Annotated in this window: 104 protein-coding genes and 1 pseudogene; 25 read left to right on the top strand and 80 right to left on the bottom strand. The window is 57.4% G+C overall.

Translation table 11 applies throughout. The features are described from left to right. From ACUW6V_RS19165 to ACUW6V_RS19040, 26 genes are all read right to left on the bottom strand, one after another. Nucleotides 1-641, bottom strand: a 641-nt coding sequence (locus tag ACUW6V_RS19165; RefSeq protein ID WP_454038776.1) for a type VI secretion system Vgr family protein, incomplete at its 3' end; no start/stop codon positions are given. 140 nt (nt 642-781) lie between these two features. Further along, complete coding sequence (locus ACUW6V_RS19160) at nt 782-1543, bottom strand: ankyrin repeat domain-containing protein (RefSeq protein WP_007889010.1); 762 nt, start codon at nt 1541-1543, stop codon at nt 782-784. After that, on the bottom strand, nt 1540-2970 hold the full coding sequence (locus tag ACUW6V_RS19155; protein WP_014729900.1) for a hypothetical protein: 1431 nt from the start codon (nt 2968-2970) through the stop codon (nt 1540-1542). Before ACUW6V_RS19155 ends, ACUW6V_RS19160 begins: the two co-directional genes overlap by 4 nt. Nucleotides 2971-3094: 124 nt before the next feature. Continuing rightward, complete coding sequence (locus tag ACUW6V_RS19150; RefSeq protein WP_076728083.1) at nt 3095-4528, bottom strand: serine/threonine protein kinase; 1434 nt, start codon at nt 4526-4528, stop codon at nt 3095-3097. A gap of 30 nt (nt 4529-4558) precedes the next feature. Continuing rightward, nucleotides 4559-7174, bottom strand: coding sequence for a type VI secretion system ATPase TssH (tssH, locus tag ACUW6V_RS19145; protein WP_032981931.1), 2616 nt, complete (start codon nt 7172-7174; stop codon nt 4559-4561). A 46-nt stretch (nt 7175-7220) separates the two neighbouring features. Beyond that, nucleotides 7221-7538, bottom strand: coding sequence for a hypothetical protein (locus ACUW6V_RS19140; protein ID WP_110810074.1), 318 nt, complete (start codon nt 7536-7538; stop codon nt 7221-7223). Between the two features lie 74 nt (nt 7539-7612). Then, nucleotides 7613-8656 carry a type VI secretion system baseplate subunit TssG gene (tssG, locus tag ACUW6V_RS19135; RefSeq protein ID WP_007889019.1) on the bottom strand — a complete coding sequence of 348 codons (1044 nt, stop codon included), beginning with the start codon at nt 8654-8656 and terminating at the stop codon, nt 7613-7615. After that, nucleotides 8653-10524, bottom strand: coding sequence for a type VI secretion system baseplate subunit TssF (gene tssF / locus ACUW6V_RS19130; protein ID WP_004386960.1), 1872 nt, complete (start codon nt 10522-10524; stop codon nt 8653-8655). Before tssF ends, tssG begins: the two co-directional genes overlap by 4 nt. A 2-nt stretch (nt 10525-10526) precedes the next feature. Beyond that, nucleotides 10527-11099: a type VI secretion system baseplate subunit TssE gene (gene tssE / locus ACUW6V_RS19125; RefSeq protein WP_004386961.1), complete on the bottom strand. Its 573-nt coding sequence runs from the start codon at nt 11097-11099 to the stop codon at nt 10527-10529. After that, nucleotides 11092-11925: a type VI secretion system accessory protein TagJ gene (locus ACUW6V_RS19120; protein WP_054624917.1), complete on the bottom strand. Its 834-nt coding sequence runs from the start codon at nt 11923-11925 to the stop codon at nt 11092-11094. Before ACUW6V_RS19120 ends, tssE begins: the two co-directional genes overlap by 8 nt. Nucleotides 11926-11950: 25 nt before the next feature. After that, on the bottom strand, nt 11951-12955 hold the full coding sequence (locus ACUW6V_RS19115; RefSeq protein WP_014729905.1) for a hypothetical protein: 1005 nt from the start codon (nt 12953-12955) through the stop codon (nt 11951-11953). An 18-nt stretch (nt 12956-12973) separates the two neighbouring features. Further along, nucleotides 12974-13768: a PP2C family protein-serine/threonine phosphatase gene (locus ACUW6V_RS19110; RefSeq protein WP_004386964.1), complete on the bottom strand. Its 795-nt coding sequence runs from the start codon at nt 13766-13768 to the stop codon at nt 12974-12976. Then, the gene (gene tagH, locus ACUW6V_RS19105) at nt 13765-15696 is read right to left on the bottom strand and encodes a type VI secretion system-associated FHA domain protein TagH (protein ID WP_097570840.1); all 1932 of its coding nucleotides are present in this window, start codon (nt 15694-15696) and stop codon (nt 13765-13767) included. The genes ACUW6V_RS19110 and tagH overlap by 4 nt, the downstream gene beginning before the upstream one ends. 284 nt (nt 15697-15980) lie before the next feature. Beyond that, a complete protein-coding gene (locus tag ACUW6V_RS19100; protein WP_454038775.1) occupies nt 15981-16361 on the bottom strand; it encodes a T6SS amidase immunity protein Tai4 family protein in 381 nt (126 codons plus the stop codon). Between the two features lie 131 nt (nt 16362-16492). Continuing rightward, on the bottom strand, nt 16493-16975 hold the full coding sequence (locus ACUW6V_RS19095) for an Hcp family type VI secretion system effector (protein ID WP_004386969.1): 483 nt from the start codon (nt 16973-16975) through the stop codon (nt 16493-16495). A 257-nt stretch (nt 16976-17232) separates the two neighbouring features. Further along, nucleotides 17233-17727, bottom strand: coding sequence for a T6SS effector amidase Tae4 family protein (locus tag ACUW6V_RS19090; protein ID WP_007853515.1), 495 nt, complete (start codon nt 17725-17727; stop codon nt 17233-17235). Then, entirely contained in the window at nt 17724-18128 is a 405-nt protein-coding gene (locus ACUW6V_RS19085) for a Rap1a/Tai family immunity protein (RefSeq protein ID WP_234007623.1), read from the bottom strand. The genes ACUW6V_RS19090 and ACUW6V_RS19085 overlap by 4 nt, the downstream gene beginning before the upstream one ends. Nucleotides 18129-18470: 342 nt before the next feature. Beyond that, nucleotides 18471-19970 (bottom strand): type VI secretion system contractile sheath large subunit, encoded by a 1500-nt coding sequence (tssC, locus tag ACUW6V_RS19080; protein WP_004385964.1) that lies wholly within the window; start codon nt 19968-19970, stop codon nt 18471-18473. Between the two features lie 3 nt (nt 19971-19973). After that, nucleotides 19974-20498, bottom strand: a complete 525-nt coding sequence (gene tssB, locus ACUW6V_RS19075; RefSeq protein WP_007853510.1) for a type VI secretion system contractile sheath small subunit — start codon at nt 20496-20498, stop codon at nt 19974-19976. Nucleotides 20499-20573: 75 nt separating this feature from the next. Then, nucleotides 20574-21596 carry a type VI secretion system protein TssA gene (gene tssA, locus ACUW6V_RS19070; RefSeq protein WP_014729911.1) on the bottom strand — a complete coding sequence of 341 codons (1023 nt, stop codon included), beginning with the start codon at nt 21594-21596 and terminating at the stop codon, nt 20574-20576. Nucleotides 21597-21605: 9 nt separating this feature from the next. Then, on the bottom strand, nt 21606-22316 hold the full coding sequence (tagF, locus tag ACUW6V_RS19065; RefSeq protein WP_004385967.1) for a type VI secretion system-associated protein TagF: 711 nt from the start codon (nt 22314-22316) through the stop codon (nt 21606-21608). A 16-nt stretch (nt 22317-22332) separates the two neighbouring features. Then, nucleotides 22333-25953: a type VI secretion system membrane subunit TssM gene (gene tssM, locus ACUW6V_RS19060; RefSeq protein ID WP_454038774.1), complete on the bottom strand. Its 3621-nt coding sequence runs from the start codon at nt 25951-25953 to the stop codon at nt 22333-22335. Between the two features lies 1 nt (nt 25954). Beyond that, the gene (locus ACUW6V_RS19055) at nt 25955-27190 is read right to left on the bottom strand and encodes a DotU family type VI secretion system protein (RefSeq protein WP_004385971.1); all 1236 of its coding nucleotides are present in this window, start codon (nt 27188-27190) and stop codon (nt 25955-25957) included. A gap of 17 nt (nt 27191-27207) precedes the next feature. After that, nucleotides 27208-28551 carry a type VI secretion system baseplate subunit TssK gene (gene tssK, locus ACUW6V_RS19050; RefSeq protein WP_004385972.1) on the bottom strand — a complete coding sequence of 448 codons (1344 nt, stop codon included), beginning with the start codon at nt 28549-28551 and terminating at the stop codon, nt 27208-27210. Nucleotides 28552-28575: 24 nt separating this feature from the next. Then, nucleotides 28576-29082 (bottom strand): type VI secretion system lipoprotein TssJ, encoded by a 507-nt coding sequence (tssJ, locus tag ACUW6V_RS19045; protein ID WP_454038773.1) that lies wholly within the window; start codon nt 29080-29082, stop codon nt 28576-28578. Nucleotides 29083-29106: 24 nt separating this feature from the next. After that, entirely contained in the window at nt 29107-29601 is a 495-nt protein-coding gene (locus ACUW6V_RS19040) for a YdgH/BhsA/McbA family protein (protein WP_007872337.1), read from the bottom strand. Nucleotides 29602-30832: 1231 nt separating this feature from the next. Between ACUW6V_RS19040 and tisB the strand changes: the two genes are divergently transcribed. From tisB to emrD, 3 genes are all read left to right on the top strand, one after another. Continuing rightward, nucleotides 30833-30922, top strand: coding sequence for a type I toxin-antitoxin system toxin TisB (gene tisB, locus ACUW6V_RS19035; RefSeq protein WP_032803729.1), 90 nt, complete (start codon nt 30833-30835; stop codon nt 30920-30922). Nucleotides 30923-30996: 74 nt separating this feature from the next. Beyond that, nucleotides 30997-31449 carry a GNAT family N-acetyltransferase gene (locus ACUW6V_RS19030; RefSeq protein ID WP_004385975.1) on the top strand — a complete coding sequence of 151 codons (453 nt, stop codon included), beginning with the start codon at nt 30997-30999 and terminating at the stop codon, nt 31447-31449. A 211-nt stretch (nt 31450-31660) separates the two neighbouring features. Next, complete coding sequence (gene emrD, locus ACUW6V_RS19025) at nt 31661-32839, top strand: multidrug efflux MFS transporter EmrD (RefSeq protein ID WP_454038778.1); 1179 nt, start codon at nt 31661-31663, stop codon at nt 32837-32839. Here emrD and ACUW6V_RS19020 read toward each other — a convergent pair. From ACUW6V_RS19020 to ACUW6V_RS19000, 5 genes are all read right to left on the bottom strand, one after another. Next, nucleotides 32742-33839 carry a cellulase family glycosylhydrolase gene (locus ACUW6V_RS19020; RefSeq protein WP_454038772.1) on the bottom strand — a complete coding sequence of 366 codons (1098 nt, stop codon included), beginning with the start codon at nt 33837-33839 and terminating at the stop codon, nt 32742-32744. The two genes, emrD and ACUW6V_RS19020, sit on opposite strands and share 98 nt — an antisense overlap. A 73-nt stretch (nt 33840-33912) precedes the next feature. After that, complete coding sequence (locus ACUW6V_RS19015) at nt 33913-34254, bottom strand: DUF202 domain-containing protein (protein WP_004385978.1); 342 nt, start codon at nt 34252-34254, stop codon at nt 33913-33915. Further along, entirely contained in the window at nt 34244-34591 is a 348-nt protein-coding gene (locus ACUW6V_RS19010; RefSeq protein ID WP_007703818.1) for a YidH family protein, read from the bottom strand. Before ACUW6V_RS19010 ends, ACUW6V_RS19015 begins: the two co-directional genes overlap by 11 nt. 118 nt (nt 34592-34709) lie before the next feature. After that, entirely contained in the window at nt 34710-36032 is a 1323-nt protein-coding gene (locus ACUW6V_RS19005) for a 6-phospho-alpha-glucosidase (protein ID WP_007779762.1), read from the bottom strand. Further along, nucleotides 36029-37645 carry an alpha-glucoside-specific PTS transporter subunit IIBC gene (locus tag ACUW6V_RS19000; RefSeq protein ID WP_454038771.1) on the bottom strand — a complete coding sequence of 539 codons (1617 nt, stop codon included), beginning with the start codon at nt 37643-37645 and terminating at the stop codon, nt 36029-36031. Before ACUW6V_RS19000 ends, ACUW6V_RS19005 begins: the two co-directional genes overlap by 4 nt. A gap of 221 nt (nt 37646-37866) precedes the next feature. Between ACUW6V_RS19000 and ACUW6V_RS18995 the strand changes: the two genes are divergently transcribed. Then, the gene (locus tag ACUW6V_RS18995; RefSeq protein ID WP_004385983.1) at nt 37867-38583 is read left to right on the top strand and encodes a GntR family transcriptional regulator; all 717 of its coding nucleotides are present in this window, start codon (nt 37867-37869) and stop codon (nt 38581-38583) included. A 61-nt stretch (nt 38584-38644) separates the two neighbouring features. Here the strand turns inward: ACUW6V_RS18995 and ibpB are convergent, their stop codons facing one another. After that, nucleotides 38645-39130, bottom strand: coding sequence for a small heat shock chaperone IbpB (gene ibpB / locus ACUW6V_RS18990; protein ID WP_007765888.1), 486 nt, complete (start codon nt 39128-39130; stop codon nt 38645-38647). A gap of 111 nt (nt 39131-39241) precedes the next feature. Next, nucleotides 39242-39658, bottom strand: a complete 417-nt coding sequence (gene ibpA / locus ACUW6V_RS18985) for a small heat shock chaperone IbpA (RefSeq protein ID WP_004385985.1) — start codon at nt 39656-39658, stop codon at nt 39242-39244. 304 nt (nt 39659-39962) lie between these two features. On the opposite strand from ibpA, the gene ACUW6V_RS18980 reads away from it, so the two are divergent. Further along, the gene (locus ACUW6V_RS18980) at nt 39963-40289 is read left to right on the top strand and encodes a YceK/YidQ family lipoprotein (RefSeq protein WP_007872325.1); all 327 of its coding nucleotides are present in this window, start codon (nt 39963-39965) and stop codon (nt 40287-40289) included. Here the strand turns inward: ACUW6V_RS18980 and ACUW6V_RS18975 are convergent, their stop codons facing one another. The 8 genes from ACUW6V_RS18975 to dgoR all read right to left on the bottom strand — a co-directional run bounded on the left by ACUW6V_RS18975 (nt 40290) and on the right by dgoR (nt 48928). Continuing rightward, entirely contained in the window at nt 40290-41552 is a 1263-nt protein-coding gene (locus tag ACUW6V_RS18975; protein ID WP_454038770.1) for a DUF3748 domain-containing protein, read from the bottom strand. It abuts the gene before it with no gap. A gap of 61 nt (nt 41553-41613) precedes the next feature. Continuing rightward, nucleotides 41614-42546 carry a 2-hydroxyacid dehydrogenase gene (locus tag ACUW6V_RS18970; protein WP_454038769.1) on the bottom strand — a complete coding sequence of 311 codons (933 nt, stop codon included), beginning with the start codon at nt 42544-42546 and terminating at the stop codon, nt 41614-41616. Beyond that, nucleotides 42543-43862, bottom strand: coding sequence for an MFS transporter (locus ACUW6V_RS18965; protein ID WP_014729922.1), 1320 nt, complete (start codon nt 43860-43862; stop codon nt 42543-42545). The genes ACUW6V_RS18970 and ACUW6V_RS18965 overlap by 4 nt, the downstream gene beginning before the upstream one ends. A gap of 136 nt (nt 43863-43998) precedes the next feature. Beyond that, nucleotides 43999-45291, bottom strand: coding sequence for an MFS transporter (locus ACUW6V_RS18960; protein WP_004385990.1), 1293 nt, complete (start codon nt 45289-45291; stop codon nt 43999-44001). 326 nt (nt 45292-45617) lie between these two features. Next, entirely contained in the window at nt 45618-46766 is a 1149-nt protein-coding gene (gene dgoD, locus ACUW6V_RS18955) for a galactonate dehydratase (RefSeq protein WP_032988541.1), read from the bottom strand. Further along, entirely contained in the window at nt 46763-47380 is a 618-nt protein-coding gene (locus ACUW6V_RS18950; protein WP_454038768.1) for a 2-dehydro-3-deoxy-6-phosphogalactonate aldolase, read from the bottom strand. The genes dgoD and ACUW6V_RS18950 overlap by 4 nt, the downstream gene beginning before the upstream one ends. After that, nucleotides 47364-48248, bottom strand: a complete 885-nt coding sequence (locus ACUW6V_RS18945; RefSeq protein WP_454038767.1) for a 2-dehydro-3-deoxygalactonokinase — start codon at nt 48246-48248, stop codon at nt 47364-47366. Before ACUW6V_RS18945 ends, ACUW6V_RS18950 begins: the two co-directional genes overlap by 17 nt. Next, nucleotides 48245-48928, bottom strand: coding sequence for a D-galactonate utilization transcriptional regulator DgoR (gene dgoR / locus ACUW6V_RS18940; RefSeq protein WP_105622728.1), 684 nt, complete (start codon nt 48926-48928; stop codon nt 48245-48247). Before dgoR ends, ACUW6V_RS18945 begins: the two co-directional genes overlap by 4 nt. Before the next feature lie 439 nt (nt 48929-49367). Here dgoR and ACUW6V_RS18935 point away from each other — a divergent pair. Then, nucleotides 49368-49517 (top strand): annotated as a pseudogene (locus tag ACUW6V_RS18935) (DUF5431 family protein); the annotation flags it as partial. Continuing rightward, nucleotides 49465-49584 (top strand): type I toxin-antitoxin system Hok family toxin, encoded by a 120-nt coding sequence (locus ACUW6V_RS18930; protein ID WP_227003027.1) that lies wholly within the window; start codon nt 49465-49467, stop codon nt 49582-49584. The pseudogene ACUW6V_RS18935 and the gene ACUW6V_RS18930, both read left to right, overlap by 53 nt. 120 nt (nt 49585-49704) lie before the next feature. On the opposite strand, the gene yidA is transcribed toward ACUW6V_RS18930, so the two are convergent. The 5 genes from yidA to dnaA form a co-directional block, all read right to left on the bottom strand. Next, nucleotides 49705-50517, bottom strand: coding sequence for a sugar-phosphatase (gene yidA / locus ACUW6V_RS18925; protein ID WP_007797776.1), 813 nt, complete (start codon nt 50515-50517; stop codon nt 49705-49707). Nucleotides 50518-50811: 294 nt separating this feature from the next. Continuing rightward, nucleotides 50812-53226, bottom strand: coding sequence for a DNA topoisomerase (ATP-hydrolyzing) subunit B (gyrB, locus tag ACUW6V_RS18920; RefSeq protein WP_004385998.1), 2415 nt, complete (start codon nt 53224-53226; stop codon nt 50812-50814). 28 nt (nt 53227-53254) lie between these two features. Further along, nucleotides 53255-54328 (bottom strand): DNA replication/repair protein RecF, encoded by a 1074-nt coding sequence (gene recF, locus ACUW6V_RS18915; protein ID WP_004385999.1) that lies wholly within the window; start codon nt 54326-54328, stop codon nt 53255-53257. A 156-nt stretch (nt 54329-54484) separates the two neighbouring features. Next, nucleotides 54485-55585, bottom strand: a complete 1101-nt coding sequence (dnaN, locus tag ACUW6V_RS18910) for a DNA polymerase III subunit beta (protein ID WP_004386000.1) — start codon at nt 55583-55585, stop codon at nt 54485-54487. Between the two features lie 4 nt (nt 55586-55589). Continuing rightward, nucleotides 55590-56975, bottom strand: a complete 1386-nt coding sequence (dnaA, locus tag ACUW6V_RS18905) for a chromosomal replication initiator protein DnaA (RefSeq protein ID WP_029039570.1) — start codon at nt 56973-56975, stop codon at nt 55590-55592. A gap of 608 nt (nt 56976-57583) precedes the next feature. Here dnaA and rpmH point away from each other — a divergent pair. From rpmH to mnmE, 5 genes are all read left to right on the top strand, one after another. After that, entirely contained in the window at nt 57584-57724 is a 141-nt protein-coding gene (gene rpmH / locus ACUW6V_RS18900; RefSeq protein ID WP_000831330.1) for a 50S ribosomal protein L34, read from the top strand. Between the two features lie 14 nt (nt 57725-57738). Continuing rightward, nucleotides 57739-58098 carry a ribonuclease P protein component gene (gene rnpA, locus ACUW6V_RS18895; RefSeq protein ID WP_004386002.1) on the top strand — a complete coding sequence of 120 codons (360 nt, stop codon included), beginning with the start codon at nt 57739-57741 and terminating at the stop codon, nt 58096-58098. Beyond that, on the top strand, nt 58062-58319 hold the full coding sequence (gene yidD / locus ACUW6V_RS18890) for a membrane protein insertion efficiency factor YidD (RefSeq protein ID WP_004386003.1): 258 nt from the start codon (nt 58062-58064) through the stop codon (nt 58317-58319). The genes rnpA and yidD overlap by 37 nt, the downstream gene beginning before the upstream one ends. 2 nt (nt 58320-58321) lie before the next feature. Further along, the gene (gene yidC / locus ACUW6V_RS18885; protein WP_454038766.1) at nt 58322-59974 is read left to right on the top strand and encodes a membrane protein insertase YidC; all 1653 of its coding nucleotides are present in this window, start codon (nt 58322-58324) and stop codon (nt 59972-59974) included. Nucleotides 59975-60074: 100 nt separating this feature from the next. Beyond that, complete coding sequence (gene mnmE, locus ACUW6V_RS18880; RefSeq protein WP_012126181.1) at nt 60075-61439, top strand: tRNA uridine-5-carboxymethylaminomethyl(34) synthesis GTPase MnmE; 1365 nt, start codon at nt 60075-60077, stop codon at nt 61437-61439. 110 nt (nt 61440-61549) lie between these two features. Here the strand turns inward: mnmE and ACUW6V_RS18875 are convergent, their stop codons facing one another. The 7 genes from ACUW6V_RS18875 to ACUW6V_RS18845 form a co-directional block, all read right to left on the bottom strand. Then, the gene (locus ACUW6V_RS18875) at nt 61550-61975 is read right to left on the bottom strand and encodes a hypothetical protein (protein ID WP_454038765.1); all 426 of its coding nucleotides are present in this window, start codon (nt 61973-61975) and stop codon (nt 61550-61552) included. Between the two features lie 294 nt (nt 61976-62269). Beyond that, the gene (locus ACUW6V_RS18870; protein WP_007781103.1) at nt 62270-62668 is read right to left on the bottom strand and encodes a rhodanese-like domain-containing protein; all 399 of its coding nucleotides are present in this window, start codon (nt 62666-62668) and stop codon (nt 62270-62272) included. A gap of 59 nt (nt 62669-62727) precedes the next feature. Next, nucleotides 62728-63642, bottom strand: a complete 915-nt coding sequence (locus ACUW6V_RS18865; RefSeq protein ID WP_454038764.1) for an amino acid ABC transporter substrate-binding protein — start codon at nt 63640-63642, stop codon at nt 62728-62730. A gap of 40 nt (nt 63643-63682) precedes the next feature. Continuing rightward, nucleotides 63683-64009 (bottom strand): AzlD domain-containing protein, encoded by a 327-nt coding sequence (locus ACUW6V_RS18860; protein WP_007781175.1) that lies wholly within the window; start codon nt 64007-64009, stop codon nt 63683-63685. Then, on the bottom strand, nt 63985-64707 hold the full coding sequence (locus tag ACUW6V_RS18855; protein WP_454038763.1) for an AzlC family ABC transporter permease: 723 nt from the start codon (nt 64705-64707) through the stop codon (nt 63985-63987). Before ACUW6V_RS18855 ends, ACUW6V_RS18860 begins: the two co-directional genes overlap by 25 nt. Next, a complete protein-coding gene (locus ACUW6V_RS18850; protein ID WP_004388034.1) occupies nt 64689-65171 on the bottom strand; it encodes a GNAT family N-acetyltransferase in 483 nt (160 codons plus the stop codon). Before ACUW6V_RS18850 ends, ACUW6V_RS18855 begins: the two co-directional genes overlap by 19 nt. After that, entirely contained in the window at nt 65155-65901 is a 747-nt protein-coding gene (locus tag ACUW6V_RS18845) for a 2OG-Fe dioxygenase family protein (RefSeq protein ID WP_041460643.1), read from the bottom strand. The genes ACUW6V_RS18850 and ACUW6V_RS18845 overlap by 17 nt, the downstream gene beginning before the upstream one ends. Nucleotides 65902-66145: 244 nt before the next feature. Between ACUW6V_RS18845 and ACUW6V_RS18840 the strand changes: the two genes are divergently transcribed. The 3 genes from ACUW6V_RS18840 to ACUW6V_RS18830 all read left to right on the top strand — a co-directional run bounded on the left by ACUW6V_RS18840 (nt 66146) and on the right by ACUW6V_RS18830 (nt 68564). Then, nucleotides 66146-67006, top strand: a complete 861-nt coding sequence (locus ACUW6V_RS18840) for a LysR family transcriptional regulator (RefSeq protein WP_104672498.1) — start codon at nt 66146-66148, stop codon at nt 67004-67006. 214 nt (nt 67007-67220) lie between these two features. Continuing rightward, nucleotides 67221-67970, top strand: coding sequence for a 4'-phosphopantetheinyl transferase family protein (locus ACUW6V_RS18835; RefSeq protein ID WP_041460644.1), 750 nt, complete (start codon nt 67221-67223; stop codon nt 67968-67970). A gap of 24 nt (nt 67971-67994) precedes the next feature. Continuing rightward, entirely contained in the window at nt 67995-68564 is a 570-nt protein-coding gene (locus tag ACUW6V_RS18830; RefSeq protein ID WP_088275366.1) for an NADPH-dependent FMN reductase, read from the top strand. Nucleotides 68565-68596: 32 nt separating this feature from the next. On the opposite strand, the gene ACUW6V_RS18825 is transcribed toward ACUW6V_RS18830, so the two are convergent. Beyond that, entirely contained in the window at nt 68597-69934 is a 1338-nt protein-coding gene (locus ACUW6V_RS18825; protein ID WP_004388039.1) for an NCS2 family permease, read from the bottom strand. Between the two features lie 169 nt (nt 69935-70103). Here ACUW6V_RS18825 and yieH point away from each other — a divergent pair, with 169 nt between their 5' ends. Beyond that, complete coding sequence (gene yieH / locus ACUW6V_RS18820) at nt 70104-70769, top strand: 6-phosphogluconate phosphatase (RefSeq protein ID WP_105588859.1); 666 nt, start codon at nt 70104-70106, stop codon at nt 70767-70769. A gap of 182 nt (nt 70770-70951) precedes the next feature. Here the strand turns inward: yieH and ACUW6V_RS18815 are convergent, their stop codons facing one another. From ACUW6V_RS18815 to pstS, 6 genes are all read right to left on the bottom strand, one after another. Then, nucleotides 70952-72094 (bottom strand): alpha/beta hydrolase-fold protein, encoded by a 1143-nt coding sequence (locus ACUW6V_RS18815; protein ID WP_454038777.1) that lies wholly within the window; start codon nt 72092-72094, stop codon nt 70952-70954. A gap of 142 nt (nt 72095-72236) precedes the next feature. Next, complete coding sequence (phoU, locus tag ACUW6V_RS18810) at nt 72237-72962, bottom strand: phosphate signaling complex protein PhoU (protein WP_004387543.1); 726 nt, start codon at nt 72960-72962, stop codon at nt 72237-72239. Nucleotides 72963-73020: 58 nt separating this feature from the next. Further along, complete coding sequence (pstB, locus tag ACUW6V_RS18805; protein WP_004387544.1) at nt 73021-73794, bottom strand: phosphate ABC transporter ATP-binding protein PstB; 774 nt, start codon at nt 73792-73794, stop codon at nt 73021-73023. 50 nt (nt 73795-73844) lie between these two features. Continuing rightward, a complete protein-coding gene (gene pstA, locus ACUW6V_RS18800) occupies nt 73845-74735 on the bottom strand; it encodes a phosphate ABC transporter permease PstA (RefSeq protein ID WP_007891048.1) in 891 nt (296 codons plus the stop codon). Further along, the gene (pstC, locus tag ACUW6V_RS18795; RefSeq protein WP_004387546.1) at nt 74735-75694 is read right to left on the bottom strand and encodes a phosphate ABC transporter permease PstC; all 960 of its coding nucleotides are present in this window, start codon (nt 75692-75694) and stop codon (nt 74735-74737) included. Before pstC ends, pstA begins: the two co-directional genes overlap by 1 nt. 139 nt (nt 75695-75833) lie before the next feature. Next, complete coding sequence (gene pstS / locus ACUW6V_RS18790) at nt 75834-76874, bottom strand: phosphate ABC transporter substrate-binding protein PstS (RefSeq protein WP_004387547.1); 1041 nt, start codon at nt 76872-76874, stop codon at nt 75834-75836. Nucleotides 76875-77072: 198 nt separating this feature from the next. Between pstS and ACUW6V_RS18785 the strand changes: the two genes are divergently transcribed. Next, nucleotides 77073-77399 carry a hypothetical protein gene (locus ACUW6V_RS18785; protein ID WP_004387548.1) on the top strand — a complete coding sequence of 109 codons (327 nt, stop codon included), beginning with the start codon at nt 77073-77075 and terminating at the stop codon, nt 77397-77399. Between the two features lie 44 nt (nt 77400-77443). Here ACUW6V_RS18785 and ACUW6V_RS18780 read toward each other — a convergent pair whose 3' ends face one another. The 16 genes from ACUW6V_RS18780 to asnC all read right to left on the bottom strand — a co-directional run bounded on the left by ACUW6V_RS18780 (nt 77444) and on the right by asnC (nt 93360). Further along, complete coding sequence (locus tag ACUW6V_RS18780) at nt 77444-78061, bottom strand: hypothetical protein (RefSeq protein WP_085045630.1); 618 nt, start codon at nt 78059-78061, stop codon at nt 77444-77446. An 83-nt stretch (nt 78062-78144) separates the two neighbouring features. Then, on the bottom strand, nt 78145-79974 hold the full coding sequence (gene glmS / locus ACUW6V_RS18775; protein ID WP_032970378.1) for a glutamine--fructose-6-phosphate transaminase (isomerizing): 1830 nt from the start codon (nt 79972-79974) through the stop codon (nt 78145-78147). A 227-nt stretch (nt 79975-80201) separates the two neighbouring features. Further along, the gene (gene glmU / locus ACUW6V_RS18770; RefSeq protein WP_029039516.1) at nt 80202-81572 is read right to left on the bottom strand and encodes a bifunctional UDP-N-acetylglucosamine diphosphorylase/glucosamine-1-phosphate N-acetyltransferase GlmU; all 1371 of its coding nucleotides are present in this window, start codon (nt 81570-81572) and stop codon (nt 80202-80204) included. A 342-nt stretch (nt 81573-81914) separates the two neighbouring features. Further along, nucleotides 81915-82334: a F0F1 ATP synthase subunit epsilon gene (locus ACUW6V_RS18765; protein WP_004386166.1), complete on the bottom strand. Its 420-nt coding sequence runs from the start codon at nt 82332-82334 to the stop codon at nt 81915-81917. 20 nt (nt 82335-82354) lie between these two features. After that, a complete protein-coding gene (gene atpD / locus ACUW6V_RS18760; RefSeq protein WP_004386167.1) occupies nt 82355-83737 on the bottom strand; it encodes a F0F1 ATP synthase subunit beta in 1383 nt (460 codons plus the stop codon). 26 nt (nt 83738-83763) lie between these two features. Next, a complete protein-coding gene (atpG, locus tag ACUW6V_RS18755) occupies nt 83764-84627 on the bottom strand; it encodes a F0F1 ATP synthase subunit gamma (protein ID WP_004386168.1) in 864 nt (287 codons plus the stop codon). Nucleotides 84628-84677: 50 nt separating this feature from the next. Further along, nucleotides 84678-86219 carry a F0F1 ATP synthase subunit alpha gene (gene atpA / locus ACUW6V_RS18750; protein ID WP_004386169.1) on the bottom strand — a complete coding sequence of 514 codons (1542 nt, stop codon included), beginning with the start codon at nt 86217-86219 and terminating at the stop codon, nt 84678-84680. A gap of 12 nt (nt 86220-86231) precedes the next feature. Next, nucleotides 86232-86765 (bottom strand): F0F1 ATP synthase subunit delta, encoded by a 534-nt coding sequence (gene atpH, locus ACUW6V_RS18745; RefSeq protein WP_004386170.1) that lies wholly within the window; start codon nt 86763-86765, stop codon nt 86232-86234. A gap of 14 nt (nt 86766-86779) precedes the next feature. Next, nucleotides 86780-87250: a F0F1 ATP synthase subunit B gene (gene atpF / locus ACUW6V_RS18740; protein ID WP_004386171.1), complete on the bottom strand. Its 471-nt coding sequence runs from the start codon at nt 87248-87250 to the stop codon at nt 86780-86782. 64 nt (nt 87251-87314) lie between these two features. Continuing rightward, nucleotides 87315-87554: a F0F1 ATP synthase subunit C gene (gene atpE, locus ACUW6V_RS18735; RefSeq protein ID WP_000429386.1), complete on the bottom strand. Its 240-nt coding sequence runs from the start codon at nt 87552-87554 to the stop codon at nt 87315-87317. 50 nt (nt 87555-87604) lie between these two features. Next, entirely contained in the window at nt 87605-88423 is an 819-nt protein-coding gene (gene atpB / locus ACUW6V_RS18730) for a F0F1 ATP synthase subunit A (RefSeq protein WP_004386172.1), read from the bottom strand. An 8-nt stretch (nt 88424-88431) separates the two neighbouring features. Next, nucleotides 88432-88812: a F0F1 ATP synthase subunit I gene (atpI, locus tag ACUW6V_RS18725; RefSeq protein ID WP_007872206.1), complete on the bottom strand. Its 381-nt coding sequence runs from the start codon at nt 88810-88812 to the stop codon at nt 88432-88434. A gap of 609 nt (nt 88813-89421) precedes the next feature. After that, complete coding sequence (rsmG, locus tag ACUW6V_RS18720) at nt 89422-90045, bottom strand: 16S rRNA (guanine(527)-N(7))-methyltransferase RsmG (RefSeq protein ID WP_007866275.1); 624 nt, start codon at nt 90043-90045, stop codon at nt 89422-89424. A 56-nt stretch (nt 90046-90101) separates the two neighbouring features. Continuing rightward, the gene (gene mnmG / locus ACUW6V_RS18715; RefSeq protein WP_085661910.1) at nt 90102-91991 is read right to left on the bottom strand and encodes a tRNA uridine-5-carboxymethylaminomethyl(34) synthesis enzyme MnmG; all 1890 of its coding nucleotides are present in this window, start codon (nt 91989-91991) and stop codon (nt 90102-90104) included. Between the two features lie 380 nt (nt 91992-92371). Further along, the gene (gene mioC, locus ACUW6V_RS18710) at nt 92372-92812 is read right to left on the bottom strand and encodes an FMN-binding protein MioC (RefSeq protein ID WP_004386176.1); all 441 of its coding nucleotides are present in this window, start codon (nt 92810-92812) and stop codon (nt 92372-92374) included. Nucleotides 92813-92901: 89 nt separating this feature from the next. Next, nucleotides 92902-93360: a transcriptional regulator AsnC gene (asnC, locus tag ACUW6V_RS18705; protein ID WP_004386178.1), complete on the bottom strand. Its 459-nt coding sequence runs from the start codon at nt 93358-93360 to the stop codon at nt 92902-92904. 153 nt (nt 93361-93513) lie between these two features. Here asnC and asnA point away from each other — a divergent pair, with 153 nt between their 5' ends. Further along, nucleotides 93514-94506 (top strand): aspartate--ammonia ligase, encoded by a 993-nt coding sequence (asnA, locus tag ACUW6V_RS18700; protein ID WP_454038762.1) that lies wholly within the window; start codon nt 93514-93516, stop codon nt 94504-94506. A gap of 1 nt (nt 94507) precedes the next feature. On the opposite strand, the gene viaA is transcribed toward asnA, so the two are convergent. After that, on the bottom strand, nt 94508-95959 hold the full coding sequence (gene viaA, locus ACUW6V_RS18695; protein WP_004386180.1) for an ATPase RavA stimulator ViaA: 1452 nt from the start codon (nt 95957-95959) through the stop codon (nt 94508-94510). Continuing rightward, nucleotides 95953-97452 (bottom strand): ATPase RavA, encoded by a 1500-nt coding sequence (gene ravA / locus ACUW6V_RS18690; RefSeq protein ID WP_097564185.1) that lies wholly within the window; start codon nt 97450-97452, stop codon nt 95953-95955. Before ravA ends, viaA begins: the two co-directional genes overlap by 7 nt. A gap of 220 nt (nt 97453-97672) precedes the next feature. On the opposite strand from ravA, the gene kup reads away from it, so the two are divergent. The 7 genes from kup (at nt 97673) to rbsR (ending at nt 105550) form a co-directional block, all read left to right on the top strand. Beyond that, nucleotides 97673-99544 carry a low affinity potassium transporter Kup gene (gene kup / locus ACUW6V_RS18685; RefSeq protein WP_007872196.1) on the top strand — a complete coding sequence of 624 codons (1872 nt, stop codon included), beginning with the start codon at nt 97673-97675 and terminating at the stop codon, nt 99542-99544. A gap of 192 nt (nt 99545-99736) precedes the next feature. Next, on the top strand, nt 99737-100156 hold the full coding sequence (gene rbsD / locus ACUW6V_RS18680) for a D-ribose pyranase (protein ID WP_029039520.1): 420 nt from the start codon (nt 99737-99739) through the stop codon (nt 100154-100156). 7 nt (nt 100157-100163) lie between these two features. Continuing rightward, nucleotides 100164-101669, top strand: coding sequence for a ribose ABC transporter ATP-binding protein RbsA (gene rbsA / locus ACUW6V_RS18675; protein ID WP_004386186.1), 1506 nt, complete (start codon nt 100164-100166; stop codon nt 101667-101669). 7 nt (nt 101670-101676) lie between these two features. Then, complete coding sequence (gene rbsC / locus ACUW6V_RS18670) at nt 101677-102642, top strand: ribose ABC transporter permease (protein WP_004386188.1); 966 nt, start codon at nt 101677-101679, stop codon at nt 102640-102642. Nucleotides 102643-102668: 26 nt separating this feature from the next. Then, nucleotides 102669-103556: a ribose ABC transporter substrate-binding protein RbsB gene (gene rbsB, locus ACUW6V_RS18665; protein ID WP_004386189.1), complete on the top strand. Its 888-nt coding sequence runs from the start codon at nt 102669-102671 to the stop codon at nt 103554-103556. Nucleotides 103557-103621: 65 nt separating this feature from the next. Continuing rightward, the gene (gene rbsK / locus ACUW6V_RS18660) at nt 103622-104551 is read left to right on the top strand and encodes a ribokinase (protein WP_014727762.1); all 930 of its coding nucleotides are present in this window, start codon (nt 103622-103624) and stop codon (nt 104549-104551) included. Between the two features lie 15 nt (nt 104552-104566). Then, nucleotides 104567-105550, top strand: coding sequence for a ribose operon transcriptional repressor RbsR (rbsR, locus tag ACUW6V_RS18655; RefSeq protein WP_161585231.1), 984 nt, complete (start codon nt 104567-104569; stop codon nt 105548-105550). On the opposite strand, the gene mdtD is transcribed toward rbsR, so the two are convergent. Beyond that, nucleotides 105547-106941 (bottom strand): multidrug transporter subunit MdtD, encoded by a 1395-nt coding sequence (gene mdtD, locus ACUW6V_RS18650; protein ID WP_004386192.1) that lies wholly within the window; start codon nt 106939-106941, stop codon nt 105547-105549. The two genes, rbsR and mdtD, sit on opposite strands and share 4 nt — an antisense overlap. 13 nt (nt 106942-106954) lie before the next feature. Beyond that, a complete protein-coding gene (locus ACUW6V_RS18645) occupies nt 106955-107656 on the bottom strand; it encodes a FadR/GntR family transcriptional regulator (protein ID WP_105579023.1) in 702 nt (233 codons plus the stop codon). Nucleotides 107657-108000: the final 344 nt, after the last annotated feature.

Here is a 108000-nt window from a genome sequence, read left to right as displayed (position 1 = left end):
GCCCACTGGCTGATGCCCTCTTCGTCTGTGCTGCCACCGGACGGCGTGACGTGGTACGGAATGGTCTCGTAGCCGGGGAACGGCTCGTACTGGCCGGGGGCGTCCGTCAGCACCAGCGTGTGGCGGTCCTGCTCGTGGCGGAAGTGGTAGGCGATGCCCTCCAGCTCCAGCAGGCGGCTGATGAAATCGAGGCTGCTCTCCTGGTACTGCACGCAGTATTCCCAGACGCGGTAGCTGCCGGAGAGCCGCTCTTCCATATTCACCCGGCTCTCGCCGAGCAGGGTTTTCACTATCTGCGGCACCGTCTGCCCCTGGAAGATACGCAGGTTGCGGTCGCGCTGCATCGGCCACAGGTCCGGCTCCACCGTCAGCTCATAGGCCGCGTACCGGGTGCCGGAAAGCTCCACCGCGCTCACTGCCACACGGGTCACCTTGCCGTTGAGGTAGCGCGGCGTCATCAGCGCCTGGGTCGGGATGGTCACCGTCACCGGCTGCCCCAGCAGCGCGCTGCGGTCGGCGCGCGCGTCGGTGCCGAGCAGCGTCAGGGTGAACATGAACGGCTCCGACAGCGCCTCGCGCCCGGAGAGTTTCCAGAAAAGCAGCCCCTCGACCGGGAGCTGAACGGTGATTCGGTTGAGCATAGTCTTCATTCCATAATGTCTTATGCGATCGCGTGCGTAGCGGCAAAGCAGAAAGGGAGAAAACCCGCGGCATCAGAAATGATATCGCCTGCATAATCAGGAATTATGCAGGCGCGTCAGCGGGTAAGGTCGTGCAGGAATTATTTAACCGGGGCGGGCGGCCATTTTCCGCCGTGCTCAATGAGCTTCTCTTTTATTTCGTTCAGCGATTGATAATGTTCGCTGCCTTCCTTAGCACCATTCAACAATCGTTGCAGTTGGTTACCCATCGTCCAGCCATTGTCGGCTTTGATTTCCGGGTCGGCGCCGCGATCAAGCAACAGCAGAACATGGTCGTGTTTCCCGTAATCCAGCGCGTCGATCAACAGCGTATTGCCGAGCGAATCAGTGATGTTGATATTCGCGCCCGCATCCAGCATGGTTTTGAGCGTGTCAGTATTTTTGGCTTTGATCGCCTGAAATATGATGGGCTCATGGAATGTTTTATCTTTCGCGTCCGGAGATAAGCCACCGTCGAGCATCGCCTTGATCCAGTCGCCGCTGTCGGCTTTCAAAACATATTCGGCGGGGCTGCTTTTACCCTCCGGGCGCGGCTGGAGCGGATCGGCTCCTGCCTTCACGAGAACGGTAATAACCTTCAAATGTTCTGGCGTTTTTTTATCGTTGATGGCGTTCATGATAGACCAGAACAACAGTGTCATATCGTGCTGGCCGGGTTTATTCAGGTCGGTTTCCGACGCGAGTTTTTCGACGTCTTCAACCTTGCCGTCTTCGATAGCTTTAGCAAGCGTCAGTTGCTGGCCGCTAAAGTAGTCCTGCGGATTTAAATCCATATTTTGCTTACACCCCTGAATCATGAAGGTAAAACACAGCGCGAGGCATCCCCAAAAGAGTTTGTTCACAGGCGACTCCCGATGATGGCAATATCCTCATCTTTTTGCTGCTCGATACAGTTAATCGCCTGCCCGATGCCGTGGCGATCAAGCGCGCCTCCTGTGCCACCGGGCAAATCGTGTGGAATGCCTGCGGCATTTGGCGCGAACGCCGACACGCCCTCTTTTAAAAGCGTCGGCACAGGGAGGCCTTCCATCGACTTAAGATCTTCCCAGACATTCACTTCCTGCACTTTCGTCAGCAATTCGCCCTCAACGCGGTAGGCCTGGATATCATCGGTTTTACCCAGAATGCTGCCCCCATATTTTTCCACGGTGCTGCTATGCAGCCCGGCGGCGTTGAAGGTCCAGCCCGGTTTACCGCTCGCCATGGAGGTCGCAGAGGCGAGGCCTCCCCCTAGTGAGTGTCCGGCGACATCAATATTCTGCCCGGATTTTGCCAGTATGTTCCCCAGATCGACTGCCTTCCTGTAATAGGCAGATTCCATTCCCAGTCCCTGCGCGCCGTTATTAGACCAGTCAGCGATATTTTTTATCGGTTCGGACATTGATACGAATTCAGGTGCTCTCGACCCCCTGAAAACTAACGTCGGGTTCATGTCATTACCAAATACGGCAGTATCCGGTTGATAGACACGTGCCAGAAAATCAGGTGCCTCTTCGTTGTCGTAAAGCATATTTTTCTTCAGACCAAATTTATTCAGAGCATCGACATCATTACTGATGTCCTTCCACCCCTCCGGCACGTCCGGCGTCGCCTGTAACGGATTCGTGGTTTTATAGATATTCTCCGCAAGCTTGGCTTTTTCGACGGCGATGTTGTTATCGGCAAGACGCTTCGCGGCAATCTGCGCATCGGGGTAGATACTGGCGTTGCCCTTGCTGATGAGATCTTTTCGCGCCTGCCAGCGTTCCGCCTTGGTCATCGCTTTAAGCTGCGCGGCGGTCTGCTTCATATCTTTGCCCGGCGTCGCCAGCTCAGGGCCGGCTGCGGCTTTCGATTTCACCACCTGGGTTGGTCTGACGGTCGGCGGCGGAAGCGTCCGATAGACACGCACCATCGAGCCGTAGCGAACGATGATGTAACCCAACGGAAACATCAGCGACCGGGGCGCGTGGGTCGGCTCCAGTTCGCCTTTTTCATTAATGTAGTAAAGCTCGGTGGTGGGTGACCAGGGCCGCGAGCTTTCATCAATCGCCACCAGATTGCCATGCCAGAATTCATCGGCAATCAGCTTGCGTAAGTCACGCCCGGACTGATATGGATTCGCGCGGGTAGAAGGTTGAAACAGCTCGTAACGCGTAAACAGCGAGCGCACGGCGTTATCCGGCACAGACATTATCCACTGCGCGGCGATGTCAGGACGCATGATCCTCTCAAACTGCGCAGGGGGGATGAATTCCTTGAAAATAGAGACAATTTTGATGTGGTACATACGTGTTGTCCTGTAGCGGGTATTCACCTGCCGGCATTTTATGAAGGTATAAGCCGGAGACAGGACGGGAGGCGTCGTGGGGTGGCGGCGGGTAATACGCCGCCGCTAACGCCTCCCGGTATCCTTACGGGTTTACAAGCCAGGTACCCGGACGGGAGACATTGATGGTCTGACTGCGGGTCTGGCCGCGACCTTTGATGGTCAGCTCATAATCGCCGGTCGGCAGTTGCAGCGAGGCGAAGCCGTTCTCAGCCGGCGTCACGGTCTGCGTTTTGCCGTTAAGCGCCAGCTGCTCGCCCTCGCCCATGCGCACGTAGATCTGCGCCACCAGCGCGCCCTGTACCGGCGCGTTTTGCGCAGGCGCGGCGTCCTGCGTGGTCGTGGTCGCCGGCGCGGTCGTGGTGTTCTGCACCGGCGGCTGCGCAGGCGCTTGTTCACGCGGCGCGCTGTCGTTGCTGGCGGTTTCCGGCGCGGGGTTATCCCCGCTGCCGCCAAACAGCAGCCCACCGGCAACCAAGCCCACCAGCACGCCTGCGGCAATCAGCCCCGGCATTTTGTAGCGGCGCCAGCCGGTCTCGGCGGCAGGCGTGGCCTCTTCTTCCTCCACCGGCACCAGCATGGTGCCCGGCTTTTTGACGCTCATGACGTCATCGAGCCCGGCGACGGGCATTTCAATCAGCGCGGCGAATTCATCAATCGACTGCGGACGGTCTTCCATTTTCAGCGCCAGCGCGCGGTCGATGGCCTGTAACAGCGGCAGCGAATAGCCTTCCGGGCGCAGTTCGGCGAGCGGACGGTAGCTGTCGGCGATGCTGCGCACCACGCTCACCGGCGGCGGCGAGCCCATAATCAGCGTATGCAGCACCGCGCCGAGCGCGTAGATATCGGTCCACGGGCCCTGCTCGCTTTCGTTGTCGTCGGTGTATTGTTCAATCGGCGCAAATCCCGGACGCAGCATGGTTTCCGTCTCATCGGAGACGTTGCCGATACTGCGGCGCGCGGAGCCGAAATCCAGCAGCACCGGCAGGCCGTTATCCTGGATCTGGATGTTATCCAGCGAGATATCGCGGTGCAGGTAGCCTTCGTCATGAATCGTTTTGATGGCCCCGAACAGCATCGGCAGCGTGCGGCGGATCCACGCCTCGTTGATCATCTCCGGGTGCTGTTTGCTCAGGCGCGACAGCGTGGTGCCGCTGTAGAACACGGTGCCCATGTAGGCGGTGTCGTTTTGCACCCAGAAGCGCAGCACGTGCAGCAGGTTCGGGTGGTTGAAGCGCGCCAGCAGACGCGCCTCCTGGATAAAGCTGTTCAGGCCCGCGGTAAACGCTTTGCTGAAGCGGTCGCTGCGCAACACCAGGCGCATGTCGTCATTACGCACCGCCAGCGAGGACGGCATAAACTCTTTAATCGCAATGGTACGCTCAAGCTGATGATCCCAGGCGCGATAGACAATGCCGAAACCGCCACCACCAATCACTTCCTTAATTTCAAACTCATTGAAACGGTAACCAATCGGCAGGGCGTTGGGTACAGTCCGGTTGTTTTCGTAATCCGTCATGTTTGGAAAACTCTCTGCTTGATGATGGCGTTACGCCGCAAACTGACACTGAAACTCGCCCTGCTCGAACGTCACGCGCAGACGGCGATATTTCTCGTCCTGCGCGCTGGCGGTGAGCAGTATCTGGCTCATCTGCGGCAGCAGGGTGTTGGTAAGGATCGCATCGACCATACGGCCGCCGGATTCCACCTCGGTGCAACGCGCCACAATCTGGGTAATTACGCTGTCGTCGAATTCGGAAATAATACCGTGATTTTCCTCAAGACGACGCTGGATCCGCTTAAGCTGCAATTTCACAATTTCGGCCAGCATCGCGTCGCTTAACGGATAATACGGCACAACCAGCAATCGTCCCAGCAGTGCAGGCGGAAAAACCTGCAAAAGCGGCTGACGCAGCGCCGTACTGAGCGCATCCGGCTCCGGCATCAGGTCCGGGTCGGCGCACATGGCGCTGATAAGATCGGTGCCGACGTTGGACGTCAGGATGATAATCGTGTTGCGGAAATCGATATGACGCCCTTCACCATCTTCCATCCAGCCTTTATCGAACACCTGGAAGAAAATCTCATGCACGTCCGGGTGCGCTTTTTCAATCTCATCGAGCAGCACGACGCTGTAAGGACGACGACGCACCGCTTCGGTCAGCACGCCGCCTTCGCCGTAGCCCACGTACCCCGGAGGCGCACCTTTCAGCGTGGAAACTGTATGCGCTTCCTGGAACTCGCTCATGTTGATGGTGATAACATTCTGCTCGCCGCCGTACAGCGATTCGGCGAGCGCCAGCGCGGTTTCGGTTTTACCGACGCCGGACGGGCCGCAGAGCATAAAGACGCCCACCGGCTTGTTCGGGTCGTCAAGGCGCGCGCGGGAGGTGCGCACGCGTTTGGCGATAAGCTCAAGCCCATGACGCTGGCCGATAACGCGCTGGTTTAGCGTGTCGGCAAGCTTCAGCACCGCGTCTATCTCATTTTTCACCATGCGGCCCAGCGGGATGCCGGTCCAGTCGGAGACCACCGCCGCGACGACGTTCGCGTCCACGGCAGCGAACAGCAGCGGCGCGTCGCCCTGAACGGCGGCCAGCGCCTTCTGGCGCTCCGCCAGCGTCTCGCGCAGCGCAGGCTGGGCTTCTTCGTCGGCCATATGCAGCTCGGCGCGCAGGGCGATAATCGCATCCACCAGCGCGCGCTCTTCTTCCCAGCGGGCGGTCAGGGCGTCGCGTTCGGCTTCCAGCGCTTCACGCTCCGCGTTCAGACGCGCCACGCGCTCGCCGTCACCCACCGCCACGCGCGCTTCGCGCTCGGCGATTTCCGCTTCCACTTCCAGCGCCGCGATGCGGTGCAGGCAATCTTCTAACTGCGGCGGCGGCGCGCTCTGGCTGACGGCGACGCGCGCGCAGGCGGTATCCAGCAGCGCGACGGCTTTATCCGGCAGCTGGCGCGCCGGAATGTAGCGGTGCGACAGTTTCACCGCCGCGCTGACCGCTTCGTCCAGCAGCAGCACGCGGTGATGTTTTTCCAGCGGCGAGACGGTGCTGCGCAGCATCAGCACGGCTTTTTCTTCATCCGGCTCATGCACCTGCACGGTCTGGAAGCGGCGCGTCAGGGCAGGGTCTTTCTCGATGTATTTTTTATATTCCGCCCAGGTGGTCGCGCCGATGGTGCGCAGCTGACCGCGCGCCAGAGCCGGTTTCAGCAGGTTGGCGGCGTCGCCGGTGCCCTGCTGGCCGCCCGCGCCGATAAGCGTGTGGATCTCATCGATAAACAGCACAATCGGCGTGGCGCTGGACTGCACTTCATTGATAAGCCCCTGCAAGCGCGCTTCAAATTCGCCTTTCATGCCCGCGCCGGCCTGCAACATGCCGATATCGAGCAGCCACAGCTGCACGTTTTGCAGCGGCTCCGGGACATCGCCTGCGGCGATGCGGTGCGCCAGGCCTTCCACGACCGCGGTTTTACCCACGCCCGCTTCACCGGTCAGCAGCGGGTTGTTCTGACGGCGACGCATCAGAATATCCACCATCTGGCGGATCTCTTCATCGCGCCCGACCACCGGGTCGATTTTGCCTTCACGCGCACGCGCGGTGAGATCCTGGCCGTACTGCGCGAGCGTGCCCTGCTGCACCGGCGCGTTACCGGCGGCGTCCGGCGCGGCGGCGACTGCCTGCTGGGCCTCTTTGCTGCCCGCGAAGATGGCGTCGAACTGCTCGACCAGCAGGTCGGCGCTGATGCGGTTGAACTGGCTGGAGATGCCTTTCAGCACGTTCGCCAGGTTAAAAGTTTTCAGAATGCCGATCAGCAGATGCCCGCCGCGAATGCGCGTCACGCCGAATTTCAGCGAGCCGTACACCCACGCGCGCTCCACCGCGCTGTCGATATGCTCCGAGAGATCGGAAACGGAACTTGCGCCGCGCGGCAGGCGATCCAGCGCCGCCACGATATCCCGGCTCAGCGCCTCTTCATCCAGTGAAAAATGGCGGATCAGATGTTGTAAATCCCCGTCCTGCTGCTGCATCAGCTGATGCAGCCAGTGCGCCAGCTCCACATACGGGTTGCCGCGCAGCTTGCAGAAGGAGGTGGCGCTTTCCAGCGAGGTAAACAACAGCGTATCCAGTTTGCCGAACAGTACGGCACGGCTGATTTCTGACATGATCGGTTCCGTTCAGGTTGGCGCGTATCTTACGCAACAAGCGATATTATTGGCGGGCATAACGTAAAGGCAGGCAGAACGCGTAAGCGCAACAGAGCGCCAGCGCGGCTAAACGCACCCAGAGCGCGTCTTGCGGGTAATAGCCAGCCAGTTCGTAAACCCCGGTTAGTCCATAACGAAAAATAAAAAACTGAAGAAGTGAGCAAACAAGAATAAAGAAAAAGGCCGTCACTTTTATGACTGCGCGACCCGACGGTCGTCGGGTTTTGATGACGATAAAACCTGCAAGTAACAGCAGCGAAACGAAAACATAAACCCCGTTAATCCAGGTGCCGGGCTGTGTCAGTATCACGTCGCTGTGCATTATTTTTCCTTTCTGAGATGGCGGGTATATTCCGTATACCCTCTCTGACACCGCGCCCACCGGCGCGGGCCATGTTAACTTTCCGCGCGAAAAACCAGATCGCCGCGCGGTTGCGGGGTGGGCTGCTTGCCAAGCCAGGCGCTGTAGCCGAGGCGGCCCGTGCCGCCAGGCGTGACGCCTTTTACCGCGTCGGCGCGCAGGATAACGCGCACCTCCCACTCATACTCGATGCCCATATACTGACGCACCCAGTCGCGCAGCTCCTCGACCCACGGCTCGCCGGGCAGAAAACGCTGGTAGGTCTCTTCATCCAGCGGGCCGAGTTCAATGCGAAATTTATGCTGCACGTCGCGCACCGCCACGCCGAGGAACGCCGCCTCGCCGAGACGCGGCATCCGGCGGCCCGCGCCGAGACGCGCTTGCTCACGCTCGGTTAACGGCATCCACTGCGGGATGTTCTGCACAATCGTCACCGGCACGTGGAAATAGTGGCGCAGAATTTTTTCAAGCCCTTCGGCGTCGCGCCCGTTGCGCGTCAGATGGCCGACCAGCGAATAGCGCGCGTGGTGGCTGAGGCTGCCCTTTTCCATCTGCCCCGGCTGGCCCATGCCGATAAGCGAGGCGAGATATTTTTCAATGCGCGGCCCGTCAGTACGGTCGAGCGACGCGGTCGGCTGGGCGTCGGCCCAGGCGCGGTAGAACAGCAGCGTCAGGCGGTGATGAAACAGATCCGCGAACGCGCTCAGGCTGTCGTCCTGATGATGATACAGACGCTCGCGCGCATATTCGGTCAGGTGCATCGGCAGCGGGCCGTTCGGGCCAAACAGGCCGAAGCTTAAAATCGACACATCGTACAGCGGCGTGTTGTCGCGCGGTTTCACCGCGGCGAGCGTTGACGGCGCGAAGGCCATCGACGGCTGCTGGCCGATGCGCAGCGGCTCAAAGCGCGGCAGCGGCGCGCGGCCTAAACGGTAGCGTTCGCCGCCCTGCGCGTCGAGACGGCGCAGCATCTGGAACAGATCGTAGCGCCACGGCGCGGCCATCATCTGTTGCCAGTAATTCTCCGGCAGCCGGGAGGCGCTTTTTACCGGCGCGGGTTGTGGCTGCGTCTCACTCATATCAGCGCCCTTTTACCCATTCGCGGCCCCCAGTAGCCCACTTCGCCGCGCTGCTGGCTCTTGAGCGTGAACTCGGTGAAGCTGTTCATGGAGACCAGGCGTGCGAAGACGCGCTCCAGCACGCTGCCAAGCAGCCACGGGCTGGAGCCGGAAAACGCCTGTTCGTCGACGGTCATCGAAATTCCGACGCCGCGGGCGAACACAATCGGGCCGGGCTCCGGCACGCGGCGGTGCACCGGCTCCAGCACGCAGTGACGAATGCCGTCAATCTGGCGCGCCACCGGCGCTTCCGCCAGGCGCGCGTAGAGGCCGAGCAACTGGCGCAGCGCCGCCGCGCCCTCGCCATCTTCGGCGTCCATCAGGCTTAAGTAGTTCATTTGCAGCTGGCTGATAAGCCGCCAGGTGCTGAAGCCTTCGGCCAGCGCCGGGCGCGGCGGCGTCGGCCCTTTACGCATGGTGAGCGCGCGCACCGGCATGGAATCCGGCAGCACAAACTGGCCCATATCCTGCGCCAGCATCAGCGGCAGATCGCGGCTGGTGCACATCACTTCAGCGGTGATATAGCGCAGTTCATCGCGCCACGGCGCGTGGCTTGCGTCCACCAGCGATACAAACGCCTCGGAGCCGACATAGCCGGTACGCGTGCCGTAGCGCAGCGCGTGTTCCGAGAGCGCGCGCTGTTCGCGGCGCAGCGAGAAATACGCGCCGTAGTTGCCGCCGTCGCGGCTCCAGGTGCTCCAGAACGGACGGAAAATCTGGTCGTCGCGCTGGCCATCTTCGCTGGCGTAAATTTTACTGACCGAGAAAATCTCGTAATCGAGCGGGCGAATGTTATCCACCACCAGGTGATATTCGCTTAAGCCCTCGGTGAGCTTCTGGCGCTCGGCGATTTTCGGGAACAAATTGATGACCGGCGTGCAGTGCATCGCGAGATGGCTCTTATCCACCACGCGCTCCAGCGGCGTGTCGGTTTTATCCAGCAGAATAATGATATCGAACGCGTTCGCCTGCCCGCTCTGCGCCAGCAGCTTGCCGATGCCGCGCAGGCTCAAGAACTGGAAGCGCGCCGGGAACGCGAAATATTCCTGTAACAGGCGGTAGCCGTCGAAATTGCGCAGATCGTCCGGCAGCAGCGCCTGGTCAGCCTCAAAGCCTTCCTGACGCAGCGCGTCGTCGGCGAGCACCACGCGAGATGGTTTCGGGCCAACGGTCTGGCAGAAAATGCCGACGCGGTGCTCCATCAGCAATTCCAGCAGTTGCAGCGCCTGGATATCCGGCCCGCTCAGGAAGAAATCGAGGCGGTCGAAATCGAGATGGTTGAGCAGCACCGGGCCGTCGCACGCGATGCGCACGCGCAGGGCGCTGACCGCGCCGCGCTGGCTTAAACCGAGCTGGCTTAACGGCGCATCGGCCGGCACGCCGCCTAACTCCACCTGGCTGATATGCAGCGGCAGCAGGCGCACGTCATGGGCGGTGGCGTAGCTACAGGTGACGCCGTTCTTTTTCAGAAGCTGGCTGTCCATCATCGTGCCGCGCGGCACCACAAACCCGTTGCTCAGATCCCCTTTGGCGCTGTCCGGGTGCAGTTCGGCTATCGCCATTGACGGCGTGGGCGCCAGATAATTCGGCGCGAGCATCTCCAGCAGGCGCTGGGAGAAGCGCGGAAACTCGGCGTCCATTTTGAGCTGTACGCGGGAGGTGAGAAAGGCGAAGCCTTCCATCAGGCGCTCGATGTACGGGTCAGCGACTTCAATCCCGCGCATACCGAGCCTGCCCGCCACTTTCGGGTAGCGTTCGGCGAACTCCGCGCCCATTTCGCGCAGATACGCCAGCTCTCGGTTGTAATATTCGAGCAGTTTACTGTCCATGTTTACCCCGCGTCTTTAAGCTCAAAATGGCCGTTTTCCAGATCCACATCGGTGCGGAACAGAAACTCAAGCGGCCAGGGCACACACCACAGGCGGCCTTTAATCTCAATCGATAATACGTTGTGCAGGTCGAGCGATTTGGTGTCGCAGACGCAGCGCACCTGCAACCCCTGCGGCAGAATGCGCGGCTCGAAGTGCAAAATCGCCTCGGTGAGCCGCTGCTGGATGTCGCCCCACTCAATCTCCGACATCCGCTTGCCTGCGAGCGGCGCCACGCCGAAGTTAAAGACCGAGCGGCGCACGTGGTCCACCCGGCTCAGATCCTGCTGCGCTTCGTTGTTAATGGTGTTGAACAGCCACTGCAAATCGCGCAGCACCTGGCGGCGCAGCGCGCTGTGCGAGACGAGATTGCTGTTCGCCGGCTCCTGACGTTTGTCCGGCGCGTTATCGGTCAGACGGTCCAGCAGCGACGGCTGCATTTTGTCGCGCGCGCTGACCGTCGTGGCGTTGCGGCGCGAACGATAGCCGTGGCGCAGCAGATCGCCGCTGTCGTCATCCTGATACGGTTTATTCATGCGATGCGTCGTCCGGCAGCCCGAAAGCGAGCATATCCAGCGTCAGCAGCGCGAACTCCTGTTCGCCGCTCAGCCAGACTTTCTGACCCGCGCCGAGATAGTGAATGCCTTCCGCGTCCAGCGGCTGCCACTCGGTGGTGCGCGCCAGCAGGAAGCGGTCTTCCGCGCCGGTTTCCAGCGGGTAGCGCGCCGGGATCTGGCAGACCTGTTCGGTGCCGTCCACCAGTTGCACCATCGCGTGACGCCACACCAGATCGGTGACGCTCGCCGGAGCCTGGAAACGAATCGACGCGATAGCGCTGAACGGCACCCAGAAGTAGTTGCCGTTAACGATAAGCTCGCACACCGGCCCCAGACGCGCGTCGCCGTCCATCAGCCAGTCAAAACGCACCGGCTCGCCGGGCGCGTCGCCCACCGCCAGCGTCAGCTCGCCCGGATTGGCCTCGGCCTGTTCCAGCGCCTCGCTGCGAAGCTCGCTGGCGCGCGCCGGGTCGGTTTCTGTCAGCGCTTTCAGCAGCAGATCCAGCCACGGCCACTGTTCGCCCGGCATACGCGGACGCGCGCGGCCTGCCAGCACTTCGGCGCGCTGCTGCTCGCCTTCGATGGCCTGTTGCAGCAGCGTCACGGTCGGCTGCGCCTGCGGTGCCAGCGCGGCCCAGCTTTTCAGCTGGGTGAGCGCGCGGGTCCAGTTGGCGTTCAGGCAGAGAAACTGCACAAACGCGGCGCGGCGATCGGCGTTGCCCGGCTGGGCTTTGATATCGGCCTCAAGACGGCTCAGCGCGTCGCTGACGCTCGCGCCAGCCAGTTGTTGATACAGCGTGTTCATAACGGCTCCTGGCGTTTAACGGTCATTACAGCGCGCGGTAAGCGCCCGCCGCGGGGTCGCGCAGCTGTGGATGCAGCGCTTCGACCAACAGAATATTGAGCGTCGTGCCCGGCGCGACATAGCTGGACCAGACTTTGCGGACTTCCTCTAAGCGCGCGCGCAGACGCGCTTCGTCGCTGGCCTGCTCGCGGGAGATTTCAACCGCTACCGTACCCTGCGCCTGCCAGACGTTCTGCTCGCGGTTATACGGCAGGATCATCCAGCTCTGGGCGGAGCGGCCATCGCTGACCACCATGCGCTCGTTGTTGACGCTGGTAATAAGCAGACGATCGGCGTCAACGCCCGCGTTAATACCGACAATCGGGAAGCCGTGGACAAAGGTCACTGCGATTTTCTGATCGCCGGTCGCGCCCTTCTGAATCACTTCGCTGCGGCCATTGAGCCAGCCGCCTTTTTCACAGATACCGTCGTCTTTCGCGGGAATAAACAGCGCTTTAGCGTCTGCGCCGCCTTTCCAGAAGGTGCGCAGGTGGCAACCATCCTGAAGGTTAAATTCGAGCCACGGCGTGCGGTCGGCAGGCGGCGAGAGATCTTCCGGGCGGCCTTGCGGCAGCGTATCGACGGTGGTCTGCGTCGCGGCGGCGGTCGTGTCGGCCGGGGCCTGCTCCGGCGCGGCGGCAGGCGTCACCACCGGGTTCCAGTCGCCGCTTTTGGTGGCGGTGCCGTTCGCCAGCGCTTTGCCCTGAGCGTCGTTCAACTGCCAGCGCACGGTTTTCAGCTTGCTACACTGGCTTTCCAGCAGCGAGCCGAGACGCGGCATAAAGTTATCCAGCACCTTCGGCGTTTTGTCGCCGCTGGAGACGATGCGCAGCGGCAGCTCAGGGCCGCACCAGCTTTGCGGCGTGTTGTCTTTAATGTTGTCTACCCAGACATCCAGTTTCAGGGTATTTGACTGAACGATACGGTAATTATCTGCCCAGACGCTGGATGACGCCGCAAGCAGAGCCAGACCCGGAAGCCAAAGTTTCATAAAAGTCCTTGTTAGCCTTTAATCTCGAAGGGGGAAAAACTGCGCCGCGTCAGAGAGCGTATGCAGCAGCGTCGTATCCTGGGGCGATCCCACCCAGACCGCTACGGCGCTGTAATTATCCTGCTTATCATGCCCCTGCTCACCATTTTTCAACAGTATTTGATTCATCAGAGTGAGCCATTCATCTGGGGTATTCACCATATGAAGGGATTTTTTCATCTGCTCTTCGCTTACGCCGTGCCAGAAGCCGTCGGTGCAGAGCAAAAACGCGTCGCCGTCTTCAATCGGTACGACATCACTGTAGCTCGCCTCGCGCCCTTCATCGCCCATGCCGAGCGCGAAATAGAGCAGGTTGCTGTTCACGCCGTCGGTCTGATGCCCGGCGTCTTTCATCTGCTGCACCAGGCTGTGATCGGTCGTCACGTGATAGAGCCAGCCGCGGCGAAAGAGATACAGGCGGCTGTCGCCCGCGTGCGCCCAGTACGCCAGGTGATAATCGCGGTCAATGAACAGGCTCACCAGCGTCGTGCCCATGCGGTGATAATCCTGCACCGCTTTTTGCTCGGCGCGGATAGCGTGGTTCGCCTGATTCACATACTCGCGGATGTATTGCGCGTTGAGATGCTTTTCCCCGTCAAAGCGCGAAAGAATGGCATTGCGCGCGAGCGCCGCGGCGACGTCGCCACCCGGCAGGCCGGCGATCCCGTCGCACACCACGAAGCAGGCGGAGCGTTCGCCGATGGTCTCTCCGGTCTGATCCTGGTTGCTGGCGCGCTCGCCCTGTCTGGAGAGTGAGGCCGTGCTGATATTCATTCTTCTTCCGATCCGCTTTGTGAGTCTTTGTACTGATTCACTTCCATGTCATAAGCGTGCAGGAAGGCTTCGCCGAACAGAGTATGGAAATCGTCCTCGATCTCGCCCGCGGTATCGCTGTAATGACGCACAAAGTAATCCCACAGCGCGGCTTTGCGGCTCGCCGGCAGCGCCAGACGCGAGATAGCGCCGTCGCGTTTCGCCTCTTCTTCAAGCTGCTCCGGGTTAAAGGATTGCAGCATGGCGGCGATGATGGCGCGGATACCGGCGATCATCCCAAGCTGGTGCGCCTGGAGATCGATAAGCGCGTCGCGGACCGATTTTTTCGGCGGCATAAAGCCCGGCATACGGGTGCCGAACATTTGCATCAGTACCGTTTTGCCCGACGGCAGCAGCTTGAACGGGTTGTTGGCGTCGTCCAGCACCATCGTCATGTCGGCTTTGACGCCGCGCTTGAGAATGGAGCGCGAGGAGAGCAGCGCCACGGTGCCCTGCGAGAACATGCTGAGCATCTGGCCGAGCTGGCGCATATTGTCGCGGTCAAACTGCGGCGTCGGTTGCAGCTCGCCAAGACCCATACCTTCCAGCAATGCTTCCAGCAGCTCGCCGTTCAGCACGTCGCCGTTAGACGCCGTCGGCGTGCCGCCCTGGCTGGTTGGCGACTGCACCGGGTCGATGCGCAGGCGGCCTTTTGGCGTCTGCGCGGTGCTGCGCGCCACCGCCTGCGGCGTCGGCAGCGTGATACCGGCGTAATCCTGCACTTCCGGCGGTGTCGGCTGGACTTCCACGCGCGTCACCGGCTCTTCCGGCACTTCTTCCGGGAACAGCGGCGAACCGGCGAGCGACGCCAGATCGATTGAGTCGTCCGCATTTGGCGCGAGCGGCGAGGTCGTCATCTCCGGCTGCGGTTTTTCGGGCTGCGGTTTTTCGGGTGAAACCGGTGGCTTAACCGGCTCGGCGTCCTGCTTCGCGGCGGGCGGCGGCGTTAATGGCGCAGCGCCTGCGTTAAGCTCATCCGGCGGCGTCAGCGGTACAGCGCCCCCCATCATCAGGCCAAGCGGATCGTCGCTGCGGCTCTGCGCAGGCGTGGAGCCCACGCCGCCAAACAGCGCCAGCGGATCGAGCTCTTCTTCATTCTCTTTATGCGGTGCCTGCGGTTTTGCGGCCTGACGGTTATCAGACGGTGGCACCAGCGTGGTCGGCGTCACATCGTTGAAAATGCTGTCTTTATCGAACGGCGTGTCATCTTTGAACAGGCTGTCCGGGTTGACCCTTTCATTGCCGAACAGCGGCTCGTTGCCGCCGCTCTGGAAGTGCGCCAGCGGATCTTCCGGGTTGCGATCCGCCTCTTTCGGGGCGTTGAACGGGTTAAACGGCTGCGCTTCCGGTGTTTTCGGACGCGCGCTCTGGCTCTGACCCTGGCTGATGCTGTCGGAGATAGAGAACTCCTGCATCAGGCTGTCCCAGATTTCGGTCGGCACCGCCGTTGGCGCGTTGTCCTGCGCGTCGGCTTTCGGCGGCTGCTGCGGTTTCGCAGGCTGCGGTGCCTGAGGCTGCTGCGGCGCAACGTTCGGTTTCGGCGCGGCCATCGCGATAACCGGCTGCGCGTTCAGCGCCAGATCGCTCACCTGAATGCGGTAATCGTCAATGCCGAGCACGTCGCCGTCCTGTAACTCCACCTGGCGGCCGCGCTCCAGCGGTATATCGTTCAGCACCACGCGGGTGACGTTGCCGCGGTTAGTGATGCGGCACTCGCCGTCCGCGGAGATATGGACAATCGCCTGCAGGCGGGAAATCGTTCTTTCGTTATCCGGCAGTACCAGATTGTTATCCGTACCACGGCCAATCGTGCCGCCCGGCGGGTAGAAGTCACAGCTGCTCTGAGGAGGCTGGTGGCCGGGCTTGTTGGTAGTAATCGTGAATCGCATAGCGTATTCCTGCCTGGGGTTATTAGCGCTCAAACGTCGCGGGTCTTATCAGACGCCCGACGTTTGCGTGCTAAGGAACAGAGCCGCGCCTGTGCGCTGCCCGTGACTGCCTGTCGTTAAGCCTCGCGCCTCACAACCGGACGGGGTTATTCTAATATCAACGCCATTAACATCATCGCTGCGCATAAACATAGTCGCTGTCGCGCCTGGCTGTGGAACATGTATTATCTTTTGCCGCAAAGGCTGAAACGTAGGGCGGGTAAGCGAAGCGCACCCGCCTTAACTCACCGCGATCTCTGTGCTGCGGATTTCTGGTACAGCGCCATAATTTCCGGGCTATGCGCAATCAACGAACATTTCAGCACCCGGTAATCGCTTTTCGCTGTGCCGCCCACAGGCGTTTTCAGCGCCTGCGTAATAATCGTATCCGCTTCATTAAATGCCTCGACCGGCAATTCGCTCGCCTCCAGCCAGGCGGCGGCGCTGGCGTTGGCGTCCTCTTTCAGCGCGACGCTGTCGGCAATGTGGCTCATGCAGCGGTTCTGTACCCACTCACTAAAAATCTGCGGCTGCGTAAATTCGCTGATGGATGCCAGCGGCTGCGCCAGCGCAGCGTGGAAAAAAACCGTCAAAACTGTAAAAGCGGCGATACGTGCTTTTAACATGATGAATTTTCTGGCAGTGCGCGCTAACGCCTGCGACGCGAACAACCCTGTAAAAATAAATGCCACGCAGAACTGCTTCACCATCCCTGATCCCTGAAAGGGTAAAGTGAGCCCTTGCGGGCTCACTACGATTACGCTTCTTTGTTTTCTTTGATGTTCCAGCCAGCGCTGGTTTCTGCGCCTTTACCGCCGGTCGCAGTCTGCTCCCAGTACTGCTGTTTCACTTTCGCAGCCTGGAATGCATAAGTAACGCCAACGGTGTCGCCGTTGTCAGCACCGGTGTACTGAACGGAAGTCACCAGCACGTCTTCCAGCGTGATACGGGTGTATTCCACCTGCTGGCCGCCCGCTTTGCAGACAGACAGCTCAACTTTGGTCAGGTGCTTACCGCTGGAGCAGTGCTTCAGGATAGCGGTGGTGGATTTGTCGATCAGCGCGTTAACGTGCAGATCGTTGAAATTCACTTTACCGGCACCGCCGCCGCCGCCCACGCTCATATTACCCGGCTGGGATGCGCCCCAGGAAAAAGAGGTGATGTCGGTCCAGCCGGTGTGGTTGGAATCTTTAGATTCGCCGGTTACACCGTCTACTTTCAGGAACATATCAATAGCCATAATATTTACTCTTCGTTAATGACGATTATTGCTTTCGAAAAAGCGCTTAATATGGCAAACAGGAAAGCATGGGGCTGAATAAAACCATCCATATTTTACCTCTGCCTCTCAGCCTGACAGTATGTTTATTCCGTCAGGCGATCTCAGCAGCCCGCCCAACGCGAGCCGCTAAAATAGGTGATTTATTAGTGCTGATATAACGCAGCTGTTACGCGTCAAATGATATTTAAAAGATTATTACCCGGTCTCAGGCGGAATTACTTTAACTCCCAAAACCATATTTCTTTGCAGTCGGTATAACATTCAGAATTACACTGAATCATGTTATTACCTACAGGCTCCAGTAAGTCGATGTGTCCACCGTTGTAATTGGTGATTCGGTTAAAGAAAACAACACCTTTACGGTTTCGTAACTTTTCACCTGCCAGACGAATGTCGGTGTAAATTTCTGCTTTGCCAAACACATTAGCCTTATAGAGCTGGTCGGCTAGTAACTTTGCACCCGGCTCTATTTTTTTGCCTTTATAAGGACCATTGATAATAGTTAGTCGCCCTTCAAAATTGACATTGCATTTTATCAGAGCAAGACTCATACGAACCGCACAGGTATTCATATAGCCGGGGTTAGATTTAATAAGTACAGCAGCATCGTAGCCTATTTCGTTAAAAAGATCGTCACGCGAAACGTAACCGGGACGCTCTTCGTTAGCAGAATAATGCTTCATTTTTAACTGAGCATAAAGTGGCTTCATGATTGCTTTCCTTTTTTACATGGTAAATCCTGTACCAGCGCCTCGATGATTAACTTCGATGCGGCCTCTCTCTTACGTTCCTGTGGCAATTTTTTGAAATAGCTGTAAATACTCTCTCGTAAGGAGCCGGGCAATGCAACGTCATAGCTACACCATGCCTTCCCTTCTGTGGCATCCATGACGCCCAAAAGATACATATTAGCTTTAAGCTGCTCCTGTTCGTTATCTTTTGTCAGCCACGCAGAGATAAACTTTTCGCCACTCATTCGCGCATCATTGCGAGAGAGTTTATTAGGATCACGTAGAAGATTCGATGAATCGTCCTGACTACTAGCAGCCCAAAGGGGAGTGGCAATAAGAAGACCAGCAATTAACAAAGTAGGTCGGGTAAGTAACTTCATTGTTTCTCTTGCTCCGGATTAGATTATTCTATCAAAACAGATGTCATGACAAATCGCTTTTTAACTGCGCGCCTCTAATTTTTACACAACGACATTGATAAAGATGTCGAGTTTAATAGACCCGGTAGCAAGGAATTATGCGTAGTTTTCACCAGGAACCGTTTTTGGCATTCTAATTAAAATAGACAAATAACAGGCGAGTGCAGTAAATACAACCTGAGCAAATCAAAAAAGACAATAAAAATAACGGGTAAATATTTTCGTCATCAATTGTCTTGACAGATCTTGACGCCTCTTTTTCGCAAAAAAAGAGTGCCGGGCCAGTGGCCCGGCTATTATTTATTACGCCTCGTTGCTCTTCAGCGACGGCAGTTTGGAGACCAGACGCAGAGAAACGGTCAGGCCTTCCAGCTGGTAGTGCGGACGCAGGAAGAACTTGGCGGCGTAGTAGCCCGGGTTGTCCTCGATCTCCTGAACCTGCACCTCGGCTGCCGCCAGCGGCTTACGGGATTTGGTTTCCTGAGAGGAGTTCGCCGGGTCGCCGTCCACGTAGTTCATCACCCAGTCGTTCAGCCAGCGTTCCATTTCATCGCGCTCGCGGAAAGAACCGATCTTGTCGCGAACGATGCACTTGAGGTAGTGCGCGAAACGGCAGCAGGCGAACAGGTATGGCAGGCGGGCTGCCAGACGGGCGTTCGCGGTGGCGTCCGGGTCGTGGTATTCCGCCGGTTTTTGCAGCGACTGCGCGCCGATAAAGGCGGCGAAGTCGGAGTTTTTGCGGTGAATCAGCGGCATAAAGCCGTTTTTCGCCAGTTCCGCTTCGCGACGGTCGCTGATGGCGATTTCGGTCGGGCATTTCATATCCACGCCGCCGTCGTCGCTCGGGAAGGTGTGACACGGCAGGTTTTCTACCGCGCCGCCCGATTCCACGCCGCGAATGGAGGTGCACCAGCCGTACTCTTTAAAGGAACGGTTGATGTTGGCCGCCATCGCGTAGGCCGCGTTGGCCCAGTTGTAGTTGCTGTGGTTCGCGCCGTCGGTCTCTTCTTCGAAGTCGAAGCTGTCCACCGGGTTGGTGCGGATGCCGTAAGGCAGACGCGACAGGAAGCGCGGCATGACGAGACCCAGATAGCGCGCATCTTCCGATTCGCGCAGGCTGCGCCAGGCAGCGTACTCGGTGTTCTGGAAGATTTTGGTCAGGTCGCGCGGGTTCGCCAGCTCCTGCCAGGATTCCATCTGCATCACGCTTGGCGCGGTGCCGGTGATGAACGGGCAGTGCGCCGCCGCGCCAATGCGCGCCATTTCGCTCAGCAGTTCAACATCCTGCGGGCTGTGGTCGAAGTAGTAGTCGCCCACCAGGCAGCCAAACGGCTCGCCGCCGAACTGGCCATACTCTTCTTCGTAGATTTTTTTGAAGATAGGGCTCTGGTCCCAGCCCACGCCCTTAAAGCGTTTCAGGGTGCGGCCCAGCTCCTGCTTGGAGATGCTCATAAAGCGGATTTTCAGCATCTCGTCGGTTTCCGTGTTGTTGACCAGATAGTTCAGGCCACGCCAGGCGCTTTCCAGCTTCTGGAACTCCTCGTGGTGAATAATCTGGTTAACCTGCTGAGACAGTTTCTCGTCGATACCGGCAATCAGGTTCTGAATGGTGCGGTAGGTGTCGTTCGAGAAGGTCACGGTGTTTTCCAGCGCCTGCTGGGCCAGGGTTTTTACCGCGTTTTCGACGGCCGAACGGGCCTGATCGGTTTTCGGGCGAAACTCTTTGCTGAGCAGCGCGCTGAATTCATCCTGGCTGAACGCCTGCTGCGATTGCAGCTCTTGCTGTTGAGAAGGATTGCTCATCGATTACTCCTCGTTACCTTTGGTGCCATCGTCATCTTTCGGCATCTGGCTCAGCGATTTGAGCAGCGTCGGGTCCTGAAGCACTTTCGCGATAAGCTCTTCGGCGCCGTTTTTACCGTCCATGTAGGTCAGCAGGTTAGAGAGCTGAGTACGGGCTTCCAGCAGCTTGTTCAGCGGCTCGACCTTACGCGCGACGGCGTCCGGCAGGAAGTCGTCCATGCTGTCGAAAGTGAGATCGATGTTCAGTTTGCCTTCGCCGGTCAGGGTGTTGTCCACCTGGAACGCCACGCGCGGCTTGAGCGCTTTCATACGCTCGTCGAAGTTGTCGATATCAATTTCAAGGAATTTACGTTCGTCCACCGCAGGCTGCGGATCGACCGGCTTCCCGACCAGGTCGGCAAACACGCCCATTACAAACGGAAGCTGAATTTTGCGTTCCGCACCGTAGATTTCCACGTCGTACTCGATCTGCACGCGCGGCGCGCGGTTACGGGCGATAAATTTCTGCCCACTGTTACTCATTGGCATGATGTTCTCCATCGAAGATGCGCGGTGAAATTCAGGCAGCGGGCCTCATGCCTGCCGCCGTAAAGGGGAACGCCGTTACTCGCGGCGTCCGAAAATGTTTTCCACCTGATGCACACTGTCGGGCGCCAGGTCGCGAATAAGATCCATGAAATTCATTTCAATCAGTCGCTGCACGCGCTCAATCATCAGCGGCGCGGGGTGGCTCGGCTCGTGCCGGGCAAAATATTGCTTCACTTTCTCAAGCATTAACTGGGCGTCGTCGCGCGTTTGCAGTTGCACGTTGCGCCAGTCGGTTTCAACCACCCGCGCCGGGGCGCTGGTCGTCGTGGCGGCAGGCGCATTCTCCGCCTGCACGTCCGGGTCTTGTAACTCCTGCGGCGCCTGGGGTTCGCCGCTCTGACAGGCCAGCGCCACAATGCTCGTCAGCTTCTGGAGCTGCTCCATCTCCGGCACGCCGCTCTCACCGAGATGGCTGACGAGAATGGTGCGAATCGCTTCCAGTCGCGCATGGATCTGGACTATCGCCTCGATGCCCGGCTGGCCGCCGCGCGCGAGTTCATCCACCAGCCGCGGGCGGCCGCCCGGATAACCCGGACATTCGCTTTTGCTGTTGTCGAGCAACGACTGCGCGTCGCGCAGCGTAATTTCGTCGCCGTTGCTGCGCAGCAGCGTCGCGGTGCGCAGCGTGCTGGTCAGAGAGGATTTATCGCCAAGCCCCGCCAGCGCGTTAATACGGTAGAACGGATCTTTTTCGCCGTACTCTTCCAGCAGCGGATAGAGCGGCTCCCAGTAGCGCGTCAGCGCTTCCTGAATCAGCAGCAGCCCGTCGGCATAGCCCGGCAGGCCGCGGCGTTTGGTCCATGCGTGGGTCAGCGCCAGCATGACGCGCAGATCTTTGGTGCGCTCAAGCAACGACAGAGCCAGCTTTTCAACTTTAGTCCAGTCCGCCGGCTCTGCCGGAATAATGGTGTCGCCGAACTGCTGTTCCGCCTTGCCCTGGCTTGCCTGTTCCATTGCCTGGTAATCGGCGTCGTACTCCAGGTTGTCGCCGCACGGCTGCTCCGGGCTCACCGGAGTAAGAAGGGTTTCAATATCCATCGAACTGCCTTATTCGAACATGGGCGGGTAGAGCCCGTGGCGACCCGGACGCGCACCGCCCGCCGGATCAAACAACAGCGAAAAGAGCTGTCCGGTAAAATTGCCGCTGTGTACATGGGTGTAGAGCGGATAACCGTCGCTGCGGTTGGTCCACCAGAAACTGGTCTGGCGCTGCGGGTCGAAGCACTCCGCCGCCTGACGCCAGCTCAGCGTCACCGGCGTCTCCTGATAACCAATCACATCCAGAATTTCCGAGCGATTCTCCGGTGCCGGCAGCGCAGGCGACGGAATGGCCAGCACCGCCTGGTCGAGTTGCTCGGCGGAAAACGCGTTGCGCACCGCGTGATGCAGGACGCGGCCAAGCTGCTGATACCACTCTTCGGCCATCGCCAGATGCTGCGGCGTCCACTCGGCGGGGCTGAACGCCACCGTCGCGACGAGCGGATACTGACGCCCTACGCTGTCGCGGCCCGGCATCAGGCAGCCCATCTGCACCTGCTGACTGCCGAGCATCGGCGGCACCACGAAGTTCCAGACCGGCGCGCTGGCAAACTGCCGGTTGCCCGTCTCGCGCTGTTCATCCTCTTTCTGCCAGTTCAACAGCCCTACCTGAAACCAGTGCGACCACTGGCGTTGCAGGGCATCGGGAAAACGGCGCTGGAGAAAGTCGCCGGCACTGGGCAGTTTCCCGTACCAGCTAATCGCAGGGTAATGACTCATTATCCGTTCCTTGCGGTTAAGGGCATGCGAAGCCAGGGAGCTGGAATGGGTTGCGGATACTGTTCGGCGTGAATTCCAGCGTCACGCTGTGTCCGTCAACCGAAAACGTCGCCTGGCGGCTCAGGCTTCCTGCACCCGGCGCAATGCGGGCGCGATCGAAAAAGCGGTTCAGCGCCCACGCGCCGTTGGTCACGAGCGTCGAGGTGGTGCCGTTGGCAAGCCCAAGCTGCATACGCACCTGATTGGTGCCACCACTGCCCGGCCAGCTCATCAGCTGCACCGCCTGCGGGCCGTGGCTGTAACGCAGAAGCTGGCCGTCAACGTCGAGCGACAGCGTGAGGATGTCGTTATCCATCCGCACGGTGCGCACCGTCACGCGATAAGACGGCGTGGTCGCGCCGTTGGCGAAGAACGCGTCGCGAATGTATTGCGCCTGCTGGAACGGACGCAGCACCCCTTCGCTGCCCGGCAGCGTTTTGCCGTCGATGCCTGGCGTAAAGCGCCAGCGCTGCTGGGTGGTATCGACTTTATTCGTCAGGTTATCGCGAAAGAAACTGTCCATCAGGCCGGTGCCCGGCGCGAACATGCGCGCCAGATCGTCCGGCGTCACTTCGCTGCTGGCGGAGCGCACCAGCGGGTACCGGCCGGCAATCGCCTGGCGGCAGAAGCTGCCGACTTCCACGCTGATACGCTTGCGGACGTTTTCCAGTTCGCGCTGCTGGGTGTCGCTGCTCGCCCCTACCGCCATGCGGCTGAACATATTTTGCAGCCCGCCCGGCAAACGCCCGGCGCTCGCCTGTAAACGGCTGATCGCTTCGCCGCCCGGCGGTGGCATACCGCTGTTGGCGGCGTCCTGTACGGCGGTCAGGTAGCGGTAGAGCTCATCGATCTGCTTGATAAAGTCATCAAACACGATGGTTTTGCCGCCTTTCTCCAGCGGCTGCGCCAGTTCGATGATGGGCGCGTAGTGATCGGTCACCACTTGTTCCGGCGTTTGCGGCGCGGCGGCGGCGGTAGTCGCCCCACTTTCGCGGTCGCTGAAGAGTGCCTCCAGCGTGCGGGTCGCGCGGTTGCCCTGCTCTTTCGCTTCCCCTTCGCCCGCCTGCGGCTCGGCGCGGGAGAGCGTCAGCACCTGGCTTAAGTTCATCACCAGGCGGCGCAGCGGCGAGTTGCTGCTGGAAAGCACGCGGGCCGTGTTAATGCGCTGGTTCAGATCGGCGCTGTTGTTAAGCTGAATATCCGCCAGGTAGCTGTCCCACTGGCTGATAAAATCGCGCATGTAGAGCTGGCGCACCGCGTTGTCGGTCTGCGTTTTATCTTCCTGCGCGGTGGTCAGGCCCAGCACCCAGGTGTCGTCGTCATGCAGCGAGGCGGTGACGTTATCAATCTGGCCGTTGAAGCTTTCCCAGTAGCCTTTCGGGGTGTAGAGCCCCGGCACGCCGTCGCTCACCGGTTTGCCGCTTTTACGCGAAAACACCAGCTCGCTCTGCGGGCCGCCCAGCGTGGCGAGCGACACCGGCTTTAAGTTTTCATCGCGCTCCAGCAACCGCTTGAGGCGGCCATAAACGCGCAGCGACAGCGGCTTCTGGTTGATCATCGCCTGCTGGCGGCTGATCAGCGACTCATCTTTGGCGTATGGCGAGGTCTGGATCTGCGGCTCCAGCAGTTGCGTCAGGTGCCATTCGAGCTGGTTAAGCTGCGCCTGGGTGACGTCCTGCGGCAGGTTGCGCTCAAGGTTGAGCATTACCCAGGAGTGCAGGAATTTGCCGTCGTAGTGCTTCGGCTGGTAGAGCATCTGGTACGCCTTCAGCGCTTCGTAGCTGTATTCCACGTCGCTGCCGTTGTCGTTACGCACCCAGCCGGTGATGAGCTGCGCCACGGCAGGCATCAGCATCTCCTGCAGCGCTTTCTGGTAGAGCGCCTGCGAAGCGTCGTTGACGTCATCGCCGCGATAAAGCCCCATGCGGTACGTCACCGGCGGCGAGTTCAGGTCAAATTCTTTACTTTTTGGCAGATCTACCAGGCTGTTAAAGAACGGCAGCATGCTGAAGAGATCGCGCCCGGCGGTGGTTTGCAGCGCTTTGCTCTGGCGCTCGACGCCCGGCACTTTATCGTTCACTTCTGCCAGATAGTCTTTGTTGTTGCCATAGCTGGTGAGCCACAGACCGCCCAGCACCACTAAGAGCGCTATCAACGCCGCATAGCCAGACCACAGCACCGCGCGGTTGCGCAGCTCCCACCAGCGGTTCTGCCCGGCGATGCCCGCTTCCTGGAAAATCACGTTTTGCAGCAGGTTTTTAATAAAGAAGCTTTGCCCTTTACCGCCGGGGATCGGCGCTTCTTTGCTCACCGAATCCCAGTTGTCGCCCTCTTTGCCGCCGGACGGCAGCGACAGCGCGCGGTTGAGTTCGCCCATCACGCGGTCAAACGGCAGCCCTTCCTGGGTGCCGCTCGCGAGATAAATCCCGCGCGGCGAGAATTCGGTTTCAAAGTTGGAACGGGCGAAAACGGTGCTGAGGTAATCCGCGAGCAGCGGACGCAGCGCCGCGAACTCCTGCGGGAACAGATAACACTCGGCGCGCGCTTTCGGGTCGCTTTCGGCAAGCAGCGTATCCGGCAGGCCGGCGTCGAGACGCTGCTGAAGCAGCGCGAACTCCTGGGTGAACGCGCCCAGGAGGTCAAAATCGGCCTGTTTTGAGCGATCCCATGGGAAGGTGAAGCCCCAGATCTGGTCGCGCTGCGCTTTATCAAAGCGACCAAAGTAAGAACGAAAGCCTTTCAGCAGGTCCGCTTTGGTCACCAGCACATAAACCGGGAAGCGGATACCGAGCTGCTCATGCAGCTCCGCCAGGCGCTGGCGCAGGTTGACGGCCTGCTGTTGCGTCGCTTCCGGCGACTGGGTCAGCAGATCAGAAACGCTGATGGTGATAATGACGCCGTTAATCGGCTGGCGGCGGCGGTATTTACGCAGCAGATCGACAAAGCTTAGCCATTCACCGGCGTCCTGCGCCTGTTCGCTCTCCTGCGTGGTGTAACGGCCTGCGGTATCGAGCAGCACCGCTTCGTTGGTGAACCACCAGTCGCAGTTGCGGGTGCCGCCAATGCCGCGCAGCGCCGTTTTACCAAAGCGATCGGCGAGCGGGAATTGCAGGCCGGAGTTGACCAGCGCCGTCGTTTTACCGGAACCCGGCGCGCCGATAATCACATACCACGGAAGCTGATAGAGATATTGCGTACTGAAGCGCTGCGTCCACTGGCCGCGCTGGCCCGGCGCATTGAAGTGCGCTTTTTTAAGGATCTGCGCCGCTTCGTCAAAGCGGTCCGCCAGCACTTTATCGTCATTGCCGAGGCGCTTAACGTCGCTGCCGCCTTCTTCCGCAGGCTTGCCTTCGTTGAGTTTGTCCATCAGCTTGCGGTTCAGCCAGGCGTTGTAGAGCCGCGGTACGATGTGGCTATGCACCCAAATCAGGTAGATAAGCGCAATGCTGATGATACGGTTGGTTTCCGACTCCAGCGGGCGGCTGTCGACGATGGACAGCAATGGCCCGATCATCCAGACGACCGCCGACAGCGCGGTAACGCCCATGAACCCCCACAAGATGCGGTTGGTCACTATTGAAAGGAGAATATTCAGCATCCTAGTTTCCTTGCGGCAATCCGTTCAGCTCGGCCAGTGTGTTATCCGGCGACACCAGCAGCGTTATCTCGACACGGCGGTTGCGGGCGCGGTTTTCCGGCGTATTGTTCGGAGCGATAGGGTCCATCTCGCCGCGGCCCTGCGCTTTAACGCGGTTCGGGTCGGCGAGGTGCGCCTGGAGCATTTTCTGTACCGATTCGGCGCGCGCGAGCGACAGCTCGTAGTTCGAGGCGAAACGCGCGCTGCGGATAGGCACGTTATCGCTGTAGCCCACCACGAGGATTTTGCCGCTGACGTTGTTCATCGCCTGCGCCACGCGGTCGATAACCGGCTCATAACGGCCACGCACGACCGTTGAGGCAGAGGCGAACAGGCCGTCGCCTTTCAGAATCACCACGCTGCGGTCGGCTTCGTCGCGCACCGCCACCAGGCCCGCTTCAATTTCCGGACGCAGGAAACCGCGCAGGTTAAGCACCGGCGCCACTTCACGCGCGGGTTGCTGAACGGTGACTTCCGGCAGCGGCGTCTGGTAAATCTTCGCCAGCACCGGGCTGGTGTTATCACCAAGCCGCCAGTTAAGAATGATAAAGAACAGGCACGCCAGGAAACCGGCCAGCGCCACGCAGGCCCACAGCGGCACCACCGGACGCCAGAGCTTGCGCAGCACCGGTTGATCTTCCGGGTGCGGCGAGAGCGGCGGCGGATAGCTGCCGCGCACGCTGCGGATCATCTGCCACAGACGCTGTTTGATGGTTTCAAGCTGCGTGCGGCCGTTATCCATGACGCGATAGCGCCCTTCGAAGCCGAGCAGCAGGCAGTAGTTGATCATCTCCAGCAGGAAGATGTGCTCGCGCGGGTTTTGCGACAGCCGCGCCAGAAGCTGAAAGAATTTCTCGCCGCCCCAGGTTTCGTTGTGGAACGTTACCAGCAGACCGCTGCCTGACCAGACGCCACGGCTGCCCCACGGCGTGAGCGCAGCCGCTTCATCCAGCGCCGTACACAGGCAGTAGCGCGCGCCGACGATCACTTCGTAAGGCAGCGCCGCCTGCTGGCAGCGCACTTCAAAGCGGCGGATCTCGTCTATCAGGCGCTGGCGCAGCCCGGCCTGATCTTCATGCGATACAGAATGACGAATCTGCGGGATCGCGTTAAGCAGCGGGTTGGCCGCCGCGACCAGCGGATTATTACTGCTGGCGCCGGAAAGAATGGCATCGCTGCCGGTGGCTTGTGGTTCCATAGTGAGCGCTCGTCGTGTTATTCATTCGTACTGCGAATGGCCCAAAACTCCATATCAAGGCCCGGGAATTCACCAGCGAGATGCAGCGCAAACGCGCCGGATTTCTCCATCTCTTTCCAGAGTTCGCCGCCCTTTTCCAGTTCGAAATAGCTGTAGCCGGCATGCCACGGGATCTGCGGCGGCGCAACCGGCATGGCGCGCAGCACCATACCCGGCAACTGCAACTGCACCAGATCGCGAATTTTGGTGACCGGCGCGACTTTCATCTGCGCCGGGAAGTGCGTTTGCAGCGCCTCGCCCGGCACGTTGGCTTTGACCGCCAGCACGAAACCGAACTCGCGCACCATGTTGCTTTCCGGCACGGTGGCGACGTTGAGCCCGTGCGAACGCTCGGTGAGCGGCAGCTGAATAGCGCTCTCTTCCATTACCAGCGACAGCCCCTGGCGCAGCATCAGCGTCAGTTTGCCAAAGCAGCCCGCCAGGTTGTCGTGGTCATAGACCGGCAGCGTCGTCTCCGGCGCGCGCTGCGCCGTCCAGGTGGTGAGTTCGCAGGCGAACGCCAGCCAGTCACGCCACAGGGTTTCCGGGTGGAGCAGCGGCAGCGTTTTTAAATGCGTGACGTGGCCGAGATGATGATTAATCAGCGACAGCAGCATGAACTCCACCATCTCCGAGGTGTTAAACCGCCCCGGCTGGCGCAGACGCTGGCTGATTTGCTGGCTGCGCTGACCGAGCAGACCATGCAGATCGTTGAGCATGCTGTAGAGTTGCCCGCTGTTGATGGCGTTGAGCATCGGCGGAATGTAGCTGGTATCGAGGCGCACCTGGTTGTCGTTGCGCTTCTCAATCACCTGCGCGACGCCAATGGCCGTCCACTCGGCGGTCAGTTCGCTCTCCAGCATCAGCTTGAGACGCAGGCGGCCAAACTGTACCGTCGCCGCGCCGACCGACAGCGCGTTGTCGTCTTCCACTTCTTCTTCAAAGGTGGCGTAGCGGGCGAGCGAATCGGCCGCCTCGCTGAAAATCACCTCTTCGCGTCCGGCGCGGCGGGCGGGCAGCGCCAGCACCACGCGCTCGTGCGTGAGGTTGTCAGGAATGGCGAGCGGTGCCGGGCCGTGGCGGGCGTCGCGGAAAGAGAACGGCGTGCCGTCCGGCAGCAGGCCGCTGGCGTAGCTCAGCGCCACGCGTCCCTGACGCAGCATCGCCTCGTCAAATTCCAGATCGAGAAATCCCCAGAGATACGGACGCTGCAACGAACCCCATTCGCGGATGTGGTGTTGCAGAAAACTTTCCGCGCGCTGGAAGTGGTGCGGACGCAGGAACATCCCTTCGGTCCAGACCACTTTTTCTGCTTTGTTCATACTGGTGTCCTGTAAGGGCGCTGATTATTCGTTGATGACGCGGATCCCATTGACGTCAAGAAACACTTTTGCCTCAAGTTCGTCGGATGACCATTTCCAGAATTTATAAATGCTGGAGTCACTGGGGGCGGGCAGCGGGAGCGAGATTCGCCATTTTTTGCCGTCGAGCGCCTGATATTCCGCCATCACGCCGATGTAGCGCGCGTCAAGCGAGCTCTGGCCGCTGAGGGTTTTGTTCAGCTGGCCCGGCATCAGGAAGAACTCGTCGCTGTTGAGCAGGTTGGCTCCCAGCACGGTCTGAGCATTGTTTTGCAGCGAAAAGAAATCCGCAGACATAAAGTCGGCGTCTGATTTCAAAAGCAGCACCCGGACTTTTAGCGGGGCGGAATTATTAATTTGCGGATGAGCCTGAAAAAGCAGGCTGTACTGGGAAGGAACGCTGCGTGAAGACGATAAGCAGCCGCTCAGTAAGGTGAGAGCGGCAATCAAAAACGCCAGGAAGCCCTGGCGTAAAACGGTACGGTTTTTCATGAGGTGTGGCTCATTGAATCAGGATTAATCGATAACCCAGGTTCCGCTTTTGGTGTTTTTACAGGCTTTGCTGTTGCCATCCACCGTCACGCAGTTGGCTTTGGCTGTTTTACGGCGCAGTTTCGGGATCTCTTTACTGACGGTCGCGTCATAAAGACTGCTTTTCACTGCCGCGCGCAGCGGAACATAACCAATCAGTTGCTCTTCACCCTGATCGGCGATGGCCAGCCAATGGCCTTCAACCTGGCCCAGTACGTTATAGGTTTTGCCGGTTTCGAGCTGACGAACCACTTTGCCGCCGAAATCCGGGCGGGTCATGACCGACGCCGGGTACATCGCGCGGTACTCTTCGTTAACAGGCTCGAACTCTTTTGGCGGAGTCACCGCGTGGCGGTGGGTGAGCGTGACGCCATTAACCACACTGGTCACGATAGTGTCATCCGTAACGGCAGGAGGCGGCGCTTTACAACCAGCTACGCCTAACACAAACAGCAGGGCTAATACGATTCGCATATTCATCGATGGTTTCCGTTGCAAATATATTCTGTATACAAAGAAATAACGGCTTCTGGATTCAGGCTATGACTAAAAGTTTGTCATTGCCAGGGAAGATTATGCCATTTCGGTGAAGGAATTTCATTTTCTTCAGAGATAGCTACCGCACGGGCTTTACCGAAGTAAACCCGGACGTTTTACGCATATTTCTGAGGCAGAGCGGGAAAATTCTACATAACCCTCATGACAATTCAACACCAGGTCTGGCGGGCATTTCGGTGAAAACGACTGCCTGATTAACTCAATAGCGCATTTTTAGGAATTTTCCGCCCTTTGGTGCAAGAAATAATCCGGAAAAGAGTAAATACCTTCAGCAATAGCTATTTGCTTTTATAATGTTAAGCGTTTGATTTACAAGAACTACTAACGAGAAAACGTAACGCGTTAACGGAGTAAAGAGGCAGGATAATGCGGAGCGGGCATCCATTAAGATTAATCTGAAAATACATTATTAAGAAGGCGTGAATATAGTGAGCTACCATATTTAGTGGGTGCGTAATTTCATGCTAAAAAAGACACTGCAAGATCTTAAGTAAAATTTTTTTAAATAATGATGACAGCAAATAGTGCTAACGCATTTAGGGTTCATAAAAAGCCTATTTGCCAGGAAAGCATAAACGCAGTTGATTGCACTTTTTTGTCATAAGATTTTCCTTACAAACAGTGCAAAATATACCGTGCATGTCGCTTTTTTACTCTGCCTGTTGGCTACGGATGTGAATATTATTCACCGTGATTATTACGGCAGGGTCAGGAAAAGATTTGGCTTATCACACGCAGGACGGGTACGAAAACAAAAAACCCCGCCGGAGGCGAGGTTTTTTCAGCTACTGTTGCGGGTGGTAGCCGCAAAGCACACTGTGTTACGTCAACCCTGTAACTATACGATCAAATACGCGCACCCGCAATTGGCGCGCGGCGCAGCAGTGGCTTTTCATCAGTATGGTCCAGCTCTCCCTTTCTTGTCCAGAAAACACTGTTCATTTATACAGTGTTTATCTATAATGATGTTGCTGTCACAGCGTGCGATACGGGGCCGCATTTAAACGGGCGCAATAAAGAGTCCTGGCTGAAACGGGTGGTGCCGTCAGTGCCTTAACCCCGAGAGAGCACACTGTGTTACGCCAACAAAACAACTGGCAACAGGCAGCGGAGAGGTACGCCAGTTGGTGCTCCTTTACCAGAGGAGACGCGTATGAGCGGAGTGGATTTGTTTATCCTTATCCTGAAACTCATTGTTGCAGTCCTGCAACTGCTTGATGCTGTCCTGAAGTTCCTTCGGTAACTCAGGTTCAGGCCGCACCAAAGAGGGGCGGGCAACCGCCCCTCTTTAACACGGTACATCCCCAGGAGGGAACGATGTCAGGAATCATCACCATCAGGCCACTCACTCCGGTCGGCATCGATTTTGACCGGCTGCGTGAAGAGAGTCAGGCGCTCGGCTTTGCGATGCTGGACCGGCTCGCCGTCCACTGGATGGACGGCAGCAATGCGTTCTCCGCCCCCGGCGAACGACTGCTCGGCGCGTTTCTTGGCGACGCGCTGGTCGGTGTCGGCGGGCTGAATCGCTGCCCGTTCGATAATCATCCGCGTGCCGGACGGGTGCGCCATCTTTACGTCAGCCATGCGGTACGCCGCGTTGGCGTCGGCAATCAACTGCTGGCGACGCTTGCTCATCACGCCCATAACACGTTTGATTACCTCAATATCCGCGCGCCGGAATCCGCCTTCAGCTTTTATTTACAGGCAGGATTTCTGCCAATGGATCACCCGCACATTACCCACCGGTTGACGCTGCCCTCTGTGGCCTGAGGCAAGCCGCGGCCATGCGCCGTGGCATCATTCACCGTGGCAATAAATCTTTCCGTTGAGTGTCCGTAAAAGCTGCCTGCCCTGTTTTATGACGACATGACAGTTGACTGGATAATCCCCACGTATGCGGTATATTTCTCTCGCATTTAATATCCATACAGAGATATATCCTGTTTCGTTCACCTGTGCATATCGAATAATCATGATGAGAATGTTGGCTAACCGTCATTTGTTAATGATGTTGATTCTGCTTGTCGCCGTCGGGCAGATGGCGCAGACGATTTATATCCCGGCTATCGCCGATATCGCGCTTGAGATGAACGTGCGTGAAGGCGCAGTACAGAGCGTGATGGCGGCGTATCTGCTCACCTACGGCGTGTCACAACTGATTTACGGGCCGATTTCCGACCGCGTTGGGCGTCGCCCGGTGATCCTCGTGGGCCTGGCCATTTTTATCCTGGCAACACTCGTCGCGCTGGAGGCGCAAAGCCTGCCGGTGCTGATCGCCGCGGGCTGTTTACAGGGGATGGGCACCGGTGTTGGCGGCGTGATGGCGCGAACCCTGCCGCGCGATCTCTATGAAGACCCGGCGCTGCGTCACGCCAATAGCCTGCTGAACATGGGGATTCTGGTCAGCCCGCTGGTGGCCCCGCTGCTCGGCGGCCTGCTGGACACGCTGTGGGGCTGGCGCGCCTGCTTCGCGTTTCTGCTCACGCTTGCCCTCGTGGTGACATTCTGTATGTTCCGCTGGATGCCGGAAACCCGTCCGGTGCAGGCACAGCGCCCTCGCCTGCTCGCGAGCTATAAACTGCTGTTCGGCACCGCCAGCTTTAACTGTTATCTGATTATGCTGGTTGCCGCCCTCGCGGGCGTCGCGGTGTTTGAAGCCTGCTCCGGCGTGCTGATGGGCGCGGGGCTTGGGCTGAGTAGTCTCGCGGTGAGCGTGCTGTTTATTCTGCCGATTCCGGCGGCGTTCTTCGGTGCCTGGTTTGCGGGACGCACGCATAAGCGCTTCACCACGCTGATGTGGCAGGCGGTGCTGAGCTGCCTCACGGCAGGCGTGCTGATGTGGCTGCCGGGGTGGCTTGGCATCATGAATGTCTGGACGCTGCTTATCCCCGCCGCGCTCTTTTTCTTCGGTGCCGGGATGCTGTTTCCGCTTGCCACCAGCGGCGCGATGGAGCCGTTTCCGTTCCTGGCGGGCACCGCCGGCGCGCTGGTGGGTGGGCTGCAGAACTGCGGTTCCGGGCTGCTCGCGTGGTCATCCGCGCTGCTGCCGCAGAACGGGCAGTTTAGCCTCGGGATGCTGATGACGGCGATGGGTGTGCTGATGCTGGCGTGCTGGCTGCCGCTGGCGCACCGTGCGCGGATGCCGGAACAGACGATTTAACGTGCTCGTGCCCCGACGCGCGCTCCACAGCGCAGGTCGGGTTCATCATTGCGTCAAGCAGGGCGGCCTGCACAGGCCGCCACGCGCCCTCTTCCCCATCGTAAAACTCATTCGCGGCATTGAGCGCATACGGAATGCCCGCCTTTTTCAGCTCGCAGGCCATAAAACTGGCGAAGGCGAGCGTCGCCGCCGACGGCGTGGTTTTCACCGTCTGCGCTGCCGACCAGCCGCCAACCCAACTGACATGACCGGTTTTCTGCTGCCAGCGGCGGGCGCTGTTAATGCGCTCGCGAATCGCCGCTTTTTCCGCCGACGTGCCGGAAGTCCACGGGTATTTGCCGTTCGCGCGCAGCGGTCCCCACGGGAAAATGTGCCACTGCGCCAGCACATAGTGGCTGCTCTGGGGCGGCAGTTTCAGTATGGAGAGATCTTCCGGCACGGCGCGAAAACGCGGCGCAATGAAAATCATCCGTTGCGCATCAATACGGTGAATGGTTTTGATCACGTCGCCATACAGCCGGTTGAGCTGCTGCGGGTTGTGATTGAGCTTGTCGGCAGGCTCGTAAATCAGATCAAACCCGAGTAGCGGATGCTCGCTGCCGAAGTAGTTCGCCACCGTGCTCCACCAGGCCGCGACTTTCGCGGCGTTCTGCGCGCTCGGGTCCGCCTTAAACGCATCGGCCTGGTAGGAAATAATCGGGATGATGTCGTAGCGCTCGCAGGCTTCGACGATTTTGCGCAAATGGATGAGCCGCTCCTCGGTGGCGTCGCCCGCCACCCGCACCCGCACATGGCGAATGCCGCGCTGTTGAAAATCGCGTACCGCCAGCGGATCGAACTCACGGATGCCGCGCTCGGTGCGCGCCCAGTCAACGTCCATGCCGACGCCAAGCTGCGCGCTGTAGCGCTGGGCCGAGAGCGGCTCGCTGGCGCTTGCGGGCGGCGCGGCATGCGCGGAGGTAAAGAGCAGCAGAAAAGCGAGAGGAAGCAGCGTTTTCATAGCGACCGTATCGGGAACAGGAATCTGGAATATGTAGCACGGATCCGCGCAGGCCGGGTAGTCTGCGGATGTGTTATTCGGCAAGCAACGCTATCAGCGCATGAAGATGCGTCACCACAAAGAGCAGCGCCAGCGCGCAGACGGCCAGCGCAATCGCCAGTTTCGCCCGCACCTGGCCGGGTGCGGAAAAATCCTCGTGTACCAGCGTAATCAGACGACGCTGACGGGCATAGACGTAAATCAGCCCGGCCACGGCCGCAACGCCCCCCAGCGCCAGCCAGATAAGCAGGCCGGCGTGAGTCCACGCGTGGCGCAGCGCCAGCGCCAGCAGCGCGCCGTAGCCAAGCAGCGTGCGCACCCACGCAAGCGATGTACGCTCCGGTTGCAGCCCCGGATCGCGCGGATTACCCGGCATAAAACACCACCAGCATCACCGCCAGCGCCACCACGACCAGCACGCCGCTGATAAACGCCAGCATGCGAGTATAGGGCAGCGCCGCTTTCAGGCGCATCGCCTTTTCGTTGCGCAGCCAGCGCAGGTAACCGTAAATGGCGAGCGCCCCCGCAAAAAAGCAGAGCAGCAGCGACACCGCCTCGCGCACTACCGGCGTGGCGAAATCCGGCGCGAGCTGATCAAGCCCGACACCCGCCGCCAGAAACCCCAGCGCGGTGCGCACCCACGCCAGAAACGTGCGTTCATTGGCCAGTGAAAAGCGATAGTCCGGCGCCTCGCCGAGACGGGAAATTTTCATGACGGCTCCCTGTTTTACCTGTGCTCGCCTCAGCATAACGTAAAACGGACGTCACAGAGGAGCGCTGGCAGTGCGACCGGCACCATGACGATGCCGGTCGAAAAGGCGGGGCGTAACGTTAGTGCAGCTTCGGCCAGTAGTCTTTATTGGCCTCAATGAGATCGTCGAGAATCGCTTTCGCGACCGACGCGCTCGGAACGGTTTTAGACAGCGTAATCGCCTGCCACAGTTTCTGGTATGAGCGCTGCTCCCAGGCGTCCACCACCAGTTTTTCCACCGCCACCTGCTGGCTCATCAGCCCTTTCTGGAAGTGCGGAATATCGCCGACTGTCAGCGGCTCCGGCCCGTTTTTACCCACCAGACACGGGATCTCGACCATCGCATCGGCATCAAAGTTATGGATAGCGCCGTTGTTCGGCACAATCAGCAGCATCCGCGCCTGGGTGTTGAAAGCGATAGCGGTCGCCAGATCGACGATATAGGAGGCGTGTTCGTCGATTTCCAGCTCGCCCGCCGAGGAGTGGCCCGCGGTGATAATGGCGCGGCAGGCGTCAAAGACCTGTTTTTCGCGGTGCTCCATCACTTCGTTGGCGCGGGTGTGCGCCGGGTTGGAATGCGCCACGACGTAATCCGGGAAGAGATAGTATTTCAGGTAGGTGTTCGGCATGGTGTCGGGGTCCAGCGCCTGCACGTCTTTCGCTTTCGCGAAGGTGTCGTTCCAGCTCGCTTCGGTATGCGCGTCTTCTGAGGGCGGCACATAGCCATGCTTCGCCACGTATTCGCGCAGACGCGGCATCAGATCGTTGCCCTCCAGATCTTCAATCGATGTCCACCAGCCAAAGTGGTTAAGGCCGTAGTAGCGCACGCGCATCTCTTTGCGACTGTTCAGGCCGACGATTTTCGCCATCCGCCCTTCGATGCCAATCGGCATATCACAGATGTTGAGAATTCTGGCGTTCGGGCGCAGGCGGCGGGTGGCTTCCGCCACAATCGCCGCCGGGTTGGAGTAGTTCAGCATCCATGCGTTCGGCGAGTATTGCTCCATATAATCCACCAGTTCCAGCACGCCGCCGATAGAGCGCATCCCGTAGGCTATTCCGCCCGGGCCGCAGGTTTCCTGGCCGAGCACGCCGTGGCGCAGCGGGATTTTTTCATCTTTTTCGCGCATCGGATATTTGCCAACGCGAATATGCGCCATCACAAAATCCACGTCGGTAAAAGCCGTTTGCGGGTCCGTGGTGTAGGTAAACTCAATCTCCGGTGCCTGCTCTTTCAGCAGGATTTTGCACGCTTCAGCGATGATTTCCTGACGCGCGCCGTCGTTGTCATAGAACTTCAGCGCGCGCAGCGGAAAGCGGTCGCGGTTAGCCAGCAGCATCAGAACAATGCCAGGTGTAAAGGTGCTGCCGCCGCCTGCGATGACAACTGAGAATTTTTTCATGATACAGCCTCCGTCATGGGGGATAGTGGGTTCGTGGAAGGGGTTTTCATCAGCGATTCAAGCTGGTCGCGCACCTGTGGAACGTGCAGACCGACAATCACCTGAATGCCGTTGCCGCGACGCACCACGCCGTGGGCGCCAAGGGCTTTAAAGACGTCATCGCTCTGGGTTTTCGCCATGTCGACGAGCGTGATGCGCAACCGGGTGGCGCAGTTATTGATGCTTTCGATATTCTCCGCGCCGCCAAGCGCCTGAAGGAAACCCGCGGCCTGACCGGCAGCGGAGTGCGCGGCCGCCGTGGTCTGTCCGCGCGCGGCGCGGTAATCGGCTTTGCTGTAGAGCTTGATGTCGCTCTCAGCGCGGCCTGGCGTTTTGAGGTCGAAGTGCAGGATAAGCGTCCTGAAGACGACGAAGTAGAGCGCGGTAAACCCGCAGCCGATGCCAATCTGGGTAAAAATCATGCCGGAATGGTTGTGGAACATGGGTATCCAGTTCTGCGGCAGGAACTGGTCAAGCAGGCCACCGCCCATGTTGCCCACCACGCCGAAGATATACATCAGCGTCGCCATGGTAGCCGCCAGCACCGCGTGCACCGCGAACAGCAGCGGGGAAATAAACAGGAAGGTGAACTCCAGCGGCTCGGTGATCCCCACCAGCACCGCCGTTAACGTCGCCGGGATCAACAGCCCCGCCACTTTGACGCGGTTTTCCGGCGCGGCCGTGTACCAGATAGCCAGCGCGATGCCCACCGAGCCAAACACTTTCGAGTTGCCATGCAGCGCAAAGCCACCTTCCGGGAACAGCGATTTGAGCGGTGCCGTGCTCTGGCTGAATTCCTGCAAATGCTGCGCCCAGTACACCTGAATGCCGCCTTCCACCGCCGCCGGGCCGAAGATAAACGGGCCGTAGACAAAATGGTGCAGCCCGGTCGGGATCAAAATGCGCTCAAGGAAGGTATAAACCCAGACGCCGAGCGCGCCGGCGGAGCGTAAAAACGCCTGTAATGACTCAATGCCCATCTGCACTTTCGGCCAGCCCAGCAGCGTGAGCCAGGCACAGGGGCTCATCACCAGGAACGCGATAATCACCACAAACGAGGTGCCCTGAAAAATACCGAGGAAGACCGGCAACGATTTCTCGTAGTAGCGGTTATGAATGGCGGTGACGATCCCGGAGATAACAATCGCGCCGATAATGCTGGTATCGAGCGTTTTAATCCCGGCGATCAGCGTTAAGCCGCTGCCCGCGACCGGGTCGGCGGCGAAATTAACACCAAAGAAGTGACCCCAGGTCATTCCCATCGCGTTAATAAAATAGTTCCAGGTCAGAAAGCTAATCAGTACAGCGAGGCAGGCGCGGCCCTGCGCCTCACGGGCGAGGCCAATCGGTAAGCCGACGGCGAAAATCAGCGGCATATTGCGAAACACCGCCCAGCCGCCCTCTTCAATAATGTGAACGATCTGCGCGAAGAGATTATCGGGCGCGGTGAATGCCTCGCCCACAAACAGCGGATTTTGCAGCATGATGGCAATGCCGACGACCATCCCGGCGAAAGGAAATAACAACACCGGGGTAAACATGGCACCGCCAAATCGTTGTATTTGACTGAGCATTTTTAAATCCTCATGTAACAACCTGTAGGGTTTGAGGCCTTAATTATTTTCTGGTGGCCTGAAGCGAGCATAAAAAGTAACCGCGGCGTGAACATGGCGCGCCGCTGCGTTCCGTGATCGCATTCATGGTTTTAATTTGCACACTCAGGTCTACTTTCCTTGTTAAATCTGGACATCCCCGGGAGCAATCTCCCGGTTAACAGGCGTAAAGAGGTCTACGGGTGATCTACAAATCCATTGCCGAAAGGCTGCGTCTGCGCCTGAATTCATCGGACTACCACATCGGCAGCCCACTGCCTGGCGAGAAAGCGCTGGCGCAGGAGTTTGGCGTGGCGCGGATGACGATTCGCAAAGCGGTCGATTTACTGGTGGGCTGGGGGCTGGTGGTGCGCCGCCACGGCAGCGGCACCTATGTGGCGCGCAAAGACGTGCATCACGAAACCACGAATCTGACCGGGCTGGTGGAAGTGCTGCGTCAGCAAGGGAAAGAAGTACACAGCAAGGTGCTGCAGTTTGAAGTAATGCCCGCGCCGCCCGCCATCGCCAGCCAGTTGCGCATCCAGATAAACGAGCGCATCTACTTCTCGCGCCGGGTGCGTTATGTCGAGGGGAAACCGCTGATGCTGGAAGACAGCTATATGCCGGTGAAGCTCTTTCGCACGCTGTCGCTGGCGCATCTGGAAGGCTCGAAGTTTGATTACATTGAGAAGGAGTGCGGGATTACCATCAGCGGCAACTATGAAAGCCTGACGCCAGTGCTGGCGGATAAACAGCTGGCGGCAGTGATGAACGTGCAGGAGCAGACGCCGCTGCTGCGCATTACGTCGCTCTCTTACAGCGATAGCGGCGAATTCCTTAATTATTCAGTGATGTTTCGCAATACCAGCGACTATCAGGTGGATTACCACCTGCATCGCGTTCGCCCGCCGGCATTATGATGACCGGGTGGTTACGCATAAAAAAAGGCCCCGCTGTGGGGGCCTTTTTCATGAGATGCCGTTACTGGTTTTCGGTTTCGCTGTGGCTCAGCGCCGGGCGTTCGCCCTCAATGACGCGCTCGTCATCCTGGGCGCGCGGCTGACCGATGGCGATACGCTGCGGGGCCAGCGCTTCAGGAATGTTGCGCACCAGATCGATGTGCAGCAGCCCGTTGGTGAAGGTCGCGCCGGAGACTTCCATATGCTCAGCCAGCGTGAAGCTCAGGCTGAAGGGCTGGATAACCAGACCCTGATGGAGCCATTTCGGTTCGTTTTCCGGTTTCACCGGCGTGCCTTTCACGCGCAGCACGGTATTTTCCAGCTCAATCTCCAGATCTTCCTGACGGAAACCGGCTAACGCAAGGGTAATGCGATAGTGGTTATCGTCGCTTTTTTCGATGTTATAGGGCGGGAAGCTCTGGCTTTCAGCGGTGTTCATCAGCGCGTTGGCCAGTTTGTCAAAACCGATCCACTGACGGAAAAACGGGGATAAATCATAGTTACGCATAGTATCTCTCCTTCTTTGAAGCGAGTGAAAACGCCAGTGCGTTGACTGGCTGTGCTCCCGTTCGGCGAGCACGGAACGACAAAGGTGGGCCGCCGCGGCGACCCGGCGAAATTAGTTACCGATTTCGATACGGCGCGGTTTTTTGGCTTCCGGGATCACGCGCTCAAGCTCGATGTAGAGCAGGCCGTTCACCAGATTTGCGCCACGCACGAAGATATTTTCGGCCAGCTGGAATTTGCGCTCGAAGTTGCGCTCGGCGATACCCTGATACAGGTAGGTACGCTCTTTCTGATCCGGCGCGTGGGAGCCTTTCACCACCAGCAGGTTGTCCTGGGCGGTAATTTCCAGCTCGCTTTCTGCAAAGCCTGCCACGGCAATGGCGATACGGTAGTGGTTTTCATCTACCAGCTCGACGTTGTACGGAGGGTAGCCGCCGTTGCTCTGGCTCTGGTTGTTCTCAAGCAGATTGAAAAGACGGTCAAAACCGATGGCGGAACGATACAGCGGGGATAAATCGAAGTTACGCATACATACTCCTGAAATCAGCGAGGTTTAACATCGCCCTCCTCAAAGGACAGGCGGCTGTGGCGGAAGGCCCGTTCGGCATCCTCCCTGCGACCACGATCCAAAAATGGGTGCGGCCCGACGCTTTTCAAGGGCCGAAATCGGCCTTTTTTTGTCGATTTACATTTCTTTGCGTAGACTGGGGATAACAGCATCTAATGCTAAACTGCGAGCGCTGCCACAGGACGGCAAAGGCGCGCTATTCATTCTGATTCAGGGGCGTTATATCTCATGACTGACGCCTGCGATGCGACGACATAACAGAAGAATGAAAATGAACAATACTCTCGGGAAAGTGATTTTTTGTAGTAGCGCGTTGCTACTCGGCGGCTGTTCCAGCGTCATGTCGCACACTGGCGGCGGCGAGCAAGGGTATTATCCCGGCACGCGGGCCAGCGCGACGATGCTCGCCGATGACGACACCAGCTGGGGGCTGAAGCCGCTGGTGGCGCTCGATCTCCCCTTTACGGCGATAGCGGATACGCTGCTTATCCCGTGGGACGCCTTCCGTACCGATAAATCGGTGAAATCACGGGTGGAAGAAAGCGAAAAGAAGTCCTTCGCCATTAACGCCGTGATCCCTCCCGCGCCCTGATTATCTTCCGGTTTCCGTCATCCAGATCTGGCGGAAACCGTCGGTCTCCTGCATCCAGGCGATGCGTTTTCCATCCGGCGAGATCACTACGGCATCGGCGGAAATTGCCGCCGTCTGCGGCGGCGTGAGCGGCGTTATCTCGCCCGTGTTGATATCGCAAAGCACAATCCGATTGCCCTGCATAAACCCGATAGCCTCGCCCGACGGATGCCAGCTAAACGCCGACGCCACGCCCTGTGCGCCCTGCGTCACCTGACGCGGCTCGCCGCCCGCAGACGCAATGAGCCACAACTGCGCCACGCCGTTATCATCGTTCATCAAAAACGCGATTTCCGTACCCTGCGGATTGCTGCGCACCCAGTGGCGCGGCGTGGTGGCAAGCCCCGGATAGCGGCGATCGTGCGTGAACGTCAGGCGGCGCTGCATAACGCCTGCAGGCGGCGCAGGCATGGCGTCTGGCGTGCCTTCGAGCGGCGCGTCGCCGGGCGTTTTCCACGCTGCCTCGTCTTCCGGTAAATCCACGATAAACAGCTCAGGCGCTTTCACGCCTGCCTGCGTCAGCGTATCGCCGATAAACGCCAGCGCACGCCGCTGCCGCGTGCCGTCCGCTTTCTGATAACCGTCAAGCCCGACCCAGCCCTCTTCATACGCACGGTTGATCTCATCGCTGCCGGGGCGCGGCGCGGGCGTGGTGCGGCTTACCAGCGCGCACCAGCGGCTGCCTGCGTATTCGCGCGGGTGCGTGCAGGGCGGCGTGACCGGGCCGAACGGCAGCGCCACGCCGACGTTGCGCAAATCAAGCGCCGGATCGCGCTCATGCAGAACGTGGTCGTTGTAAGTGAAACTCAGCCACGCGCCGTCCGGGCTGAACACATGCACATGGCTGCCGCCGCGCAGCGCGCCGGGCGTGAACGGCGGCGTGATATCCATCGCATCGAGATTCTCTGCCGCGCCGTTTTCCACCACCACGCCGCGGCGGTGATGAAAATCGTAGCGCCAGGTGGCGTCCGGGTTCTCCGGGCCGTGAATAAAAACATACTGCTCCGCCACGGGGTTCACCGTCACCACGCCCACGTGTGCGCCTTCCGGGGCGCGGTAGATAACCTCCACCTCGCCGGTCCCGACATTGACGCGCTCAATGGTTTTGCCGGTAAACGACGCGCCGGACGGGCGCACGTCAAACGCCAGCCACTGGCTGTCGGGCGTCCAGACGTTAATATTGGTGAGGTGATGGTGACGCGGGGCGAAGGTGAGCTGTTTCATCAAGAGAAAACCCTGAAGCCAAAGAGGGCCTCAGGGTAAAAGATTCCGCGGAAAAAGCCTATCAGGGAACCGGCGTAATCAGCGGCTCGCCCGCACACCAGGCGTTGACGTTCTCCAGCACCAGCCGCGACATCTCGCGCCGCGTCTCCCACGTGGCGCTCGCCATATGCGGCGTGATGACGACGTTGTCGCGCTGCTGGAGCGGCGCGGGCACGTTCGGCTCATCCGTGAAAACATCCAGCCCGGCGCCGGCAATCGCGCCATTCTCCAGCGCCGCAATGAGCGCCGTTTCGTCCACCACGCTGCCGCGCGCGACGTTAATCAGAATCCCCTGCGGGCCGAGCGCCTCCAGCACGGCCGCATTGACCACGCCGCGCGTCGCATCGCCACCTGGCGCGCAGAGCATCAGGAAATCGCTCTCCCGCGCGAGCTGCGCTAAACCCGGCACAAAGCGGTACGGCAGCGCGCTGTGCGGCTGGCGGCCGGTGTAACGGATCTCCATATCAAACGCCTGCGCGCGACGGGCGATGGCCTGCCCGATGCGCCCCATGCCGAAAATACCGAGCCGCGTGCCGGAGACTTTCCGCGTCCACGTAAAGCCGCCCTGCTGCCAGCCGCCCTGTTCGATAAACTTCTGCGCGGCGACGATACGGCGCGACGTGGCGAGCATCAGACCGATGGCGAGATCGGCCACGTCATCCGTCAGCACACCGGGCGTATGGGTCACGGCGATACCGCGCTCACGCGCCGCCGCCACGTCCACGCCGTCATAACCGACGCCGAAAACCGCAATCAATGAAAGCGCCGGTAGCCGGGCGATAAATTCACGAGTCACCACCGCTTCGCCGTTGGTGACCAGCGCCGTGATGTCGCCAGCAATCGCCACGAAGTCGGCGTCAGACATCTGCGAAAACTCACGCAGATCGTAGCGCTCGCGCAGTTCCGCCGTGAGCGCATCCGGCAGATACGCGTGTTTCAGCACCATCGGTTTCATCGGGACTCCTGTTTAAGTGAAGCGGCCGTTTCAGCCACGCCAGGACGCGCCGGGCGCGAGACCAGCACGCCAATAATGCCGCCCAGGATCAGCGCCACGGCCACAATCAGCAGCCCGTAGTGGTAGCTGTCCGTCGCGTCTTTGATTTTGCCGAGCACCGGCGGCAGGCCAAGCCCGACGAAATTCGCCACGGTATTAATAAAGGCGATAGAGGCGGCAGCGGCCACACCCGCCAGTTTTTCGGTCGTGACCGCCCAGAAAATCGGCGTGAGGGCGAAGTTAAAACCGACCGTCAGCACCAGTAGCCCGTAGGCCACCAGCAGGTTGCTGGACCAGACAGCGATGGCCAGCGACACACCGGAGAGGATCAGCGGCAGGCCGAGATGCCAGGAGCGCTCATGCGTGGTGTCGGAGTGGCGGCCGTTGAGATACATAAACAGGCAGGCGGCGATAAACGGCACGGCGGAGAGCAGACTCACCACGATGTTGCTCTGATCGCTCGCCATGCTCTTAATAATGAGCGGCAGAAACAGCGTAATGCCGATAGAGCCAAACGCCTGGAGGAACCAGACCAGGCTCAGCAGCAGCACGGTTTTGTTTTTCAGCGCGCTCAGCCAGCTGTGGTTTTTACCCACTTCCACACCCGCGTTGTCGCGCGCCAGCTGCGCCTTCAGCCAGCCTTTTTGTTCTGCCGACAGCCACGGGGCGTGATCCGGCGTCTGCGGCAGCCGCCAGAGCACCATGATGCCGAGCACCACCGCCGGAACGCCCTCGATGGCGAACAGCCAGCGCCAGCCTGCGATATCCGCGAGGCCGTGCATATTGAGAATAGAGCCGGAGATCGGCAGGCCGATAATCGACGCCATCACCGAGCCCATGTAAAAGAACGACATCGCCCGCGCGCGGTTACTCTTCGGGAACCAGCAGGAGATGTAATAGATGATGCCCGGCGTAAAGCCCGCCTCCGCCATGCCGAGCAAAAAGCGCATGACGTAGAGCTGCGTTGGCGTCTGCACCAGCGACATCCCGGCGCTGACGATGCCCCAGGTGATCATGATGCGCGCTATCCAGACGCGGGCGCCCACCTTCGTCATGATGACATTGCTCGGGATTTCAAAAATGATGTAGGAGATGTAGAACATCCCGACGCCGAGGCCATACATGCTGGCGCTCAGACCGAGATCGGCGTTCATTTGCAGCGCCGCGATGGAAATGTTGGTTTTATCAAGGTTAGCGACAAAGTAGCAGATGATGATAAACGGAATTATCTTCGCGTTGAGCTGCCGCAGGGTGGTCGAGTACAGATCGGTATGCATAGCAGAACCCTCTTTCCTGCCGTGGCTAACCCGGCAGGTTTATGGTTGTTATACGTTGATACGTAACGCGCGCCGGTGACCGGCGGCGCGTTATCTGCGCATTCCGTCGCAGGCATCCCTGCCTTCCATCACGGCCTTAGCCGACGCGTTTCACCTCCCCGACCAGCAGGATGTAAGAGAGCGCGCCGATAAGCGCCACGACCGAGATGTACACCAGCGCCGGGCCGAAGCCGTAATCCTGCGCCAGATAACCAATCACCAGCGGCACCGTGATGCCGCCCAGCCCGCCGACGAAGTTGAACATGCCGCCGGTAAGGCCAATCAGGCGCATCGGGGCCAGCGACGAGACCAGCGACCAGGTGATCGACGCAAAACCGTTACCGAAGAACGCGAGCGCCATCAGCACCACAATCCATGTCGGATCGTTGGTGTAGTTCGCGCCCATGATGCAGGTAGAGATGAGCAAACCGCAGATAATCGGCGTTTTACGCGCCGCGCCCAGTGAAAACCCTTTTTTCACCAGCTTATCCGCCAGCCAGCCGGAGAGCAGCACACCGAAGAACGCGGCGAGGAACGGCACGGTTGTCATAAAGCCTGCTTTCAGCGCCGTGATGCCTTTCTCCTGGGTGAGATAATTCGGGAACCAGGTCAGGAAGAACCAGAGCGTGGAGGTGACCGCAAACTGGCCGAGATAAACCCCAATCAGTTTGCGATGAAACACGAGCTTCCAGTCGGCGCGGGAGAGCGGCTGGCGCTCGGCCTTTGCAACGGGCGCGTCGCCATCTACCAGGCCGCCGCCGTCGCGGATGTAATCGAGCTCCGCCTGGCTGATGCCTTTAGTGAGCCGCGGCGGCTGGTAAACCTTAAACCAGACGAGCGACCAGATAATCCCGATGCCGCCGGTGACGATAAACACCCAGTGCCAGCTTAAAAGCTCCTGGATCCAGATGAGCAGCGGCGTGAGAAACGCGAGCCCGACGAACTGACCGGAGGTATAAAACCCGACCGCCGAGGCGCGCTCGTGCTCCGGGAACCAGCTGGTCACCATGCGGTTGTTGGTCGGGAACGCGGGGGCCTCAAACACGCCGGTGATGGCGCGCAGGCCGATGAGCGAGAGCAGCCCGGTGGCGAAGCCCTGGAATAGCGTCGCGACCGACCAGCCGAAAATGGCGATGAAATAGGTTAGCCGCGAACCCATGCGGTCGAGAAACCAGCCGCCGGGGATCTGGCAGAGCGTATAGAGCCAGGCGAAGGCAGAAAAGACGTAACCCATTTCCGCTTTGCTGATACCAAACTCCTCCTGAATATGCGCCGACGCCACGGCTAAATTGGCGCGGTCGACATAACAAATCACCACGGTAATAAAGATCATCGCCAGCGTCAGATAACGACGACGCCCCGGTTTTGCAGCAGTTACAGAAATATCCATAACGTTCTGTCTCCAGAATTAAGGCATAGCGAGGCCGCTCACCATGCCCTGTAAAATACAGAGGGTGTGTTTTTTATATTCGGGTGTACTGCCCGGCGAGCCGGGCTTATTTTCATTTAATCAATACGCGAAATAATTTTCGTAAAAACCGGAATTACCTTGTCCTGAATAATTCGCGTTGCATGAAAAACCGCTGTGCGCAACGCGCTAAATAATTCGCGTTGTGGGAAGGCGGCAAATTAACAAATCTTCGGGCGCTTACTGAAGTAAGTGACCGCGGTGAGGAAACGCAGCCAACGCCGTTACAGCGCGAAACAGGACGGACATTACCATTCGGCGACGGAGCCATCGGCATGCCGCCACAACGGATTGCGCCAGTCTGCGCAACTCTGACTACGCGCCACCACCTGCTCTTCGTCGATCTCCACGCCAAGCCCCGGCTTCATCAACGGCTGGAAGTAACCGCCTTCCATTTTGAAATCGTCTTTATTTTTAACAAAATCAAGCAGCTCAGCGCCCTGGTTATAATGGATGCCCATGCTCTGCTCCTGGAACACCGCATTACGCGAAATGAAATCGACATGCAGACAGGCCGCCAGCGCGATGGGCCCGAGCGGGCAATGCGGCGCAAGGCCGACGTCATACGCCTCCGCCATCGCGGCGATTTTCGCGCACTCGGTAATACCGCCCGCATGCGACAAATCGGGTTGCAGAATCGCCAGGCCACCTGCTTCCAGCACGCGCTTAAATTCAAAGCGCGAGAACATGCGCTCACCCGCTGCAATTGGAATATGCGTCTGCGCGGCGAGGCGCGGATAATATTCCGCCTGCTCGGCTAATACCGGCTCTTCAATAAATAACGGGCGATACGGCTCCAGCTCTTTAATTAATATTTTCGCCATCGGCGCACTAACGCGACCGTGGAAATCGAGACCAAATTCGATATCGCTGCCAAATTCTTCACGGATCTGCGCCACGGTATTCACCGCCGCATCGACTTTACGCGAATCATCAATAATGCCTAACTCTTCGCAGCCGTTTAATTTAAAGGTATCAAAACCAATCTGGCGCAGCGTTTTAATACCGGCGATGACTTCTGCCGGACGGTCGCCGCCCACCCAGCTGTACGCTTTAATTTTATCGCGCACCAGGCCGCCCATTAGCTGCCAGACCGGCGCGTTCAGCACTTTGCCTTTAATATCCCACAGCGCCTGGTCGATACCGGCGATGGCGCTCATCAGGATTGGGCCGCCGCGGTAAAACCCGCCGCGATACATCACCTGCCACAAGTCGTTGATGCGCGCCGGATCCTGACCAATCAAATATTCGCCCAGCTCATGTACCGCCGCCTCGACCGTCCGTGCCCGGCCCTCAATGACCGGTTCGCCCCAGCCCACCACGCCTTCGTCGGTTTCTATCTTCAGAAACATCCAGCGGGGCGGTAAACGGTATGTGGTTAGTTTGGTTATTTTCATTGCACTGCCTCCCGATACGCCTTAACAAATGCTTTCGCCTGCGCGGCCGTGCGCTCAACCGGCTGCCCGGCGCGATACAAATCGCTGCCAAGCCCGGCGCCGATGCAGCCCGCTTTCAGCCACACCGCCAGGTTTTCCGGCGTAACGCCGCCAACCGCGAACACCGGAATTTCCGGCGGCAGCACGGCTTTTAATGCTTTGATGTAATCGGGGCCGAAGGCAGAGGACGGGAAGATTTTTAGCGCCTGCGCGCCCGCCTCGATGGCGTTGAACGCCTCGGTCGCCGTGGCGCAGCCAGGGCAGACGGTCATGCCGTAGCTCACCGCGCGCCTGATCACCTCTGGCTGAATATTGGGCGTGACGACAAGCTTACTGCCCATCTCTGCCAGCTCATCCACCTGCTGCGGCTTTAACACCGTGCCTGCGCCAATCAGCGCGCGATCGCCAAACGCGTTGACCATCGCGGCGATACTGGTGCGCCAGTCCGGCGAATTGAGCGGGATTTCCACCGCCTCGAACCCGGCGTCGATAACCGCGGCGACGTGATCGTGCGCCTCGTCGGGCGTGATGCCGCGCAGGATGGCGATGAGCGGAAGTTTATTGTGCCACTGCATGAGCGAGACTCCTTATGCCTGTCTGAAATGCGCGGTCGCCTTCAAGCGCCTGCGCCGTGTATCCCAGCAGCGACAGCGCGCGCTGGTAACGGCTGGCGAGCGACGGGCTGGCGACCAGCGTGAGAGGGGAATGACGGCCTGGCTGCCAGTGGCGAAGCTGGCTTGCCACTTCGTTGCCAATCAGCAACCCGGAAAGAAATTCAGCGACGTGTTCGCACGCAAGGCTTCCCAGCACATGGGCGGCGCGAACTTCAAACAGGCGGATCAGCGGCGCGTCGGTTTCCGCGCCCTGTTCAAGCCCCGCGTTAAAGGCATCGGCGCTCTGCTGCTGTTCCGGCAGGCCCGCGCCAATCAACGAATGGGTTAATAAAAGATGGTGCAGCTCGCCGGTCATCACCGTGCGGAAATCATTAACCTGCTGCGCGTCCGCCTGTACCCATTTGCAGTGCGTGCCGGGCATGATGTAGAGCGGCGCGGGGGCCAGCTCGCGGGCGCCGAGCAACTGGGTTTCTTCGCCGCGCATGACGTTGCGGTTATCGTGCCGGCTTACGCACAGGCCAGGGATAATAAAAACGCGTTCCGCCACCGTCGTGAGCTGGCTGCCGATATCAACAAAACGGGCCGGACACGGCAGATACGGGGCGATTTTCCAGCCCGCGTTGCTGCCGACCATGCCCGCCATGACGACCGGCGTGGCGTCATCGCGCCAGCCTTCGGTTACCTGCGCTAACACCGCTTCGGGGGTTCTGCCGTTGAGGCGGGTGACGCCCGCCTCCGATTGCCTGCTTTCCAGGCACTGCTCGTCCTGGTAAAGCCAGGCGCGCAGATTAGTGGAACCCCAGTCGATAGCGATGTAGCGAGATGTCATGTGATTTCCTTAAGCCTTTTTGTCGAGCTGGCGATCATGGTTAACGCCGCCTGCTCCGCCGCCTCGCCGTCCTGATGCCGGATCGCATCGAACAGCGCTTTATGCTCCTGGAGCGTTTTCGGCATGTTGGCCTCATCACCCATCCAGGTACGCTCAAACACAGCCCGTTGCAGGGAACTTATCGCCACGCTGAGCTGTTGCAGCACCGGGTTATGCACCGCCTCCAGTACCGCTTCGTGATAACGAATGTCCGCCTCGTTAAAGGCGTCGCGGTTCTGGTTGTTGGCAATCATGTCGTTCAGCGCCGCTTCAATACGGGCCAGATCGCTTGAGGTCGCGCGCTCTGCCGCCCAACGGGCGATAGCGGGCTCAACCAGGTTGCGCACTTCGCTCATTGAGGCAATCAGGCGCGGGTCATCGTCATGCTCCAGCACCCACTGGAGCACCTCGGTGTCGAGGTAATTCCACTGGTTGCGGGGCGCGACAAACGCACCGCGATAGCGCTTCATCTCAATGAGCCGCTTCGCCATCAGCGAGCGATACACTTCGCGAATGATGTTGCGCGAGGTTTCAAACTCCTCGCACAGCTCCGCTTCTGCCGGCAGTGACGCGCCCGGTACATATTTCCCGCCAACGATCTGGCGGCCCAGCGTCACGATGATGCGGTCGGTTTTGGTCATGTTATGGGTTCCTTTCACGCGAGGTTTCTTCGCTTACTTTACCCTGACCGCCGATTTTCGCCGCATTTTTGAAGTACAACCGTGACGCGGGTGGCCGTGCTGATGGGTTCAATGTAGTACAATCTATTATGGTTGTACTACAATTTAGATCACAAAAACGACAAAAGAATATATCAGGAGAAATACCAGAAGGGGATTTATCAGGTTGTTCGATGGGAATGTAAAAGTCGTGATTTACGGGAAAGCGTTACGAAAAAGGCGTGAAAATTCAGCAAAATGCCCGTAGGTTTTTGATGGTTTCGCTCAGGACGGACAATTTATAATGGCGGCGGCGCTTGAGGCTTTTTGCCTCATGCTGTCGGCAGAAATGCCGTGATGGTGAGGCAGAAAGAAGAAAGCCCCGAAGGTCATTTATTCAATTAACCAACGAGGCCCCCTGATGCATCAACACCATCAGCGTAGCCTCTTACCCGCCGAAAGGCAAGGAGAAGAAGGCCATGAAACTGCTGCGAAGCACCCTGTTCTGGTGTGTATTAATGATATGTATAACGTTGTTAATATTCACATTTCTGACGCGTCATTCGCTGTGCGAACTGAGGCTGAAGGACGGGCAAAGGGAGTTTGCTGCGTTTCTGGCTTACGAATCCGGTAAGTAGCAACCTGTCGGGCGGGGGCAACCCCGCTCTTTCAGGTGAGGCGAGGCTGAAGGTGGCTTTGCAGCCGAAAGCGCCTTTCTGACGCGCCGCCCGTAACGGGCGGCGCGTCAACATTCCCCCTTAGCGCAGGGCGAATTTCTCAATCGCGTACGCGACGCCATCTTCGAGGTTCGAGCGGGTCACAAAATTGGCGGCCTCTTTCGCCGCATCAATGGCGTTCTCCATCGCCACGCCGACGCCCGCATATTCCAGCATCGCGATATCATTTTCCTGATCGCCAATCGCCATCACTTCTTCCGGCTGGATGTTTAAAACTTCCGCCAGCGATTTCACGCCGGTGCCTTTGGTGACGCGCTTATCGAGGATCTCCAGGAAGTAAGGCGCGCTTTTTAGCACGGTGTATTTCTCTTTCACTTCCTGCGGGATGCGCGTAATGGCTTTATCGAGGATTTCCGGCTCGTCGATCATCATGACCTTCAGAAAAGTCATGTTCGGGTCCATTTTCTCCGCCTCGCAGAACACCAGCGGAATGGTGGCGACAAAAGATTCATGCACGGTATAGCGGCTGATGTCGCGGTTCGCGGTGTAGAGCGTGGTGCGATCGAGCGCGTGGAAGTGCGAGCCCACTTCACGTGAAAGCTGCTCCAGATAGCGGTAATCGTCATAACTGAGCGGGGTTTGCGCCACGGTGCTGCCGTCACTCGCCTTTTGCACCAGCGCGCCGTTATAGGTGATGCAGTAATCGCCGGGTTTATCCATGTGCAGCTCGCGCAGATAACTCTCCACGCCCGCAAAAGGCCGGCCGGTCGTCAGCACCACGTTGATGCCCTGTTCGCGGGCGGCGGCGATGGCGTTTTTCACGCCGGGTGAAATGGTGTGATCGGGCAGCAGTAATGTGCCATCCATGTCGATTGCGATAAGTTTAATAGCCATGAGTTCCCCTGCATAAAAGAGTCTTTTCGCATGCTAACGCGATTGTGCTCAAAACACAGTAGCAGCCGGGGCGAGAAAAGGGGATGGATCCGCAGGGAAAATGCCGGTTAATGCGCCCGTGGAGAAGGGAAGAACAGGGTGGCTGGTGTATGAAGGGCGAATGGCGGGTGCGCTTCGCTTACCCTCCCTACATTGGGTGGCGCTATAAATGATAAAGGCGGGTGAAGCTGCGCTTACCCGCCTTGTGTGCTGTTGTAGGGCGGGTAAGCGAAGCGCCACCCGCCATAACGGCCGTCAGATATCGATATTCGCCGCTTTCAGGGCGTTTTCTTCGATAAAGGCGCGACGCGGTTCAACGGCGTCGCCCATCAGCGTGGTAAAGAGCTGATCGGCCGCAATCGCGTCTTTTACCGTCACGCGCAGCATACGGCGGCTTTCCGGATCCATCGTGGTTTCCCACAGCTGCTCCGGGTTCATCTCGCCAAGACCTTTATAACGCTGAATCGACAGGCCGCGGCGGGACTCTTTCACCAGCCAGTCCAGTGCCTGCTCGAAGCTTGCCACCGGCTGACGGCGTTCGCCGCGCTCGATAAACGCGTCTTCTTCAATCAGGCCGCGCAGCTTCTCGCCAAGCGTACACAGACGACGGTATTCACCACCGGTCACAAACTCGTGGTCGAGCACGTAATCGGTATCAACGCCGTGGGTACGCACGCGCACCACTGGCTCGAAACGACGCGTTTCCGCGTTTTCACGGATATCGTATTTCCAGACGCTGCCGTGCTGCTCGTTGTCATTGAGCGTGGTGATAAGCGCAGAGACCCAACGGGTCACGTTCGCTTCATCGGCCAGCGTCTCTTCGGACAGCGTCGGCTGATAGATAAGCTCCTTCAGCAACGCGCGCGGGTAGCGACGCTCCATACGATTGATCATCTTCTGCGCGCCGTTGTACTCAGAGACGAGTTTTTCCAGTGCTTCACCGGCAATGGCAGGCGCGCTGGCATTCGCATGCAGCGTCGCGCCGTCCAGCGCGATGGCGATCTGGTACTGATCCATCGCTTCGTCGTCTTTAATGTACTGTTCCTGCTTGCCTTTTTTCACTTTATAGAGCGGCGGCTGGGCGATATAGACATGGCCGCGCTCAATGATTTCCGGCATCTGACGGTAGAAGAAGGTCAACAGCAGCGTACGGATGTGCGAGCCGTCGACGTCAGCATCGGTCATGATGATGATGCTATGGTAGCGCAGTTTATCCGGGTTGTATTCGTCACGGCCGATGCCGCAGCCGAGCGCGGTAATCAGCGTCGCCACTTCCTGGGAAGAGAGCATCTTGTCAAAGCGCGCCTTCTCGACGTTCAGGATTTTCCCTTTCAGCGGCAGGATCGCCTGATTCTTGCGGTTACGGCCCTGTTTTGCAGAACCGCCCGCGGAGTCCCCTTCCACCAGGTAGAGTTCGGAGTGCGCCGGGTCGCGCTCCTGGCAGTCCGCCAGTTTGCCCGGCAGCCCTGCGAGATCGAGCGCGCCTTTACGACGGGTCATTTCACGCGCTTTACGTGCCGCTTCACGGGCGCGCGCGGCGTCGATGATTTTGCCGACCACGATTTTGGCGTCGTTCGGGTTCTCCAGCAGGTATTCCGCCAGCAGTTCGTTCATCTGCTGCTCAACCGCCGATTTCACCTCGGAGGAGACCAGCTTGTCTTTGGTCTGGGAGGAGAATTTCGGGTCCGGCACTTTAACGGACACGACAGCAATCAGGCCTTCACGCGCGTCATCGCCGGTGGCGCTGACTTTCGCTTTCTTGCTGTAGCCTTCTTTATCCATATAGGCATTCAGCGTACGGGTCATCGCCGCGCGGAAGCCCGCCAGGTGCGTACCGCCGTCGCGTTGCGGAATGTTGTTGGTGAAGCAGTAGATATTTTCCTGGAAGCCATCGTTCCACTGCAGCGCCACTTCCACGCCGATACCGTCTTTTTCGGTAGAGAAATAGAAGATATTCGGGTGAATCGGCGTTTTGTTCTTGTTCAGGTACTCCACGAACGCTTTGATGCCGCCTTCGTAATGGAAGTGGTCCTGCTTGCCGTCGCGCTTATCCACGAGACGGATCGACACGCCGGAGTTCAGGAACGAGAGTTCGCGCAGGCGCTTCGCCAGAATATCGTATTCAAACTCAGTGACGTTGGTGAAGGTTTCGAGACTTGGCCAGAAACGGACCTGAGTACCGGTCTGATCGGTGTCGCCGGTTACAGCCAGCGGCGCTTGCGGCACGCCGTGCACGTAAGTTTGCTGGTGGATTTTACCTTCGCGGCGAATCACCAGCTCCAGTTTCTGGGACAGGGCGTTAACCACGGATACGCCTACGCCATGCAGACCACCGGAGACTTTATAGGAGTTATCATCGAATTTACCGCCTGCGTGCAGAACGGTCATGATAACTTCCGCCGCCGAAACGCCTTCTTCCGGGTGGATACCGGTCGGAATGCCGCGCCCGTCATCCGATACCGAGACGGAGTTGTCGGCATGGATAGTCACGACGATATCTTTACAGTGACCCGCGAGCGCTTCGTCGATAGCGTTATCTACCACCTCGAATACCATGTGGTGCAGACCGGTGCCGTCATCCGTATCGCCGATATACATACCCGGGCGCTTACGCACCGCATCCAGCCCTTTCAGGACTTTGATACTGGAGGAGTCATAAGAATTCGACATCAACGTTTCTCGCTCATTTTAACTTGGGTTAATCCGTTATTTTACCCTGATCGACAGCGAACATCTTCGAATTTTTGTCCGTCATGTCGAGAATATGTTCAGCGCTGATCGCGCTGACAAAGACTTGCGACTGCGTAGCCTTCAGGCGCTGCGCCAGAAGCCCACGTCGGGCATCGTCGAGTTCAGAGGCAAAATCATCTATCAGATACAGACAGCGCCGCCCGCTTTCGCGAGTCAGAAACTCGCCCTGGGCCAGACGCAGTGCGCACATCAGGAGCTTAAGCTGGCCGCGCGACAGCGTATCTTCCACCGGCGCGCCGTCGGCGCGAATGCGGAAATCGGCCTTGTGCGGGCCATGCGCGGTGTAAGTCAGCATCCGGTCGCGCTCGAAGCCGCGCTCCAGCACATCGGCATAGTCGCTCTCTTTCTCCCAGCCGCGCTGGAAAGAAAACGTGAGCGAAAATTCCGGCAAAAATTGCGCGCAGGTATCGGCCATGTCGTTGGCGATCGCTTCGCTATAGCTGGCGCGCCACTGGCTTATCTGTTCGGCCAGCGGAACCAGTTCACGGTCCCACGGGCGCAGTTGTTCATAGCGGGTCACCTGTCGCAGCGCGGCGTTGCGCTGTTTGAGCAGGCGCTTTAAGTTGCTCCAGGCCACAAAGAAGCCCGGTTCGTTATGGAAGCATCCCCAGTCAAGGAACGCTCTTCTGTATTTGGGGCCGCCGCCGAGTAAAGTAAACCCCTCGGGGGTAATTAATTGCATCGGCATCAGCTGCGCCAGCTCGGCCACTTTGTGACCGTCGCTGCCGTCGATGCGCACCGTACTGTCGCCGTTGCGATCTTTCGTCAGGCCGACCGAGACTTCGCGCTCGTCGCCCTGCAACCGCCCGTGGAGAATAAAGGCATCCTGCTCGTGGCGGATCACGCGACCGATTTGCAGACTGCGAAACGCGCGTCCGTGGCCCAGCGTGTAAATCGCTTCCAGCACGCTGGTTTTCCCGCTGCCGTTCGCGCCAACCAGAAAGTTAAAACCGGGAGAGAGCGCGAGATCCGCGTTTTCAATATTGCGGAAATCTTTGATAAGGAGACGCGTCAGAGACATAGAGTGACTTTTCCGCCTTTACAGCAAACCCAGGGCGTTATCGGCGCAGCCAGTTTCAACGCGGACAGCGCGCAGGCCCTGGAGCGTACACGGCGTACGTGACAGGGGCGAGCACTGCCCAGGTTGAAAATGGCAAGTAAGATAGCCCGATATTTTCTATAGACGCATGGGCATAACAACATAGGCCGCGGAACTGCTCGCCGCATCTTCTATCTGCACGCTCGATACTGAATCCGTCAGCAAAATACGAACATTCTCGCATTTGAGCGCGTTCAGTACGTCCAGCACATAACTGACGTTGAAGCCGATCTCCATCTCCGCGCCCGCATAAGTGACGTCGAGAATTTCTTCCGCCTCTTCCTGCTCCGGGTTATTCGCGGTGATTTTGAGCTGGTTTTCACTCACATACAGACGCACGCCGCGGAATTTCTCGTTGGAGAGAATGGCCGCGCGGGCAAACGCCTGCTTGAGAATATCGCAGCCGGCTTCCAGCGTTTTGTCCGGGTTCTTCGGCAGTACGCGGCGGTAATCCGGGAAGCGGCCATCGACCAGTTTCGAGGTAAAGATGAAATCGCCGACGTGCGCGCGAATATTGTTGCTGCCGATCTGAATACGCAGCGGGGCGTCGCCGCCATCAAGCATACGCATCAGCTCCAGCACCCCTTTACGCGGCACGATCACCGAATGGTTCGGCAACGGCTGGCCGACCGGCATCGCGCAGACCGCCAGACGGTGGCCGTCGGTCGCAACGGTTCGCAGGTCTTCACCTTCGGTTTCAAACAGCATGCCGTTGAGATAATAACGGACATCCTGATGCGCCATGGAAAACTGCGTAGCTTCGATAAGACGCTTCATGGTCGCCTGAGGCAGCGTGAATTCCACTTCGCTCTGCCAGTCGTCCAGATTCGGGAAATCCGCCGCGGGCAGCGTGGAGAGCGAGAAACGGCTACGCCCGGAGCTCACGCGCATACGGTCGCCATCCAGCTGAACCGCGATTTCCGCGCCTTCCGGCAGGCCGCGGCAGATATCAAAGAATTTACGGGCAGGGACTGTGGTCGCGCCCGGCTCATGCGGCTGCACCAACGCGACGCGCGCCACCATTTCCATTTCCAGATCGGTGCCGGTCAGCGACAGCGCGCCATCCGCGACCTGAAGCAACAGGTTGCCGAGGATAGGCAGCGTCGGACGGCCGCCCAGCGGGCCGCTGACCTGCTGGAGCGGCTTTAATAAGTGTTCACGTTCAACGGTAAATTTCATAGCGTCACGAAGATAATGTTCTGATTAAATTGGAGAAATCTTCTTTGATATCGTGGCTTTCCTCACGCAGCTGCTCAATCTTGCGGCAGGCGTGCAGCACCGTAGTGTGGTCGCGGCCGCCAAACGCATCGCCGATCTCCGGCAGGCTGTGGTTGGTCAGCTCTTTGGCGAGCGCCATCGCCATCTGGCGTGGACGTGCCACCGAGCGGGAACGCCGCTTGGAGAGCAAATCCGCCACCTTGATCTTGTAGTACTCGGCCACCGTCTTCTGAATATTGTCGATAGTGACGAGTTTTTCCTGGAGCGCCAGCAGATCGCGCAGCGCCTCGCGCACAAAATCGATAGTAATCGCGCGGCCAGTAAAGTTGGCGTTGGCGATCACCCGGTTCAGCGCGCCCTCAAGCTCACGCACGTTGGATCGCAGACGCTTGGCAATAAAGAAGGCCACTTCGCCCGGCAGACGGATATCGTTCTCATCCGCCTTTTTCATCAGGATCGCTACGCGAGTTTCCAGCTCCGGCGGCTCAATGGCTACCGTAAGACCCCAGCCGAAGCGCGATTTCAGACGATCCTCAACCCCGTTGATCTCTTTTGGATAGCGATCCGAGGTCAGAATGATCTGCTGATTGCCTTCCAGCAGGGCGTTAAAGGTGTGGAAAAACTCTTCCTGGGATCGCTCTTTATTGGCGAAGAACTGGATATCATCAATAAGCAGCGCATCCACCGAACGGTAGTAGCGTTTGAACTCTTCGATAGCGTTGTTTTGCAGCGCCTTTACCATGTCCTGAACGAAACGCTCAGAGTGCATGTAGACCACTTTGGCGTTGGGCTTGCGGGCCATAATGCCATTGCCCACCGCGTGCAACAGGTGCGTTTTACCCAGACCCGTGCCGCCATAAAGGAAGAGCGGGTTATACGCGCCGCCAGGGTTGTCCGCCACCTGGCGCGCCGCCGCGCGGGCCAGCTGGTTAGATTTACCCTCAACGAAGTTATCAAAGGTGTGTTTGACGTTGACGTTCGAACGGTAAGAAGGCTCCGCAGGAGCGGGCACGTTGTCCCACGCCGGGCGCACGGGTGCGGCCGCGGGCGCGGCCTGCGCAGGTTTTACCGCCTGGCTTGCCGGTGCGGTTGTCGCAGTCGCCAGGGGTTTCGTGCCGACTTCAAAGCGCAGCAGCGGCGCGTCAGAGCCGCAGAAATCATTCAGTAATCCGTTAATATTATTGAGGTATTTGTCCCTTACCCAATCGAGCACAAACCGGTTTGGCGCATACAAAGCCAGCGTGTTATCGCTCAGTTCCGCCTGTAGGGGGCGTATCCACATACTGAATTCAGTGGCTGGTAACTCATCCTGCAATCGGGCAAGACACTGCTGCCAAAGCGAAAGTGACACGGCGGACTCCACTCGAACAAAAGTCGATAAAAGACGAAGACTGAAACATTCATGATTGTTGACACACGCCGATAAGCCCCGAGTCGGGAGGCGTGCGAACCGCTATTTGCGGTTTTTTACCCGAGGCTGAGATCAGGGATCCCGATCGGGACCGCGGATCATAGCCTAAAGCGAGCCAGAGATCTCCTGTTTCTCACAGATTCTTCCCGATTTATCCACAGGCCTGCGTCAGGACGCTTAAGTGTAATCGATCCTTTGGCGGCTGCGGTGCGTTTTACCCGGCATATCGGAAAAATTAATGACGATCCGGAAAACCGCGCGTTATCGATCTAAGGAAGATCCCTGACGATCCTTGCGCTTTGGCGGCGAGCCCGTATAATTCCCCACCCGGTGCGTAAAGCGCGGTTTATCGCCTGAATTTTGCGTGTTTTTTATCCTCAAACCGAGGGGAAAAGCGCGGGAAATAAGGAAAGTGAATTGACTCCGGAGTGTACAATTATTACAATCCGGCCTCTTTAATCGTCGATTACTTTGGCGTAAGTCGTCCGGCAGGCCGTTCGCGCATACGCAAAGTCAGTGAATTTATTCAAGTTTAGGTAGAAATCGCCATGAAACGCACTTTTCAACCGTCTGTACTGAAGCGCAACCGTTCTCACGGCTTCCGTGCTCGTATGGCTACTAAAAATGGTCGTCAGGTTCTGGCACGTCGTCGTGCTAAAGGCCGCGCTCGTCTGACCGTTTCCAAGTAATAGCTAACCCTTTAGTGGTTAAGCTCGCATTTCCCAGGGAGTTACGTTTGTTAACTCCCGCTCATTTCACCTTCGTCTTCCAGCAGCCACAACGGGCTGGCACGCCGCAAATCACCATCCTCGGCCGCCTTAATTCGCTGGGGCATCCCCGCATCGGTCTTACCGTCGCCAAGAAAAACGTTAAACGCGCGCATGAACGCAATCGGATTAAACGTCTGACGCGTGAAAGCTTCCGTTTACGTCAACATGAACTCCCTCCGATGGATTTCGTGGTGGTGGCGAAGCGCGGGATTGCCGACCTCGATAACCGGGAGCTTTCGGAAGCTTTGGAAAAATTATGGCGTCGTCATTGTCGCCTGGTTCGCGGCTCCTGATAGCCCTCATCCGGGTCTATCAACGCTTCATTAGTCCGCTTCTCGGGCCGCATTGCCGTTTTCACCCCACCTGTTCGCAGTACGGAATTGAGGCATTGCGCAGGTTTGGGGTGTTAAAAGGCAGTTGGTTGACAGTGAAACGCGTATTAAAATGCCACCCTTTGAACCCGGGTGGCGACGACCCCGTCCCGCCAGGACCTTTTGATACCAGAGAACACTAACGATGGATTCGCAACGCAATCTTCTTGTCATCGCTTTGTTGTTCGTGTCTTTCATGATCTGGCAAACCTGGGAGCAAGATAAAGCTCCAAAACCTCAGGTTCAGCAGACCACGCAGACTACGACCACCGCAGCGGGTAGCGCCGCAAGCCAGGGCGTACCGGCCAGTGGCCAGGGGAAACTCATTACCGTTAAGACCGATGTCCTCTCTCTTACCATCAATACCCGTGGTGGCGACATCGAGCAGGCGCTTCTGCTGGCATACCCGAAAGAGCTGGGCTCCAGCGAACCTTTCCAGCTGCTGGAAACGACGCCAAACTTCGTTTATCAGGCTCAGAGCGGCCTGACCGGTCGTAACGGCCCGGACAACCCGAATAACAACAAGGGTCGCCCGCTGTATAACACCGAGCGTGACACCTATGTTCTGGCTGACGGCCAGGATGAGCTGGTGATCCCGATGACCTTCACTGACGAGGCAGGTAACGCCTTCACCAAAACGTTCGCCCTGAAACGCGGCCAGTACGCGGTCTATGTGGGTTACGACGTGAAGAACGCCGGTACGCAGCCGCTTGAAATCTCTTCATTCGGTCAGCTGAAGCAAACTATCGACCTGCCGAGCCACCGCGACACCGGCAGCAGCAACTTTGCTCTGCATACTTTCCGCGGCGCGGCTTACTCCACGCCGGACGAGAAGTACGAGAAATATAAGTTCGATACCATCGCTGACGACGAGAACCTGAACGTAAACGCCAAAGGCGGCTGGGTAGCGATGCTCCAGCAGTACTTCGCGACCGCGTGGGTTCCGGCAAGCAATGTGACCAGCAACTTCTATACCGCCGATCTGGGGCATGGCGTTGCGGCTATCGGTTACAAATCTCAGCCGGTTCAGGTTCAGCCAGGCCAGACCGCCAAACTTGCCAGCACCCTGTGGGTGGGTCCGGAAATTCAGGACAAAATGGCGCAGGTCGCGCCGCATCTTGACCTGACCGTTGACTACGGCTGGTTGTGGTTCATCTCTCAGCCGCTGTTCAAGCTGCTGAAATGGATCCACAGCTTCCTTGGCAACTGGGGCTTCTCGATTATCGCCATCACCTTTATCGTTCGTGGCGTGATGTACCCGCTGACCAAAGCGCAGTACACCTCCATGGCGAAAATGCGCCTGCTGCAGCCGAAGATTCAGGCGATGCGCGAGCGTCTGGGCGACGATAAGCAACGCATGAGCCAGGAGATGATGGCGCTGTACAAAGCGGAGAAAGTAAACCCGCTGGGCGGCTGCTTCCCGCTGCTCATCCAGATGCCAATCTTCCTTGCGCTGTACTACATGCTGATGGGCTCGGTGGAACTGCGTCACGCGCCGTTCGCGCTGTGGATCCACGACCTTTCCGCGCAGGACCCGTACTACATTCTGCCGATCCTGATGGGCGCGACCATGTTCTTCATCCAGAAGATGTCGCCGACCACCGTGACCGACCCGATGCAGCAGAAGATCATGACCTTTATGCCGGTCATCTTTACGGTCTTCTTCCTGTGGTTCCCGTCCGGTCTGGTGCTGTACTATATCGTCAGCAACCTGGTGACCATCCTTCAGCAGCAGTTGATCTACCGCGGTCTGGAAAAACGCGGTCTGCACAGCCGCGAGAAGAAGAAAAAAGCCTGATTCGTCAGGGCAACGCTAAAATGGAAGGCGGTCTGATGACCGCCTTTTTCTTTACGTGGGGTAGAGAAAACGCCCCGCCACACAGAGTGACAGAAAGACCATGAGCCATAACGACACTATTGTCGCCCAGGCGACGCCTCCCGGACGCGGCGGCGTGGGCATTCTTCGCGTCTCCGGCCAACAGGCGCGGAACGTGGCGCAGGCCGTGCTCGGCAAGCTGCCGAAAGCGCGCTATGCCGATTATCTGCCATTTAAAGACGCGGACGGCACCGCGCTCGATCAGGGCATCGCGCTGTGGTTCCCTGGCCCGAACTCCTTTACCGGCGAAGATGTGCTGGAGCTGCAGGGTCACGGCGGCCCGGTGATTCTGGATCTGCTGTTAAAGCGCATCCTCACCCTGCCCGGCGTGCGTATCGCCCGGCCCGGCGAATTCTCCGAGCGGGCGTTTCTCAACGACAAGCTCGATCTCGCCCAGGCGGAAGCCATCGCCGATCTGATTGACGCCAGCTCTGAACAGGCGGCGCGCTCGGCGCTGAACTCGCTACAGGGCGCATTCTCCGCGCGCGTGAACCATCTGGTCGAAGCGCTGACGCACCTGCGCATTTTTGTCGAAGCGGCTATCGATTTCCCCGATGAAGAGATCGACTTTCTCTCCGACGGCAAAATCGAGGCGCAGCTTAACGAGGTCATCGGCGATCTCGACGCGGTACGCGCCGAAGCACGTCAGGGCAGCCTGCTGCGCGAAGGGATGAAAGTGGTGATTGCAGGTCGTCCGAACGCAGGCAAATCGAGCCTGCTGAACGCGCTGGCGGGCCGCGAGGCGGCGATTGTGACGGATATTGCGGGCACCACCCGCGACGTGCTGCGCGAACATATTCATATCGACGGTATGCCGCTGCACATCATCGATACCGCCGGTCTGCGCGAGGCGAGCGACGAAGTGGAGCGCATCGGCATTGAGCGCGCCTGGCAGGAAATCGAACAGGCCGACCGCGTACTGTTTATGGTTGACGGTACGACGACCGACGCCACCGACCCGGCGCAAATCTGGCCCGATTTTATCGCCCGTCTGCCGGCGAAACTGCCGATCACCGTGGTGCGTAATAAAGCGGACGTCACCGGCGAACAGCCCGGCATAAGCGAAGTGAATGGTCACTCACTTATCCGCCTTTCGGCGCGCACGAATGAGGGCGTGGACGTGCTGCGCAATCATCTGAAGCAAAGCATGGGGTTTGATACCAGCATGGAAGGCGGCTTCCTGGCCCGCCGTCGTCATCTCCAGGCGCTGGAAGACGCGGCGAATCACTTGCAGCAGGGCAAAGCGCAGTTGCTTGGCGCATGGGCTGGCGAACTGCTGGCCGAAGAGCTGCGTCTGGCGCAGCAGGCGCTAAGCGAGATAACCGGTGAATTTACCTCCGACGACCTGCTCGGCCGTATTTTCTCCAGCTTCTGTATTGGTAAATAACGCCCACGTCGCCTGAGTAAGTAAGCATCCACTAACCCACCTTAATACTTGTTAAGGTGGGTTTTTATTTATAAAGAGCAGTAATACAGCATGGCATCCTAAAAGGTGAATCAACCTTCGTTTATCACTTTAGAAGCTGCCACCGCTATCTTTTCGCACAGCGCGATATGTCCTGATGGGCATTGCGTTTTAGCGGTATCGCTCACCTTTTGCAGATCGTCTAATCCGAGCGTGGAGTCGATATGACTGATTACCCAACGTTCGAAAGACGCGTTGCGTTTTCCCAGTGCATCTAAAGCCGGTAATTCACTCCAGCGATCAACCAAAAGACGAATTATCGCTTCAGAATAGCCTTCACCAATACTTCCCTCATCACATGGCAAGTAATTCCTGTAACTCTCATAAACCGCTGCCCATGTTTTAAGGTTATCTACGGCGTTTTCTGCCGCTTCTGCTTTCTCTTTAGAACATTCACGGCTCTGCGCTAAAGGGCAAACAAAGATTGCCAGCAGGAAAAACAGGGCTGCTTTTTTCATATGATGTGCACCCTCACTGCACGGTAAAACTCCTTTCCTGAATAAAGAAACTTACAGCCAACCGGCTTTGCAAAATGTAATTTATTCTCCTGCCAGTAACGTTAATTATTGGCAGGAATATCAACCTGATTGCGCTTCATAAAATGAATATCCGGACGCCGCGATAAGCGGGCTCTCAACCACCGATTTTATTAACCAGCAGCATGGTTCAGGCAAAAAAGAACGGCACTGTCAGCCGTTCTCCGTTACTTTTTCCGTGGTGCTCCTTCTTACCGCAGCACCACGCCTTGTAAATCAGCAGCCGCAGCTGACCGGCGTACCGTCGCGGCCCTGATGGCCTTCGGTGGCGTAACCATCGCGTTTCCACCAGTCCAGCCCGCCGATCAGCTCTTTTACCTGAAAACCCAGCGTCAGTAGTTTCATCGCGGTTTTGGTCGAGCCGTTGCAGCCGATGCCATCGCAATAGCAGATATAGACTTTAGATTTATCCAGCTCCGCGGTGTTGTTAAAACACAGCGCTTTATGCGGCAGGTTAATCGCGCCCGGAATATGCTCGCGCTGGTACGCCTCTTCACTACGGCCATCCACGACGACAATATTTTCCCCGGCATTAAGCGCGAGATAGAGATCCCATGAATCGGCTTCAAAGGAGAGTTTTTTCTGGTAATAGGCCAGTTGCTCAAGGTTTGACATAAATTCCTCGTGTCGTCAGATGGGTAATGGTGAAGCGCCAGTCAGCGCACTGGGCGATGTCATATCGTCTCCGGTACGGGCTGATAAGCGATAAAGCCCTGGCGCGTCACCTGCCAGAGTCGAAAATGACCAGGACGGCTCTCGCGCCGCGCATCGAAGCGCAGCGGCCCCAGTACCGTTTGGGCGGGGATATGCGGAAACGCCGCCGCCGTCTGAATCGCCGCCAGCGTTTCCCACAGGTACGCGCCTGGCTCGCCGCCCCAGCGTCGCTGCCAGGTCTGGCGTACCAAATGGGCTATCTCACCAACAGGGGGCGGACTAATGCCCGCAATCAGGATCTCGTGCTGATTAGGATCGATACCGTGCGCCAGCAAATCCGGCACCAGCGCGGGTGAGCCCGCGTCGTCTGTCAGAATCAACCGCCCGGGCAGTTCAATATGCGACCAGCGAATGGCATAGCGAACCGACGCGGCGTAGCGGCCTGAAAATATCCGTGTCGGACCATAGGGCGTAATCGGCAGCGCTGCCGCCAGTTGTTCTGATACGCTGATGCCATGCAGCGAGCCGTCATGTTCAGGTGTAGCGACCTGCCACTGCGCCTGACTGACACGCTCTTTCAGCCAGGCGACATAGTCGGCGTCGTTATCGCAGAGCCGCCATGTCGTCTCATTGCGCGTCAGCTGGCTGGCGGTCGCGGCAGGCAGAAACAGCGGTACGCCGCGTCTGGCGTATTCGGGCGCGGCGGCCGCCGCCGCGGAAGAGACATAATGCCCGACGACAGCGTCCGCCCCCCAGGCCGCTATCTCCCGCGCAGCGCGCAGCGCGCCCTCCCGACTGCCGCCGTCGTCAAACAGTCTGATCTGCGCCTCTTTTACCAGCTGTCCATGTCTGGCGAGCACTACGGCACGTAAAAAAGTATGCGCATGCACAGAAAATTTCGGATCAAGGCAGGCCACGCAGGCAATACGTTTCATTAATAGCGTCGATCCTTTGTCCGTGCGCCGAAGCGGTGAATTACCCAAAAAGAAAATGGCTGGCGAGCACCTGACAGATAACACCCACCACCACACTGACAATTAAATTCTTCGTAAACCAGGCGACGAATACGACGGGCAACGCCGCCAGGACGCTGGCGTTATATAAACTGAACCCCGCGTTTTGCGGAAAGCACAGCGCCGGAATCGTAATACTGGAAATCACCGCGGCCGGAATGTACTCAATCACCGCGTTAATAAAGCGCGGCGTGCGCTCCGGGCTTAAATGCAGCGGGATCAGACGAATCGCAAACGTCACCGCCATCATTGAGAAGATGACAATCAGGAGGAAGATTTCTTGAGACATACGCCGACTCCGCAACCGACCGCCGTCGCCACAAAGACGTTCAACGGTGAAATATGGATAAAGTTCAGACCGATCGTGGTCGCAACAGAGACCAGCGCGACGATGCGCTTACCGGTGGTATTACAGAGCGCGACCAGCACGAACAGCATCATGGCCGTGAGCGCGTAGTCGAGTTTGAAGCTGATGAATTTCGCCAGATACTCAGACGCCACGGCCCCCGCAAAGCCGCCCACCACCCACGACACATGGCAAAAGGCATTGAAGCTCAGCAGATAACTCGCCGTCGTCGCAATACGGCTCTCCAGGCGCTGGCTGTGCATTGCGAAGGATTCATCGGTAAGCCCGAAGGCGTAGAGCGACTTTTTCAGCCCGGACATGCCGACAGGGCCGAGTTTCTTCGACATATACATCGACATTAAAATATGTCGGGAATTGATAAGCAGTGTCGAGAGCACAATGGGCAGCAGCGACGCGCCCGAAGTGAGCAGCGCCAGCGCGGCGAATTGCGCCGTTCCCGCGTAGACAAACAGGCACATCGCCGCCGGGAACCAGACCGGCAGCGCGGCGTTGATGCACATGACGCCGAAGACAAACGCGACGACGAAATACCCCGCCATAATCGGCGAGGCATTCAACAGGCTCTCTTTAAGATCGCTACGCTCGGCGTAATTCAGGTTTTTTAAAGATCCAGTTCGCACGTCGTTTCTCCTGTGGTCGGTTGAAAACCCTGGGAACGCCAGAATTTGAACGCGACCTGGTTTTTATCTTCAATAAACAAAAAGACACGTTTAATACCGCTCAGATAAAAATCATTCAGAATGGTTTTTGTCAGTACCGTGCCTATTTTGTTATTCCTGAAAATAGGCGAAATCGCGATGTGATTTAGCGTGGCGCGTGTGCCGAGCATACCGCCAATAATAGCGCCCACCAGGACGCCATTCTGGTCTTTCGCTAAATAACAGCGGGCATTTTCTGCCGCGACAATTTTGCGAATATGTTCTTCATCCTGCCATTCACAAAAAGCCACCTCTTTAAAGAATTTTAAAAAGCTGACAATATCGCAGGCATCGTTAATAGTCGCTTTAGAAATGACTAATCCATCCGGTGCCGTGTTTTTTTCAACGTCAGAAGAAACAAGCTGGAGTTTATTTGATGATATCATATTCCGTCCCCGGCCTTGAAAACGAAACGGCGATTATCTGCCGAAAGCCCATCGCGTCTTCTGTCGGGTTAAACGCGCTGGTCACGTAATGCAGCATTTCGCGATCGAGGAAAAAGGTGGTGTCGAGAATATTGCGATAGGTACCAGAATCCACCAGCGTGCCGTCTTTCTTAAAGACCTGGCTCATGGCGCCTTCAACGTTATGACGGCCCCAGAAGTGAACGCCGCTGAACGGATAGCCGTCGCAGTGGATGCCTTCTGGCGTGATTTCCAGCTCACAGCCAGGTTTAATTTCAATGCGGATTTGATGAATCTGGCACTGCCAGACTTCATTATGCAATTCCGGCGGCAGCACTTCTTTATAGACGTTGAAATCCAGCTCCACCAGCGCACGTAATACCGGTGAATGTAATACCTCAGTGGTAATATCATCAAAGTGACGTTCAATACCACCAACATATTTATTATGCTCGACCGATTGTTCATACGCGCGATGGCCGAGCGGCGTTAGCGTTTTAGTAACCGGGTTGTAATCAAAATCGCTGTAACGGCGATAACGCGTTCCGCGATCGGCCTGACCATAGAATTTATCAATGCCCATCGTTTCCCAGCTTTGCGTGAATTTAACGAAGTCGCTAAATCCACCCGTCAGTGAGAAATCTAAACCCAGAACATTTACCGCTTTATTTTTTCTCAGGTCATCGCCGATATTTTTATTGAGCTGTAACATATATTCTATATTCATCCAGGGTTGGTAGGGAGGTTTTGTGTTAAACTACCAGTTAATTAAGTTATTTATATTCAATTCTTTTTCAGTCACCTTAATAATCATTTTAAGCAAGCCGTTTTGAGGTCTTTCTGACCGAAAAAACCAGCAAAACCGGAGTTTTCGGTCAGCGTAATGTCCGCGTATCAATTGATAATTCTTATGGCGGTTGATATAAAGGAAAGACCGGCACGTCATGGGGTGACATATGGATATTAAGGTTTTGAGGAATCTGCTAAAAACCGCGCAGATGGGTTCGTTAACCTGTGCCGCGGAAGAGGCGAATATCACTATTCAGGCGCTGGCGGCGCAACTTAACAAAGCGGAAGAATATTTCGGTTTTAAAATATTTAATCGCAATAATAAAGGCGTGGTACTAACGTCTGAGGGTAAGGATTTACTGCCCTATATTATGAATGTCGTCAAAACTTCTGAGCACCTGCGCCTCAAAGCCGAACAGCTTAAGAAAAGCACGACAACGCCCATTCGCATCGCACTCAACAGCACCTTCTCTGTCGATACTAATAAGAAAATCATCAACTTCATGATCGACAAACTGAGCGACTACAGCGTAATTTTCAGCACGTCGGAATCACCGGAAAATCTGGTGAAAATCGCCAAAGACGAAACGGACATCGCAGTGGTATTGGGTGGGAACGTGCCGCCCGGCTTCTACAGCATAAAATTAACCGGGCTGAATATTAAAGTGATTGCCGCCTGCTCAGCAGAAAGCGCCGCCGCTGCCGCCACGCTGGTGCAACCGCTGGCGGAATGCCCGTACTCCGCGAGCTTTGATAAATTTACCGCCCGGCATAAGCCGCTCCTGCAAGAGGCCAGCGTAATTTTCTCCGGCAGTGAGCTGATTACCGTTTCCCTGATGAAGAGTTTCAGCAGCATCGGGATTATTTCTCAGGATCTGGCGCAGGCGAACGGCCTGAACATTTTGCCGGGCTTTGAAGATGTGCTTGATGTGCATCTGATAATGAAAGAACCGATTCTGACCGAGCACGATCTGGAATCGTTCTATAACAATGTGGTGCATCTGCCAGAGATCCCGCTGACCGCATAAACGGTTCTGCCACCGCCCTGAGAGCGCAGGATCGCGCTTTTATAACGGTGTGTTGCCCCTGGCCGTGTGATAATTTTGTAAAAGTCCGTACAGAGTACTTTTCAGCGTCCGCATTAGGCATTAAAACCTAAACACTATCGGGCTGATGAGTTGCAGATTATGCATTTATCATTTCGATAATTACCCGTTAGTGACCATTATCACGGAGCGAAAAATGGCAACGCATTTTGCAAGAAGGACGCTTGGCCCCGAACTCAGCATCTCCCCCAGGCTCTCAGCCGACGCGCTGAAAGCCGCGCAACACCTGCCGGAGCACCGCCGCAGCCGTTTTCTGGCGTCGCGCTCGCTGCTGGCCGAGCTGGTATTTATGCTGTATGGCATTCCTGTACTGCCGGAAATCGTGGTGAATGAGCAGGGCCGCCCGCGCTTTACTGACCCAGGCCTTGCGGACTTCTCTCTCGCCCATACCGGCAATATGCTGGGTGTGGCGATTACCACCGAAGGCTGTTGTGGGCTGGATATGGAACTTCAACCCGCCACTCGCACGTTTACGCACCCTCTCGCACCGCAAACCGGCCATACGCTTAGCAAAAATGAAACCATCTGGGTGGATAATCAAAATGACCCGCTGGAAGCGCGTACTCAACTGGTGACGCTGCGCCGCAGCCTGCTGAAGCTGACAGGCCAGCAGAATGATGACGGTCAGCATTTCCAGCTGTTGCCAGGTGCCGGCAAACTGCGCGTGGCGCAATTTCCGCATGTGGAAGCGGCGTGCGATGCTGAAGACGTATTAATCTGGACAGTGGCGGTATCGCCCGCTATTGAAAAGCTGTATCTGTGGGAATATGACAGCATACAGGGCTGGCGCAGCCTGCCGGATATGCGTAAACGCAGCACCAGCCCGGATACGCGTCTGATGCGCTTTACCAGTCTGCCCTCGGAAAAAGCGATGAGTATTAACTAAGCTTTGACACGCCCGGAGGTTTCAATGTCTGACACGCTTAAGGTAGTAACGCTGATTGGCAGCCTGCGCAAAGGCTCCTATAACGCGATGGTCGCCCGCACGTTGCCAAAACTGGCCCCCGCCGGTATGACGGTGGACGAGCTGCCCTCGATTCGCGACATCCCGATTTATGACGCCGATATCCAGCAGGAAGAAGGCTTTCCGCAGACGGTGGAAGCGATAGCCGCGCAGATCCGCGAGGCGGACGGCGTGGTGATTGTGACGCCGGAGTATAACTATTCGGTGCCGGGCGGCCTGAAGAACGCCATTGACTGGCTGTCGCGCCTGCCCGACCAGCCGCTCGCGGGCAAGCCGGTGCTTATTCAGACCAGCTCAATGGGCGCGATTGGCGGCGCGCGCTGCCAGTATCATCTGCGTCAGATTCTGGTGTTCCTCGATGCGATGGTAATGAACAAACCGGAGTTTATGGGCGGGGCGATTCAGAACAAAGTCGATACGCAGACCGGCGAAGTGGTGGACCAAAGCACGCTGGATCACCTGACCGGCCAGCTGACCGCATTTGCGGAGTACATCAAGCGGGTGCGCCGCGAATAATAAAAAGGCCAGCGATTCGCTGGCCTTTTTGATTAATGCGCGTCGATAAAGACGATTTTCAGCAGGAACAGCAGCGCCACAACCAGCACGCAGGCGTTCAGATCGCGCAGGCGACCGGTGAAAATTTTCATCACGCAGTAGGAGATAAAGCCCAGCGCGATGCCTTCAGTAATCGAGAAGCTAAACGGCATCATGACGGCGGTGATAAACGCCGGCACCGCTTCGGTCAGGTCATCCCACTTCACGCGCGACAGGCTGGACGTCATCAGCACGCCCACGTAAATCAGCGCGCCCGCAGCGGCGTAAGGCGGCACCATGCCCGCCAGCGGCGAGAGGAAAATCACCAGCAGGAACAGCAGGCCGACCACGACCGCCGTAAGGCCGGTGCGCCCGCCAATAGAAACGCCGGACGAAGATTCGATATAAGCGGTTACGGACGACGTACCGATAAACGAGCCCGCCACCGACGAAATGCTGTCCACATACAGCGCCTGTTTCATGCGCGGGAATTTGCCGCTTTCATCGGCAAGCCCGGCTTTATCGGTCACGCCAATCAGCGTGCCGGAGGAGTCGAACAGGTTGACCAGCATAAACGAGAAAATCACGCCCGCGAGGCCGATATCCAGCGAGCCCGCGAGGTCAACATGGCCCAGCACCGTCATTACGCTCGGCGGCTCTGACACCACGCCTTTGAAATGCACATCGCCAAACGCGAGGCCCAGCAGTGTGGTCACAATGATAGAGACCAGCACCGCCGCGTGAATGTTGCGGGAGGCGAGAATAGCGATGATAAAGAAGCCCAGCACGCCAAGCAGCGTGGTATGCGACGTGAGATTACCGATAGCCACCAGCGTTTCCGGGTTCGCGACAATAACGCCCGCGTTTTTAAGCCCCATCATGCCGATAAACAGACCGATACCGCTGGTGATCCCGATACGCAGGCTCACCGGAATATTGGCAATCATCCAGTAGCGCACGCGGAAAATGGTCAGCAGCAGCAGGCCGACAGCGCCCCAGAAAATCGCGCCCATCCCTACCTGCCAGGAAAGCCCCATCGCGCCAACCACCACAAACGCGAAGAAGGCGTTCAGGCCCATCGCCGGTGCCAGCGCAACGGGCAGATTCGCCAGCAGGCCCATCAGAATGCTGCCGAACGCGGCGATAAGACAGGTCGTTACGAAGACTGCACTGGTGTCCATGCCAGCCGCGCCAAGGATCTGCGGGTTTACAAAAACGATATACACCATCGTCAGGAAGGTCGTTACGCCTGCGATCACCTCGGTGCGGGCCGTGGTGCCGTGCGCGCGTAATTTAAACACGCGCTCAAGCAATCCCTGCTCTTCGGCCTGGGACGTCTGTTGTTGGCTCATTCTTTAATTCCGTACAAGGAGGGGAAAAATTCGTCGCTATCCTATACCAAAAAGGCCCGATATTGATGGTCATCACAGACTTTTTTTCATTGAATTTGCTTATACGGCATCGATTGCGTGACGCAAAGCGCTTAGAGTAATCGTTCAACTTGCAACAACAGGAAACGGCATGTCCCGAATTGAAGCGGTATTTTTCGACTGCGACGGTACGCTGGTGGATAGCGAAGTGATCTGCTCCCGCGCCTATGTACATATGTTCGCAAGGGCAGGCATTACGCTTGAACTGGAAGAGGTGTTTAAGCGCTTTAAGGGCGTAAAGCTCTACGAAATCATTGATACCATCAATGCTGAATATGGCGTGCAGCTGGAGAAAGCCGAGCTTGAGCCGGTCTACCGCGCAGAAGTGGCCCGGCTTTTTGACGCGGAGCTCAAAGAAATCCCCGGCGCCGCGGCGCTGCTTGAGAAAATGGCGGTGCCGATGTGTATCGTCTCGAACGGCCCGGTGAGCAAAATGCAGCAGTCGCTCGGCAAAACCGGGATGCTGCGCTATTTCACCGATAAACTCTTCAGCGGCTACGATATTCAGCGCTGGAAACCCGACCCGGCGTTAATGCATTTTGCCGCCGATGCGATGCAGGTGAATGTGGAGCGCTGCATTCTGGTGGATGACTCCGCCGCCGGCGCAAAGGCAGGCATCGCCGCCGGGATGCAGGTGTTTTATTTCTGTGCCGATCCGCATAACCCGCCGCTGGAGCATCCGAATGTGACGGTGTTTACCGATTTAGCGCAGCTGCCGGATTTATGGCGGGCTCGCGGCTGGGATGTGACGCGCTGATCTGCAGGTGGTGACGGCGGGTGCGCTTCGCTTACCCGCCCTACGGTGTGGATACAGAATTTTGTAGGGTGGGTAAGCGCAGCGCACCCACCTGTGCAGGGATGCAGAATTTTTGTAGGGTGGGTAAGCGCCAGCGCACCCACCTTTGACAACTCGCCCCTACCGCCCCACATCAACCACCATTAAAAAATCTTCTGCACCCACTCGGCATAGGCCGGGCGCCATACGGCCATTTCATGGCCGAGCCGCGGATAAACGTGGTAATCAAATTTCACGCCGTCACGCTCAAGCTCGGTTTTCAGCCCGGCGATATCCCGGCCCGTCACGCTGTCTTTATTGCCCACCACCAGCGTAAAGTTACGCAACTGGCTGTTCACCTCATCCGCGCGGGAGAGCTGTTTCGTCACGTCGTCATTCGGCACCGTGGCGGTGGTCACGCCGCTCAACGACGCCAGCCAGCCGAAGCTTTGCAGGTGCGTCATGCCTGACACCAGCGCCTGGTAGCCGCCCTGCGACAGCCCCGCCAGCGCGCGCCCCTGCGCATCCTGACGCACGTTAAATCGCTGCCCGATCAGCGGAATGATATCGTTCATCAGCTCTTTATCCGCCGCGCGGGCGTTAATCGGGTAGAAATCTTTGCGACGTTCGGCGGGCGGAAAATTCTCCGGCACCGCGTCGGCGATATCCGTTTCGGTATCCGGGATAACCACCAGCATCGGTTTAATTTTTCCCTCCGCCAGCAGGTTATCCATCATTTGCGGGATACGGCCCTGGGTAACGGCGGAAAGCCCGGTATCGCCAAAGCCGTGATAGAAGTAGAGCACCGGCAGCGGCTCACTTTCACGGCTGTAGCCCGGCGGCGTCCAGACGTACACCCGCCGCTCCGATTTCAGCGCGCCGGAGTGGTACGTCAGCGTGCGCAGATCGCCGTGCGGCACCGCCCGGTCATCAATAATGCTGCCCGGTACCAGCATCAGCGAGGTGTTCGGCTGGCGCTGCGGTTTCACATACGGATTGCCGGTATCGATGGAGCGAAACCCGTCAATGTCAAAAAAATACTCGTGCAGATCCGGCGTCATCGGCGCGCTCTTCCAGCTCCAGACGCCGTTCGCCTCTTTGCGCATCTCATGGGACACCTGGCTGTCCGCCGTCGCGCCGAGCACCACCGCCACGCGCTTCGCCTGGGGGGCGAACAGGCGGAAGGTAATGGATTTATCGGGATTCACCTGCGTGATGTAATGGCTGACCGGAATAGACGGATCGGGGGTTGCCGGCAGCGGCGCGCTGAAGGCGGATAAACTGGCGCAACCAATCACGGCTGCCATCGCGAGAGCGGTACGGGAAGGTAATTTCACGGATTTATCCTTTTATAACGGGCTCGGTAACCCCTTATAGTATTGAGTAAAATCCGCAAAAGGGGCGACGCGCGCCCCAAAATTGCCCTCGCGCGCGGCGAGGGCGACGGGCTTATTCTTTCGGATCTTTACCGGCGAGCAGTTTATCCAGCTCGTCGCCGCCCACGTGGCGGAAATCCTGGCCCTTCACGAAATAGAAAATGTATTCGCAGATATTCTGGCAGCGGTCGCCGATACGCTCGATAGATCGGGCGCAGAAGAGCGCGGTCAGAACGCTCGGAATGGTGCGGGAATCTTCCATCATATAGGTCATCAGCTGACGCACGATGCCCTCATATTCCTGGTCGACTTTTTTATCTTCGCGATAGATACGTACCGCTTCATCGAGATCCATACGCGCGAAGGCGTCCAGCACGTCATGCAGCATCTGCACGGTATGGCGGCCAAGCGACTCCAGGCTCACCAGCAGCGGCTGGTGCTGGTGCGAGAATTTCTCAAGCGCGGTGCGGCAGATTTTATCCGCCACGTCGCCGATGCGCTCCAGCTCCGCGATGGTTTTAATGATGGCCATCACCAGACGCAGATCGCTCGCGGTCGGCTGGCGCTTGGCGATGATGCGCACGCAGGCTTCATCGATCGCCACTTCCATCATGTTGACCTTTTTATCACCGTCGATAACGCGTTTGGCCAGTTCGCTGTCCTGGTTGTGCATGGCGGTGATCGCATCGGAGAGCTGCTGCTCCACCAGCCCGCCCATGGTCATCACCTGGGTGCGAATGTATTCCAGTTCAGCGTTGAACTGACCGGAAATATGTTTATTCAGATTCAGATTATCCATTTAGCACTCCACATGCCCGATAAATTCAAAAGCGGCCCACATGAGAAATCCGGGCATATCAACCGTAGCGACCAGTAATATAGTCTTCGGTCTGTTTCATTTTCGGCTTGGTGAAGAGATCGTCGGTGTTGCTGTACTCGATCAGCTCGCCAAGGTACATAAACGCCGTGTGATCGGAACAGCGCGCCGCCTGCTGCATGTTGTGCGTCACGATAACGACGGTGTAATCCTGCTTAAGCTCGGTAATGAGCTCTTCGATACGGCCCGTGGAGATCGGATCCAGCGCCGAACACGGTTCGTCCAGCAGTAATACTTCCGGGCGGATAGCGATGCCGCGGGCGATACACAGACGCTGCTGCTGACCACCGGAGAGAGAGTACCCGCTCTGGTGCAGTTTATCCTTGGTTTCGTTCCATAATGCGGCTTTGGTCAACGCCCACTGCACGCGCTCGTCCATATCGGCGCGGGAGAGTTTCTCAAACAGACGCACGCCAAACGCGATGTTGTCGTAAATCGACATCGGGAACGGCGTCGGCTTCTGGAACACCATGCCCACTTTCGCGCGCAGCAGCGCGATATCCTGGGAGTGGTTCAGAATGTTTTCGCCATCCAGCAGGATTTCGCCTTCCGCGCGCTGCTCCGGGTAGAGCTCAAACATTTTGTTGAAGGTACGCAGCAGCGTGGATTTACCGCAGCCAGACGGGCCGATAAACGCGGTCACTTCGTTTTTGGCGATATCCAGGCTGATGTTTTTCAGGGCATGGAATTTCCCGTAGTAAAAGTTCAAATCGCGAACCTGAATCTTGCCCGGGGCCTTATTAACCATACTCATCTCAATCGTTTTCCTTATCCGGCGTCGCAAAATGCCACGCCGTCAAAAAATTAACCGTGTTTACGTTTGGCGAACAGCACGCGCGCCAGGATGTTCAGCAGCAGTACGCAAAGGGTGATAATCAGCACGCCTGCCCAGGCCAGCTGTTGCCATTCGGCAAACGGGCTCATGGCGAATTTGAAAATCGTCACCGGCAGGTTGGCGATAGGCTGCATCATGTCCGTGCTCCAGAACTGGTTGGAGAGCGCGGTAAAGAGCAGCGGCGCGGTTTCGCCCGCGATGCGCGCGACCGCCAGCAGCACGCCGGTCAGGATGCCCGACACAGAAGCTTTAAGCGTAATGGCGGAGATCATCTTCCATTTCGGCGTGCCGAGCGCGTAGGCAGCTTCACGCAGGCTGTCCGGCACCAGCTTGAGCATGTTCTCGGTGGTGCGGATAACAATCGGCACCTGCAACAGCGCCAGCGCAATCACGCCCGCCCAGCCGGAGAAGTGTTCCATCTGCGCCACCACGATGGTGTAGACGAACAGCCCGACGACGATAGACGGCGCAGAAAGCAGAATGTCGTTAATAAAGCGGATGATTTCCGCGAGAAACGACTTGCGGCCATATTCCGCGAGATAGATACCCGCCATGATGCCAAGCGGCGTACCAATAACCGTCGCCCACAGGATCAGCAGCCCGCTGCCTGCGAGCGCGTTCGCAAGGCCGCCACCGGCGGTGTTCGGCGGCGGTGTCATCTCGGTAAAGAGCGCCAGCGACATGCCGTCAAACCCGCGCGATACCGTGGAAATTAAGATCCAGATAAGCCAGAACAGGCCGAACGCCATCGTCGCCATAGAGAGCGTGAGGGCGATGCGGTTTTTCATGCGGCGCTTCGCCTGCATTTTGCGGCGGGATTCCGCAAGCTCCGTGGTGTTTTGTAGTTCCATCGTCGCCATTAGCGTGCCCCCTCGTTTTTCGCCAGACGCATGATCATCAGCCTGGAGATGGCCAGCACGATAAAGGTGATCACAAAGAGGATCAGGCCCAGCTCCATCAGCGCCGCCACGTGCAGCCCGGATTCCGCCTCGGCGAATTCATTAGCCAGCGCCGAAGTGATGCTGTTGCCCGGCATGTAGAGCGACGGGCTGTCGAGCTGGTAGGTGTTACCGATGATAAAGGTCACCGCCATGGTTTCGCCGAGCGCGCGGCCAAGACCGAGCATAACGCCGCCAATCACCCCGTTTTTGGTGAACGGCAGGACGATGCGCCAGATAACTTCCCAGGTGGTGCAGCCGATGCCGTAAGCCGACTCTTTCATCATCACCGGGGTCTGTTCGAATACATCACGCATAACCGCGGCGATGTATGGAATGATCATGATGGCGAGAATGACGCCCGCCGCCAGGATGCCGATACCGAACGCCGGGCCTGAAAAGAGCGCGCCGATAAACGGGATCGCAGAAAGGACGTTGCCGACCGGCTCCTGGAAATAGGTCGCGAACAGCGGGGCGAAGATAAACAGCCCCCACATGCCGTACACGATACTCGGGATAGCCGCCAGCAGTTCAATGGCGATACCCAGCGGGCGTTTCAGCCAGCCAGGCGCCAGCTCCGTCAGGAACAGCGCAATGCCGAAGCTCACGGGAACCGCTATCAGCAGCGCGATAAACGAGGTCACCAGCGTGCCGTAAATCGGCACCAGCCCGCCGTAGATATCGTTAGGGGCGTCCCACTCTTTGGTCCAGAGGAAAGAAAAACCAAATTTCTGGATGCTTGGCCAGGAGGAGAAGATAAGGGAGACGATAATGCCGCCCAGCAGCAATAGCACAATCAGCGCAGCCAGACGAACCAGCGCGCTGAAGATCATATCGCCCTTTTTACCGGGGGGGTTAAATACAGGCTTGGTGGCAGCCATATTTCACTCTTCAGTTAAACTCTGTTTTGAATGATGCCCGGCAGCGTGATGCGTACCGGGCCTACAAAAAACAGCATGTTACCGGATTTTTGTAGGGCGGATAAGCGAAGCGCCATCCGCCATCATCGGTAAATCTCGATCAATACAGCGCTTTGCCGCTGCTATCTTTCACGTTGGTCTTCCATGCAGCGCGAACCTGCTCGACCACGCTGTCCGGCAGAGAGGCGTAATCCAGGTCGTTAGCCTGTTTCGCGCCTGACTTGTAGGCCCAGTCGAAGAACTTCAGCACTTCGGCGCCCTGCTCAGGTTTCTTCTGCTCTTTGTGAACCAGAATGAAGGTGGTGGAGGTGATTGGCCACGCGTCATCGCCTTTCTGGTTGGTCAGGTCCTGCGCGAAGGATTTGCTCCAGTCAGCACCTTTGGCGGCGTTGGCGAAGCTCTCTTCGGTCGGTGCGACCGGTTTGCCGTCAGCAGAAACCAGTTTGGTGTAGGTCAGGTTATTCTGCTTGGCGTAGGCGTATTCCACATAGCCGATAGAGCCCGGCAGACGCTGTACGAACGCGGCGATACCGTCGTTACCTTTACCGCCAAGACCGGTCGGCCAGTTAACGGTAGAGCCAGAGCCGATTTTGGATTTCCACTCGTCGTTCACTTTCGCGAGATAGCTGGTGAAGACGAAAGACGTACCGGAACCGTCAGCGCGGCGCACCACGGCGATATTCTGAGAAGGCAGTTTTTTGCCCGGGTTCAGTTTGGCGATAGCCTCGTCATCCCACTTCTTGATTTTGCCAAGGTAGATGTCGCCCAGGGTTTTGCCATCCAGCACCAGTTCGCCAGACTTGAAGCCCGGCAGGTTAACCGCCAGCACCACGCCACCGATCACGGTCGGGAACTGGAAAAGCCCTTCTTGCTGTAATTTTTCGTCAGAAAGCGGCGCGTCAGAAGCACCAAAATCAACTGTGTTAGCAATGATTTGTTTAACGCCACCGGAGGAGCCGATACCCTGGTAGTTTACCTTGTTACCCGTTTCTTTCTGGTAGGTATCCGCCCATTTGGCATACACCGGCGCCGGGAACGTTGCGCCCGCGCCAGTCAGACTTGCTGCCGCGAAAGCGGAAAAAGCGCTCAGAGATAAGGTCGCGGCGACAACAGTTGCGACGGTGGTACGCATAACTTTCATAATGTCTCCTGCTGGTGTTCGTAATTTATTGTTTCGTGGCTACGGTGAGCAAAGTAGGACAGTTTGGTGACAGATAAATGTACGAATTATGACAGTTTTATGACAATGAAAAAGATGCAGAAATGTCTTACTTAACTTTCTGAATAATAATGCTTTTATAATTCCGCAACCCGCCCGTCATTTATAAGGATAGCCGTAATGATAAAAAAAATGTCACTTTTCTCCGCTGCGTCATTACTTACTTTTTCATCAATAAGTTATGCCGCGCCGGTTCAACTGGATGACCACAGCACCCGTATTCACGGCGCGCCGGTGACGATATTTACCAGCGATGGCGTCGTGGCACCGTCTAACGTCGATATCTCGGATGTGGAAAAGGCCGTCGAGGCGTATAAGCGCAAAGAGCAAAACCGCTATTCGGACGACAGAAAAGATAGCGATCTGGAAAATCGCCTGCGGGCGCTGGAGCAGGAAAATGACAAGCTGTCCCGTGAACTGGATGATTTAAAACGCAAGATTAAATAAGCGGTGGGCTCCCTGTATAGCGACAGGCAGGGAGCTTACTCCTTTTATCGGTCAGGCTCATTACGATGTTTTGCCCGTTTTAAGGCGCGTTTTTCCGAAGGGCGCTGAAGGGCTTTGGTATGAGCGCGTCGCATTTTGTTCGCAAGACACCAGCGGCCCAGCCTGAACATCTCCTCACTGTTCATCATTCGCCATGCTGCCCACACCAGCAGCGCGCCCGCACTCCAGCAGAGCCAGAACACACCGGAAAACGGCCACATTATCAGGCCGGTAATTAGCGTCGCCAGGCTTAACGCCGCATGAAAAAACGCGCTGAAGAGAAACAGCTGCAAATCGCGGTGCCGCCCTTTTTCTATCATCAACATCACGAATATCAGCAATACCAGCCAGATAGCGCCTGAGAGTATCCACAACACAGAAAAAGCGGGCCGCAGCGCGGCGAGATTGAGGACGGCACTCAATGCCATGGCATAGACGCACCCCACCGGCACTCGCCAGAAACGGCGCGAGCCGATGATGCGGACATCGGGCAGATCGTGGCGCTCGGCCATTTTAAGTTTGAGCTTATGCAGCCTGCGGTGGGCGATATCGTCATCCACCTCTGCGCTGTAAGTGAGGAGCTGATAAAACCGTGTGTCAGCGAGGCGCTGCATAAACGACATAACCTATCCGTTTCATGACGTTGTGAAAAAAAAGAGGCTGCCTTCCGGCAACCTCTTCAGAGCATAACACGCGCGAGAGCGCGTTATTCCACCGTAACGGATTTCGCCAGGTTACGCGGCTGGTCAACGTCGGTGCCTTTAATCAGCGCGACATGATAGGCCAGCAGTTGCAGCGGAACCGTGTAGAAGATCGGCGCGATAACTTCTTCAACATGCGGCATCGGGATGATGTTCATGTTGTCGCTGCTGCTAAAACCCGCATCCTGATCGGCGAAGACATACAGCACGCCGCCACGGGCGCGAACTTCTTCGATGTTGGACTTCAGTTTTTCCAGCAGTTCGTTATTCGGTGCCACCACGATAACCGGCATATCGGCGTCAATCAGGGCCAGCGGGCCGTGCTTGAGCTCGCCTGCCGCATAGGCTTCGGCGTGAATGTAGGAGATCTCTTTGAGCTTCAGCGCGCCTTCCAGCGCGATCGGGTACTGATCGCCACGGCCCAGGAACAGCGCGTGGTGCTTGTCGGAGAAATCTTCCGCCAGCGCCTCGATGCGTTTGTCCTGAGAGAGCATCTGCTCGATACGGCTCGGCAGCGCCTGCAGGCCGTGAACGATATCGTGCTCAACGGCGGCATCCACGCCTTTCAGACGGCCCAGTTTCGCCACCAGCATCAGCAGAACGGTTAACTGGGTGGTGAACGCTTTGGTGGACGCCACGCCAATTTCCGTGCCGGCTTTGGTCATCAGCGCCAGCGACGATTCACGCACCAGCGATGAGCCCGGAACGTTACAGATGGCCAGCGAACCGAGATAACCGAGCTCTTTGGACAGACGCAGCGCCGCGAGGGTGTCTGCGGTTTCACCGGACTGCGACAGCGTGATCATCAGGCTGTTGCGGCGCACGGCAGATTTGCGATAGCGGAATTCCGAGGCGATTTCGACATCGCACGGCACGCCTGCCAGCGCTTCAAACCAGTAGCGAGAAACCATACCGGAGTTGTACGAGGTGCCACACGCGACAATCTGAATATGCTCAACTTTAGAGAGCAGTTCGTCGGCGTTCGGACCCAGCTCGCTTAAATCCACCTCGCCGTGGCTGATGCGCCCGGCCAGCGTATTTTTAATCGCGTTCGGCTGCTCGTAGATCTCTTTTTGCATGTAGTGGCGGTAGATGCCTTTATCACCGGCGTCATACTGCACGTTAGATTCGATTTCCGGGCGGGAGACGCTTTCGCCCTGGGTGTTGAAAATCGCGACGGAGCGGCGGGTCACTTCGGCGATATCGCCCTCTTCGAGGAAGATAAAGCGGCGGGTTACCGGCAGCAGCGCCAGCTGATCGGAGGCGATGAAGTTTTCGCCCACACCGAGGCCAATCACCAGCGGGCTGCCGGAACGGGCCGCCAGCAGAACGCTCGGATCGCGGTTATCCATAATGACGGTGCCGTAAGCGCCGCGCAACTGAGGAATGGCGCGCAGCACCGCCTCACGCAGCGTACCGCCCTGCTCCAGCTCCCAGTGCACCAGGTGCGCGATCACTTCGGTGTCGGTTTCGGTGACGAATTCGTAGCCGCGCGTTTTCAGCAGTTCGCGCAGCGGTTCGTGGTTTTCGATAATGCCGTTATGCACCACCACAATATGCCCGGAGACATGCGGGTGCGCGTTGCCTTCTGACGGTTCGCCGTGGGTCGCCCAGCGGGTGTGCGCGATACCCGTGCCGCCATGCAGCGGATGTTCTTCCGCCGCCTGAACCAGCATCTGTACTTTGCCCAGACGACGCAGACGGGTCATATGCCCCGCGTTATCCACCACCGCGAGACCGGCGGAGTCATAGCCGCGGTACTCCAGACGACGCAAACCTTCGAGAAGGATTTCAGCAATATCACGTTGCGCTACAGCGCCAACAATTCCACACATAATTAATTTCCTGACAATGGCATTTCGCCATGCGTTGTCGCCGACCTGTATTTGCCCGTTTTCCGGGCTCCCCGAGCCTTGTAGAGAGTGGGGTTATTGTTTTGGAACTGCCTGTGGGCGGAAGATTATGTTATCCCTTCATCCCGTGCCTGCCGCAGGGCATGACTGCTCTGCGACCGGCAAAACCGTATGGCGGGCAGATACAGCGCGCCCGCCATGAACATAACTTATTTTTTCTTCACCGGGCGACGCCAGCCCTGTTTGTGTACCTGCGGCACGCGGGTGAGCACCAGCTCGTTTTCCGCGATATTGCGCGTCACGGTGGTGCCTGCGGCGATGGTCGCGCCTTTCGCCACCGTCACCGGTGCCACCAGCTGGGTATCGGAGCCGACAAACACATCATCGCCAATGATGGTTTTGTGCTTGTTCGCGCCATCATAGTTACAGGTGATGGTGCCCGCGCCGATGTTAACGTTATCGCCGATTTCCGCGTCGCCGAGGTAGGTCAGGTGACCCGCTTTCGAGCCTTTACCCAGACGCGCTTTTTTCATCTCGACAAAGTTGCCGACATGCGCGCCTTCGAGAAGCTCCGCGCCCGGACGCAGACGCGCGAACGGCCCGATGGTGCAGGCGGTATCCAGACGGGCGTCTTCCACCACGCTGTAAGGGCTGATTTCGCAGTCGTCGCCGATGACGCTGTTTTTAATCACGCAGCCCGCGCCGATTTTCACGCGATTGCCCAGCACTACGTCGCCTTCAATAATCACGTTAGCGTCAATTTCGACATCGCGCCCGTGTTGCAGCGTGCCGCGCAGATCAAAACGCGCCGGGTCACGTAACATCACGCCCGCCAGCAGCAGTTTTTCTGCCTGCTCGGCCTGGTAAACGCGCTCAAGACGCGCCAGTTGCAGGCGGTTGTTCACGCCTTCCACTTCGCTTAACCGCTGCGGATGCACGGCGGCAATCTCGCGGCCTTCGTTCCAGGCCATCGCGATGATATCGGTAATGTAGTATTCACCCTGCGCATTGTTGTTATCGAGCTTCGCCAGCCAGCGTTTCAGATCCGCGCCGTTGGCGACGAGGATGCCGGTGTTGATTTCGTTAATCTGGCGCTGCTCATCGCTGGCATCTTTATGCTCAACGATCCCGGAGACTTTTCCGTTCTCACGGGTAATGCGGCCATAACCGGTCGGATCGTCGAGCTTCACGGTTAACAGCCCAATACCGCCCTGCGGCTTCGCCGCGCAGAGCTGTTGCAGGGTGTCAACGGAGATCAGCGGTACGTCGCCGTAGAGCATCAGCACATCTTCGTCGTCGCTAAAGAACGGCGCCGCCTGCTGCATTGCATGGCCGGTGCCGAGCTGCTCGGCCTGCAATACCCAGTTCAGCGAGGCGTCTTTAAGGGTGCTTTGCAGCAGATCGCCGCCGTGACCGTAAACCAGGTGAATGTGCTGCGCGCCGACATGCTTCGCGGCGTCAATCACGTGTTGCACCATCGGCTTCCCGGCCAGAGTGTGCAGCACTTTTGGAAGATCGGAGTACATGCGCGTGCCTTTGCCAGCGGCAAGGATCACAACGCTCATAGCATGGCTAGACATAGTCGTCCTGTCTTATGAAAGTGAATGAAGTAAAGCGATTTAGCGCCCGAAATTCTACATATTTTTCAGCATAAAACGGGCTGCTGGCAAATCGCCGCTTTAAGCCTGTTTTACCACGTTATACAGCCGCGTAATGCATGCCGGAAGGCGTAAAAAGAGAGAGTAAACGCTTTCTGGCGTCTTATCATTCATAAAAACAATGGGATGCCGTTTTTTTGCGGCTGGAATAAAGCGCAGTAAATGCCGACTAAAATCCAGCAAACATACGTCCTTGCGTATAACGCAGACATAAAAAAAGCCAGCCGGGTCGCCCTGGCTGGCTTTTTAACTTTCAAGCCGGTGTTACATCGCTTTTTTGGTCAACTCGATAACGCGCAGTTTGGCGATCGCCTTGGCCAGCTCAGCAGAAGCCTGAGCGTAGTCCACGTCACCGTGGGAGCTACGGATATGGTCTTCCGCTTTACGCTTCGCTTCCAGGGCTCGCGCTTCGTCGAGATCCTGGCCGCGAATCGCGGTGTCAGCCAGCACGGTTACGTTGCCCGGCTGCACTTCCAGCACGCCGCCGGAGAGATAGATATACTCTTCGTGGCCGTGCTGTTTCACGATGCGGATCATACCAGGCTTAATGGCGGTGAGCAGCGGCGCGTGGCCCGGGTAAATACCCAGTTCACCTTCGCTACCCGTAACCTGGATTTTCTCGACCAGACCAGAGAACATCTGTTTCTCTGCGCTGACGACATCCAGGTGGTAAGTCATTGCCATGTCACCCTCCGATTAAGGCGTTAAAGTTTTTTGGCTTTTTCCACGGCTTCATCAATGGAGCCAACCATGTAGAACGCCTGCTCCGGCAGATGATCGTATTCACCTTCCATGATGCCTTTAAAGCCACGGATGGTGTCTTTCAGCGATACGTATTTGCCCGGCGCGCCGGTAAACACTTCTGCCACGAAGAACGGCTGTGACAGGAAACGCTGAATTTTACGAGCACGAGCAACAACCAGTTTGTCTTCTTCAGACAGCTCGTCCATACCGAGGATGGCGATGATGTCTTTCAGTTCCTGGTAACGCTGCAGGATGGACTGCACGCCGCGAGCGGTGTCGTAGTGCTCCTGGCCTACTACCAGCGGGTCCAGCTGACGGCTGGTGGAATCCAGCGGGTCAACGGCCGGGTAGATACCCAGAGAAGCAATCTGACGGCTCAGTACCACGGTTGCGTCAAGGTGCGCAAAGGTGGTGGCTGGTGACGGGTCAGTCAAGTCATCCGCCGGTACGTATACCGCCTGTACGGAGGTGATAGAACCGGTTTTGGTGGAGGTGATACGCTCCTGCAGAACGCCCATCTCTTCCGCCAGGGTCGGCTGGTAACCTACCGCTGAAGGCATACGGCCCAGCAGTGCGGATACTTCAGTACCGGCCAGGGTGTAACGGTAGATGTTGTCGACGAACAGCAGAACGTCACGACCTTCGTCACGGAATTTCTCAGCCATGGTCAGGCCGGTCAGCGCAACGCGCAGACGGTTTCCCGGCGGCTCGTTCATCTGGCCGTACACCAGGGATACTTTATCCAGTACGTTGGAGTCGGTCATTTCGTGGTAGAAGTCGTTACCTTCACGGGTACGTTCGCCCACGCCCGCAAACACGGAGTAACCGGAGTGCTCAATCGCGATGTTACGAATAAGCTCCATCATGTTTACGGTTTTACCTACACCTGCACCACCGAACAGACCGACTTTACCGCCCTTCGCGAACGGACACATCAGGTCGATAACTTTGATGCCGGTTTCCAGCAGTTCCTGAGAGCTGGACAGCTCTTCATAGGACGGCGCCGCGCGGTGAATCGCCCAACGCTCTTCTTCGCCGATGTCGCCTTTCATGTCGATAGGCTGACCCAGGACGTTCATGATACGACCCAGCGTCGCTTTACCTACCGGCACTTCGATCGGGTGCTCAAGGTCTGCAACAGGCAGACCGCGACGCAGACCGTCGGAAGAGCCCATCGCGATGGTACGTACGATACCGCCGCCGAGCTGCTGCTGGACTTCCAGCACCAGACGCTCATTACCATTCGTTACCTCAAGGGCGTCGTACACTTTCGGTACAGCATCCTGAGGGAACTCGACGTCCACCACGGCGCCGATTACCTGGACAATCTTTCCAGTAGCCATCTTGAATCCTCTACGAAATAACCTGGTTAAACCGCGGCGGCCCCCGAGACGATCTCGGTGAGTTCCTGAGTAATGCTGGCCTGACGAGCTTTGTTGTACACCAACTGCAGCTCTTTAATCAGGCTGCCGCCATTATCGGTTGCGGCTTTCATCGCCACCATTCGTGCGGCCTGCTCGCTGGCCAGGTTTTCAACCACACCCTGATAAACCTGCGATTCGACATAACGACGCAGCAGGGTATCCAGCAGCGCCTTCGGATCGGGTTCGTACAGGTAATCCCAGGATTTGTGCTTCAACTCATCGTCTTCTGATGCCGGCAGCGGCAGCAGCTGAGTGATGGTCGGAGCCTGAGACATGGTGTTAATAAATTTGTTGCTGACAACGTAAAGCTTGTCCAGACGGCCTTCATCATAAGCCTGCAACATCACTTTAACCGGGCCAATCAGATCGGACAGGGAAGGGTTATCCCCCATGCCGGTGACCTGCGCCACAATGTTGCCGCCCACTGAATTGAAGAAAGAAACGCCTTTAGAGCCGATCATTGCGATATCGCACTGAACGCCTTTATCGGACCATGCTTTCATATCCGCCAGCAGTTTCTTGAACAGGTTGATGTTCAAGCCGCCGCACAGACCACGGTCAGTCGACACCACCAGGTAGCCCACGCGCTTAACGTCGCGTTCTTCCAGGTAAGGGTGTTTGTATTCCAGATTACCGGTAGCAAGGTGACCAATCACTTTGCGCATGGTATCTGCATAAGGACGGCTGGCCGCCATGCGATCCTGCGATTTACGCATTTTGGAAGCGGCGACCATCTCCATCGCTTTAGTGATCTTTTGCGTGTTCTGGACGCTTGCGATCTTACTACGTATCTCTTTTGCGCCGGCCATGAGCTTCTCCTCAATGCCTTGCGGCTTGCCTTACAGCAAGCCGCCAGACGTTACCAGGACTGGGTTGCTTTGAAGGAGTCGAGGAGGCTTTTCAGCTTGCCTTCGATCTCATCGTTATAGCCACCGGTCTGGTTGATCTCTTGCATCAGCGGAGCGTGATCACGGTCAGCGTAAGCCAGCAGAGCGGCTTCGAAGCTACCGATTTTCGCCAGTTCCACATCTTCGAGGTAACCGCGCTCCGCCGCGAACAGGACCAGGCCCTGCTGTGCAACGGACATCGGCGCGTACTGTTTCTGCTTAAGCAGTTCAGTTACTTTCTGGCCGTGGCTCAGTTGCTTACGGGTTGCTTCGTCCAGATCGGAGGCGAACTGAGAGAACGCCGCCAGTTCACGATACTGTGCCAGCGCGGTACGGATACCACCGGACAGTTTCTTGATGATCTTGGTCTGAGCAGCACCACCCACACGCGATACGGAGATACCCGGGTTAACCGCCGGACGAATACCGGAGTTAAACAGGTTGGTTTCCAGGAAGATCTGACCGTCAGTAATAGAAATTACGTTGGTCGGAACAAACGCAGAAACGTCACCCGCCTGGGTTTCGATGATCGGCAGTGCGGTCAGAGAGCCGGTTTTACCTTTCACTGCACCTTTGGTGAAGTTCTCAACGTATTCCGCGTTAACACGGGATGCGCGCTCCAGCAGACGGGAGTGGAGGTAGAACACGTCGCCCGGGAATGCTTCACGTCCCGGCGGACGACGGAGCAGCAGGGAAACCTGACGGTAAGCGACAGCCTGTTTAGACAGGTCATCGTAAACGATCAGCGCGTCTTCGCCGCGGTCACGGAAGTATTCGCCCATCGCGCAACCGGCATACGGAGCCAGGTACTGCAGCGCAGCGGATTCAGAAGCGGTCGCGACCACAACGATGGTGTTGGACAGCGCACCGTGCTCTTCCAGTTTACGAACCACGTTAGCAATGGTGGACGCTTTCTGGCCGATAGCCACGTACACGCATTTGATGCCGGAATCGCGCTGGTTGATGATGGCGTCGATAGCCATCGCGGTTTTACCGGTCTGACGGTCGCCGATGATCAGTTCACGCTGACCACGACCGATTGGGATCATGGCGTCAACGGACTTATAACCGGTCTGTACAGGCTGGTCTACGGACTGACGATCGATTACGCCCGGTGCGATAACTTCGATTGGCGAGAAGCCATCGTGTTCAACCGGACCTTTACCATCGATCGGCGCGCCGAGGGTGTTAACCACACGGCCCAGCAGGCCACGGCCAACCGGCACTTCAAGAATACGGCCAGTACATTTCACCTTCATGCCTTCGGCAAGGTCAGCGTACGGACCCATAACCACTGCACCTACAGAGTCGCGCTCCAGGTTCAGTGCGATAGCGTAACGGTTACCCGGCAGGGAAATCATCTCACCCTGCATACAGTCGGCCAGGCCGTGAATGCGGATAACACCGTCGCTTACAGAAACAATAGTACCTTCGTTATGAGCTTCGCTCACAACATTGAACTGAGCAATGCGCTGCTTGATCAGTTCGCTGATTTCGGTGGAATTCAGTTGCATGCTCCAGTCCCCTTAAGACTGCAAGACGTCTGCGAGGCGCTCAAGACGGCCGCGCACGCTGCCGTCAATGACCGTATCACCCGAACGGATGATGACGCCCGCCATTACAGACTTATCAATTTTGCAATTCAGCTTCACTTTGCGTGACAGACGTTTTTCCATCGCGGCGCTGATTTTCGCAAGCTGTTCATCGCTCAGTGCGCTGGCGGAAGTCACTTCGACTTCAACGGTAGCCTCAAGGGCTGCGCGTAACTGAATGAACTGCTCAAGAACATCAGGAAGTACCTTCAGACGGCCGTTTTCCGCCATCACCCGAATCAGGTTCTGGCCGTTGGCGTCTAACTGGTCACCACAGATTGCGATAAACGACTCAGCGAGCGTTTCTGGCGCCAGGGCGCCAGAGAGAAGCTCAGCCATCTGTTCGTTTTTGGCCACTTCAGCGGCAAACGCCAGCATATCCTGCCAGCGGTCGAGGCTTTGGTGTTCGACGGCAAAGTCAAAAGCTGCTTTGGCGTAGGGGCGAGCTACCGTTACAAATTCAGACATCAGCCCCTCCCTCCTTACAGTTCAGCGACCAGTTTATTCACGATGTCGCTGTTAGCAGCTTCATCCACGGAACGTTCAATGATCTTCTCGGCGCCAGCAACAGCCAGGATAGCAACCTGCTTGCGCAGCTCTTCACGGGCACGTTTACGCTCGGCTTCGATTTCGGCCTGGGCCTGCGCCACGATTTTGTTACGTTCCTGCTCTGCTTCAGCTTTCGCTTCGTCCAGGATCTGAGCACGGCGTTTGTTCGCCTGCTCAATAATCACCTGGGCTTCCGCTTTCGCTTTTTTCAGCTGGTCGGTCGCGTTGGACTGTGCAAGCTCCAGATCCTTTTTAGCGCGTTCTGCAGAAGACAGACCGTCAGCAATTTCTTTCTGACGTTTTTCGATGGCAGCCATAATTGGCGGCCATACATACTTCATACAGAACAGAACGAACAGGACAAACGCGATGGCCTGGCCGAGGATTGTTGCGTTAAGATTCACAGCACAATGCCTCTTATCTGGTTAATGTTCTGATATTGTCTGGAAATTCAGACAACTTCGTTTACTACGCGACGGCGAACATCACGTACAGACCCAGACCCACAGCGATCATCGGGATAGCATCCACCAGACCCATTACGATAAAGAACTGAGTACGCAGCAAAGGAATCAGATCAGGCTGGCGCGCAGCGCCTTCCAGGAATTTGCCCCCGAGGATGCCGATACCGATCGCAGCACCGATTGCCGCCAGACCCATCATCACAGCGGCAGCCATGTACAGCAGATCCATATTCAGGTTTTCCATGACAGTCTCCAGTTTGTTTCAGTTAAAACGCAGTAGTGTTGAGTAAAAAATCAATGCTCTTCAGATGCCATCGACAGATAGACAATCGTCAGAACCATGAAAATGAAGGCCTGCAACGTGATGATCAGGATGTGGAAAATGGCCCAGGGCACATTTAACAACCATTGTGACCACCACGGCAGAAGACCCGCAATCAGAATGAAAATCAGCTCACCGGCATACATGTTGCCGAACAGTCGCAGACCGAGAGAAACCGGTTTGGACAGCAGGCTCACACCTTCCAGAATCAGGTTGATCGGAATAAATACCGGGTGATTGAACGGCTGCAGCGTCAGCTCTTTAGTAAAGCCGCCAACGCCTTTCATTTTGATGCTGTAGAAAAGAATCAGGATAAATACACCAAGCGCCATGGAAAGGGTGATGTTCACGTCCGCAGACGGCACCACGCGCAGGGCTGGCAAGCCAAATACGTGCTCGCCGATGTACGGCAGCAGGTCGATAGGCAGCAAATCCATCAGGTTCATCAGGAATACCCAGACGAAAATCGTCAGGGCCAGCGGCGCAATGAGCTTGCTTTTGCCGTGGTACATGTCTTGTACGCTACCATGCACAAAGCCGATAACCAGCTCTACCGCGGTCTGGAATTTGCCCGGTACGCCGCTGGTCGCGTGTTTGGCGACTTTACGGAACAGAACCAGGAATAACAGGCCCAGCACCACCGAGAAAAACATCGAGTCGATGTTGAGCGTCCAGAAGGTGGCCGGGGGGTTATGCGGATCCACCAGCGAGAAGGTACGCAGGTCAATCTGAAGGTTATTCAGATGGTGGCCTATGTACTCCTGCGGCGTCGAGATTTCTCCTGCAGACATGATGCCTCTTACCCTTTGTTGTTAATTACAGCTGGCGCCAGTATCTGCACAACCAGCACCGAAACCCACGTCACAATCAGCGGCAAGAAAACCGCCTTCAAACACGCCAGCGCCACCACCAGCAGGGTAAAGGTCGCAATCACCTTGAACGCTTCGCCGAAGGCGAAAGACCAGGCCACGCGGCCTTTAGCGGGTGTATGCGCCTGATGACGCCAGGCAAAATTCATAAACAGCACATTCGGCAGCCACACTGCCAGCCCTCCGCATAACGCAGAGAAGCCCCAGAAAGGGTCTTTGAAGCAAAACAACAATCCTGCCGCCAGAACCGCGATGAACTGGATGAGCAGGAGCTTGCGGGCCACTTTTTTACTCATAAGCGACGCAGACATTTTGCCACTGCTCCCTTCGAGGTATGACGCGTGTCGTATAAAACGTTCTTTGACGCTCTGAGTCAAGCCTCAAAAAGCGCTCAAATTATACGGGGCGAGCACGTGATTTCAAACTATAAGTAGCCAAAAGGTGAATAAATGTTTAAATAATTTTCAGGAGGCGTTTTTTTCAAGTTTCTCTTAAATCTGAAAGCAAATGTAAAAACTGCAAATCGCGCGAAAACCTTGCGAATAAAGCGTGCACGAGATCACATTCTAAACAATTTCTGCTCAAGCTTTGACAGATCCTTTATGAATGCGTGTTTTATAACCTTTTGAATTTAAGACGCTTTAAACCCAAAATTTTTTAAAACACCCCGAAACACGATTAAAACCTTTCATTGACATCTATGAGAAACAATTTACGCCCTATTAGCATACAGACACCTGTGCATAGCGCCCTTATATTTTCATCAGTGACTATTTACTATTTGGCGCAAATGATGCTTAGTTATCCTTAAGCTGCAAACAAGTTAATAAAAAGTGAAATAAGATGTTGTAATCACGCCCCATACCTCTTTTTCTGCTGACGCAATCCCGACACCTTATTTCTACTTTTTTTGATAAATATTAAGTTCTGTTTGCTTTAAGGATAACCAAATGGCGTTCGCCATCGAGACGCGGAACAGACAGTCTGACGATTTCTTCAACAGCAAAACCTGACGGCAGTGCGCTGATTTCATCATCCGGACGCTGGCCTTTAAGAGCATAAAAACGCCCTTCTTCTTCCGGCAGATGATGGCACCAGTTCACCATATCCGAGAGCGACGCAAATGCGCGGCTGATAACGCCATCAAACGGCGGCTCGGCAGGAAAGGCTTCTACGCGGCTTTGAACCGGCGTGATGTTGTCGAGTTTCAGCTCGTGTTGCACCTGACGCAAAAAACGCACGCGCTTGCCGAGACTGTCCAGCAGCGTGAAATGGCTGTCCGGACGCACGATCGCCAGCGGAATACCCGGCAGGCCAGGACCTGTGCCGACATCAATAAAACGGGTGCCTTTTAAGTGCGGCTCCACCACGATGCTGTCCATGATATGGCGCACCAGCATCTCGTTCGGGTCGCGTACGGAAGTGAGGTTATAAGCCTTGTTCCACTTGTTCAGCATATCGACATAGGCCACCAGCTGCGCTTTCTGGTGTTCGGGCAGCGTAATCCCTGCGTCATCAAGCAGGCGGGTCAGTGTATTCAGCACGACGGTTTTTCCATATAAAAAGGGCCAGACAAGGCTGGCCCGAAGAGCGTTTCAACTCAGGCACTGCGGCGCAGTAGCCCCTGTTTTTTCAGCCAGACCAGCAGAATCGAGATAGCGGCTGGCGTGATCCCGGAGATACGGGACGCCTGGCCAATCGATGCCGGTTTATGATCGTTAAGCTTGGCGATCACTTCATTGGAGAGGCCATTCACCTGGCGATAATCCAGCGTCGCCGGCAGCAGCGTGTTTTCGTTGCGCTGCTGTTTTTCAATCTCATCCTGCTGACGAGCGATATAGCCTTCGTATTTCACCTGGATCTCAACCTGCTCCGCCGCCTGCGCGTCATCCAGCGCCGGAGCGAAGGCCGATAGCGAGGTTAACTGAGCATAGGTCATTTCCGGACGGCGCAGCAGATCTTCACCGCTGGCTTCACGGGAGAGCGGCGCAGTGAGCATCGTGTTGATCTCCTCCACCGAGGCGGTAGACGGCGTCACCCAGGTGCTTCTCAGGCGCTGGCGCTCGCGTTCGATATTCTCAAGCTTCTCGTTGAAGCGCGCCCAGCGCGCATCGTCGACCAGTCCCATTTCGCGACCAACTTCGGTCAGGCGTAAATCAGCGTTGTCTTCGCGCAGCATCAGGCGATATTCGGCACGCGAGGTGAACATGCGGTACGGCTCTTTGGTGCCGAGCGTACAGAGGTCATCCACCAGCACGCCAAGATAAGCCTGAGAGCGCCCCGGCGCCCATCCCTCTTTCTCCGCCGAGTAACGGCCCGCGTTCAGACCGGCCAGCAGCCCCTGAGCCGCGGCTTCTTCGTAACCGGTCGTGCCGTTGATCTGGCCTGCGAAGAACAGCCCGTGGATATATTTGCTTTCCAGAGTCGGCTTCAGATCGCGCGGATCGAAGAAATCGTACTCAATCGCGTAACCCGGGCGAACAATCTTCGCGTTCTCCATCCCTTTCATGGAACGGACAATTTGCATCTGCACGTCGAACGGCAGGCTGGTGGAGATGCCGTTCGGGTAAATTTCGTTGCTGGTCAGCCCTTCCGGCTCCAGGAAAATCTGGTGCGCGTTGCGATCGGCGAAGCGCATCACTTTATCTTCAATCGAGGGGCAATAGCGCGGACCGATCCCTTCGATAACCCCCGCGTACATCGGGCTGCGATCGAGGTTACTGCGGATCACGTCATGGGTTTTCTCGTTAGTGTGCGTGACGTAGCACGGCACCTGACGCGGATGCTGATCCGCCGAGCCCATGAACGAGAAGACCGGCATCGGGTTGTCGCCATGCTGCTGATCGAGCACGCTGAAATCGATGGTGCGCGCGTCAATACGCGGCGGCGTTCCGGTTTTCAGACGGCTGACGCGCAGCGGCAGTTCACGCAGGCGACGCGCCAGCGGTACGGAAGGCGGATCGCCCGCACGGCCGCCGCTGTAGTTATCAAGCCCGATGTGAATCTTGCCGTCGAGGAACGTGCCGACCGTCAGGACAACCGCTTTCGCGCGGAATTTCAGGCCCATCTGCGTGACGGCACCGACAACGCGATCGTTTTCCACGATCAGATCGTCAACGGCCTGCTGGAAGATCATCAGGTTCGGCTGATTCTCCAGCGCGGTACGCACAGCCTGCTTGTACAGCACGCGATCTGCCTGAGCGCGGGTAGCGCGTACGGCCGGACCTTTGCTGGCGTTTAGTATCCTAAACTGGATACCCGCCTGGTCGATCGCTTTCGCCATAAGCCCGCCGAGGGCATCCACTTCCTTCACCAGATGTCCTTTACCAATACCGCCGATCGCCGGGTTGCAGGACATCTGTCCGAGCGTGTCGATATTGTGTGTCAAAAGCAGGGTCTGCTGACCCATGCGTGCAGCGGCCATTGCGGCCTCGGTACCTGCATGACCCCCGCCAATGATAATGACGTCAAAAGGATCCGGATAAAACATGTTGGTATGACCTCGCGGTTGTGCGAAAGAGGGTTAGCTAGCCCGGGGCGTGGATTCTACTCAACTTTAGCCTGGTGAGAAAGCGCCGGGATCGTTGGTATTAAAAAGAAGATCTTTTATCTAAAGGATCTGTTTTATTATGATCTCTTATTAGGATCGACATCCCTTGTGGATAACCCGGATCGCCCATTTGGGATCAAAAGGTTATCCGGGATCGCTTGCTGTGAATGATCGGTGATCCCAGACCGTATAAGCTGGGATCAGAAATGAGGGTTATACACAACTCAAAAAGCGAACAACACTTATACCTTGGATAACTACGGGTTGATACAAGCTTTTAAGCTATTTTATCCACAGCTGAATGGCGATCATTTCGCCGATCAGAGTAAATTTTTCCATGATCCGAGCCACACCTCAGCCGGATCTTCGGGAATATCATGATCGAGAATGTTGATCTTAAGCGGTTCGCCGACGCGTTTCGCGCCGCATTCGATTAACAGCGCGTCCAGTTTTTCAATCGCCCCGCAAAACGTGTCGTATTCGCGGCTTCCGATACCGATAGCGCCGTAGCGAACCTGGCTGAGATCCGGACGCTGTTCTGCAAGCTCATCATATAAAGGTTGCAGATTGTCCGGCAGATCGCCCGCGCCATGCGTGGACGTCACGATAAGCCAGGTGCCTTCAGGCTTAAGATCTTCAAGAAGCGGGCCATGCAGCGTTTCGGTGCTAAAACCGGCGTCTTCCAGCTTTTCAGCCAGGTGCTCCGCCACATATTCCGCGCCGCCAAGAGTGCTGCCACTGATCAGGGTAATGTCTGTCATGGATGTCCGCCTTGAGTAAACGACGCGTATTGTACGCTGTGCAGGGGCTGGGATCTACCTGTGGATAATATGGGTATTAAAAAATCCCTTTATGGGCGGATAGTACGCATGATCGGGTTTTGCAGCGAGATCAACGTCTCGGTGGACTGAATTTCATCAATTGTTTGGATCTTGTTGATAAGCACCTGCTGTAATGCGTCTATCGAACGACACATCACTTTAATAAAGATGCTGTAGTGGCCGGTGGTGTAATAGGCCTCGGTCACTTCATCCAGGCTTTCCAGCTTTTCGAGCGCGGCCGGGTAATCTTTTGCACTCTTGAGAATAATGCCGATAAAGCAGCACACATCGTAACCAAGCTGTTTCGGGCTGATATCGATACGCGCGCCAGTGATGATCCCAGCCTGTTTCATTTTTTCCACGCGTACATGAATCGTGCCGGGACTGACGCCGAACTGTTTAGCGAGTTCGGCATAGGCGGTACGCGCATTCGCCATTAATGCCTCCAGAATGCCGCGGTCCAGATTATCGATCTGATAATTTTCCATACGTTTTCCTTATGTTTATTCAGTAATCGTCAGTTTCATGCCGTCTATATTATCGGATTAAAAGACGTGTGGCCTTTTTTATTGATGATTATTGAACTGGCTGGCTTTTTTATTGCTTAATCAAAAGCAACAGAGGTACAGGAGCCCTAAAAAATGAAAACCGCCTACATCACACGCCAGCGTCAGATTAGCTTTGTGAAAGCCCATTTTTCCCGCCAGCTTGAGGAGAAACTCGGTCTGCTTGAAGTGCAGGCACCGATCTTAAGCCGCGTCGGCGACGGGACGCAGGATAACCTTTCCGGCTGTGAAAAAGCGGTGCAGGTCAATGTCAAAACGCTGCCGCAGGCGCAGTTTGAAGTGGTGCACTCGCTCGCGAAATGGAAGCGCAAAACGCTGGGCCAGCATGATTTCAGCGCGGGCGAAGGGCTTTATACCCATATGAAAGCGCTGCGCCCCGATGAAGACCGTCTCTCTCCGGTACACTCGGTGTATGTGGATCAGTGGGACTGGGAGCGCGTGATGGGCGACGGCGAACGCCATCTCGGTACGCTGAAGCAGACGGTGGAGAGCATCTGGTCAGCGATTAAGGAAACCGAACTGGCGGCGGCGGAGCGCTTCGGGCTGACGCCGTTCCTGCCGGACGCCATTCATTTTGTGCACAGCGAAACGCTGCAGCGCCGCTTCCCGGAGCTGGACGCCAAAGGGCGCGAGCGCGCGATTGCGAAAGAGCTGGGCGCGGTCTTCCTGATTGGCATTGGCGGGAAACTTGCCGACGGCAAACGCCACGACGTGCGCGCGCCGGATTATGATGACTGGACCACGCCGACGGAAAGCGGTTTTGCCGGACTTAACGGCGATATCCTCGTCTGGAACCCGCTACTGGAAGACGCATTCGAGATCTCCTCAATGGGCATCCGTGTCGATGCCGACACGCTTAAACGCCAGCTGGCGCTCACCGGCGATCAGGATCGTCTGGAGCTGGAATGGCATCAGGCGCTGCTGAACGGCGAAATGCCGCAGACGATCGGCGGCGGGATCGGTCAGTCGCGTCTCACTATGCTGCTGCTGCAACTGCCGCATATCGGTCAGGTGCAGTGCGGCGTCTGGCCGGAGCAGGTGCAGTCTACCGTCGCTGAGCTGCTGTAATTCAGCGGCGTAAACGACGCACCAGACGGCTGCGCATCCCGGTATCAAAGCGCCAGATGTGATCGAAAATGCGCATGATGCCGGGTTTGCCATGCGCGGACATCGCCACCGCGTGAAAGCGGTGCTGATGAACGCGCTGCAGCTCCTTTACCTTATTGACCACCTCATCCGGCAGCCGCTGGGCGATAAAATCGGACACCACCACCGCGTCGGCGTCGAACCACTCGCCGCCCTGTAGCTTTTCCGCAATGGCGCGAAAACAGCTCGCCAGATCGGTGCCGCCGCGAAAGCGCTGGCTCAGAAAGCGGATCGCCTGTTCGATACCGTCGCGCCCGCACAGCTCATAACGCACCACTTCGCTCGAAAACAGCATGATAAAACAGCGGCGGTTATCGGCCAGCGCAATGCGCATCAGCGCCAGACAAAACGCCTTGGCGCACTGCTCGTTAAAGCCGCCCATCGAGCCGGACGTATCCACGCAGACGATAAACGGCCCGCGCGGCTGTTCGTCATAATCCTGGCGCGTCACTGGCCGCTGCATCACTTTTTCACGCCACGCGTCGCCCTGAAGCCGGTAAGTCAGCAACTGTTTTTCCACCAGCCGCCGGTAAAACTCATATTCCAGTTCGGTAATGCCAAGCGTCGCCAGCTCCGGCGGCAGCAGGCGCAGAATATCGTCGCTGCGCTGTAAGCCGTCGACCTGTTCCGGCACGGACGCGGGTTCACGCACCAGCGTGCGGAACGTTTCCAGCGGCGCCTCTTTTTTCGGCACCGATTTCGCCTCGCGCGAGCGCCCGAGCTGTTCGGCAAGCTGCATCAGCTCCGGCTGGTCGGCCAGGAAATCGCCATATTTCACGATAAGCTGATAATCGCCGCGCCGCAGTTTGCCGTCGCTCATATCCCACAGACGACCGGCGGAATCTTCGTTCTCCACCAGCACCTGCTCAAGCTGGCCGCTCAGCGTCATGCGCTCCTGCACTTCGCTCAGCAGTTGCTCGCGTTCTTCCTCCAGCAACTGCTGATTAAAGGACGTCGCCTGCACAACGAGGCTCAGCCGCCAGCGCTGTAAAAAGAGCGTATGCAGGGCGGGCGTAAAATGCGGGTTATCGGCGATAAGCCGCTGCGCCTGGTCAGCAAACGGCGAGCCGACGCGCCGCAGCAATTCGCTGATTTGCGGCAGCTGAACGATAAACTGGCTGGTGGAGAGCAACTGGCTTTTCTGATAGCCGATCACCTCTTCTTCCAGCTCTGGCGGCACATGCGCCTCTTTAAGCCGTGTTTTAAGCTGTTCGCGCCAGCGCGGAATATCCTGGGTCAGCGCGTGCTTAAGGCGCGGAAACTTTTCGAAAAAGACCGCCAGCTGCGGCGACGCCAGCAGCGCAATGACGATCTCTTCTACCAGCTCGCCTTCGCTGATAGCCAGAATCAGGTTCAGCGAATCCGCTGTCAGCATTGGCGCGCCTGTTTAATCTGCTCGCCCACGTCCTGAAGGCTGGCCTCGATGCGTCCTAACCAGTCGCTTTCGACGAAAAGGCATTTTTGCTGTTCGCTAAAGCGCGTATGTTGCTGGTGCCACTCGTTATCCAGATCGTCAAGCTGCTGTTTGATTTCATCCGGCATGCCGTTGGCAGACGCCGCGCCCGGCAGCGAAAGGCGCGTACCCTGCAGGCTGACGTCGCGCAGCACCAGATGCTGGCTCGCGTCCACTTCCAGATCCAGCGCCTGGGCAAAGCCGATGCCGTTCAGCTTGCCGCGGATCTCGCCGCCTTTTTGCAGCCACGCCTCCAGCGCCTCGCGCGCGAACGTCACATGGATAACGTCGATATCGTGCAGTTTCAGCGGTTTTTGCAGCAGCAGCGTCAGCGTTGGCTCCGTGAGGCTTGCGGGCAACTGATATTGCGGACGACGGCTGAACATGCCGCTCTGCTTCTCAAGGCGCAGCGCCGTTTTATCGCTGTGCTGCTGTTCTAACTGCATCCGGCGCTGGGTGATAGCGCCCAGGCGGCTCAGCATCGCGTACTGGCCCCACGCGTGTGAGGTCATCAGTTGCGCGATTTGCTGCTGCATTAACGTCATGGCGCTGGCGTCGTGCCACAGGCAGTCTTTCAAAAGGATCAGATCGATAGGCGCCACGGCATCGCGCCCGCTGAAAAAGGCGCTGGCCTGCAACAGGCGAATGGCTTTCTTCCAGCGACGATCTGAGACATAGGGTGCGTTCGGCAGCGCATCAAGCTGCTGGCGCAGGGTGAAGATCAGCTCGAAGACGGTATCCGGCAGTTTGACGTTGCCGATGCCGGTCTGCCACTGCTGATATTCTTCATCGCTCACCTGCAAGCCTGGCGGCACCGGATTTTCGTTTTCATCCTGCTGGCTCACCAGCATGGCGCGAAAGCTGTTTTTCTCCTGCACCCGATCGAGCCACAGGCGAATCAGCATGCGGTCATAGAGCGCCTCAAGACTGCTGTCCGCTTCGGGCAGCTCGTTGGATGCGGTGACCAGCAGGCGCATCGGAATTTTTTCTTCATGCGCGCCGTTACGAAAGCGGCGTTCATTAATGGCAGTGAGCAGCGTGTTCAGAATCGCCGGGCCCGCCTTCCAGATCTCATCCAGAAATACGATTTCCGCTTCCGGCAGATAACCTGCGGTCAGACGTTCATAACGCCCTTCATCTTTTAGAGCCTGTATCGAGAGCGGCCCGAAGACCTCTTCCGGCGTCGAGAAGCGCGTCATCAGGTATTCAAACGCGCGCGCGTGCTGAAACGCGAATTTAAGCCGCCGGGCGATAAGGCTTTTCGCAATGCCTGGCGGGCCGAGCAGAAACACGCTCTCGCCGCTCAGCGCCGCCAGCAGGCACATCCGGATAGCATGGCTGCGTTCAAACAGCCCTTTTTCCAGCGCTGCGCTGAGACGTGAAATTCTTTCCGCCAATAAATTGGGTTGAGCCATAATAGTTACTCTGCATTCTGACTACGCCGCCTGGTTTCTGGTGCGAGTATAGACGTTTCATATTCATGCTGATAATGGATTGATGCCATTATCTATTTGGCTTGATTTGGGTAAAGACTCGGTGATTGAGGGGTACGATTTTTTAACGAATCGTGCATACTGTGCGCTTTTTGTGGGCCAAGGGACGAAGCGCACACGGGATTTCAACGAAGACTAGTCTATGAGCACTGAGAATAAGCAATCGTTGCCTGCGATTACGCTGGCGGCTATCGGGGTGGTGTACGGTGATATCGGCACCAGCCCGCTTTATACATTACGAGAGTGTCTTTCCGGCCAGTTTGGGTTTGGCGTGGAGCGGGACGCCGTTTTTGGCTTTCTTTCTTTAATTTTCTGGCTGTTGGTTTTTGTTGTTTCTTTTAAATACCTCACCTTTGTGATGCGCGCCGACAACGCCGGCGAAGGCGGTATCCTGACGCTGATGTCGCTGGCCGGGCGCAATACCTCGGCGCGTATGACATCGGTGCTGGTGATCCTCGGGCTTATCGGCGGCAGCTTCTTTTATGGCGAGGTGGTGATTACGCCCGCGATTTCGGTGATGTCGGCCATTGAAGGTCTGGAGATCGCAGCACCGTCGCTTGACCCGTATATCGTTCCGCTCTCTATCGTGGTGCTGACGCTGCTGTTTATGATCCAGAAGCACGGCACCGGCATGGTGGGGAAACTCTTTGCGCCGATTATGCTTGCCTGGTTTTTGGTGCTGGCGGTGCTCGGCGCGCGCAGCATTCTGAACAACCCGGAAGTGTTGCAGGCGCTGAACCCGGTCTGGGCGGTGCATTTCTTCCTGGAATATAAAGCGGTCTCCTTTGCGGCGCTGGGCGCGGTGGTGCTGTCTATCACCGGCGTTGAAGCGCTGTACGCCGACATGGGGCATTTTGGCAAGCTGCCAATCCGTGTGGCGTGGTTCTCGGTGGTGTTGCCGTCGCTGGTGCTGAACTACTTTGGACAGGGCGCGCTGCTGCTGAAAACCCCCGAAGCCATCAAAAACCCCTTCTTCCTGTTAGCCCCCGACTGGGCGCTGATCCCGATGCTGATTCTGGCGACGCTCGCTACGGTTATCGCGTCGCAGGCGGTCATTTCCGGGGTCTTCTCGCTGACCCGCCAGGCGGTGCGTCTGGGCTATCTGTCGCCGATGCGCATTATTCACACGTCGGAGATGGAATCGGGCCAGATCTATATTCCGGTGGTGAACTGGCTGCTTTATTTCGCGGTGGTGATTGTCATCGTGAGCTTTGAGCACTCCAGCAATCTCGCGGCGGCTTACGGCATCGCGGTGACCGGTACGATGGTGCTCACCTCAATTCTGTTTGCGACCGCCGCGCGCAAAAACTGGCACTGGAGCCGTATCCTGGTGGGCCTGATGGTGGTGGCGTTTCTGTGTGTCGACGTGCCACTCTTTTCAGCGAACCTGGAGAAACTCTTCTCCGGCGGCTGGCTGCCGTTAAGCCTGGGTCTGGTGATGTTCATCATTATGACGACCTGGAAAAGCGAGCGCTTCCGCCTGCTGCGCCGTATGCACGAGCACGGCAACTCGCTGGACGCGATGATCACTTCGCTTGAGAAATCGCCGCCGGTTCGCGTGCCGGGCACCGCGGTGTATATGTCGCGCGCGCTGAACGTCATTCCGTTCGCCCTGCTGCATAACCTCAAGCACAACAAAGTGCTGCATGAGCGTGTGATCCTGCTGACGCTGCGCACCGAAGATGCGCCTTACGTTCATAATGTGAAGCGCGTGACGCTCGAACAGCTGTCGCCGACGTTCTGGCGCGTGGTGGCGAGCTACGGCTGGCGCGAAACGCCGAACGTGGAAGAAATTTTCCACCGCTGTGGGCTTGAGGGCTTAAGCTGCCGGATGATGGAAACCTCTTTCTTTATGTCGCACGAGTCGCTCATCATCGGCGATAAACGGCCCTGGTATTTACGCCTGCGCGGCAAGCTGTTCCTCCTCTTACAGCGCAACGCCTTACGCGCGCCAGACCAGTTCGAGATCCCGCCAAACCGCGTTATCGAGCTGGGAACACAGGTCGAGATTTAATCCTTAAGCGAAACGCCTTCCGAACTCCGGGAGGCGTTTTTTGTTGATGGGCGCGCTCTCTTTTTTTCCTCAGTTTTTCCTTAAGCGAAACGTTTCGATGGCGATCACAGTTTCGCAACGTGGTGTTTGTTTATTGTTCTTTTCGCCGGATACACTCCCTGTTAGCGAAACGTTTCGCTGATGGAGCAAAAAATGAAAAAAGGCACCGTTCTTCATTCCGGCATTTCATCCGTCATCTCGCGTCTTGGCCATACGGATACCGTTGTGGTATGCGACGCCGGGCTGCCGATTCCGTCCACGACTGAACGTATCGATCTCGCGCTGACCCAGGGCGTGCCGGGATTCTTACAGGTGGTTGATGTCGTCACGCAAGAAATGCAGGTTGAAGCGGCGATCCTCGCAGAAGAGATTAAACAGCATAATCCGCAGCTCCACGAAACGTTGCTCGGGCAGATCGAGCGGCTGCAGCAGCACCAGGGGAATACCATCACTGTTCGCTATGTTTCACATGAACAGTTCAAACTAAAAACCGCAGACAGTCAGGCGGTCATTCGCAGCGGGGAGTGTTCCCCGTATGCGAATATCATTCTCTGTGCCGGCGTCACGTTCTGAGGCCGCCATGGAACCTTTACTCCAGCTCAAAGGCATTGATAAATCCTTCCCCGGCGTTAAGGCGCTTTCCGGCGCGACGCTGAATGTCTACGCCGGACGCGTGATGGCGCTGGTGGGGGAAAACGGCGCCGGTAAATCCACGCTGATGAAAGTGCTGACCGGCATCTATACCCGCGACGCCGGTTCGCTGCTCTGGCTTGGCCAGGAGACCACGTTCAGCGGGCCGAAAGCTTCCCAGGAAGCCGGTATCGGTATCATTCACCAGGAGCTGAACCTGATCCCGCAGCTCTCGATTGCGGAAAACATCTTTTTAGGGCGCGAGTTTGTCAGCCATTTCGGCAAAATCGACTGGAAAAAGATGTATGCCGAAGCCGATAAACTGCTGGCGAAGCTCAACCTGCGCTTTAACAGCCGTCGGCTGGTGGGCGAGCTGTCGATAGGCGATCAGCAGATGGTGGAAATCGCCAAAGTGCTGAGCTTTGAATCACGCGTCATCATTATGGATGAACCCACCGACGCCCTGACCGATACCGAAACCGAATCCCTGTTTCGCGCCATTCGCGAGCTGAAAGCGCAGGGCTGCGGGATTGTCTATATCTCTCACCGCATGAAAGAGATTTTTGAGATCTGCGATGACGTGACGGTGATGCGCGATGGCCAGTTTATCGCCGAGCGTGAGGTCAGCTCGCTGACTGAAGAGACGCTGATCGAAATGATGGTGGGCCGCAAGCTTGAAGATCAATACCCGCATCTCGACAAAGCGCCGGGCGAGATCCGCCTGAAAGTCGACAACCTGAGCGGCCCTGGCGTCAACGGCGTGAGCTTTACGCTGCGTCAGGGAGAGATTCTCGGCGTGTCGGGGCTGATGGGCGCGGGCCGTACTGAACTGATGAAAGTGCTGTACGGCGCGCTGCCGCGTACCGGTGGTCGCGTCACGCTGGATAACCGCGAGGTAGTGACGCGCTCCCCGCAGGACGGGCTTGCCAACGGCATCGTTTATATCTCCGAAGACCGCAAACGCGACGGGCTGGTGCTCGGCATGTCGGTAAAAGAAAACATGTCGCTGACCGCGCTGCGCTATTTCAGCCGCGATGTCGGCAGCCTGAAGCATAAAGATGAACAGCAGGCGGTGGGCGATTTTATTCGTCTCTTTAATGTTAAAACACCGTCAATGGATCAGGCCATTGGCCTGCTTTCCGGCGGCAACCAGCAGAAAGTGGCGATCGCCCGCGGGCTGATGACGCGCCCGAAAGTGCTAATCCTCGACGAGCCGACCCGCGGCGTGGACGTCGGCGCCAAAAAAGAGATTTATCAGCTCATTAACCAGTTCAAAGCCGACGGGCTGAGCATCATTCTGGTCTCGTCTGAGATGCCGGAAGTACTGGGAATGAGCGATCGCATCATGGTGATGCATGAAGGGCATCTCGGCGGTGAATTCACACGCGAGCAGGCCACCCAGGAACTGCTGATGGCGGCGGCTGTCGGCAAGCTCAATCGCGTGACCCAGGAGTAAAAGACGTATGACTACCCAGACCGTTGCGACTCGTCGCTTTTTTACAAAAGCGTGGCTGATGGAGCAAAAGTCGCTGATAGCCCTGCTGGTGCTGATTGCGATTGTCTCCACCCTGAGCCCGAATTTCTTTACCGTTAACAATATGCTGAACATTCTCCAGCAGACGTCGGTGAACGCCATCATGGCGGTCGGGATGACGCTGGTGATCCTTACCTCGGGTATCGATCTGTCCGTCGGTTCCCTGCTGGCGCTAACCGGGGCGGTCGCCGCCTCGCTCGTCGGCATTGAGGTCAACGCGCTGGTGGCGGTGGCTGCCGCCCTCGCGCTTGGCGCGGCTATCGGCGCGGTGACCGGCGTGATTGTGGCGAAGGGCCGCGTACAGGCGTTTATCGCTACGCTGGTGATGATGCTGCTGCTGCGCGGGGTGACGCTTCAGTACACCAACGGCAGCCCGGTCAGTACGGGGTTTAATGACAACGCCGATCTGTTTGGCTGGTTCGGTATTGGCCGCCCGCTGGGCGTGCCGACACCGGTGTGGATCATGGCGCTGGTGTTCCTGGTGACCTGGTATGTGCTGCATCACACCCGTCTGGGCCGCTATATCTATGCGCTGGGCGGTAACGAGGCGGCGACGCGTCTGTCTGGTATCAGCGTTAATAAAATCAAAATTATTGTTTATTCGCTGTCAGGCCTGCTGGCGTCGCTGGCGGGCGTGATAGAAGTGGCGCGTCTCTCGTCGGCGCAGCCGCTGGCAGGCGCGGGTTATGAGCTGGACGCCATCGCGGCGGTCGTGCTCGGCGGCACCAGCCTCGCCGGTGGTAAAGGTCGCATTGTTGGGACGCTGATCGGCGCGCTGATCCTCGGTTTCCTGAATAATAGTCTGAACCTCTTAGGTGTTTCTCCCTATTACCAGATGATCGTCAAAGCAGTGGTTATTTTGCTGGCGGTGCTGGTGGATAACAAAAAGCAGTAACTCATTACTCAACAGGACATCTGATTATGAATATGAAAAAGCTGGCTACACTGGTTTCCGCCGTGGCGTTAAGCGCGACCGTCAGCGCCAACGCGATGGCGAAAGACACGATTGCTCTGGTGGTTTCAACGCTGAACAACCCGTTCTTTGTGTCGCTGAAAGATGGCGCGCAGAAAGAAGCGGAAAAACTGGGTTACGAGCTGGTGGTGCTGGATTCCCAGAACAACCCGGCGAAAGAGCTGGCGAACGTGCAGGATCTGACCGTGCGTGGCACCAAACTGGTGCTGATTAACCCGACCGATTCCGACGCGGTAGGTAACGCCGTGAAGATGGCTAACCAGGCGAAAATCCCGGTAATTACCCTCGACCGTATGGCCTCGAAAGGCGACGTAGTGAGCCATATCGCGTCTGATAACATCGCAGGCGGTAAAATCGCCGGTAACTATATTGCGAAGCAGGCCGGTGACGGCGCGAAAGTGATTGAACTGCAGGGCATTGCAGGCACCTCTGCCGCGCGCGAGCGTGGCGAAGGCTTTAAACAGGCGGTGGAAGCGCACAAGCTGAACGTGCTGGCCAGCCAGCCGGCGGATTTCGACCGTACCAAAGGTCTGAACGTGATGCAGAACCTGCTGACCGCGCATCCTGATGTGAAAGCGGTATTCGCGCAGAACGACGAAATGGCGCTGGGCGCGCTGCGTGCGCTGCAAACCGCCGGGAAAACCGATGTCATGGTCGTTGGCTTTGACGGCACTGCCGACGGCGTGAAAGCCGTTCAGGATGGTAAGATGAGCGCGACCGTAGCGCAGCAGCCGGAGCAGATCGGCGTTATCGGCGTTCAGACCGCGGATAAAGTGCTGAAAGGCGAGAAAGTACGCGCCCGCATCCCGGTCGACCTGAAGCTGGTTATCAAATAAAACCGACATTAAGAAAAGCAGGGCAACGCGCCACAGGATGTGGCGCTTTTACAGGGATACACATTATGAAAAGCGCGGGCCAACTCGTCGTTCTCGGCAGTATCAATGCCGATCATATCCTTAACCTTGAAGCCTTCCCCGCGCCGGGCGAGACTGTCACCGGCAGCCAGTATCAGGTGGCGTTCGGCGGTAAAGGGGCCAACCAGGCCGTCGCGGCCGGGCGCAGCGGCGCGGATATCGCGTTTATCGCCTGTGTGGGTGAGGATGATATCGGCGAGCGTATCCGCCAGCAGCTTTCACGCGACAACATAGATGTCGCGCCTGTCCGCACCGTCGCTGGCGAATCGACCGGCGTGGCGCTCATTTTCGTTAATGGCGAAGGTGAAAACGTGATCGGCATTCACGCTGGCGCGAACGCGGCGTTGACGCCCGAGCGCGTTAACGAACAGCGGGAAAAAATCGCCAACGCCCGCGCGCTGCTGATGCAGCTGGAGTCGCCGGTAGAAAGCGTTATCGCGGCCGCGCGCATTGCGCATGAAAATCAGACCACAGTGATTCTTAACCCGGCCCCTGCCCGCGCGCTTTCTGACGAACTGCTGGCGCTGGTGGATATCATTACCCCGAATGAAACTGAAGCGGAAAAACTGACTGGCGTGAAAGTCTCTGATGATGAGAGTGCCGCGCAGGCCGCGGCGGTGCTGCATCAAAAAGGCATTGAAACGGTCATCATTACGCTCGGTAGCCGCGGCGTGTGGCTGAGCGTTAACGGCGAAGGGCAACGCGTGCCCGGCTTTCGCGTCAAAGCCGTCGATACCATCGCCGCTGGCGATACTTTTAACGGCGCGCTGATGACGGCGCTGCTGGAAGGCACGCCGATGCTTGAAGCCATTCGTTTTGCTCATGCGGCCGCGGCTATCGCTGTGACGCGCCCTGGCGCGCAGCCTTCTGTGCCGTGGCGCGATGAGATTGACGCCTTCTTACAGGCGCAGGGGTAAACCATCGTGGCGACAATGAAAGATGTCGCCCGCCTTGCGGGTGTCTCCACCTCCACCGTCTCTCACGTCATTAATAAAGATCGCTTTGTGAGTGAGGCTATCCGTCTGCGGGTGGAGGAGGCCATCAGAACGCTGAATTACGCGCCGTCGGCGCTGGCGCGCAGCCTGAAGCTCAACCAGACCCGCACCATCGGGATGCTGATCACCGCAAGTTCTAACCCCTTTTTCTCTGAGCTGGTGCGCGGCGTGGAGCGTAGCTGCTTCGAGCGCGGCTATAGCCTGGTGTTGTGTAATACCGATGGCGATGAACAGCGCATGAACCGTAATCTGGAGACGCTACTGCAAAAACGCGTCGACGGGCTGCTGCTGCTCTGCACCGAAACGCATCAGCCTTCACCCGCCATTATGAAGCGCTATCCGGCCATCCCGACCGTGATGATGGACTGGTCACCTTTTGATGGCGGCAGCGACGTGATTCAGGACAATTCGCTTTTAGGCGGCGATATCGCCACGCGGTATTTAATCGACAAAGGCTATACGCGCATCGCTTGTGTGACTGGCCCGCTCGATAAAACGCCGGCGCGCCTGCGTCTTGAAGGATACCGCGCCGCAATGCAGCGCGCGGGGCTTCCGGTAACGGAAGGATATGAGGTGATCGGCGATTTCGAATTCGCGGGCGGCCTGCGGGCGATGCAGTCGCTGCTGGCGCTGCCCGAGCCGCCGCAGGCGGTATTTATGGGAAATGACGCGATGGCGGTCGGTGCCTACCAAGCGCTTTATCAGGCTGGCCTTCGCATTCCGCAGGATATCGCGCTGGTGGGCTACGACGATATCGAGCTCGCAAGCTATATGACGCCGCCGCTGACCACCATTCATCAGCCCAAAGATGAGCTCGGCGAGCTGGCCATCGATGTGCTCATTCATCGGATGGCGCAGCCGGAGCTTCAGCAGCAACGTTTGCAGTTAACGCCAGAGCTGATGGTACGCGGCTCCGCTTAGGCTTTATGGCGATCTTTTATGAGATTACGGCCATCTTTCGGACGTAACAGCATGAAGACCAGCGATGACACCACCGTAATCACGCCCATCGTAATAAAGGTGTAGTGGAACTGCTCAACGGTGTTGGCGTTATCGAACCCCTCATAGAAGCGCAGCACCGCGGCGCTGACCGCCACCCCAAGACTTATCGACAGCTGTTGTGTGACCGCCAGCATACTGTTGCCGCCGCTGGCGCTTTCATCTGTGAGATCTGCAAGCGTAATGGTATTCATCGCGGTGAACTGCGTGGACATCGCAAGCCCCAGCACAAACAGCGGCAGGATCAGCAGCCAGACCTGATTATCCGGTGACTGCAACGAGAACTGCGCAATCATCAGCCCGATAAACAGCGTGATGCCGACCAGCGTTTTTCGGTAGCCAAACCAGCGCAGCACCTGCGTCACGCCAGATTTCGCGATAATCGACCCAACCGCCGTGGGGGCCATCATGCAACCGGCGATAAAGGCCGGATAACCAAAGCCCACCTGTAGCATCAGCGGCATGAGGAACGGCACGCAGCCGGTGCCCAGACGGGAAGCGATATTCCCGGCAATGCCAACGGAAAAGGTGCGTGTTCTGAACAGAGACAGCGAAATCAGCGGCGCGCTGTGTCGGCGGGCGTGCCAGATATAAGCCATCATCAGCAATAACCCACCGGCAATAACGGCAATGGCCATCCACGTCGAGACGATACGCTCGCCAAACAATTCCATGCCGCTTGAGAACAGCACCAGGCTCAGGCCAAACAGAAAGAAGCCGGGCATATCAAAGCGGCGGCGCGGCGTGGTGAAGTTCGGCATGTATTTGCGCGCGTAGAACAGACCCGCGACGCCTATTGGAATGTTTATCAGGAAGATCCAGTGCCAGCTCGCCCAGGTGACCAGCACGCCGCCGAGCAGCGGCCCGAGAATCGGGCCGACCAGGCCTGGCATTGTCACGAAATTCAGCACCGGCAGAAGTTCGCTGCGCGGATAGGCGCGCAGAAGCGCGAGGCGCGCCACCGGCATCATCATGGCCCCGCCGATACCCTGCACAATACGAAAGATAACCAGCTCACTCAGCGAGCCGGACATGGCGCAGGCGAGCGAACCCAGCGTGAACAGGGAGACGGCGGTCATAAAGACGCGACGGGTGCCGAAACGGTCGGCCAGCCAGCCACTGACAGGAATTAACATCGCGACCGTCAGGGTGTAGCTGATAATCGCGGACTGCATCGCCAGCGGCGAGCGGTTAAGACTTTGAGCGATAGCCGGCAGGGCGGTGTTGAGGATAGTGGCATCCAGTGCCTGCATAAAGAAGGCCATTGCCGCTATCCACGGCAGGCCCGCCATACTGCGCGCTTTTTTAGTCATGCGGATCCTGTTGTTATTTGTCCTGCGATGCGGTCGCCTGCAAAAGCGTCTGACAGGCGCGATAGGCCTCTTCGCTTTGGGAAGAAAGAATGGCGTCCGCAATCGCCTGATGAATGTCAGGCTTGATAACCTGGTTGTGCGTTATCGACGTGAAATAATTGTAATAGATGGAGCGGAACAGACTCGCGAAAGCGGTCATAAAGGGATTGCCACTCATTTCATAGATCTGTTCATGATAGGCCATGTCGGTTTCTATCCAGCGCTCGCGGTTAAACGAGATCTGTAGCGCGGCCATTTCATCAAGCGTTTTCCTGAAGCGCTGCTTTTGTTCTTCAGTACCGTTTAGCGCAGCCAGCGCGCAGGCCTGAGGCTCAAGGCTTGAGCGCATCACCAGAAAGTGATTAACCACCGTGGTGAAGGTTTCGATGCCCATCCACCAGGTCAGCAGTTCTTTATCAAGGAAATTCCACTGGCTTTGAGGCAGCACGCGCGTGCCGATACGCGGGCGCGGTAAAACCAACCCTTTGGCGGTTAGCGTTTTCACGGCTTCTCTTACCGCCGTGCGGCTCACGCCGAACTGTTCACCCAGCTCCATCTCGCCAGGTAAAATATCGCCTGGCTTGAACTCTCCTTTAAGGATGCGTTGCGCCAGCTTCTCGGCCAGGACATAAGAAAGGTTCTTTTGAGCGGCCTGTTGATGCGCCAGTAACGACATAATGGCAATTCCTTCAGCTTTACTTCGCGCAGTAGTATGCCACTGCAGGGCATGATCTGATGTAAAAAACGGCAAATAACAGGCTATATGGCGGTTTTACGTGATAAATGGTGAAAAAAAGCGCGCTTGGAAACTTTTTTTTAATTTCCTCTTGTCAGATTCTGATTACTCCCTATAATGCGCCTCCACTGACACGGCACAACGGCAAACGAGCCGGCACGTCAGGCAGACGAAAGCGAAAATAAACGCTTGACTCTGAAAGAGGAAAGCGTAATATACGCCACCTCGCGACAGCAGGCTGAATGCCGCGTCGCACCGCTCTTTAACAATTTATCAGACAATCT

The sequence above is a fragment of the Cronobacter sp. 153480017-3 genome (assembly GCF_053627815.1).
Note: the sequence above shows the minus strand (reverse complement) of the source record. Positions and strands in the feature narration are given on the sequence as shown.

What these genes read in the sequence shown, in the direction of transcription:
- rpmH (WP_000831330.1), top strand. Translation starts at nt 57,584, where the DNA reads ATGAAACGCACTTTTCAACCGTCTGTACTGAAGCGCAACCGTTCTCAC.
- ACUW6V_RS18960 (WP_004385990.1), bottom strand. Translation starts at nt 45,291, where the DNA reads ATGGATATTTCTGTAACTGCTGCAAAACCGGGGCGTCGTCGTTATCTG.
- ACUW6V_RS19100 (WP_454038775.1), bottom strand. Translation starts at nt 16,361, where the DNA reads ATGTTAAAAGCACGTATCGCCGCTTTTACAGTTTTGACGGTTTTTTTC.
- ACUW6V_RS18970 (WP_454038769.1), bottom strand. Translation starts at nt 42,546, where the DNA reads ATGAAACCGATGGTGCTGAAACACGCGTATCTGCCGGATGCGCTCACG.
- ACUW6V_RS18860 (WP_007781175.1), bottom strand. Translation starts at nt 64,009, where the DNA reads ATGTCTCAAGAAATCTTCCTCCTGATTGTCATCTTCTCAATGATGGCG.
- rbsK (WP_014727762.1), top strand. Translation starts at nt 103,622, where the DNA reads ATGAAAAGCGCGGGCCAACTCGTCGTTCTCGGCAGTATCAATGCCGAT.
- ACUW6V_RS19115 (WP_014729905.1), bottom strand. Translation starts at nt 12,955, where the DNA reads ATGAAACTTTGGCTTCCGGGTCTGGCTCTGCTTGCGGCGTCATCCAGC.
- viaA (WP_004386180.1), bottom strand. Translation starts at nt 95,959, where the DNA reads ATGCTGACAGCGGATTCGCTGAACCTGATTCTGGCTATCAGCGAAGGC.
- rbsC (WP_004386188.1), top strand. Translation starts at nt 101,677, where the DNA reads ATGACTACCCAGACCGTTGCGACTCGTCGCTTTTTTACAAAAGCGTGG.
- ACUW6V_RS18850 (WP_004388034.1), bottom strand. Translation starts at nt 65,171, where the DNA reads ATGATATCATCAAATAAACTCCAGCTTGTTTCTTCTGACGTTGAAAAA.
- ACUW6V_RS19095 (WP_004386969.1), bottom strand. Translation starts at nt 16,975, where the DNA reads ATGGCTATTGATATGTTCCTGAAAGTAGACGGTGTAACCGGCGAATCT.
- ACUW6V_RS19090 (WP_007853515.1), bottom strand. Translation starts at nt 17,727, where the DNA reads ATGAAGCCACTTTATGCTCAGTTAAAAATGAAGCATTATTCTGCTAAC.
- ACUW6V_RS19020 (WP_454038772.1), bottom strand. Translation starts at nt 33,839, where the DNA reads ATGAAAACGCTGCTTCCTCTCGCTTTTCTGCTGCTCTTTACCTCCGCG.
- asnA (WP_454038762.1), top strand. Translation starts at nt 93,514, where the DNA reads ATGAAAACCGCCTACATCACACGCCAGCGTCAGATTAGCTTTGTGAAA.
- mnmE (WP_012126181.1), top strand. Translation starts at nt 60,075, where the DNA reads ATGAGCCATAACGACACTATTGTCGCCCAGGCGACGCCTCCCGGACGC.
- tagH (WP_097570840.1), bottom strand. Translation starts at nt 15,696, where the DNA reads ATGCGATTCACGATTACTACCAACAAGCCCGGCCACCAGCCTCCTCAG.
- ACUW6V_RS19005 (WP_007779762.1), bottom strand. Translation starts at nt 36,032, where the DNA reads ATGAAAAAATTCTCAGTTGTCATCGCAGGCGGCGGCAGCACCTTTACA.
- ACUW6V_RS18835 (WP_041460644.1), top strand. Translation starts at nt 67,221, where the DNA reads ATGGCAACGCATTTTGCAAGAAGGACGCTTGGCCCCGAACTCAGCATC.
- ACUW6V_RS19155 (WP_014729900.1), bottom strand. Translation starts at nt 2,970, where the DNA reads ATGTACCACATCAAAATTGTCTCTATTTTCAAGGAATTCATCCCCCCT.
- glmU (WP_029039516.1), bottom strand. Translation starts at nt 81,572, where the DNA reads ATGTCTAGCCATGCTATGAGCGTTGTGATCCTTGCCGCTGGCAAAGGC.
- dnaN (WP_004386000.1), bottom strand. Translation starts at nt 55,585, where the DNA reads ATGAAATTTACCGTTGAACGTGAACACTTATTAAAGCCGCTCCAGCAG.
- yidC (WP_454038766.1), top strand. Translation starts at nt 58,322, where the DNA reads ATGGATTCGCAACGCAATCTTCTTGTCATCGCTTTGTTGTTCGTGTCT.
- atpI (WP_007872206.1), bottom strand. Translation starts at nt 88,812, where the DNA reads ATGTCTGCGTCGCTTATGAGTAAAAAAGTGGCCCGCAAGCTCCTGCTC.
- pstB (WP_004387544.1), bottom strand. Translation starts at nt 73,794, where the DNA reads ATGAGTATGGTTAATAAGGCCCCGGGCAAGATTCAGGTTCGCGATTTG.
- ACUW6V_RS19010 (WP_007703818.1), bottom strand. Translation starts at nt 34,591, where the DNA reads ATGAAAATTTCCCGTCTCGGCGAGGCGCCGGACTATCGCTTTTCACTG.
- rbsB (WP_004386189.1), top strand. Translation starts at nt 102,669, where the DNA reads ATGAATATGAAAAAGCTGGCTACACTGGTTTCCGCCGTGGCGTTAAGC.
- ACUW6V_RS18780 (WP_085045630.1), bottom strand. Translation starts at nt 78,061, where the DNA reads ATGTCGTTTATGCAGCGCCTCGCTGACACACGGTTTTATCAGCTCCTC.
- ACUW6V_RS18845 (WP_041460643.1), bottom strand. Translation starts at nt 65,901, where the DNA reads ATGTTACAGCTCAATAAAAATATCGGCGATGACCTGAGAAAAAATAAA.
- ACUW6V_RS18980 (WP_007872325.1), top strand. Translation starts at nt 39,963, where the DNA reads ATGAAAATGAACAATACTCTCGGGAAAGTGATTTTTTGTAGTAGCGCG.
- tssJ (WP_454038773.1), bottom strand. Translation starts at nt 29,082, where the DNA reads ATGAAAAACCGTACCGTTTTACGCCAGGGCTTCCTGGCGTTTTTGATT.
- ACUW6V_RS19110 (WP_004386964.1), bottom strand. Translation starts at nt 13,768, where the DNA reads ATGAATATCAGCACGGCCTCACTCTCCAGACAGGGCGAGCGCGCCAGC.
- ACUW6V_RS18875 (WP_454038765.1), bottom strand. Translation starts at nt 61,975, where the DNA reads ATGAAAAAAGCAGCCCTGTTTTTCCTGCTGGCAATCTTTGTTTGCCCT.
- ibpB (WP_007765888.1), bottom strand. Translation starts at nt 39,130, where the DNA reads ATGCGTAACTATGATTTATCCCCGTTTTTCCGTCAGTGGATCGGTTTT.
- tssE (WP_004386961.1), bottom strand. Translation starts at nt 11,099, where the DNA reads ATGAATAAACCGTATCAGGATGACGACAGCGGCGATCTGCTGCGCCAC.
- tssM (WP_454038774.1), bottom strand. Translation starts at nt 25,953, where the DNA reads ATGCTGAATATTCTCCTTTCAATAGTGACCAACCGCATCTTGTGGGGG.
- atpA (WP_004386169.1), bottom strand. Translation starts at nt 86,219, where the DNA reads ATGCAACTGAATTCCACCGAAATCAGCGAACTGATCAAGCAGCGCATT.
- tagF (WP_004385967.1), bottom strand. Translation starts at nt 22,316, where the DNA reads ATGAGTCATTACCCTGCGATTAGCTGGTACGGGAAACTGCCCAGTGCC.
- mnmG (WP_085661910.1), bottom strand. Translation starts at nt 91,991, where the DNA reads ATGTTTTATCCGGATCCTTTTGACGTCATTATCATTGGCGGGGGTCAT.
- yidD (WP_004386003.1), top strand. Translation starts at nt 58,062, where the DNA reads ATGGCGTCGTCATTGTCGCCTGGTTCGCGGCTCCTGATAGCCCTCATC.
- tssK (WP_004385972.1), bottom strand. Translation starts at nt 28,551, where the DNA reads ATGAACAAAGCAGAAAAAGTGGTCTGGACCGAAGGGATGTTCCTGCGT.
- ACUW6V_RS18945 (WP_454038767.1), bottom strand. Translation starts at nt 48,248, where the DNA reads ATGACATCTCGCTACATCGCTATCGACTGGGGTTCCACTAATCTGCGC.
- pstS (WP_004387547.1), bottom strand. Translation starts at nt 76,874, where the DNA reads ATGAAAGTTATGCGTACCACCGTCGCAACTGTTGTCGCCGCGACCTTA.
- kup (WP_007872196.1), top strand. Translation starts at nt 97,673, where the DNA reads ATGAGCACTGAGAATAAGCAATCGTTGCCTGCGATTACGCTGGCGGCT.
- atpD (WP_004386167.1), bottom strand. Translation starts at nt 83,737, where the DNA reads ATGGCTACTGGAAAGATTGTCCAGGTAATCGGCGCCGTGGTGGACGTC.
- rbsD (WP_029039520.1), top strand. Translation starts at nt 99,737, where the DNA reads ATGAAAAAAGGCACCGTTCTTCATTCCGGCATTTCATCCGTCATCTCG.
- ravA (WP_097564185.1), bottom strand. Translation starts at nt 97,452, where the DNA reads ATGGCTCAACCCAATTTATTGGCGGAAAGAATTTCACGTCTCAGCGCA.
- ACUW6V_RS19140 (WP_110810074.1), bottom strand. Translation starts at nt 7,538, where the DNA reads ATGCACAGCGACGTGATACTGACACAGCCCGGCACCTGGATTAACGGG.
- ACUW6V_RS18645 (WP_105579023.1), bottom strand. Translation starts at nt 107,656, where the DNA reads ATGTCGTTACTGGCGCATCAACAGGCCGCTCAAAAGAACCTTTCTTAT.
- pstA (WP_007891048.1), bottom strand. Translation starts at nt 74,735, where the DNA reads ATGGCGACGATGGAACTACAAAACACCACGGAGCTTGCGGAATCCCGC.
- mdtD (WP_004386192.1), bottom strand. Translation starts at nt 106,941, where the DNA reads ATGACTAAAAAAGCGCGCAGTATGGCGGGCCTGCCGTGGATAGCGGCA.
- recF (WP_004385999.1), bottom strand. Translation starts at nt 54,328, where the DNA reads ATGTCTCTGACGCGTCTCCTTATCAAAGATTTCCGCAATATTGAAAAC.
- pstC (WP_004387546.1), bottom strand. Translation starts at nt 75,694, where the DNA reads ATGGCTGCCACCAAGCCTGTATTTAACCCCCCCGGTAAAAAGGGCGAT.
- ACUW6V_RS18830 (WP_088275366.1), top strand. Translation starts at nt 67,995, where the DNA reads ATGTCTGACACGCTTAAGGTAGTAACGCTGATTGGCAGCCTGCGCAAA.
- ACUW6V_RS18930 (WP_227003027.1), top strand. Translation starts at nt 49,465, where the DNA reads ATGATATGTATAACGTTGTTAATATTCACATTTCTGACGCGTCATTCG.
- atpE (WP_000429386.1), bottom strand. Translation starts at nt 87,554, where the DNA reads ATGGAAAACCTGAATATGGATCTGCTGTACATGGCTGCCGCTGTGATG.
- atpB (WP_004386172.1), bottom strand. Translation starts at nt 88,423, where the DNA reads ATGTCTGCAGGAGAAATCTCGACGCCGCAGGAGTACATAGGCCACCAT.
- atpH (WP_004386170.1), bottom strand. Translation starts at nt 86,765, where the DNA reads ATGTCTGAATTTGTAACGGTAGCTCGCCCCTACGCCAAAGCAGCTTTT.
- ACUW6V_RS19015 (WP_004385978.1), bottom strand. Translation starts at nt 34,254, where the DNA reads ATGCCGGGTAATCCGCGCGATCCGGGGCTGCAACCGGAGCGTACATCG.
- ACUW6V_RS18840 (WP_104672498.1), top strand. Translation starts at nt 66,146, where the DNA reads ATGGATATTAAGGTTTTGAGGAATCTGCTAAAAACCGCGCAGATGGGT.
- ACUW6V_RS19000 (WP_454038771.1), bottom strand. Translation starts at nt 37,645, where the DNA reads ATGCTCAGTCAAATACAACGATTTGGCGGTGCCATGTTTACCCCGGTG.
- ACUW6V_RS19040 (WP_007872337.1), bottom strand. Translation starts at nt 29,601, where the DNA reads ATGAATATGCGAATCGTATTAGCCCTGCTGTTTGTGTTAGGCGTAGCT.
- asnC (WP_004386178.1), bottom strand. Translation starts at nt 93,360, where the DNA reads ATGGAAAATTATCAGATCGATAATCTGGACCGCGGCATTCTGGAGGCA.
- tssB (WP_007853510.1), bottom strand. Translation starts at nt 20,498, where the DNA reads ATGCCAATGAGTAACAGTGGGCAGAAATTTATCGCCCGTAACCGCGCG.
- atpG (WP_004386168.1), bottom strand. Translation starts at nt 84,627, where the DNA reads ATGGCCGGCGCAAAAGAGATACGTAGTAAGATCGCAAGCGTCCAGAAC.
- ACUW6V_RS19120 (WP_054624917.1), bottom strand. Translation starts at nt 11,925, where the DNA reads ATGAACACGCTGTATCAACAACTGGCTGGCGCGAGCGTCAGCGACGCG.
- dgoR (WP_105622728.1), bottom strand. Translation starts at nt 48,928, where the DNA reads ATGACCAAAACCGACCGCATCATCGTGACGCTGGGCCGCCAGATCGTT.
- tssF (WP_004386960.1), bottom strand. Translation starts at nt 10,524, where the DNA reads ATGGACAGTAAACTGCTCGAATATTACAACCGAGAGCTGGCGTATCTG.
- ACUW6V_RS18815 (WP_454038777.1), bottom strand. Translation starts at nt 72,094, where the DNA reads ATGGCAGCCGTGATTGGTTGCGCCAGTTTATCCGCCTTCAGCGCGCCG.
- tssH (WP_032981931.1), bottom strand. Translation starts at nt 7,174, where the DNA reads ATGTCAGAAATCAGCCGTGCCGTACTGTTCGGCAAACTGGATACGCTG.
- ACUW6V_RS19030 (WP_004385975.1), top strand. Translation starts at nt 30,997, where the DNA reads ATGTCAGGAATCATCACCATCAGGCCACTCACTCCGGTCGGCATCGAT.
- ACUW6V_RS19055 (WP_004385971.1), bottom strand. Translation starts at nt 27,190, where the DNA reads ATGGAACCACAAGCCACCGGCAGCGATGCCATTCTTTCCGGCGCCAGC.
- ACUW6V_RS18975 (WP_454038770.1), bottom strand. Translation starts at nt 41,552, where the DNA reads ATGAAACAGCTCACCTTCGCCCCGCGTCACCATCACCTCACCAATATT.
- yieH (WP_105588859.1), top strand. Translation starts at nt 70,104, where the DNA reads ATGTCCCGAATTGAAGCGGTATTTTTCGACTGCGACGGTACGCTGGTG.
- ACUW6V_RS19150 (WP_076728083.1), bottom strand. Translation starts at nt 4,528, where the DNA reads ATGACGGATTACGAAAACAACCGGACTGTACCCAACGCCCTGCCGATT.
- ACUW6V_RS18825 (WP_004388039.1), bottom strand. Translation starts at nt 69,934, where the DNA reads ATGAGCCAACAACAGACGTCCCAGGCCGAAGAGCAGGGATTGCTTGAG.
- gyrB (WP_004385998.1), bottom strand. Translation starts at nt 53,226, where the DNA reads ATGTCGAATTCTTATGACTCCTCCAGTATCAAAGTCCTGAAAGGGCTG.
- ibpA (WP_004385985.1), bottom strand. Translation starts at nt 39,658, where the DNA reads ATGCGTAACTTCGATTTATCCCCGCTGTATCGTTCCGCCATCGGTTTT.
- ACUW6V_RS18865 (WP_454038764.1), bottom strand. Translation starts at nt 63,642, where the DNA reads ATGAAACGTATTGCCTGCGTGGCCTGCCTTGATCCGAAATTTTCTGTG.
- rbsA (WP_004386186.1), top strand. Translation starts at nt 100,164, where the DNA reads ATGGAACCTTTACTCCAGCTCAAAGGCATTGATAAATCCTTCCCCGGC.
- emrD (WP_454038778.1), top strand. Translation starts at nt 31,661, where the DNA reads ATGTTGGCTAACCGTCATTTGTTAATGATGTTGATTCTGCTTGTCGCC.
- rbsR (WP_161585231.1), top strand. Translation starts at nt 104,567, where the DNA reads ATGAAAGATGTCGCCCGCCTTGCGGGTGTCTCCACCTCCACCGTCTCT.
- tssC (WP_004385964.1), bottom strand. Translation starts at nt 19,970, where the DNA reads ATGAGCAATCCTTCTCAACAGCAAGAGCTGCAATCGCAGCAGGCGTTC.
- ACUW6V_RS19085 (WP_234007623.1), bottom strand. Translation starts at nt 18,128, where the DNA reads ATGAAGTTACTTACCCGACCTACTTTGTTAATTGCTGGTCTTCTTATT.
- ACUW6V_RS18785 (WP_004387548.1), top strand. Translation starts at nt 77,073, where the DNA reads ATGATAAAAAAAATGTCACTTTTCTCCGCTGCGTCATTACTTACTTTT.
- tisB (WP_032803729.1), top strand. Translation starts at nt 30,833, where the DNA reads ATGAGCGGAGTGGATTTGTTTATCCTTATCCTGAAACTCATTGTTGCA.
- ACUW6V_RS18965 (WP_014729922.1), bottom strand. Translation starts at nt 43,862, where the DNA reads ATGCATACCGATCTGTACTCGACCACCCTGCGGCAGCTCAACGCGAAG.
- dgoD (WP_032988541.1), bottom strand. Translation starts at nt 46,766, where the DNA reads ATGAAAATAACCAAACTAACCACATACCGTTTACCGCCCCGCTGGATG.
- mioC (WP_004386176.1), bottom strand. Translation starts at nt 92,812, where the DNA reads ATGACAGACATTACCCTGATCAGTGGCAGCACTCTTGGCGGCGCGGAA.
- ACUW6V_RS18870 (WP_007781103.1), bottom strand. Translation starts at nt 62,668, where the DNA reads ATGTCAAACCTTGAGCAACTGGCCTATTACCAGAAAAAACTCTCCTTT.
- phoU (WP_004387543.1), bottom strand. Translation starts at nt 72,962, where the DNA reads ATGGATAATCTGAATCTGAATAAACATATTTCCGGTCAGTTCAACGCT.
- ACUW6V_RS18950 (WP_454038768.1), bottom strand. Translation starts at nt 47,380, where the DNA reads ATGCAGTGGCACAATAAACTTCCGCTCATCGCCATCCTGCGCGGCATC.
- yidA (WP_007797776.1), bottom strand. Translation starts at nt 50,517, where the DNA reads ATGGCTATTAAACTTATCGCAATCGACATGGATGGCACATTACTGCTG.
- glmS (WP_032970378.1), bottom strand. Translation starts at nt 79,974, where the DNA reads ATGTGTGGAATTGTTGGCGCTGTAGCGCAACGTGATATTGCTGAAATC.
- tssG (WP_007889019.1), bottom strand. Translation starts at nt 8,656, where the DNA reads ATGAGTGAGACGCAGCCACAACCCGCGCCGGTAAAAAGCGCCTCCCGG.
- tssA (WP_014729911.1), bottom strand. Translation starts at nt 21,596, where the DNA reads ATGGATATTGAAACCCTTCTTACTCCGGTGAGCCCGGAGCAGCCGTGC.
- ACUW6V_RS18765 (WP_004386166.1), bottom strand. Translation starts at nt 82,334, where the DNA reads ATGGCAATGACTTACCACCTGGATGTCGTCAGCGCAGAGAAACAGATG.